Raw genomic sequence first — 94,898 nt, forward strand, 5'->3', positions numbered from 1 at the left:
GAATACTGACTTCAAAACTAATATTCATGTAAACATGAACATGTAATTCTAAAGCTATTACCATTCCAACAGAATGGTAATGAATTGACTGTGCCAAAATTAAGTAAACTTAATTTTGTATTGGTCACTCAGTTCATTGAAATCAATTTTGATTCCGAAGAATCTGTTTTATCTAACGATAAAACGTTTTGATATTCATCAACGAGTGCCCACACAGATTGATAGGTTTAAATTGTTAAAGAGCTTTTCCTTTTTGAGCTTCGCTCAAATCGGACGGCCATTTTAGCGATTTAAGTTTTAGTGTCAACCACTATTTTCAAAACTTTTTTCAAGCGCTTAGCTTGGCTAATTTGACCTGCTGATTCGTTTTGGTTTCTTACGAAGCCTTCCCGTTTCAACGAGGTCGCATTATAGAGATTTCGATCACACTGGCAAGCCCTTTTTGAAGTTTTTCTCGTTTTTTTATTCGTTCGATTAAAAAGAGCACAAAACGCCTCAAAAGTAGGCTTTTCTCTTACATATCTTGCAGTTTCTTAGAGAATAAAGAGACTTTTTCCCAGTTTGTGTATTCGACTTCCTTGGTTGTATCCGTTTCACCACCTGTCATATTCATAATGAAGCGAATCATGGTTTTATCGAACCAGTTATAACGTGGATAATAGAGTGCGCCAGCAAACACACCGATTAGAGTCGGCTGCCATGGGGACTTTAGAAGAAACTTCTTAATATAGGCGCTACCTTCAGGGGTATCTTTTCCTTGGTCTTCTTTACGCGCTGTTAAGTTAACGCAAAAGAAGGCAACCTTATTTGATTGCAGCTGATCAAGGTTGGCATCAATGAACTGATATAGCTTCTTATTGAGATGCCCATAGCGAATAGATGCGCCAATCAACACTCTGTCGTATTGAGCAAAGTCGACATTACCAATGGTGTGCAGATCTTGAAGCTCACATTCGAACTCATTCATTTCTTCTTTTATATAGTTCAAGATTTTCTTGGTCTGCCCTTCACGGCTTGAATACAAAAATAGAGCTTTTGCCAAAATGTTGTCCTTAGCTACGCCAAAACGTAGGGGTCAATAAAATTAATAAGGTGAATATCTCTAAACGACCAAACAGCATAGATACGATCAACACCCACTTAGCCTTGTCATTCACATCGCCGAAGTGCATTGCCACTTCACCTAAGCCCGGGCCAAGGTTATTCAATGTTGCCGCTACGGCAGAGAAAGCACTCAGCTCATCCATACCAGTTGCAATCAGAGCCAACATACAAACCACAAAAACCAATGCGTATGCAGAGAAGAAGCCCCAAACCGCATCGACGACACGCTGTGGTAGTGCCGAACCGCCAACCTTGATGGTATAGACAGCTCGCGGGTGGACAAGGCGCTTCATTTCACGAGCACCTTGCAAGGTAAGCAGTAATATTCGAATGACTTTCATACCGCCACCCGTTGAACCTGCACAGCCCCCTATAAAAGAAGAGAACAGGAGCAGCACAGGTAAGAATAACGGCCACTCAGAGAAACCTGTGGTGGTGAAGCCTGCGGTTGTTGAAATAGACACCGTTTGGAACAAGGCTTGATCAAAAGCATCGTAATACGAGTCATAAGAGTGGTGATTAAGCAGTAATAAGAAACAAACTAAGAACAAGACTGCTTGAATAAAGATAAAGGCGCGGAATTCAGGATCTTTCCAATAATACTTAGGATGCACACCACCAGAAGCAAATGCAGCAAAGTGAAGCGAATAGTTACACGCAGAGATAAGAAGGAACACGACCGTAATCATGTTGATAGCAGGGCTGTTGAAATAGCCCATACTCGCATCGTGAGTCGAGAAGCCACCAATCGCAATAGTAGAGAAGCTATGACTTATAGCATCAAAAAAGCTCATCCCTGCAAGCCAAAACGCCACCGCACAAGCAATCGTTAGACTCAGATAGATGTACCAAAGCGCTTTTGCCGTTTCAGCAATACGCGGAGTCATCTTACTGTCTTTTACAGGGCCCGGGATTTCTGCACGATATAGCTGCATACCACCGATGCCCAGAACCGGAAGGATGGCTACCGCCAATACGATGATACCCATACCACCAAACCATTGCAGGAACTGGCGGTAAAACAGAATCGCCTTAGGCAGATCATCGAGGCCGACAATAACGGTCGCGCCCGTGGTTGTTAATGCAGAAAAGGATTCGAAGAAAGCATCGGTTACCGACACATTGGGGTTATCGGCGATCAAAAACGGCAGCGCACCAGCACTACCGATTACCGTCCAGAATAAAACAACAATCAAGAAGCCATCACGCGCTTTCAATTCATGCTTATAACGCCGGTTTGGAAACCAGCAGGTTGCTCCACAGAATAAGAGAACAAAAAAGGTCGTCACAAATGGCACACCCGCACCATCTCGATAGATCAGTGCGACGAGCGCAGGCGCGAGCATTGATACACTAAAAAGTGCTAATAATAATCCGACGATTCGAATAATTGAGCGAAATTGCATGAGCTATTGAACGAAGCGAAATGCTTCACACTTCCTAGTTGTCTTTGACTTTCGTTACCAGTGCCTTAGCACCGCTTTTATTGATCATGGTTTGGGTAAACGAATCTACCTGAAGGAGCTCTATTTCAATAATAAGCTCAACTTGAACACCATAATCCGCTTGGACTTCAACAGCCTGATGCTGAGCCATGATGGATTGTGCAATCGGCACAAAGCCATAGTCTAACTCTAGCCGTAATTTTGTGGTTATTTTTTTCTCGATAGTTTGAAGCAGCTTGAGAGCTTGTTGTACTCCACCACCATAAGCCTTAACTAAACCACCAGTACCAAGCTTAATTCCACCTGAATAGCGAGTGACTACAGCCGTTAACTCGCCAACACCCGAACCAGACAGTTGCGCCAAGATAGGCTTACCCGCAGTACCCGAGGGTTCGCCATCATCACTAAAGCCCCACTTCATCGAGTCTTCAGGTCGCCCTGCAGCAAAGCCCCAACAGTTATGTCGCGCTGAAGAGTGCTCTTTTTTTACCTGCTCTACGAATTGTTTAGCAGTTTCTATACTTGGTGTATGAGCAAGGTGCGTAATAAAGACGCTCTTTTTTATCTCTTCTTCAAACAGAGCTGAAGCTGACGGTATTAAATAGGGCTGTTCATTCATATCGTTAACTTAGTAAATAAGAGCGGAGAAGTGTATCACGCGTGAATAATAAGGGTTAGAGGATCTGTGCTATCGCACAATGTTAAACAATTGTTTAAAAAATGTATTGAAATTAATCAACCACAGGTACAGACTAAGATAACTGGTCTTACCAGGTATTCTACAATAATAGAAAGATAACAAGATTCTCTCAAACAATCGTGGATTGTATGTCATGGAGATAGACAATGATTTACCAAGCTAACACCCTACAGGTAAAGGAATTACAAGATGGTATTGCGGAATTAAGCTTCTGTGCACCAGCCTCTGTAAACAAACTCGACCTTGCTACTTTAGAATCACTAGATAAAGCGTTAGATGCTCTTAATGCTCATGCAGGATTACGTGGTTTAATCTTAACTTCAAACAAAGACGCGTTCATTGTAGGCGCAGACATCACTGAATTTCTTGGCCTGTTTGCTAAGCCAGAAGCAGAACTTGATGAATGGTTAAGATTCGCTAATTCAATCTTCAGCAAGCTCGAAGACCTCCCTGTCCCAACTCTTTCAATGATGCGTGGCCATGCCCTTGGCGGCGGCTGTGAATGTGTACTCGCTACTGATTTCCGTATCGGTGACAAGACCACCAGCATTGGCCTACCTGAAACCAAACTCGGAATCATGCCTGGTTTTGGTGGTTGTGTGCGCCTACCTCGCGTTATCGGTGCTGACAGCGCAATGGAAATTATCACGCAAGGCAAAGCATGCCGTGCAGATGAAGCGCTTAAAGTTGGCTTGTTAGATGCGATTGTTGAAACAGACCAGTTACTAGAGTCGGCAATCAACACCGTTTCTCTGGCTGCTAATGAAAAGTTAGACTGGCAATTACGCCGCAAACAAAAAACATCAGCATTATCGCTAAGCAAACTAGAAGCGATGATGAGCTTTACCATGGCTAAGGGCTTAGTGGCTCAAAAAGCAGGGCCTCACTACCCAGCTCCGATTACTTCGGTGATTGCTATTGAAGAAGCAGCACGTAGCGATCGCGATGCAGCACTCGACATCGAACGTAAACACTTCGTTAAGCTAGCAAAATCTGAAGAAGCGAAAGCACTGGTTGGCTTATTCTTAAATGACCAATACATTAAAGGCTTAGCAAAACAGGCTGGTAAATCTGCGAATAAAGCGACTGAACGTGCTGCGGTACTTGGTGCTGGCATCATGGGCGGCGGTATTGCTTACCAGTCAGCATTAAAGGGCGTACCAGTGATGATGAAAGACATCGCACAGGCATCTCTTGATCTTGGTATGAACGAAGCTTCTAAGCTGTTGAATAAACGCTTATCACGCGGTCGCCTAGACGGATTCAAAATGGCAGGAATTCTATCTTCTATTACTCCAAGTCTACATTACGCAGGTGTTGAACAATCAGATGTGATTGTGGAAGCCGTTGTAGAAAACCCTAAGGTAAAAGCAGCAGTATTAAGCGAAGTGGAAGGTTTGGTTGGTGAAGACACGGTTCTTACATCAAACACCTCAACGATTCCGATCAACCTGCTAGCAAAATCTTTGAAGCGCCCAGAAAACTTCTGTGGCATGCACTTCTTTAACCCTGTGCATCGCATGCCTTTGGTTGAGATCATCCGAGGCGAGCATACTTCAGAAGAAACCATTAATCGCGTAGTCGCTTACGCAGCGAAAATGGGCAAATCCCCAATCGTTGTTAATGACTGCCCGGGCTTCTTCGTAAACCGTGTACTTTTCCCTTACTTTGGCGGTTTCAGCATGTTGCTACGTGACGGTGCTGATTTCACTAAAATCGATAAAGTCATGGAACGTAAGTTCGGTTGGCCGATGGGCCCAGCATACTTGCTAGACGTTGTGGGCCTAGATACAGCACACCACGCACAAGCAGTAATGGCACAAGGTTTCCCAGAGCGTATGGGCAAAGAAGGTCGTGATGCGATCGACGCGCTTTATGTCGCTGAAAAATACGGCCAGAAGAACGGCAGCGGTTTCTACACATACAGCGTAGACAAACGCGGTCGTCCTAAGAAGACCTTCTCTGAAGACATTCTTCCTATCTTGGCTGACGTATGCCAACAGCCACAAGACTTTGATGACCAGACCATTATCCAGCGCGTGATGATTCCAATGATCAACGAAGTGGTACTTTGTCTAGAAGAAGGCATTATCGCGACACCGCAAGAAGCGGATATGGCACTGGTTTACGGTTTAGGCTTCCCTCCATTCCGAGGCGGCGTATTCCGCTACTTAGACAGTGTGGGTATTGGTAACTTCGTTGAAATGGCGAAAGGCTACCAAGACTTAGGTGCAATGTACCAAGTTCCTCAACTATTGCTTGATATGGCAACTAAGGGCGAAAGCTTTTACGACAGCCAACAAGCCAGTTCTCTGTAACCCACATTTGGAAAAGGAATAGCAAAATGAAAAATGTAGTTGTTGTTGATTGCCTTCGTACCCCAATGGGACGTTCCAAAGGTGGAGCTTTCCGTCACACTCGTGCTGAAGATCTGTCTGCACATTTGATGAAAGGCATTTTAGAGCGCAACCCAGAAGTAAACCCTGTCGAAATTGAAGACATTTACTGGGGCTGTGTACAACAAACACTAGAGCAAGGCTTCAACGTTGCACGTAACGCTGCCTTGCTTGCTGGTCTACCGATTGAGATTGGTGCGGTGACGGTCAACCGTTTATGTGGCTCATCTATGCAAGCTCTGCATGATGCAACCCGCTCTATCATGGTTGGTGATGCTGAAATCTGCCTGATTGGTGGTGTGGAACATATGGGTCATGTACCAATGAACCACGGTGTTGATTTTCACCCTGGCATGTCAAAACACGTAGCGAAAGCTGCGGGCATGATGGGCCTAACGGCTGAGATGCTAGGTAAAATGCACGGTATTAGCCGTGAAGACCAAGATGCATTCGCAGCGCGCTCACATGCTCGCGCTCAAGCAGCAACAGTTGAAGGTCGTTTCAAAAATGAAATCCTACCAACAGAAGCTCACGCGGCAGACGGTTCACTGTTCACTCTGGATTACGATGAAGTCATTCGTCCAGAGACAACGGTTGAAGGCCTATCTCAGCTTCGCCCGGTATTTGACCCGGCAAACGGCACAGTAACAGCAGGTACGTCATCAGCTCTGTCTGATGGTGCTTCTGCAATGCTAATCATGAGCGAAGAGAAAGCCAACGCACTTGGCCTCAAGATTCGTGCTCGCGTGAAGTCGATGGCTATCGCAGGTTGCGATCCTTCAATCATGGGTTACGGCCCTGTCCCAGCTACACAAAAAGCACTTAAACGTGCAGGCCTAACCATTGAAGATATGGGTGTGATTGAGCTAAACGAAGCGTTTGCCGCTCAATCTCTTCCGTGTGCGAAAGACCTAGGTCTACTGGATGTGGTTGATGAGAAAGTAAACCTTAACGGCGGTGCGATTGCTCTTGGTCACCCACTGGGCTGTTCTGGCTCTCGTATCTCGACGACCCTAATCAACCTAATGGAAGCACAAGATGTGAAATACGGCTTAGCGACCATGTGTATTGGTTTAGGTCAAGGTATTGCAACGGTATTTGAACGCCCATAGCGATCACTGACGGTAATACTTGAAGAGTAATCTTTTGTGCAGCTATATTTATATAGCTGCACTTTTTATTACTCGACATCCAACAATACATAGATTCGTTCACCGAATTTAGCGAAAGAAAATCACTACTTACATCTATGCACAAAACGCATAGATTCAATGTTGATGTTTCATTATTTTTTCTCGGATGATTCAACTACAGTTACTTCAGTTTCCTAATATTTCTCCCATGGAGCAGATCATGTTTAAAGCACTTGTACTAAACCAAGAAGACAAAAAAACTATCGCATCAGTTTCTCAAATTGAAGAGTCTCAATTACCAGAAGGCAACGTGAAGATCGATGTAAGCTACTCTTCTTTGAACTACAAAGATGGTTTGGCGATTACAGGTAAAGGGCGCATTGTTCGCAACTTCCCGATGGTTCCTGGTATCGACCTTTCTGGTGTGGTTTCACAATCTGATGACCCTCGCTACAAAGCGGGCGACGAAGTAGTTCTGACTGGTTGGGGTGTTGGTGAAGGTCACTGGGGTGGCATGGCTGAGAAAGCAAGCCTAAACGGTGACTGGTTAGTGCCTATGCCTAAAGGTCTAAACGCGAAAAAAGTAATGGCAATCGGTACTGCTGGCTTCACCGCTATGCTTTGTGTGCAAGCAATCGTAGATGCAGGCATCAAGCCAGAAGACGGGGAAATCCTAGTAACAGGTGCAAGTGGCGGCGTAGGCAGTGTGTCTATCACTCTACTAAACCAACTAGGTTACAAAGTAGCAGCAGTAACAGGCCGAGCTTCAGAAAACGGTGAACTACTAAAATCACTAGGCGCGACACGCATTGTTGAACGTGCTGAACTAGAAGAACCAGCTAAACCACTAGAAAAACAACTGTGGGCTGGTGCTATCGATACTGTAGGTAGCAAAGTACTTGCAAAAGTATTGGCGCAAATTGATTACAACGGTGCAGTTGCGATGTGTGGTCTAGCAGGCGGTTTTGACTTACCAACAACAGTAATGCCATTCATTCTACGTAACGTTCGTCTACAAGGTGTTGATTCTGTAATGTGCCCTCGTGAAAAGCGCATTAAAGCGTGGGAACAGCTGGCTGAGCTACTACCAGAATCTTTCTACGCTCAAGCAACCAAAGAAGTGTCTTTAGACGGTGCAATTCAAGCCGCAGAAGACATCACTAACGGTCAAATCACTGGTCGCGTTGTTATTAAACTGTAATTGTGAATTAAACTCCCGTAACCCAAAATAACAAAGGGCTGATAGTAATCAGCCCTTTTGCGTTTTTGTCATTTAGGTCGAGTGAGTCCAAACTAAGTCTCAATTAACCCAAACCTACATCCGCAATCCGTTTTTGAATCAGCTCGCCACACTCTTCTTTGACCACTCTTCTTAACCATTGCTGTGAAGCAGAAGAGTCGCAACGAGCATGCCAGATCAGTGAGTAATCAAACGGCATAAACTCAAATGGCAACGGTTTAACGACTAAGTCATAACGCTCTGCTACCAAATAAGCCAAATCAGCAGGTACTGTGATCACTAATGGCATTCTATCGACAATCGCTAATGCCGCTTCAAGATGATAAGCGCGCAGCACCATTTTACGAGGCTGTTGATTAGCTAAAGCGTTGTCTAATAAAGATTTAACACCATCACTGATCGCAATCATCGCATGAGGTAAAGAAACATAATCCTCAAGGCTTAAAGGCTGCTCGGCCAATGGGTGTTTTTTAGATAACAAACACGATACACCAACCGGTCCCAAGACCTCTTGATGAAGTGGTGCAATGCTGCCACTCGGACGACAAATCGCCATATCAACACGTTCGGTACTGAGCTGCTTAAACAAATGCTCATGCTGCAGCGGTGCAAATTCCAAAGAGATATTAGGCGCTTGCTCGTAAATTTTCGGCAGGGCATAAGGCAATATGGTTTGCATCGCGTAGTCAGTGGTCGCAATCAGGAAGCGCTCACTGCAGTAATAGGGGTCAAAATCACTCGGGCTAAGTAATTGGCGAAAAGACTCCAAAGGTTGATCAATGCGCTGACTGATCTCGAGGGCTTTCTTGGTAGGAATAAGGTGCTGACCTTGGCGTGTAAACAGCGGATCGTTAAGTAGTTCTCTTAAGCGCCCTAACACTCGACTGGTTGCCGATTGACTTAAGTTAAGACGAAGCGCGGCTTGGCTAACACTGCCCTCTTCAATCAATACTTTTAAGGCGACCAGTAAATTCAGGTCTCTACGATAGATGTCTTCTAATTCCACGCCACTTACCTAGCTGTATACAATTATCATTGGTCACTAAGTTGTTTATAGCATGCTTTAGATAAAAAAAATCCCGCAATTACGCGGGGAAGCCCAAGAAAATCTGGGGATAGTGTCGGAATGTTGTCGTATCGGAATTTGCTTGTTGTATCCGGGTTAGTGCTCTTGCTCCTCGGCTATGCCTTGCCAACGGCGCATCTCTACCCAAATACCAATAATCGTTGCTACTATGCCAAAGATTGGCATCAGTGAGGTCTCTGTCGATGAGCGTAGTACTAACGCACAAAAAGAAATAAAACAGAGAACCGAATAAATTGTTAATCTATCTAATCCTGTCAACATCGCCACTCCTTAGCTAGTTGCCTTTGTTTCAAGTTGTTATCAACTTGTTAACTAAGTTATAGGAAATGATTCTGTTTGCCAAGCACTTATTGCATATTTTTTCTGCAGACGTATTATTCACTCGTTAGATAGATATAGAGATACAAACCATGACATTCAAACCTGAACTGGCAACCCATACTTTAGAAGCTGAAGGCCTGCGTTGCCCAGAGCCAGTAATGATGGTCAGGAAGACAATTAGAAACATGCAGGATGGCGATGTGTTACTGGTAAAAGCTGACGACCCTTCGACAACTCGAGATATTCCGAGCTTTTGTCGATTCATGGATCACCAGTTGGTAGGCCAAGCAACAGAAACGTTGCCTTACCAGTATTTGATCAGAAAGGGATTGGAGGCGTAGCGCCCCACCGACTATCAAGTATCAAAAAAGCCGCTGGTACCTTATGTTCTTAAACAGAACTCAGAGTACCAGCGGCTTTTTGTTTATTCGCTTCTAGACTTGTTTTGCAGATGCTCCAGCTGATGCTGAATTTCTCGGATATCTTTGCGCATCGGAATAATATGCGCGACCCGAATCCAAGCCTCTACCGCAAGCGCAGTCATGATGATGGCACCCGCGACCATTGGCAGCCACATGTCCGTCAACACCATGCCTAATAATGTAAGTGCAAGACCAAAGGTAAATAGATAACTTTGGCTTTGTGGAGTAATACCCATATAACGCGTCAACATAATCATGCCCTCGTGTTCTTAACTCACAAGATTAAAATATCATGACAAGTATGACAGTTATATGTCCGTTCGCTCGATAAACCCCACAATACTGTAAGAGTATGACCTACAACACATTACTCTACTGATTGAGTATAATAAGACTCAATACCACCTATCAATAGAAAGCCGCAGCGATAGCTAAACCCACGAATAACAAGGCTGTGATCTTACGAATCAGATCAAGAGGCATCTTATCAGCAGACAGCTTACCGATGATCACCACAGGCACATTTGCCAGCAACATACCAATGGTTGTACCCAGAATCACCCACGCTAATGCATCCGCATATTGAGCCCCTAGGATAGAGGTCGCAATTTGGGTTTTATCGCCGATCTCAGCAATAAAGAAAGCGATAAAACTGGCGACAAACGGTCCTCGGTTTGAGATCTGTTCATCGTCATCTAACTTATCGGGAATCAAAATCCAGCCAGCCATCGCAATGAAACTGACCACCAGCACCCACTTTAATACTTCAGGTGAAAGATAATCAGCAACCACGACCCCGAGCCATGCTGCAAGGGCATGATTGGCAATGGTGGCAAAGAAGATAGCCGCAATGATAGGTATCGGCTTGCGATATCGACTGGCTAATAAAAGAGATAGCAACTGAGTCTTATCACCGATCTCGGCTAAGGCGACAGTTGTAATTGAAATTGCTAAAACGCTCACGACATGCTCATTTGGGATGGGGATTATTATATTTAACCAAAGACAAACCTCGCGCCCCATCCCGGTTCACGATGCTTGTCTATGGTCTTGCTAAGCACCACCAAGGTGGTGGTTGCCTCGAACGCCATGATGATTTTGCATCAATTATGTTGACGAACGAACTCATTCAATAGGATATGAATAAGTAAGCTACTCCCCAAAGACCGCGAGATTTTAATAGCCCATGCTTTCAAACACAAGTGTCAAAGTTATCAAAATATCCACTTGTGCCGAAAAACAAACATTAAAGGCACAAAAATCCACTAAACGACATTTTAGACCACTAATTAAACAAGATTACCCCTACTCGCTTTACAAATATCTCGGTATACTCAGAGGTTATTTTTCTCATTCATTTAAAAGAATCGCGCGAACCTGACTATGCAAAAATACGATATCAAAACCTTCCAGGGAATGATCCTCGCGCTGCAGGATTACTGGGCACAAAACGGTTGTACCATTGTTCAACCACTAGATATGGAAGTAGGTGCTGGCACCTCTCACCCAATGACATGTCTACGTGCACTTGGCCCAGAGCCAATGTCTACGGCATACGTTCAACCTTCCCGTCGTCCGACCGATGGTCGTTACGGTGAAAACCCGAACCGCCTGCAGCACTACTATCAATTCCAAGTAGCTCTAAAACCTTCTCCAGATAACATCCAGGAGTTGTACTTAGGCTCTCTTGAAGTTCTTGGTGTCGACCCGCTTGTTCACGACATTCGCTTCGTTGAAGATAACTGGGAAAACCCAACACTAGGCGCATGGGGCCTTGGTTGGGAAGTATGGCTAAACGGTATGGAAGTGACTCAATTCACTTACTTCCAACAAGTTGGCGGTCTTGAGTGTAAGCCTGTAACAGGTGAGATCACTTACGGTATCGAGCGTCTAGCAATGTACATCCAGGAAGTAGATTCTGTTTACGACCTAGTATGGAACATAGCACCAGACGGTTCTAACGTAACTTACGGTGACATCTTCCACCAAAACGAAGTTGAGCAATCAACCTACAACTTCGAGCACGCAGACGTAGATTTCCTATTCACTTTCTTCGACCAGTGCGAGAAAGAGTGTAAAGAGCTACTTGAGCTTGAGAAGCCACTTCCGCTTCCAGCTTACGAGCGCATTCTAAAAGCAGGTCACGCATTCAACATCCTTGATGCGCGCAAAGCTATCTCTGTAACAGAGCGTCAACGTTACATCCTTCGTATCCGCAACCTGACTAAATCAGTTGCTGAGGCGTACTACGCGTCACGTGAAGCGCTTGGCTTCCCAATGTGTAAGAAGGACAAATAATCATGGCGAAGAATTTTCTAATTGAACTGGGTACGGAAGAGCTTCCACCAACAGCACTTCGTTCTCTAGCAGAAGCATTTGCTTCTAACTTTGAAGCAGGTCTTAAAACGGCTGAGCTTTCTCACGAAGGCATCAAGTGGTACGCAGCACCTCGTCGTCTAGCACTTAAAGTAACAGCACTGGCTGAAGGACAAGCAGACAAAGTCGTTGAAAAACGTGGTCCTGCTGTTTCTGTTGCATTCGATGCTGAAGGCAACGCGACTAAAGCAGCACAAGGTTGGGCTCGTGGTAACGGCATTACTGTTGATCAAGCTGACCGTCTAAAAACAGACAAAGGCGAGTGGCTTCTTTTCAAACAAGAAGTGGCTGGTAAACCTGTTCAAGAATTGGTGATGGACATCGCTGCGAAAGCACTAGCTGGCCTACCAATCCCTAAAGCAATGCGCTGGGGTAACTCAGACATTCAATTTATCCGTCCAGTGAAAACACTGACAGTACTACTAGGTGATGAACTTGTTGAAGGCGAAATCCTTGGCGTAGCATCTGCTCGTACTATCCGTGGCCACCGTTTCATGGGCGAACAAGAGTTCACAATCGATTCTGCTGACCAATACCCTGCGATCCTAGAAGAGCGCGGTAAAGTAATGGCAGACTACGAAGCGCGTAAAGCGATCATCCTTGCTGACTCTCAAAAAGCGGCAGCAGCGGTTGGCGGTAAAGCTGACCTAGAAGATGACCTTGTTGAAGAAGTAACGTCTCTAGTTGAATGGCCAGTAGTACTTACAGCGAAGTTTGAAGAAGAGTTCCTAAAAGTACCTTCTGAAGCTTTGGTTTACACCATGAAGGGTGACCAAAAGTACTTCCCTGTTTACGACGAAAACAAGAAGCTACTTCCTAACTTTATCTTCGTATCAAACATCGAGTCTAAAGAGCCTCGTCACGTTATCGAAGGTAACGAGAAAGTGGTACGTCCGCGTCTTGCTGATGCTGAGTTCTTCTTCAACACCGACCGTAAGCGTCCGCTGATCGATCGTCTTGCTGAGCTAGACCAAGCTATCTTCCAGAAGCAACTTGGTACTATCAAAGACAAAACAGACCGCATCACAGAACTTGCTGGCTACATCGCCGAGCAAATCGATGCTGACGTTGAGAAATCTAAGCGCGCAGGTCTACTGGCGAAGTGTGACCTAATGACATCTATGGTATTCGAATTCACGGATACACAAGGTGTAATGGGCATGCACTACGCGACTCACGATGGTGAAGACGAGCAAGTTGCACTAGCACTTTACGAGCAGTACATGCCTCGTTTCGCTGGTGACGATCTACCAAGCACAGGTATCTCTTCTGCAGTTGCAATGGCAGACAAGCTAGATACTATCGTAGGTATCTTCGGTATAGGCCAAGCACCAAAAGGTTCTGACCCATTCGCGCTACGTCGTGCATCACTAGGTGTACTACGTATCATCGTTGAAAACGGCTACAACCTAGACCTAACCGATCTGATCGGTAAAGCGAAAGAGCTACTAGGCGACAAGCTGACTAACGAAAACGTAGAAGCTGACGTTATCGACTTCATGCTAGGTCGTTTCCGCGCATGGTACCAAGATGCTGGTTTCAGCGTTGATATCATCCAAGCGGTACTAGCACGTCGTCCAACTAAGCCAGCTGACTTTGACCAACGCGTTAAAGCGGTTTCTCACTTCCGTGAACTGGAAGCAGCAGAAGCACTAGCAGCAGCGAACAAGCGTGTAGGTAACATCCTTGCGAAATTCGATGGCGAGCTACCAGCTGAAATAGACCTAACGCTTCTTCAAGAAGACGCAGAGAAAGCACTGGCTGAAAACGTTGAAGTAATGACAGAAGCACTAGAGCCAGCATTCGCAACAGGCAACTACCAAGAAGCCCTAAGCAAACTTGCTGACCTACGTGAACCTGTTGATGCATTCTTCGATAACGTAATGGTGATGGCTGATGACGAAGCGCTTAAGAAGAACCGTCTAACGCTACTGAACAACCTACGTAACCTGTTCCTACAAATTGCTGACATCTCTCTACTGCAAAAATAAGCACGAGTGAGACAGTTGCTCTAAGCCATACTCTGAGTAACTAACGGTAAACACCCAAAGGGAAGCGAAAGCTTCCCTTTTTGTTTTTGTGAACCAAGCATTTGTTTGTAGAGGTGTTATTGATTATCTGAATGAATCAGCGCTCAGACTGTAGAGGGCATTGTTTGCTATAACTGACCTGTTTATTCAGGGGAAGGGAACAATGAAAAAAACAGTACTCGCGCTTTCAATACTCGCACTCAGCGCATGCAGCCAAACCAGTGATGACAGCTTATTGCTGACGATTGATAACAACACTGTCATATTTGAATCGACAGGAAAAGGCACTGTTATTGCTGAACAGGAACTCGCCAAAGGTAGCTATACCTTCTCTATCAGCGATACTCAAAATACCTGTGGCACCAACTATGCGCTGGCTGAAGAAAACCGCATCAAGTTCAATAAACCCCTTCGCCTAGACGACTGTGCCGAGAAATCTGAGATCGCCATTAAAGTCTTTCGCGCTAACACCTATCAATTCACGCTCAACCCACAGACTAATGAACTCACAGTTCAGATAAAGCCGAAGCAACAGCAGGTACAAAGCTTTGCCTGTCCAGAGCCTAGTGACGAGCCAACTACCATCGACGTTGCTCAAACCTTTGATGATGGCACCGTGGTTAGAGATGCCCTTTCAGGCACACAAGCGACTGTAACTAATGGCAGCGTTACCATGCAGCCTGCAGAAAACAGCCAAGGTGTCTTGTTACTAGAAAAGGTTGAGCCCGAAACCAAAGCTGAATTTAGTTGGGATAACGCCACGGTTTACTTCGTGATGACCGACCGCTTCCATAACGGCAACCCTAACAACGACAACAGTTACGGTCGCAGTCAAGACGGACAAGACGAAATCGGCACCTTCCATGGTGGTGATTTAGCCGGCTTAACCGAAAAACTCGATTACATAGAGTCACTCGGTGCTAACGCCATCTGGATAACATCTCCGTTAGAGCAGATTCACGGCTGGGTTGGCGGTGGTGACAGAGGTGACTTCAAGCATTATGGCTACCATGGTTACTACCATCAAGACTGGACTAAGCTCGATGACAACATGGGTACCGAAGACGAGCTAAAAACCTTCATCGATACCGCGCACAGCAAAGGCATTCGCGTTGTTTGGGATGTGGTAATGAACCACACAGGCTATGCGACACTTGCCGACATGCAAGAGTTTGATTTTGGTAAGCTCAACCTAACAGATGAACAATCCAAACAAACACTTGGCGAAAACTGGACAGACTGGCAACCCGCTAAAGGTCAGAACTGGCACTACTTCAATAACTACATCTCATACAGCGATAAAGAAGCGTGGGAGAAATGGTGGGGTAAAGCTTGGTTACGCAGCGATATCGGCGCTTACGACTCTCCGGGTTACAACAACCTGACCATGTCTTTGGCGCACCTGCCCGATTTTAAAACCGAATCAACAGAGACCACTGGGCTACCGAACTTCTATAGCAACAAATCCACCAGCGCGACCGATGAGCTTAAAACACCTCGCGACCACCTAATCACTTGGTTATCTGATTGGGTGCGTGAATACGGCGTTGATGGCTTTAGGGTTGATACCGCCAAGCACGTAGAACTCGAAGCGTGGGCAGAGCTTAAAGCCAGCACCAACCAAGCGCTTGCTGAGTGGAAGCAGAACAACCCAGAAAAGGCCTTGGATGACTTACCATTCTGGATGACTGGTGAAGTCTGGGCACACAGCGTCGTGAAATCAGATTACTTCGCTAACGGCTTTGATTCGATCATCAATTTTGAATTCCAGAGCGACATCGCCCCTAAGGCGCTGAAGTGCCTGTCTGATCTCGATGCCGATTACCTCCGTTATGCAGAGAAGATCAACACTGACAGTGAGTTCAACGTGCTGAGTTACCTATCGTCTCACGACACCTCGCTATTCTGGACGCAGCACGGCAGTGACTTTGCCAAACAGACCAAAGCAGCGAATGCATTAATGCTGGCTCCAGGCGCAGTGCAGATCTATTACGGAGATGAAATCGCCCGTGACTTTGGCCCAACAGGATCGGACCCAATGCAAGGTACTCGCTCAGACATGCCATGGGATCAAATCACCGGCGAACGTGCAGAGTTGCTAGAACATTGGCAAGCGCTTGGTCAATTCCGCCAACGCCACCCAGCGGTTGCTCAAGGCAAGCACATCATCCGCAATAGTAAGGGCTACTATGCGTTCGAACGCCAATACCAAGATGACAAAGTATTGGTTGTTTATACCGGTTCTAAGTAAACGCCGAGTGACATAACACAGCAGAAACTCAAGGAGAAGCTTAGGCTTCTCCTTTTTTTTATCCTAAGCTAGTGTAAGCTCTATGTAGTTGAATCTTATTGTATATAGGGATATTGAATGCTGGTTGTTTTGGTTGAAGATAATGAGATATTAAATCATCACCTCTCGTCTCAACTTGGTGATCTTGGCCATACCATTTACGCAGAGAAAACTGCATCAGCCTGTCTACAAACCATTCAAAAACAACCCAATACCGATGTCATGATCATCGATCTTGGCCTGCCAGATTTCGACGGCTTTACGCTGATTAAGCAGATACGCCGCAAAGAGATTACAGTTCCTATTCTGATTTTAACCGCTCGCGGTGACTGGCAGGATAAAGTTGAAGGGCTCAATTGTGGCGCCGACGATTACCTAACCAAGCCATTTCAATTTGAAGAACTGCTCGCCAGACTTGAAGCACTTGTACGTCGAAATCAAGGATTTGCAGCCTCTCAAATCAAGGCGCAATCACTGACTCTTGATACTCAAGCCAAAAGCATTACCTACAATGAAATGCTTCTCGACCTCACGGCACTCGAATACCAAATCTTCGAGTATCTAATTCGTCATAGTTTGAAGATTGTCTCCAAGCAACAAATCTTGGACTCTCTGTACGACCAAGGAGAAGGCATTCAGCTTAATAACATTGAAGTGATCGTTTCGCGGCTGCGTAAAAAGCTTGCTCAACATACCGAAGAAAAACTGATCAGCACGGTTCGAGGACAAGGCTATCGATTCGAAATAGAAGCGAAATGATATGAAAAGACTGTATAAAACCCAGTTTAGACGACGTACCTTTGCCACTGCTGCTTCCATTCTTTTTACTATGGTACTGACTAGCACTTGGTTCTATTACAACACCCAAAAACACCAGCTGTTTGAAGACTATTCTAAAAACACGCTCCGAGAGTTACCTTCAATTGTCAACGAACTCCTCTCCTCGGGTGAGATCCCGCCACTCACTGAGTGGAATAGCTTTTATGCCAAAGAGTCACCTAATACCAGCGTCATCTTATGTGACCACAACAGCCATCAAGTTTGGACTTCAATCGACGTTGAGCGAAGAACCAAACAGCTGGCAAAGTTAGGTATCTCACGTCCTCAAATAGACAACCTGTGTACTGATCTCAATTTTCCAATCGATACAATTCGGCTAGTAGAGAAACCGAGTGGAGCCGCGTTTATCGTCCACACAATGCTATGGAAAGGTTTTAAAGATCAAGAAGATGGAAAGGTAATCCTTACTCAAAGAGTCGAACATAAGATGGAACCAATAAAGCAACTAAAATACACCACGATAGGTGTATTGATAGTAGCCCTGACATTAATCAGTGCCCTGCTTTTACTCTTCTATCGCATCAGCTTTGCCCCCTTTGTTCGCTTAGAAAAAGAGCTGCACGAAATAAAACAGGGTAAGCAGAACCAGCTAGCAGAAAGCTACCCAGAAGACCTGCACAATGTGACTAGTGCACTGAATGAGCTATTGTTCCAGCAAAAGGAAAATCAGGAACGTTATAAACGGTCACTGAACGATCTCGCCCATAGCTTGAAGACTCGTGTTGCTGTATCCCAAGCACTACTAGACGATTCATCACCCACTAAAAACCATCAAATCAATCAACAATTACTCGAAATGGATAGCCTTATCCAAGGTCAGCTAAAGCGAGCATCATTAGGAGTGAAAGGTATCACCACCAATGACACCCTACTTAAGCCTGTATTAGATAGCTTGGTTGGTATGTTCACCAAGATTTATACTGACAAGTCGATCCAATTTGTCTCTGACTATCCAGATAACCAAACCCTGCCATTAAGTAAAGATGACCTAATGGAAATAATGGGTAACATATTAGAAAACACCTACCGTTTTGCTGATCAGTCGATCTTGTTCAAGGTTACTAATATTGATAATCAGATTATGGTTGAGATCAGTAATGATGGCCCAGCTATCGACAGTAATACTAGCCAGAGCTTATTTCAACGAGGTGTAAGAGCTGACCAACAAAACCCAGGCACAGGGTTAGGCTTGGCACTATGTGATGAGATAATTCACAGCTACAAAGGGGCAATTTGGTTTGAGACACCAGAAGACCCATCCATGGGTGTCTCGCTGAGGATTTTACTGCCGCAGCCCTAGCCATAAGCCATAAGCTATAAGCTATAAGCTATAAGCCATAAATTAAAGATAGGTTAAGATTGAATATCGACTCTACGATTCAGATGACGGCCAGTCTCCAAGTCATTACTTTGAATCGGAGCTTTCTCACCTTGCGAGGTTACCGTAATTTGTTCAACAGGAACCCCATGCTCACGCAGATACGTAACAACTGACTCTGAACGCTTTAAACCCAAGCTCAAATTGTATTTCCCCGATCCTTTCGAGTCGGTGTTACCCACAACACTCAATTCGGGCACCTGTTGCTCTAACTTCGCTCCGAGCTTAAGTAACAAATAGCGCGACTGTTTATTCAGTTCATCCTTATCAAAGTCAAACAACACTCTGGCAACCAGATCACGGGGTTGATTTTCATCTTCGATGACGGCTCTGCTCAACAGAAACTGAGTACAGCTATTGCTGAGATCAGATTGAGTAAGCTTGCCTTGAATTAACTCAACCAGAGCCTGATTATCAACCGTTGCCGATACCTGCATGAAAGGCCCCTGATGGTACATAACCTTAGTACCTTGCCCAACCGTAACCGACTGCTCAAATTCGGAGCTGCCAGTATCACAGTATTGGTAAAGCAGTTCGTTCGTATCGAGTTTCGGTGTTGCTGCCATAACCGAAAAAGGCAGTGCCAATAACAATGTTATCGATATAAATTTGTTCATTCTAATTCTCTGGATATTCATCAACTATCTGATCGACCAGACACAACATTACTGCGCCAAGTGACCTACTTCTTCAGTTATCAGGGCTAAGATCTTATTCAAGATATCTTGCTTATTTTCAGCCTTAAAAACGTTGTCTTTACCAACGCAATTAAGTAGTCCTGTGTTGGCATGCAAATCATAATCAAAGCCGATCACCGACATGCGCGCATTCATCGCCTCGCCCCAACTCGTAAACTTACCCGGGCTCACTCCATCAACAACAGCGACATCATCATTAAGATTATCTGCTGAGACCTTGCCGCCATTTATCATATTCTTAATGTTGGTACACATACCCTTGTTCACGAGCTTGTTCGTTTGTCCTGCGTAGTGATTCCAATCCTCACCATCCGACAAGATGATAATCAGTTGGTTCGGATTCTTGGCCAATGACGTCACAATCTGCCCTGCGCGAATGATTCCTTGTAGTGAGGCAGTACCACCAGACGCCTTGAAGGTTCTGACTTTTTTCATAAATCCATCAAAATCCTCGGTATAGAAAATATCGGTAAACACCGCGTCACCATCACCATTGGGGATTCGTTTGGCAGCACCCTTCACCTTAAATTGTTGCTCAATGGTCTTGTTAAAGTTCACAACATCATCTTTGTCATACTCACCCATTTTGGTAACGATGCGTTGATCTCGAAATACCAGTTTGCCAGCAGTATTAGCGTTCACGGTACGTCGGTTATAACCTGTGAGAGAAACTCGGTGCTTTATACCTGGCGTCACCGCATTAAATTTTCCTAGTTCATCAGTCACCAGTTCTAGCGTGTCTTTGAGGTCTTCAATCTTACTTTTTTTACCGCCACTCCAGTCATCGTTCATTGATGCAGAGAAATCGACGACAAAGGTGATATCAACAATCTTGCTTTGAAACTTTCGAGCCTTTGAAGAACCAGTCACATCAAAGGTGTCACCAAATCCCACGCTCACACCTTGCCCCGGAAACCACGATTGGTGCTGCGTTCGACCGGCAACTCGGTATTCAAAATAGCGAGCTCCACCTTGTTTAGCCTGCTGGGTACAATCTGCAATTTGATCGCACGAGAGCTTATTGACCTCAACATCAAGCAAGGTATCCATATCGTAGAGGTAGTGATCGATATAAGACTGAGCCAACGAGTGGTTTTCACTGTCTTCTGCAGATACCGCCAATACTGCCGCTTCTGCTGCTTCTTCTAATCTCGCTTTTGTCTGTAAAGCACGTGCCCCATCAGAGCCCAACATAAACACACCAAATAACACGGGGATACATATCGCGAACAAGATCGCAGCATGGCCAGACTGTTTAGCCAAAGATAGACTCATGTTTACCTCCCAATCACGACAGAATCTGACATCACGTCGGTAAAGTCAGTACCAACCAGTTCACCAAACCAGTTATTAGTTCGATAGCAGAGCGTTACACGATAAAGAGGCATCTGGTGCCCCCAAACACTCACCACAGACAGATGCTGTAATTCACTAATGGGCTTGGCAACACTGCAGCTTAGATCTCCACGACGTTCCCGAATGCTCGGTGAAGCTTGGCCAATCCCAGTAAAGCTTTGCTCTTCAACCAACAAGCCATAACGCGAAGCGTCATAATTACCAAAGGTACGTTGTAAGGAGTGACGAGCTATCGTGTCTATTTCATCAACCTGCTTAGAGGTTAAGAGCACACTAGAGTCATAAAGCTGCGTGCGTTCTTTGACAACATTCACCAGCGAATAGGACAAACGATCCAACTTACCTTTAACGGAAAGCTTGATGATCACGTCACCACTGAATACCAACAGCAAACTAAAAAAGAACCCTACAATGGCAAACTCGATACTGAATATGCCTTGCTGACACTTTCGCGAGTTAGACTTCAAACTTAGATCTTTCATACTCTTGAACCACGACCATTTCTCGGCTTAGTAATCCGTCTAGACCTAAGAAGTAACTAAAAATTGGGGTGAATGGATAGGTGAGTCGATAAATAGCCAACGACGAGTTCTGCTCATCACCACACTCTTTATAGGACTCACCCGGTGCTATCTGGCACTGATTGGTGACTTTCACCAACTCATCCACCGATGTGAGATAGTGCATGGTTACCTGAAAATCATCACCATCAATCACACTATTCCACATGCTGCCGTCTCTATGTAAAACTTGCTCTACCGTAGCCAAATAATCGTGTGAGCCTTTCTTGGCTTCACGGGCAACTTCCGATATAGCAAGATCGTTAATAGATGAAATGTAAGACATATAGCTCATCTCCACCCACGCCATACACATCAGCCAGAAGGCAAAGAAGCCCATAACAAACTCTATGCTAGCGACACCACGCTGCTTATTTTTCATATTGAATGCTCGACAGCGTATCTAAGCGGCTATCAGCACTCATAGGTTCGAACTTCTGCAGTGAACGATAGATCTTTTCTATTTGGTGCTGACTGTAGGTATCACTTAAGACCTGTTGTACAAACGCATAATGGCCTTGTTTAGCCATGCTAAGCGTCAGATTTGCCATAACCATTTCATCCGCTTGGTGACTCTTATACAACGGCATTAAACGCTTGGCCGCAGTAAGATAATCACCTTCAGCGATGTCCAGTACAGCAAGGTTATTGTTTACTGTGACACCGTCATAGAAGTGATCACGAGCGCGTTCAAAGTAGCGTCTCGCTAGCATCGTTTGAAAGCTGTAACCATAGTAGGTGCCGAGTAAATTCTCAGTGCGGCTATTACTCGGATCTAACTCCAATGCCAGTTTCGCTGCAGCGATTGCTGCTGGATATTGGCCCATATCACCGTATGCCTGCGCTTGGATTTGGTAAGCTTCAAGTGAGGCTTTCTCACTCTCTATAACAGGAGTTATGTAAAAAAGAGCGGATTCTGCATCGGCCAATTTTAAATAGCTACTCGCCAGTTTTTGCCTAATTTCGGCGATATCTTCACGTTGGAGCTGAACTTTATACAGAGCAACCAGTTTTGTGTGATTATTGGTTTGTTGGTAAATCGCTTCCTTCGATTCTTCTTGCTGCCAGATATTAGCAGTTGAACTACATGCCATTAACCACAATGGCAGCATACATATCAGAAATTGTTTAAACACTTTGCATTAACCTCATCACCCCAGGAGCGGCGATAACGAATACGATCGGAATCAAGATGAAGACAATCAATGGTATCGACATCTTGGCGGCTAACTTCCCTATCTTTTCTTCCAGTTCGAGCATTTGTACTTGACGCACATCACTCGCCAATACAGTTAACATGCGATAAATCGACGAGCCGTGTTGAATGCTTTGAGTCAACGTCATCACAAAGCTACGCATTTCACTGCTTGGCACCTGTTGATAAAGCTCTTCAAGCGCCTCTTCCATCCCAACAACTCGAGCGCGATGATTGGTTTTATTCAGTAGATAAGCCAAGTCACGATCAAAGCCTTGCATCTCTTGTGCTAAATACTTCAGTGAAGCTTCAATCGTCATCCCGCTTTGCACACAGATCGCCGTTAGGTCGATCAAGTAAGGCAACTGACCCACTAATTTTTGATGTCGCCACTTAGTTCGCTGAGCGAGTACCATATCGGGCAGCGCAATAGAAACCATTGCCCAACCACATATCAGAGCGACAGCCTGATTAATAGCGACACCGGACCACCAGCACACACCAATGACCACCACTTCACCTATCGCAAGAACCAGATATTTGAGTGGCATATACATGGAGCTATAGCGTGTTTGATAAATACCCGCACCAATAAAGCGCTGCTGCATCTGTTGGTCGGACGCATTAACCAATTGTGTCAGCGGACATAAGAGGCTATCGATTTGTAACTGTCGTTGACTGCGTTGTTGAGTCATCGATTTAAACTGGCTAGCGATACTAGCCAGCTTTTGCTGCGCGATGTACTGCGTGATTAACCAATAACAGAGCAACAACACACCAAATGACAGGCAAGTCCAAATCAACAATGACTGCAACTGAGGCTTGATTAAAATCGAAATAATATTGGCCATTACCTCACCCTCTTCATCAACATCCAAATGATCGCTAAACCAATACTTTCGCTGATCAACAGGTAATATAGAACCGGGCGACCTTCGTCGGTAAACATCAAGAAATCAAAATTCTCAGGGCTCAGTATTGGCAGCATTGAGATAAAGACAAACGGCGTTGCACTGACTATCTTTGCTGAAATACGCGCCTCTGAAGTCATCGCAAACTTCTTTCTTTCCATCGCTCTAGCTTCGAACATCTGACGGTTCAGACGCGACATGACCTCTTTCAATTGCCCACCACGCTGCATGTTGGCACGTAGGGTAATCACAAAGAAATGAAATGACGGATAAGGAAATCGCTGGCAAGACTTACGAAAAACATCGTCCAGCGGCTCACCTAGCTTCAAGCGTTCTGCCATTCTTTTAAACTCTTTGCCAACCTCACCAGGAAGCTTGTTGCCGACAAAACCAATTCCTCGACCAATACTCTCTCCGGCAGATAGAGAGCTAGCCAACATGTTCAATGCATCAGGAAAGCTCTCTTCAAATTGCTTACGGTCACGCTGTTTTAACCACAAGAAGCCCCATACCCAAGTTACAACCAATGCGCTACCAAGGACTAGCCAAGCTGGGAAACCGAATAGGTAGCGGTTCACTGCACCAGCTAAAACACTCACACAACCACTAAGTAAAACCACCTTTACACCAGCAAAAGAGCCCAACTGTCGCTTAACTTGATGAAAAAGGCTTGCTATCGAAGACCAACCTAAGCCATTGGATATCTGACTAAGTTGAATCGCTTGGCGAGGGGCTGTTGACGCTGTTTTTGTCTTATCATTTGATGGAAAATAATCATCAATTGAGTGACTCTTATTAGAAAAAATCACAACCAGCAGCAGGACAACGCCCCAAAACATTAATAGCCAATACACACTGCTACCCCACTAATTCGATCGCATGAATCAACTGCTGTAGTTGTTGTTCACACCCAAAAAAGTGCGCTTTTTTAAAGAGTACCGAGCGGCTCATTACCCCTGAAGTGACATAGCGTCCCGACAACTTTCCATCACTCAACGCACCCTCGATTTGGAAGGTAAATAGTTCTTCAAGCACCACGCTCTCTCCCTCAAGGCCTACAACTTCGGAGATACTGATAATTTTTCTTGAGCCATCATGCAATCGAGTAACTTGCACGATGATATCGACTGCACTCACCACAGAGCGACGAATCGCATCGATAGGCAAATTGTTGGTCGCCATCATTACCATCGCCTCAACACGTGATATTGCGTCTCGAGGACTATTGGCATGCAATGTCGACATCGAACCATCGTGTCCCGTATTCATCGCTTGCAGCATCTCAAAAGCTTCCGGGCCACGGCACTCACCAACAATGATGCGATCAGGACGCATACGCAGTGAGTTAATCACCAAATCTCGAGAAGTGATGGCACCAGTGCCTTCGGTTCCTGCAAGTCGAGTTTCCATTCGAGCAACATGAGGCTGCTGTAATCTTAGTTCTGCGGTATCTTCAATCGTGACAATTCGCTCAACCTCAGAGACGTGCTGTGACAACGCATTGAGCAAGGTTGTTTTACCAGAACCCGTACCGCCAGAGATTAAGATATTCAAGCGACAACGAGCAGCCAATGCCAATAGTTGCGCCATCTCTTCACTAAGCGCTCCTAGCTCCGTTAACTTGTCCAAGTTAATCGCTTGATGGCGAAACTTACGAATAGAAATCAAGGTTCCATCAAGAGCAATCGGCGCGATCACGATATTAACGCGACTGCCATCTTCCAAGCGGGCATCACATGTTGGTGAAGACTCATCAATACGACGCCCTACTCGACTTGCAATGCGCTTAGCAATCTCGATTAACTGTTGTTCATCAATAAACTGCACCTGTGCACGCTCTACCAAACCATTGCGTTCAATAAAGACCTGTTGATGGCCATTGATCATAATATCGCTGATGCTGTCGTCATCCATCAGCACTTGAAGTGGCCCTAAACCAACGAGCTCATTGATTAAACTGGTGACATACTCTTGCTTAGCCAATGTTGAAACAGGAAGCTGTTCACGATTAACCAACACCTCAATGGCGTGGCTCAGCTGCTTCTCTAACTCTTGAGTGGATAAAGACTCAATTGCACTCGCGTCCAAAGCTTCAAATATTTGCTGACGAAGTTGAAGATAGACTTGTTTTGACTGTTGCATGCGAACTACCTCTTAAGCCAAGAGAGCCATGACGTTTTGCTTTTCTGGACGACTTGCTCACCAAGAAGTATCGCCACCAACTGCGTTAAACCCAATTGCATCTCAGATCGAGTTTCAGTGATCAATTCGCCCTGAAGAAGGTATTGATTGGCCTTGTGATCGAACTCAACGTGGCAATTAGCGGCTTGTCCAAAGTGCTTCTCAACATCGGCTTTTGATACCGAGGCGGCATTACTCGGACGAGTGTGATTCATTACCGTCACTATGGTCATTGTTGGCAATTCAGCTTGTACACTGCCAACAATTCGATTGAGCTCTCTCAACGATGAAACGGTAGCATCAAATACCAAAACTAATGAATCAACATCAGCCAGTGCTCGAGACAACTCTTGTTGGGTCAGCGCACTGTGCGAATAGTCTTCAATGATGAATGAACTGTTCTGCTCTACTTGCTTAGTCAGTGCTTGAGTGTATTCATGCAATTCGCCACGACTGAAGTCTTGGGACTCGACCGCCAAAATAGAAAGATTGTTCTCTAAGCTCTGCACCAAATTCGAAGCCAAAGCCGTATCAACCGCAGAAACTAACGTCCCTTTTTGTACGTTACGCTTTTGGAATTTTTTCAAACCGAGCATTACGTCTAGGTTGCTGCCGGTATAGGTGTGGTCAACCAACAAAGTTGGTAGTGAGTGCTGCTTGGCTAAACAACGAGAAACTTCACTCGCAATCAATGAGGTGCCCACTCCGCCTTTCACCCCAACAAAAGCAATTTGCTTAGCCTTACGGTTTCGAGCCACACCTTGACGCTGCATATGATTGTGCAAAACACTTCGGTAAAAATCGGTCACCTCGACTTCGCTGGCAGGCCAAAATAGATAGTAGAAACCTAAGTCCTTTAAAGCACGAATAGTCGTGATCGCATCTTCACTACCAATAACCACAACCGACAAGTGTGTCGGAAGTTGTAAGGCGATCTGCTGAGCATCTCGAACCACATTGTCGCTATCGTTGAGATCAATCATCACCACTTTTAAATTCACGAATTCAGCCAGCTTTAAAGCACTTGCCGGTTGGTTTTCAAAAGCGACAGGCTCAGGCAGGCCTTCAAAACGAAAGGCTTTGTATAAATGAGCTCGGCAATCTTCACTCTGAAACAGCACGGCACAATGGTTATCTACTTGAGGAGTTTGCTCATCCTTAGCACTCAACTTATCGACTAAATTAAACATATTCGTAAACCTAAAACTTGTTGAAGGAGCTGTAGTAAACGGAGTTACAGTGACTTTTCAGGGTTAACCATTGATTGCCAGCGGTTACCGTCGGTATAGCAACCAAGTTTGCTATACCCATAATGCCCGACCTTTTGTTGCTGACAGACCTCTAGACGAACCTGCATATCCGTTGCAATCACAGACACGCTAAAACGATTTGATGTGTTGTTAACTTGATGCTCCACCTGCGACTGAGCAATATGGTTATTGGCAAGTACCTCATCCAGCACTGACACTAGCGGCTGAGGTGATGAGCCATTCACGATAATTTGCCACTGAGCAGTACTGCCCTCTAATTGATAACGCTGAATAAAGGCTTCAAAGCGCTGCTCAACTACAGTGTGATCCTGACTCTGTGCATTAAATTGATAGTGAATCGGCACCACTTCGATAGAGGTACCTTCAGGTTCAACGACATGGTCAGCGCATCCGGTGATGCCAAAGGCACATAACATTCCTAGTAAATAACGTTTCACTGTTTAAAGCCTCCGGCAGATAAAATTTCGCTCGCCCAACGCTGTTCGGCTTTGTCATATTCACTGTCTAGCGCTAAGAAGCGCTTCAAAGTACCCGTTTTTTCCATTATCGGCAGTTGGATCTGATTCGCTTTAACGGGTTGAACTAAGTTGACCGTCGCCACTATTACGAGCTCGGTCTTATTACGTTCCGTTCCTGTGTGTCGGAATAACGCACCAAGAATTGGGATGTCGCCAATAAACGGGATTCGAGTCAGCGATTCGCGCTCTTCACTATTCAGCAAACCACCCAGTACAAAACTTTGCCCATCCCCCAGCTCAACCGTCGTTTGTGCGCGTCGAGTCTTTAGAGCCGGTAAATCGTAGAGTTCGTTACTGTATTGAGCATCTAAAGAGCTCACCTCAGGGGTCAGTGCTAGCTTAATTTTGTCGTCTCTTAGCACCTTCGCCATCAACTCCAATCGAACACCAAACTCTTTATAGTCCACATTGGTGCCACCATCATTACTGGTCACGACCGGTAACTCTCCACCGACAAGAAAGCTCGCTTTCTCACCAGAGATCACCGATAGATTAGGCTCCGCTAGAATCTGACCAACCTGATCCGATCCCACCGCAGAAATCACAGAGACAATATCGCTAGCACTAAAATGGGTAAGCTGATCAACAAACATTCCTGCATTACCTGCAGTGCCCACTTTGATGCCGAAGTCTTGGATAAAAGAGTGAGATACTTCAGCAATAGTCAGCTTTACATTGACCTGCTTGGTAGCGTTCACTTCAATGTTATTCACCACCCCTCGATAGCGACGCTTGGTCATAAACTCAATGCTTAAGTCATCAACTGGCGCTTCATTTTCAGAAGAGAAGTTTTGTTCAACCTCTTCCTTTCCCAATAATTCACCGACCATCTGGTAAATATTGTCTTTCTCTAGTTCGGAAGATACAGGGCCACTCAAGATGATGTTTTCACCAATGCCATAAACAGTCACTTTGGCTTGTGGATACTGAATTTTTATCTGCTGCTCGATATCGGTATAGCTGCGATTCACAACCAGTTGCTGATTCACCAGTTCATTGCCTTGTTGATCAAAAGCGATGAAAGTCGTAGTTCCTAGATGACGGCCAAACACCACAATTTTGTGTTCATCTATCACCTGATAGTCCGCGACCTTTTGGTCAGAAATGAAGACTGAAGCCACATCACCAGTAACCTTCACGGTTGTAGCCTGCCCCTCAGCAAGGTTGATTAAGCTAGCCGCGACTACTAGAGGCGATAGCAACCAAAGCCCAGCAAAGGCTAATATTCGTTTTGTCATCATGATTCGCCCTACTTAAACCGATATTCGCGTATCTCGTCACGTTGACCAGACAAACTGATCACATCACTTGAATCTGCTTCCAGGTCGTCCGAAAACTCTTCACCAATTGATTTATGCACTTCAATCTCAGCAATGCGCTTGGCTATCGTTAATTGAGCAACCTGTCTATTGGTAACTTGTAGTACCAAGGTCACCTCGGTCACTTTTTCACTGCTTAAAGTACTCACCGAACGCTGTCGACTGACCATATCCAAAACAGGAACCAGAGCGAGCAGCGGAGTCATAGTCAGGTGTTGAATGTCATCGACTCTCTTATCATTGGCCAAGTTTTGCTTAGGTGCCGACAACACTGAAATATCGACCAAGTCTCCAACACTGATCGTGCCACCAACGACATCCTCTCCCGGAACCGTCACGTTAAAAGGCACAAACCCTGGCTCAATCACTGTATTCAAGTAATCGGCTTGACCTGGGGAGGTCAATAACTCAGGAGTAACAATGCCACCTTGTTGCAAGGCCTGTTTGGCAAACAAGCTTTGCTGCCAATTAAAGCGAGTATCTTCAGTTAAGCCATGTGAACCAGCTTGCTGGCGCGTCAGGTACACTGCTTCAAAGTCGCGACGTGCAAGCTTGTCACCTTGCACGACGTTCCGCTTCAACTGCCAAGCAAGTATCTTCGGTTCCACTTGATTGACTGACTGCGTAGGAAATTCTTTCGTAGAAGGCGTTTGTGTCACGCCATAAAGCCCAATAGATATAGCAACAACTGCTAGACCAAGAATGATTTTTGAATTCATTGTTTAACCTATAATGATGCAGCTATAGCTAATAAGCTTGCCAAACAGATTGGTACTGCATAGGGGACGCCACGCTGTGTCCACCGAATATCGGCAGTCATTCGTCCTAACCACCACTGACTAATCGCTAATACACCACCTAAAAAGCCAATAAGTAGCAGCGTAACGGCTATAAACTTAGAGTCGATCGCTAAGCTCAGTACCGCGAATAGTTTGCTGTCGCCTGCCGCGAGTATATTCATCTGAAATAACACACCACCAGCAAGTAGCACGGCAATCGGATGTATTAGGTGTTGAGCCTCACTGTGAAACTCCAGTCGCGATAAGGTCCATAACGCCATGCACAACGCCAAACGGTTGCTGATCTCTCGGTATCGACAATCCGTGTAACAGGCGTAGATTGCCATGGCGGCTAAAATAATTAGCCACCATAAGTTTTCCACTAAAAGCCTTCAGAGCCAGCAGTAGAAAGTTCAACTGTATTTGCATCTGTAATGTTTTGAGAAATAGCAGCAACAGCATCGTTCAGAGCTGCTGTTAAACCGTCACCAAATACAGCAAGCACGATTGCAGACATGCACACACCAAGAATTGCGTATTCAATCGCAGTAACACCACGTTGGTCGTTTTTAAATGCCGCAGTAAACAATTGAGCTTTAACAAATAATTGAGTAATCATTACTTTCTCCAAAAAAGATAAATAGGTTGTTTTGTCTTCGGGAGAGAGAATATTCATTGCGCTATTTTTGAGCAATAAAAGAGTGACCAACTTCACGTTGTTCTGGCGTTTACTGTCGTTCTATTCAGTTTGGGTTCAGTTTGAGGGTGTTAAATCGTGATATTTAGCCTAAGTAACAAGAAAAGTTTTTTACGTGTTAGAGCATTTGGCGCTATGCGTCGCAAAAACATTGCGGTATGTTCAAGGAATACACTGATGGCAGACATAAGGTCTGCCTTAATGACACGTAACAAGCAATCACAATGAATTAGGTAAAATAAGTAATGCAGTTCTCTAAGTTTGGTGAAAAGTTTAATCGTTACTCTGGAATCACTCGTTTAATGGATGATTTGAATGATGGCCTGCGCACTCCTGGCGCAATCATGCTTGGTGGTGGCAACCCAGCCGCTATCCCTGCCATGCTCGATTACTTTAACCAAGCCAGTGCAGACATGCTCGCCAGTGGAGAACTCATCGCCGCCCTCGCCAACTACGATGGTCCGCAGGGCAAAGACAGCTTTATTAAGTCTTTAGCCGCAATGCTAAAAGAGGCCTATGGTTGGGACATCAGCGAAAAGAACATCAGCCTAACCAACGGCAGCCAAAGTGGCTTCTTTTATCTATTCAACCTGCTAGCAGGCCAACAGCCTGACGGCTCACATAAGAAGATCTTGCTACCAATCGCACCGGAATACATCGGTTACGGTGATGCAGGCATTGATGACGACATCTTTATCTCTTACCACCCGGAGATCGAGCTGCTAGAAAACCGACAGTTCAAATACCACGTCGATTTCGAACAGCTAAAAGTCGATGACTCAGTAGCTGCTATCTGTGCGTCTCGCCCAACCAACCCAACCGGTAACGTACTGACCGACGAAGAAGTACGTAAACTGGATAAGCTGGCGCGTGAGAACAACATCCCACTGCTCATCGATAACGCTTACGGCCTACCATTTCCAAACATCATCTTTGAAGATGTCGAACCGTTCTGGAATGAAAACACGATTCTGTGCATGAGCCTGTCTAAGCTTGGCTTACCAGGTGTGCGTTGCGGTATCGTGATTGCGAGCGAAGAAGTAACCCAAGCGCTAACCAACATGAATGGTATTATCAGCTTAGCGCCAAGCAGTGTTGGGCCTGCGATCGCCAACCACATGATTGAGAACGGTGACTTACTACGCTTAAGCAGCGAAGTGATTAAGCCTTTCTATAAAGAGAAGTCTTTGCGCGCCGTTGAGCTGCTACAAGAAGCGATTGATGACCCGCGTTTCCGTATCCACAAGCCTGAAGGCGCTATCTTCTTATGGCTATGGTTTGATGAACTACCAATCACCACAATGGAACTGTACGACAGATTGAAAGCTCGTGGTGTATTGATTGTTCCGGGTGAATACTTCTTTATCGGCCAAGAAGACGAGTGGGATCATGCTCATCAATGCCTACGTATGAACTACGTACAAGACGATGAAGCAATGCAAAAAGGTATTGCGATCATTGCTGAAGAAGTGAAAAAGGCTTACAGCGAAAGCAAATAGAGATTTCCTAATCGGTCGTTCCTCCCTCTATGGAATAACGTTAGAAGGACAAACAAAAAGAGCACCTCATGAGGTGCTCTTTCACTTTTACTTCCCGATAGTTTTTAGCTCTAAGGAGCTAACAGCAATTAACCTTCTAGTAGGCTATTACCATTAATAGCAATCTTACGTGGTTGCATCGCTTCTGGGATTTCGCGTTCTAGGTCGATGTGAAGAAGACCATTTTCCATGCTTGCACCTACCACTTTTACGTAGTCAGCCAGTTGGAATTTGCGCTCAAAATCGCGCTCTGCAATACCTTGATATACGAAGGTTTTCTCTGCTTCGGCTTTACGCTCACCCTTCACAATTAGCATATTCTCTTTCTGAGTCAGGTCTAATTGGTCATCAGCAAAACCGGCAACGGCCATAGTGATACGGTAGTTGTTCTCGTCTTTTTGCTCGATGTTGTATGGAGGGTAACCGCCAGAAGTGTTCTTCGATGTGTTCGCTTCCATCATGTTGAATAGACGATCGAAGCCGATTGCGTTGCGGTAAAGTGGAGTGAAATCTACAGTTCTCATAATGCTATCCTTTTAGTAAGCAATAGTCTTAGCTGCGAATTTTACTTAGATCGAACCTGTGTATGACCAAGTAAGCAGCTAAGAGATTCAATTCGCATTCCTCGGGTTTCACCTCTGTTGGCGACAACACTGGGACATGACAATGAATCAATTTTTAAGTTGTGTGCTGCTAAAGTTATCCTCTGTTGAGCGATACTTCGTCAGCGGTAATGAAGGTTCTGTTTCTTCTCTTATGAGCAAGACAGTCATCCTCTTCACAACTAGATATGTGGATTCAGCAAATCAGTTTCAAGCGTTTATTTTCAATTATTGTTCCAACCCAATATTTTTCAATCACTTAAAAACAAAAAAGACCGTCATTTCTGACAGTCTTTTCAATAATATATTGAGTTTTTTGTGACGAAGCTATTTCGTTTTAGTTCAAGGAAGAGGCGCGGAGCATACGAATGTATGTGAGCACCTCTGACACAGAAATTAAGCGAAAGAGCGAAGTATCAAAGAGACTAAACGTCTAGGTTAGCTACTTTAAGTGCGTTCTCTTCGATGAAGTTACGACGAGGCTCAACTTGATCACCCATTAGCGTAGTAAACAACAGATCAGCACCAACAGCATCTTCAATCGTTACTTGCATCATACGGCGAGTTTCAGGATCCATGGTGGTTTCCCAAAGTTGATCTGGGTTCATCTCACCTAGACCTTTGTATCGCTGTAGACTTAGACCACGACGAGACTCTTTCACTAACCAGTTAAGAGCTTCAACGAAGCTAGAAACTTCTTGAGTACGCTCGCCACGCTTAATGTAAGCGCCTTCTTCAATCAAGCCATCAAGAGCTTCAGACAAATCAGCTAACTTCGCAAACTCTTTAGAGTTAATCAGGTCAATGCTCAGTACGTGTTCATGAGTCACACCATGAGTACGAACCACAATCTTAGGAACGCTTAAACCTAGCTCTTCGTGTTTTTCAACTTCAAGGCTGTATTGGCTTGCACCTACTTCTTTCGCGTTTAGCTGCTCAACAAGCTGCTTACCCCAAGCTTCAACTGCCGCGTCATCATGACACTGCTCAGCAGTTAGACGAGGAACGTAAATCAGTTCGTGAACTAATGCGCGTGGGTAACGGCGGCTCATACGATCAACGAGCTTGATGCCTGCATTGTATTGCTGAACAAGCTTCTCTAAACCTTCACCTGCAAATGCTGGCGCTTCAGGGTTTACGTGCAGTTCTGCATTGTCTAAAGCTAAAGATACTTGATACTGGTTCATCGCATCTTCATCTTTAATGTACTGCTCTTGCTTACCTTTCTTCACTTTGTAAAGTGGTGGTTGGGCAATGTAGATGTAGCCGCGTTCAATCAGCTCTGGCATTTGACGGTAGAAGAACGTCAATAGCAGAGTACGGATGTGAGAACCATCGACATCGGCATCGGTCATGATGATGATGTTGTGGTAACGCAGTTTATCTGGGTTGTATTCGTCACGGCCAATACCACAACCAAGGGCTGTGATTAGCGTTGCTACTTCTTGAGAAGACAGCATTTTATCGAAACGTGCTTTCTCTACGTTAAGAATTTTACCTTTCAGCGGTAGGATTGCTTGGTTCTTACGGTTACGCCCCTGCTTAGCTGAACCGCCAGCAGAGTCTCCTTCCACAATGTATAGTTCAGACAGTGCAGGGTCTTTTTCCTGACAGTCAGCAAGCTTACCTGGAAGACCCGCTAAATCTAATGCGCCTTTGCGACGAGTCATTTCACGAGCTTTACGCGCTGCATCACGAGCACGTGCTGCATCAATAATTTTAGAGCAAACTGTTTTCGCTTCACCTGGGTTCTCAATCAGGAACTCAGACAACTTCTCACCCATTGTAGATTCAACGGCAGACTTCACTTCTGAAGAAACCAGTTTATCTTTAGTTTGGCTTGAGAACTTAGGATCAGGCACTTTAACAGAAACAATCGCCGTCAAACCTTCACGAGCATCATCACCAGAGGTCGCAGTCTTCGCTTTCTTAGAGAAGCCTTCCTTGTCCATGAAGCTGTTCAGAGTACGCGTTAGCGCCGCACGGAAACCCGCTAAGTGAGCACCACCATCACGTTGAGGGATGTTGTTGGTGAAACAGTAGATATTTTCTTGATAGCCGTCATTCCACTGCATCGCAACTTCAACGGTAATACCGTCTTCACGCTCAGAGTTGAAGTGGAAGATTTTTTGGATGATTGGCGTTTTATTGGTATTAAGGTGTTCAACAAACGCTTGGATACCGCCTTCGTATTCGAAGTGATCCATTTTGTCTTCTTCGCGCTCGTCAATTAGCTTAATTGACACGCCTGAGTTCAAGAATGATAGCTCACGTAGACGCTTAGCTAAAATGTCGTAATGGAACTCGATGTTAGTGAAGGTTTCTTCACTCGGCCAGAAACGAATCTCTGTACCTGTTTTATCCGTGTCACCGATAACTGCTAGTGGCGCTTGAGGCTCACCGTGGCTGTAGGTTTGAGTGTGGATTTTACCACCACGGTGGATAGTAAGAGTAACTTGCTTAGAAAGTGCGTTAACTACTGAAACACCAACACCGTGCAGACCACCAGATACTTTGTACGAGTTATCATCGAACTTACCACCAGCGTGAAGAACCGTCATGATTACTTCTGCTGCTGATACGTTTTCTTCTGGGTGCAATTCTGTTGGAATACCACGGCCGTCATCGCTCACAGACACAGAACTATCTTCATGGATAGTTACAATGATGTCATTACAGTGACCAGCTAGCGCTTCATCAATAGAGTTATCTACCACCTCAAAAACCATGTGGTGCAGACCGGTACCATCATCCGTGTCGCCAATGTACATTCCAGGACGCTTACGTACCGCATCCAGACCCTTCAGTACTTTAATACTCGATGAATCGTAATTATCTGACATAGTTACTCTCTGACTAATTATCCTTGCTCTATTTTGCCATGTTCCACATGAAACATCCTGCTATTTTCGTCATGCATATCTGCAATCTGATCAGCGGTAATAGAGCTTACAAAAACTTGAGCCTCGGTCGCCTTTAAGCACTCAGCAAGACGTGCGCGGCGTTGGCTATCTAATTCGGAAGCGAAGTCATCTATTAAATAGATACACTGCTTACCTGTCATTTGAGTGAGGTGTTGCCCTTGTGCTACTCGTAGCGCGCACACCATCAACTTCAATTGACCTCGTGACAAGACATCTTCCACTGGAGTGCCGTTCACTTTTATCTTCAGATCCGCTTTGTTTGGCCCACTAAAGGTGTAACCAAGCTGCTGATCCCTTTCAAAATTCTTTTCTAATATCTCAGCGTATGGGGTGTCTTTGTCCCAGCCACGATAATAGTTAATCTTTATCTCAAACTCAGGAAGGAAGGTCGCACAGATTTCTTCGGCGACTTCTTTGAGCTGATCAACGTAGGTGGCACGCCACTGACTGATGCTTTCGGCTAAACGGGCTAGTTCTTGGTCCCAATAGCTCAGCTCTCGATAGTGCGCTGCCGTTTTCAATAAGGCGTTTCGCTGCTTATTGAGGCGCTTTACCCTACCCCAAGCATCATAGAAGCCCGACTCACTGTGGAAAACTCCCCAGTCAATGAATGCTCGGCGATGCTTAGGCCCATCTGTCAGTAAATCAAACCCTTCGGGGTGAATCAACTGCAAAGGTAAGACTTGAGCTAACTGAGCCAACTTTTGCCCAGTTTGACCGCTTATTTTAACCTCTGTCGTGCCATCGCGCTGCTTATTAATGCCAATTGGCAGCTCAAATTGATCCGAGGTCATAAAACGGCCATGCACAAACAGCTCACTACACTCATTTTGTATAATACGACCGGTGAGTGAACTCTTGAATGAGCGACCGTGTCCGAGCAGATACACCGCTTCAAGGACACTGGTTTTGCCGCTTCCGTTAGCCCCTATAAGAAAGTTAAAGCCTGATGACGGTTGAATGTCACAGGCTTCAATATTTCTAAACTGCTTAACGATTAAGCGCGATAAAGGCATAACGTCTTCATATTAATCTTCAATCACGACTCGATAGGTCAACATTTGGCAGCTTATAAGCGAATAGGCATAACAACGTACATCGCGCTGTCATCTTGTGCGTTTTCGATAAGAGCACTCGCATTTGCGTCTGACATTGAGATGCGAACCTGTTCACAACGCAGTGTGTTCAGAACATCCAATACGTAACTTACGTTGAAGCCAATCTCTAGTGCGTCGCCGTCGAAGTTAACATCGAGTACTTCTTCTGCTTCTTCTTGCTCTGGGTTGTTCGCTGTAATACGCATCTCACTATCAGCAAGGTTAACGCGAACACCACGGAATTTTTCATTGGATAGAATCGCAGCACGAGAAAATGCTGAACGTAATTCATCACAACCCGCTTCAAGCGTCTTGGTGGTATTTTGCGGCATTACGCGGCGATAATCAGGGAAACGACCATCAACCAGCTTAGAAGTGAAGACATAGTTGTTCACTTCAGCACGCACGTTAGAGTTACCAATTTGCAGCGTTACTGGTTGTTCAGGTGCATCCAATAACTTCACTAGCTCTTGAACACCTTTACGAGGAACAATGATCTGCTTCTGAGCAAAATCTGCCCCTAGCTGTGCTTGAGATACTGCCATACGGTGGCCATCGGTCGCCACGCTGCGCAAGATAGAACCTTCAATCTCAAACAACATACCGTTGAGGTAGTAACGAACATCTTGGTTCGCCATTGAGAATTGTGTTTTCTCGATAAGACCGCGAAGTTCAGCTTGTGTCACTGACACTTCAACTTCGCTGCTCCAGTCTTCAATATTTGGAAAATCTGCCGCAGGTAATGTTGCTAATGAGAAGCGGCTACGACCAGAGCGAACCTGAATGCGGTCACCATCCAATACCACAGTAATCACTGAGTTATCTGGCAATCCACGACAGATATCCAGAAACTTACGTGAAGGTACGGTAATGCTGCCCGCTTCGAAATCACCTTCAAGCGTTACACGGCTGATCAATTCAACTTCTAGATCCGTCGCTGTCATCGACAACACGTTATCTTCTACTTTAATCAGTAGGTTTCCTAGAATTGGAAGCGTTGGCCTGCCACCGAGTGCGCCAGATACTTGTTGTAATGGCTTTATCAGGTGACTACGTTCAATGGTAAATTTCATATCTTGCTCTTACGGTCTAAATGGCACTGCGTAATAGTACGTGGCCAAGATTCTGCTTATTAAGGTTAAGAATACTGTGTATTAAGAAGAAAGGGTACGAATCAAGTTCGAATAATCTTCTTTAATGTCGTGGCTCTCTTCACGCAGCTGAGCAATCTTACGACAAGCGTGCAGCACAGTCGTGTGGTCACGGCCACCGAATGCATCGCCAATCTCAGGCAAACTGTGGTTTGTTAGCTCTTTAGCCAATGCCATCGCCAATTGACGTGGACGAGCAACTGAACGAGAGCGACGTTTAGACAATAGATCAGCGACTTTGATTTTATAGTACTCGGCTACTGTCTTCTGAATGTTATCAATGGTGACCAGCTTCTCTTGCAGTGCAAGTAGATCACGCAGTGCTTCACGCACAAAATCAATCGTGATCGGGCGGCCAGTGAAGTTTGCATTTGCAATAACACGGTTCAATGCGCCTTCCAGTTCACGAACATTAGAGCGTAAACGCTTGGCAATAAAGAACGCCACTTCATCCGCAAGGTGAATTTGGTGGTCTTCTGCTTTCTTCATCAAGATCGCAACACGAGTCTCAAGCTCTGGTGGCTCAATCGCTACCGTCAAACCCCAACCGAAGCGAGATTTAAGACGATCTTCTACCCCATTGATCTCTTTTGGATAACGGTCTGAAGTGAGGATGATCTGTTGGTTGCCTTCAAGCAACGCATTAAAGGTATGGAAAAACTCTTCTTGAGAACGCTCTTTATTAGCAAAGAATTGGATGTCATCGATAAGCAATGCATCAACACTACGGTAGTAGCGCTTAAATTCTTCGATCGCGTTGTTTTGCAGTGCCTTTACCATATCCTGAACAAAACGCTCTGAGTGCATGTAAACCACTTTCGCATTCGGCTTATTATCAACAATGGCGTTACCCACCGCATGCAACAAGTGCGTTTTACCTAGACCAGTGCCGCCGTATAAGAACAACGGGTTGTAAGCTGTTCCTGGATTATCAGAAACCTGACGTGCCGCAGCCAAACCTAGTTGGTTAGACTTACCTTCAACAAAGTTGTTGAACTTATGTTTTGGGTTCACGTTTGAGCGGTGGTTAAGGTCAACCGCTACAGGCTCTTCATCACGCCAGTTATTATGGACAGGCTTGCGAGCTTGTAATTGCGCAGGTGCCGAAGACTCAGCGGCCACGTCGGCTGCAGTGCGAGTGCGAGTCGGGGCCGGTGTCGCAGGCTTTGGTGCAATCACACGCTTGCTTCCCACTTCAAAATGAAGATGTGGGATATCGTTACCGCAATATTCTTGCAGTAAGCGGTTAATGCTATTTAGATACTTATCACGAACCCAATCGAGTACGAAACGGTTCGGGGCAAATAGAGTCAGAGTATTGTCATTGAGTTCCGCTTGTAACGGACGAACCCACATACTGAATTCTGTAGCTGGTAACTCTTCTTGAAGCTGTTGCAAACACTGCAACCAAAGCGAAGATGACACGGTGCCCTCACTCTATTTAAGTAATATGAAATGACTGCTAATTTTACCTGTTGATAAGTCAGATCACCAGCAATTGATCACAGATCCAGTGAATAAGATCCAAGTTATTCACAATAAATTTGTAATTTATCGGTGGATCCACACATCTTGCCCCTACTTTACTCACACAATGATCCACTTATGCCCGGATCCTTACTAGTTATCCCCAAATCGGGAATTCAATCTGGTTATGGTTAATAACATCTGGTTATTTATTCTATTAAGCATTTTCCCAGTAACATCCAATCCCATAAATATAAGGAGTTACCAAATGAATAACTGGATTAAGGCTGCAATTGCGGCTATCGCACTCTCTGCTGCTACTGTTCAAGCTGCGACTGAAGTTAAAGTCGGCATGTCTGGTCGCTACTTCCCATTTACTTTCGTTAAACAAGACCAGCTACAAGGTTTTGAAGTGGATTTATGGGATGAGATCGGTAAACGTAACGACTACAAAGTTGAATACGTAACAGCTAACTTCTCTGGTCTGTTTGGTCTTCTTGAAACGGGTCGCATCGACACCATTTCAAACCAAATTACAATGACGGATGCACGTAAAGCGAAATACCTATTCGCAGACCCATACGTAGTAGACGGCGCACAAATTACCGTTCGTAAAGGTAATGACAGCATTAAGGGTATCGAAGACCTTGAAGGCAAGACGGTTGCAGTAAACCTAGGCTCAAACTTTGAACAACTGCTTCGCAGCTACGACAAAGATGGCAAGATCAATGTAAAAACCTACGACACAGGTATTGAACATGATGTAGCACTAGGTCGTGCCGATGCATTCGTAATGGATCGCTTATCAGCACTAGAGCTTATCAAGAAGACTGGTCTACCATTACAACTAGCAGGACAGCCATTCGAAACCATTGAAAACGCTTGGCCTTTCGTGGACAACGATAACGGCAAAAAACTGCAAGCCGAAGTAAACGAAGCATTAGCAGCAATGCGCGCAGATGGTACGCTAGAAAGTATCTCTCAGAAATGGTTTGGTGCAGACATTACTCAGAAGTAATCACTCACTTTCACCATTCAAGGCCCACTGCTTTATACAGCGGTGGGCTTTTTGCTTTTGTGCACTGATTAAAAAACCTGATAAAACAGTACTTCCAAATAGAACAACACTTCCAATAAAAATACGAGATAGATTATGGGATTTGACTTTAATTACATGCTAGAGCTGTTGCCGATACTACTGAAGTATTTAGGCACCACGATGGAGATGGCGACTTGGGGCTTGTTCTTTGCTCTGATCCTGTCTCTGATACTGGCGAATATTCGTGTATTCAAAATCCCAGTACTCGACCAATTGAGCCAACTGTACATTAGCTTCTTCCGAGGAACACCATTGTTGGTACAGCTGTTCCTCCTTTATTATGGCTTACCACAAGTATTCCCGTGGATGGTTGGATTGGATGCATTCAGCGCTGCTGTGATTGGCTTAACCCTGCACTTTGCCGCGTATATGGCAGAAAGTATTCGTGCCGCGATTATCGGTATTGATCGCAGCCAGATGGAAGCCAGCCTTTCGGTAGGTATGACCACCAGTCAAGCAATGCGTCGCGTGATCTTGCCACAAGCAACTCGCGTGGCACTGCCATCATTGATGAACTACTTCATCGACATGATTAAATCGACTTCACTTGCATTCACCCTAGGTGTCGCCGAAATCATGGCTAAAGCTCAGATGGAGGCTTCTTCAAGTTTCCGCTTCTTCGAGGCTTTCTTAGCGGTGGCGCTGATTTACTGGGGCGTGGTGGTTATCCTCACTCGTATTCAAATCTGGGCCGAAGTGAAACTGAATAAGGCATATGTACGATGATCAAATTACAAAATATCCACAAGCAGTTTGGTGACACCGAAGTTTTGAAAGGGATCGACCTAGAAATCAAACAAGGTGAGATAATTGTCATCATAGGTTCAAGTGGCACTGGTAAGTCTACCCTACTGCGTTGTGTGAATTTTCTAGAGCAAGCCGATCAAGGCACGATTTCGATTGATGACATCAAGGTTGATACTCAGAAACACACTAAGGCAGAGGTGCTTGCACTGCGTCGTAAGACCGGTTTTGTGTTCCAAAACTATGCACTGTTCGCTCACCAAACCGCGAGACAGAATATTGCTGAAGGTTTAATTACTGTTCGTGGTTGGAAAAAGCAGCAAGCCCATGAAAAAGCACAACAAATACTTGATGATATTGGCTTAGGTGACAAAGGTGATAGCTACCCAGCCGCTCTCTCAGGTGGCCAACAACAACGGGTGGGTATTGGCCGTGCAATGGCACTACAACCAGAGCTATTATTGTTTGATGAGCCGACTTCAGCGCTCGATCCTGAGTGGGTTGGCGAAGTGCTTAACCTAATGAAAAAGCTGGCAAATCAGCACCAAACCATGCTGGTGGTTACCCATGAAATGCAGTTCGCTAGAGAGGTCGCAGACCGAGTGATCTTCATGGCTGACGGTCATATTGTCGAGCAGGGATCTCCACAGGATATTTTTGGTAATCCACAGGATCCTAAATTAAAAAAATTCTTAAATAAGGTTGGGATCGACTAAGGATCCTTGTGATTTTAGTTATTCTACGTATAATCCCCCGACCGGAATTTTAGTTAACCCAATCATTGACACTTTTTGTGACAGTGATTACAATTCCGCCTCTTTGTTGAGAGGCGTCGGTTTTCCTTTCTTATATAAAGAAGAGAAAAAATGCCCACGCCGGGTTTAACAAAAACCTAAAACTACTGATCAGTAAGGTAATTACAATGAAACGCACTTTTCAACCTACAGTTCTAAAGCGTAAGCGTACTCACGGTTTCCGTGCTCGCATGGCTACTAAGAACGGTCGCGCAACAATCAATGCACGTCGTGCAAAAGGCCGTAAGCGTCTTTCTAAGTAATCTTTGATTATTTTGAATAAGCTAGCCTTCGGTCGGGAGTTACGCTTGTTAACTCCCGAACATTATCAAAATGTCTTCAAGCAAGCTCATCGAGCAGGCTCCCCTCATTTCACCATCATTGCCCGAAATAACTCTCTTTCAAATCCTCGTCTTGGATTAGCCGTTCCGAAAAAGCAGATTAAAACCGCCGTGGGTCGTAACCGATTCAAGCGTCTTACTCGTGAAAGCTTTCGTAACACTCAACACAAACTTCCTAACAAAGATTTTGTTGTAATCGCTAAGAAGAGCGCGCAAGATTTAAGCAATGAAGAAATGTTCAAGCTACTCGACAAATTATGGCTTCGCCTGTCTCGCCCTTCGCGTGGATAGCGCTAATACCCATCTATTTTTATAGATGGTTTATTAGTCCACTCATCGGCCCACGCTGCCGATTTACTCCAACCTGCTCTTTATATGCGATAGAAGCGTTGAAAGCTCACGGTTTTGTAAAAGGGTGTTGGTTATCAGGCAAACGTCTATTAAAATGCCATCCTTTGAACGAAGGGGGCTTTGACCCCGTTCCACCAGTCCAAAAACAAGACAGAGATAAATAACGATGGATTCTCAACGTAATATCCTGTTAATCGCATTGGCTTTGGTTTCTTTCCTACTGTTCCAACAATGGAACGTAGCTCAGAATCCAGCACCACAAGCGGTTGAGCAGGCACAATCTGGCAGCACCCTACCAGCGCCATCTTATGCAGATGATCTAGACCCGGCTCCTGGTCAAGTTGCTTCTTCTGCTAAAACTATCACAGTAACAACTGATGTACTGACTCTGTCAATTGATACGGTTGGTGGTGATGTCGTTAAAGCAAACCTAAACGATTACTCTGCTGAGTTCGATTCTGAAGATACGTTTGTTCTTCTTAAAAATGAACCAGGTCACCAATTTATCGCTCAAAGCGGTCTAGTGGGTCCTCAAGGTATCGATTTAAGCAGCACTAACCGCCCTAGCTACACGGTTTCAGCAGATAGCTTTACGCTAGCTGAAGGTCAAGATGAACTACGCATCCCAATGACTTACCAAGCGAACGGCCTTGATTACACAAAAACATTCGTACTTAAACGCGGCAGCTACGCGATTGACGTTGAATACGATGTAATCAACAACTCTGGCAATAACGCAACATTCGGCATGTACGCTCACCTACGTCAAAACGTTATGGATGACGGTGGTAGCCTAACAATGCCAACTTACCGTGGTGGTGCTTACTCTACGGAAGATACGCGTTACAAAAAATACAGCTTCGACGATATGCAAGATCGCAACCTGTCTCTTAACCTAGCAAACGGTCAAGGTTGGGCAGCGATGATTCAGCACTACTTTGCAAGTGCTTGGATTCCACGCGACGAAGCAGGCAGCAACCTTTACACTCGTGTAATTGGTAACCTTGGCGATATCGGTGTTCGCATGCCGAACAAGACCATTGCTACTGGCGACGAAGCAAGCTTCAAAGCAACGCTTTGGGTTGGTCCTAAACTTCAAGACCAAATGGCTGCTGTTGCACCAAACCTAGACCTAGTAGTTGACTACGGTTGGTTATGGTTTATTGCTAAACCACTTCATACTCTGCTTTCATTCATTCAAGGCATCGTTGTGAACTGGGGTCTGGCAATCATCTGTCTAACTTTCATCGTTCGTGGTGCTATGTACCCACTAACGAAAGCTCAGTACACGTCTATGGCGAAAATGCGTATGCTTCAGCCTAAGCTGACTGCAATGCGTGAGCGTATTGGCGACGACCGTCAACGCATGAGCCAAGAAATGATGGAGCTTTATAAGAAAGAGAAAGTAAACCCACTAGGTGGCTGTTTACCTATCCTTCTACAAATGCCTATCTTCATTTCGCTATACTGGGCACTAATGGAGTCTGTTGAACTGCGTCACTCACCGTTCTTCGGTTGGATTACTGACCTTTCAGCACAAGACCCATACTACATCTTGCCACTTCTGATGGGTGCTTCAATGTTCCTAATCCAGAAGATGAGCCCGACAACTGTAACGGATCCAATGCAGCAGAAGATCATGACCTTTATGCCGGTTATGTTCACATTCTTCTTCCTGTTCTTCCCTTCAGGTCTGGTTCTTTACTGGCTAGTATCGAACATCGTAACTCTGATTCAGCAAACGCTTATCTACCGCGCGCTGGAAAAGAAAGGCTTACATTCTAAGTAAGTTCGATAATAGAAAGAGATAAAGAAAGGCGACCAAAAGGTCGCCTTTTTGTTTTTAGCTGATTACAATTCAGCTAATTGATTAATCGTGAGCGCCCCTTTTTGGCTTTCACATGCTAGCAGGCACAACTATGACTACAGATACGATTGTTGCTCAAGCGACTGCACCCGGCCGTGGCGGCGTCGGTATTATTCGCGTTTCAGGCCCACAAGCAGCCCAAGTTGCGCTTGAAGTTACCGGCAAAGTGCTGAAACCACGTTACGCTGAGTACACCCCTTTTAAATCTCACGATGGTTTAGAGCTAGACCAGGGCATCGCGCTTTACTTCCCTAACCCGCACTCGTTTACCGGTGAAGACGTATTAGAGCTACAAGGCCACGGTGGCCCTGTGGTAATGGATATGCTCATCAAACGCATCCTCGCGATTCCAGGGCTACGCGCAGCACGCCCAGGTGAATTTTCGGAGCGTGCCTTCTTGAACGACAAGATGGATTTAACCCAAGCAGAAGCCATTGCCGACCTCATTGATGCCAGTTCAGAAGAAGCGGCGAAATCAGCCCTGCAATCGCTGCAAGGTGAGTTTTCAAAACGCATTAATACGCTGGTGGATTCTCTGATTCACTTACGCATCTATGTTGAAGCCGCTATCGACTTCCCAGAAGAAGAGATTGATTTCCTTGCTGACGGTAAAGTAAGTGCTGACTTACAAGCTATCATCGACAACCTCGAAGCGGTTCGCCAAGAAGCCAATCAAGGTGCCATCATGCGCGAAGGCATGAAGGTGGTGATTGCAGGTCGTCCTAATGCCGGTAAGTCGAGCTTACTGAATGCATTATCGGGTAAAGACTCCGCGATTGTGACTGATATTGCTGGTACCACGCGTGATGTACTGCGTGAACATATCCATATTGATGGTATGCCACTGCACATTATTGATACCGCAGGCCTGCGTGAAGCCTCGGATGAAGTAGAAAAAATCGGTATTGAACGCGCTTGGGAAGAAATTGCCCAAGCCGATCGCGTTTTATTTATGGTCGATGGTACCACTACCGATGCAACCGACCCGAAAGATATCTGGCCCGATTTCGTTGATCGTCTACCGAATAATATCGGAATGACCGTGATTCGTAACAAAGCCGATCAAACAGGTGAAGATCTTGGAATTTTCCATGTTAATGATCCAACTCTGATTCGACTGTCAGCAAAAACGGGACAAGGCGTTGATGCACTACGTAATCACTTAAAAGATTGCATGGGCTTTGCTGGCGGTAATGAAGGTGGCTTCATGGCACGTCGTCGCCACTTAGATGCCCTAGAACGCGCATCTGAGCACCTAGATATTGGTCAGCAACAGCTCGAAGGCTATATGGCAGGTGAAATCTTGGCAGAAGAGCTACGTATAACGCAGCAACACCTTAACGAGATTACTGGTGAGTTCAGCTCCGATGACCTACTCGGCCGTATCTTCACCTCTTTCTGTATTGGTAAATAACCTTTAAAGGCTAGCTCATGCTGGCCTTTTTCTTTAGTAAGGACAGCTTAATGATCCACATTATTACAGGTAGCACCTTAGGTGGTGCTGAGTACGTTGGCGATCACCTTAATGATCTTCTTGAAGAACAAGGTCATGAGATAAGCCTTCATAATCAACCTGAATACAATGACATCCCCCAACAAGGTTTTTGGTTGCTGGTGACTTCTACTCATGGTGCTGGCGAATTTCCAGATAATATTAAGCCATTTATCGACGGACTGACCCAGCAATCTCCAGATTTAAGCCAGGTTCGCTTTGCTGTCGTGGCGCTTGGAGATTCGAGTTACGATACCTTCTGCTTGGCGGGTAAATCAGCCCACAGCCAGATGAAAGAGCTCGGTGCTCAACCTATTTGTGACTGTTTTACCATCGATGTATTGGAAACTCCGGTACCAGAAGACGCTGCAGAAGCGTGGTTTAACGATCATAGCGACCAGTTTTAACCTCTACCTTCTCTCAAAAAGCGGCTTATGCCGCTTTTTTTGTCTCTGAACAACGCGATTGTGAATAACTTTTTTTCAAAAACATCGAAAATTAGCGATCTATTCTCAATTTCTTCTGTGGATAAGATCATACATATACGGTGATTAACCTATAGTTATCCAAATAACAAGTTTTAGACTAATTTCCTCCTGTGAATAAGTAGCTATTTTGATCCCAGCTAATCCTCATCCTGATCAAAGTTAGATCACATCATTTGATCCAAAAAAGATCCATGATCTCGTTGATCATTTTCGAGTTATCCACAGATGACCTCGATCCTAATAATAGATCTAATAAAAGATCTCCTTAAAGATCTTATCTATATTAATTAAAAACAGCTTTTTCGAAAAATCCCAAAAACGTTTTCTCAGGCTATGAAAACAGGTAGAATATCGCTCCTTTTTATCAATCTAGAAAACGTTTGAATACCTGAGGTCGGTTCATGCTTTATCACGAAAAATTTGACGTCATCGTTGTTGGTGGTGGCCATGCAGGAACGGAAGCCGCACTCGCATCTGCACGTACTGGTCAAAGTACGTTATTACTTACTCATAATATCGATACATTAGGACAAATGTCTTGTAACCCAGCTATTGGCGGGATCGGTAAGGGCCACTTGGTAAAAGAGGTCGATGCAATGGGTGGATTAATGGCGCAAGCTATTGATCATGCAGGTATTCAGTTCAGAACATTGAACGCATCAAAAGGCCCAGCAGTTCGTGCTACTCGTGCACAAGCTGACCGCGCACTTTACAAAGCTTTTGTTCGTAACGTTCTTGAAAACACGCCAAACCTGACTTTGTTCCAACAGTCGGTTGATGACTTGATCGTTGAACAGGATCAAGTGGTGGGTGTGGTAACACAGATGGGTCTTAAGTTCCGCGCAAGAGCTGTGGTTCTGACTGTGGGCACATTCCTAGGTGGAAAGATCCATATAGGTATGGAAAGTTCTTCTGGTGGTCGTGCTGGCGATCCACCATCGATCGCACTGGCTGACCGTCTTCGTGATCTTCCATTCCGAGTTGATCGCCTGAAAACAGGTACACCTCCTCGTATCGATGCGCGTAGCGTTGATTTTTCTGAGCTTGAGGTTCAGCACGGTGATAATCCGACGCCTGTTTTCTCGTTCATGGGTAGCCGAGCTCAACAACCTCGTCAAATTCCATGTTACATCACGCATACCAATGAAAATACGCATGACGTAATTCGCGCTAATCTCGATCGTAGCCCAATGTATGCGGGTGTTATTGAAGGTATTGGCCCTCGCTACTGTCCTTCAATTGAAGACAAAGTGATGCGTTTTGCTGACAAGAACAGCCACCAGATTTTTATTGAGCCTGAAGGTCTAACGACTCATGAGCTATACCCGAATGGTATCTCTACCAGTCTGCCTTTTGATGTACAGGTTCAAATTGTTCGTTCGATGAAGGGTTTTGAAAATGCTCATATCGTTCGCCCTGGCTATGCGATTGAGTACGATTTCTTTGATCCTCGCGACCTTAAGCTGACTTACGAAACTAAGTTTATCAAAGGTCTATTCTTTGCGGGTCAAATCAACGGTACCACTGGCTACGAAGAAGCAGCTGCACAAGGCTTAATGGCGGGTCTGAACGCGAGTTTGTTTACTCAAGGCAAAGAAGGCTGGAGTCCGCGTCGTGACCAAGCTTACATGGGCGTGCTTATTGACGACCTATCGACCATGGGTACCAAAGAACCTTACCGCATGTTTACGTCTCGTGCGGAATACCGTTTGCTGCTTCGTGAAGACAATGCTGATATCCGTTTGACTGAAAAGTCGCGTGAACTTGGCCTTGTCGATGACGCTCGTTGGTCTCGTTTCAACGAGAAGATGGAAAACATGGAGAAGGAGCGTCAACGTCTGAAAGAAACATGGATTAATCCAAAATCTGAAGATATTGATCAACTGAACCAAATTCTGAAAACACCAATGTCTCGTGAAGCGAGCGGTGAAGATCTTCTTCGTCGCCCGGAAATGACTTATTCACAGCTAACCGCACTGGATCGTTTTGGTCCTGCATTGGAAGATCAACAAGCGTCTGAGCAAGTTGAGATCCAAGTGAAATACGATGGTTACATTCAGCGTCAACAAGACGAAATTGAAAAATCACTGCGTCATGAAAACACCAAACTGCCTGCTGATATCGATTACAGCAAGGTGAAAGGACTTTCTAACGAAGTGGTTCTTAAACTAACGACAGCTAAGCCTGACTCAATTGGTATTGCTTCGCGAATCTCAGGTATTACACCTGCAGCAATCTCAATTCTGTTGGTCTACTTGAAAAAACACGGCCTGTTGAAAAAGGGTGAGGAAGCATAATGAGCGCATTACGCGAAAAACTGGATCACCTGATTGGCCAGACTGAACTTGAAGTATCTGAAAAACAACGTGGCCAATTGGTTGGCTACGTTGAGTTACTGAATAAGTGGAACAAAGCTTATAACCTAACATCTGTTCGTGACCCGCAAGAAATGATGGTGAAACATATCTTAGATAGCATCATTGTTAGCACTCACTTACAAGGCAAGCGCTTTATCGACGTTGGCACGGGACCTGGTCTTCCTGGGATTCCGCTCTCAATCATGAATCCAGACTGCGAGTTTTACTTGCTAGACAGCCTAGGTAAGCGTATTCGTTTTATCAAACAGGTGATTCATGAATTGGGTATCGACAACGTGGTACCGGTTCAAAGTCGCGTTGAGGAGTTTCAACCAGAAGAAAAGTTTGATGCAGTGCTCAGTCGCGCATTTGCGTCAATGACAGACATGGTAGAGTGGTGTCACCATTTACCTAAAGAGCAATCCGGTGTATTTTTGGCTCTTAAGGGACAACATCCTAGAGATGAAATCGACCTGTTACCTGAATGGTGTTCAGTGACAGACATTAAAGCTTTGCAAGTGCCAGAGCTTGATGGAGAGCGTCATCTAGTTACTTTATCGCGTCAGGGATAATCAGCGAGGCCATAGTGGGTAGAATCGTAGCAATTGCCAACCAAAAGGGTGGCGTAGGAAAAACAACAACTTGCATTAATTTAGCAGCATCAATGGCGGCAACAAAACGCAAGATATTGGTTGTTGACCTCGATCCTCAAGGTAATGCCACTATGGCGAGCGGTGTCGACAAGTATCAAGTTGAAGCAACTGCTTACGATTTGTTGGTTGAAGACACCCCATTTGATGAAGTAGTTTGCCGAAGTACGTCTGGCAATTATGACCTCATCGCCGCGAACGGTGATGTTACTGCAGCAGAAATCAAGTTGATGGAAGTGTTTGCTCGTGAAGTTCGTTTAAAAAATGCACTCGAATCCATTCGCAATAACTATGATTTCATCTTTATTGATTGCCCACCATCATTAAACCTTCTTACAATCAACGCGATGGCTGCGGCCGACTCCGTATTGGTTCCTATGCAATGTGAATACTTTGCTTTGGAAGGTTTGACTGCATTGATGGATACCATCAGTAAGCTAGCGGCTGTTGTAAACGAGAACCTGAAGATCGAAGGTCTTCTGCGTACTATGTACGATCCTCGCAATCGCTTATCGAACGAAGTATCTGATCAACTCAAAAAACACTTTGGTAGCAAAGTCTACCGAACTGTGATCCCTAGAAATGTGCGTCTGGCAGAAGCCCCAAGTCACGGCAAGCCAGCAATGTACTACGACAAATATTCCGCAGGAGCTAAGGCTTATCTTGCTCTTGCAGGCGAAATGTTGCGTCGTGAAGAAGTCCCAGTATAGGTCCAATCAAAGGAATTCGCTCAATGTCTAAGCGTGGTTTAGGAAAAGGGCTAGATGCATTGCTTGCAACTAGCTCATTGGCTCGTGAAAAACAGCAAGTTGCTTCTCATAGTCAGGCGTTGTCGGCTGATGGTGAGCTTATCGAACTGGCTGTTGGTTGCTTGAAGCCTGGTGTATATCAACCGCGTAAGGATATTGCGCCTGAAGCGCTAGAAGAGCTGGCTGCATCAATTCAATCTCAAGGCATTATCCAACCTATCGTTGTTCGCCCATTGGCACACGACCAGTTCGAGATTATTGCTGGTGAGCGCCGTTGGAGAGCAGCTCGTCAAGCAGGCCTTAAACAAGTGCCATGTCTGATCAAGAGAGTCGAAGACAAGGCTGCGATCGCGATGGCATTGATTGAGAATATTCAGCGTGAAGACCTGAATGTCATCGAAGAAGCACAAGCGCTAGAGCGCTTACAGAACGAATTTGAACTGACACACCAACAAGTCGCTGAAGTGATTGGTAAATCGAGAGCGACGGTTAGTAACTTATTACGTCTAAATCAATTAGAAAATGAAGTAAAAGGTTTAGTTTCAAATAAACAACTGGAAATGGGGCATGCTCGAGCATTGCTTGCGCTTGAAGGTGATACCCAGGTTGAAGCAGCAAACACTGCAGCGACCAAAAAAATGACCGTGCGTCAAACCGAGCAGCTTGTTAAAAAGTGTTTAAAACCAGACGTTGAGCCAGAATCGAAGCCTGAAGACACAGAAGCTATCGAACTTTCACGAAGACTCACGGAAAAATTGCAAGCAAATGTTTCAGTCACTCGTTCTGTTAGCGGTAAGTCAAAAGTAATAATTACTCTTGATGAGCCTCACAAATTAGAGCAACTTATTGCTAAACTAGAGTACTAAATGAGATAATTGATTTAGGTCAATTATGTAATAAAAAAGTGATTTCGTACAAAAGTTGTCGGTTTGTATGCAAAAATGTAAATGATTGCTGCGTTGTTGTTGCAATCAATTTGGCTGAACGTATAATTTTCGCCAATTTCTCGGCACGCTTTTAAGCGAGTGGTAAAGTGGGCTTAAAAGAGGAACGAATACATGGTAGCGGCGTTAGCAAGACCAGGACGAGTGCTTGCAAAGCAAATGTTATTGATCGAGCTTAGCGCGGTTATATTAGTGGCGGTAGGGTTAGGTTTAGCTGTTAATCCTGATTGGGGTTTTGCTGCATTAATCGGTGGCGGTATTTTTGTCATCGCGAATGTAGTTTTTTGTGTGTGTGCTTTCCTATTTTGTGGAGCTCGCGCAACTAAGTTAGTTGCGGCGTCGTTCTATGCAGGCGAAGCGCTAAAAATTCTAATCACAGTTCTACTATTCTCTATTGTCTACATGTATATGCAGGTGGAATTAATTCCCCTCAAACTGACCTATTTACTGGTTCTAGGTATTAATATCTTTGCGCCAGTGCTTTTCATTAACAATAAAAAATAGGATGAGTTATGGCTGCGCCAACAGCATCCGGATACATTGAACACCATTTACAAAACCTTTCTTTAGCTAAGTTTGGTCTTGTAGAGGAGACAAGTTTCTGGAACGTACATATAGACAGTCTGTTTTTTTCGGTGTTGACAGGGATGTTATTCCTTTGGGTTTTTCGCTCAGTCGCTAAGAAAGCAACAGTAGGTGTACCTGGTAAGCTTCAGTGTTTTGTTGAAATGGTAGTGGAATTCGTTGGTGACAACGTTAAAGAAACTTTCCATGGCCGCAACCCTCTGATTGCCCCACTAGCACTGACTATATTCTGCTGGATTATCATTATGAACTTGATGGACTTAGTGCCTATTGATTTCTTACCATATCCTGCAGAGCATTGGCTAGGTATCCCTTACTTGAAAGTGGTTCCTACTGCTGATGTTAATATAACAATGGCAATGGCTTTAGGTGTTTTTGCTCTGATGATCTACTACAGCATCAAAGTAAAAGGTCTAGGCGGATTTGCTAAAGAATTGGCACTGCATCCATTTAATCACCCAATCATGATTCCATTTAACTTGGTACTTGAGGTAATTTCGTTACTAGCGAAGCCACTATCTCTAGGTATGCGTTTATTTGGTAATATGTTTGCGGGTGAGGTGGTGTTTATTCTTATCGCGGCAATGCTACCGTGGTATTTACAATGGGTAGGTGCACTACCTTGGGCTATCTTCCATATCTTGGTTATTTTGATTCAAGCGTTTGTTTTCATGATGTTGACAATCGTTTACTTATCAATGGCTCATGAAGATAGTGATCACTAAAAAAATTTTTAAGCTTTATTCTAACTATTAATGTTAATCGGAGAACGTAAATGGAAACTGTACTAAGTTTTTCAGCAATCGCTGTTGCTATTATTGTTGGTCTTTGTGCCGTAGGTACTGCAATTGGTTTTGCTATTCTTGGTGGTAAATTCCTAGAAGGCGCTGCGCGTCAACCTGAAATGGCTCCAATGCTACAAGTTAAGATGTTCATCATCGCTGGTCTACTGGATGCTGTTCCAATGATCGGTATCGTAATCGCACTACTATTCACGTTTGCTAACCCATTTGTTGGTCAACTAGCAGGCTAATTAACTCTTAATAGTTAATTAAATTTTTGTAGTTGATTCTTAACGAGGGGTAGCTGTTGTGAATATGAACGCAACTCTGTTAGGTCAAGCAATTGCTTTTTCATTGTTTGTTTGGTTCTGCATGAAATATGTATGGCCACCAATCATGCAAGCAATTGAAGAACGTCAGAAAAAAATTGCTGACGGTCTAGTAGCCGCTGAACGCGCTGCTAAAGACTTGAACCTGGCACAAGCCAACGCTTCTGAGCAAATGAAAGAAGCAAAGCGCACTGCAACTGAGGTTATTGATCAGGCAAACAAACGTAAAGCTCAAATTATTGATGAAGCTCGCGAAGAAGCTCAGGCAGAACGCCAGAAAATCTTAGCGCAAGCTGAAGCAGAAATTGAAGCAGAGCGTACACGTGCCCGTGATGACCTGCGCAAACAAGTCGCAACTCTGGCTATAGCTGGTGCTGAGAAAATCCTTGAGCGTACAATCGATAAAGATGTACACGATGATCTTCTTAACAACATTACTGCAAAACTTTAAAGCAAGGGGCTGTATATGTCTGATTTGACTACAATCGCACGCCCCTATGCTAAAGCAGCGTTTGACTTTGCGGTAGATAAAGGTGAGCTAGACCAATGGGGTCAGATGCTTACTTTTGCTGCCGAAGTGGCACAAAATGATGATGTTCATAATTTATTAAGCGGTTCTATGACTGCTGAAAAATTAGCTGAAGTATTCATTGTAATTTGTGGCGAACAATTTGATGAATTCGGTCAGAACTTGATTAAAGTGATGGCAGAGAATGGCCGCTTGATGGCTTTTCCTGATGTTTGTAAACAGTTCTTATTGCTCAAACAAGAGTATGAGAAAGAGATCGACGTTGAAGTAACTTCAGCGGTAGAACTTTCTGAAGAACAACGCGCAGAGATCAGCAGCAAATTGGAACAGCGCTTAGCGCGCAAAGTTCAGCTGAATTGCAGTATAGATGAGACTCTACTTAGTGGAGTTATTATTCGAGCCGGAGACCTAGTCATCGATAACTCAGCGCGCAGTCGTTTAGACCGCCTGAGCGATGCATTGCAGTCTTAATGGGGATTGGAGCATGCAACTTAATTCCACTGAAATTAGCGATCTAATTAAACAACGTATTGAATCTTTCGACGTTGTTAGTGAAGCTCGCAATGAAGGTACTATCGTTTCTGTAAGCGATGGCATCCTTAGCATCCACGGCCTAGCGGACGTGATGCAAGGTGAAATGATCGAACTACCGGGTGGCCGTTACGCTCTAGCACTAAACTTGAACCGTGATTCGGTTGGTGCTGTTGTAATGGGCCCGTATGCTGACCTACAGGAAGGCATGAAAGTTACAGGTACTGGTCGTATTCTAGAAGTACCAGTAGGTCCTGAAATGCTTGGTCGTGTTGTAAACACGCTAGGTGAGCCAATTGATGGTAAAGGTCCAATCGAAGCTAAATTGACTTCGCCTGTAGAAATTATCGCACCAGGTGTAATCGACCGTAAATCGGTAGATCAACCTGTTCAAACTGGTTACAAGTCGGTTGACTCAATGATCCCTATCGGTCGTGGTCAACGTGAACTAGTAATCGGTGACCGTCAGACTGGTAAAACAGCAATGGCGATCGATGCGATTATTAACCAAAAAGATTCTGGTATTTTCTCTATCTACGTAGCTATCGGCCAAAAAGCGTCGACTATTGCTAACGTAGTTCGCAAACTAGAAGAGCACGGCGCACTAGCAAACACTGTTGTTGTTGTTGCATCTGCTTCTGAATCTGCAGCGCTGCAATACCTTGCACCGTATGCTGGTTGTGCGATGGGCGAATACTTCCGTGATCGCGGTGAAGATGCACTGATTGTTTATGATGATCTATCTAAGCAAGCTGTAGCTTACCGTCAAATCTCGCTACTACTTAAGCGTCCACCAGGTCGTGAAGCGTTCCCAGGTGATGTTTTCTACCTTCACTCTCGTCTACTAGAGCGTGCTGCTCGTGTAAGCGAAGTATACGTAGAAAAATTCACTAACGGCGAAGTGACAGGCAAGACTGGTTCTTTAACTGCTCTACCTATCATCGAAACGCAAGCTGGTGACGTATCTGCATTCGTACCAACGAACGTAATCTCGATTACTGATGGTCAGATCTTCCTACAAACTGAGCTATTCAACGCGGGCGTACGTCCAGCTGTTGACCCTGGTATCTCAGTTTCTCGTGTAGGTGGTTCGGCGCAGACTAAAATCATCAAGAAGCTATCTGGCGGTATCCGTACTGCTCTAGCTCAATACCGTGAACTTGCAGCATTTGCTCAGTTCTCTTCGGATCTTGATGAAGCGACTAAGAAGCAGCTAGACCACGGTCAAAAAGTTACAGAACTGATGAAGCAGAAGCAGTACGCTCCTATGTCTGTATTTGACCAAGCTCTAGTAATCTTCGCTGCAGAGCGTGGATACCTTCAAGACGTTGAACTTTCTAAAGTTCTAGACTTTGAAGCTGCTTTACTGTCGTTTGCTCGTGGTCAATATGCCGATCTAGCAACACAGATCGACACAACGGGTGCTTTCAATAAAGAAATCGAAGCTGAGCTGAAGAAGCTTGTTGACGATTTCAAGGCAACCCAGACCTGGTAATTGGTAGGTGGTCTTAGGGCCACCTCATACCATTAACGGAGAGTAACGATGGCCGGCGCAAAAGAGATACGTAATAAAATCGGTAGTGTTAAAAGCACACAGAAGATTACGAAAGCAATGGAAATGGTAGCAGCTTCAAAAATGCGTCGTTCTCAAGACGCAATGGAAGCTACTCGTCCATATGCAGAAACAATGCGTAAAGTGATCGGTCATTTGGCTAATGGTAGCCTCGAGTATAAGCATCCTTATCTTGAGGAACGTGAAGCCAAACGTGTTGGTTACATCATCGTTTCTACAGACCGTGGTCTTTGTGGTGGTTTGAACATTAACTTGTTCAAAAAAGCCATGAACGACATGAAAGATTGGTCTGAGAAAGGTGCTGACGTTGAACTTGCAATTGTAGGTTCAAAAGCGACAGCATTTTTCAACAACAGCGGCGCGAAAGTAGCAGCTCAAGTTTCTGGTCTGGGCGATCGTCCAAGCCTTGAAGACTTGATTGGCTCTGTAAGCGTTATGCTGAAGAAATATGATGAAGGCGAATTAGATCGCCTGTTCGTAGTGTTCAACAAGTTTGAAAACACTATGGTTCAAGAACCAACGATCGATCAATTACTTCCTTTGCCTAAATCAGACAGCGAAGAAATGAAACGCAGTCATTCTTGGGACTACATTTATGAGCCCGAGCCAAAACCACTACTAGATGCACTATTGGTTCGCTATGTCGAATCTCAAGTGTACCAAGGTGTGGTTGAGAACCTTGCTTGTGAGCAAGCGGCTCGAATGATTGCAATGAAATCAGCAACAGATAACGCTGGTGACATTATTGATGACTTAGAACTTGTGTATAACAAAGCGCGTCAAGCGGCGATTACACAAGAACTTTCTGAGATCGTTTCAGGCGCAGCTGCGGTTTAAGCTTAGGTAAAACTAAATAGTTAGAGGATTAACGATGGCTACAGGTAAGATCGTACAGATCATCGGTGCGGTAGTCGACGTAGAGTTCCCACAGGGTGAAGTACCTCGTGTATACGACGCTCTGAATGTTAATGAAGTACAAGAACGTCTCGTTCTTGAAGTTCAGCAACAACTTGGCGGTGGCGTAGTTCGCGCAATCGTAATGGGTAGCTCTGATGGTTTACGTCGTGGTTTGACAGTTGAAAATACTGGCGCTCCAATCTCAGTACCAGTAGGTACTAAGACATTGGGTCGTATCATGAACGTCCTAGGTGACGCGATTGATGAGTGTGGCGAGATTGGTGCTGAAGAGCATTACGCCATTCACCGTGAAGCTCCAAGCTACGAAGAGCAGTCTAACGAGACAGCTCTTCTAGAAACTGGTGTTAAAGTAATCGACTTAATTTGTCCATTCGCTAAGGGTGGTAAAATCGGTCTATTCGGTGGTGCTGGTGTAGGTAAGACCGTTAACATGATGGAACTTATCAACAACATCGCACTTCAACACTCAGGCCTATCTGTATTTGCAGGTGTAGGTGAGCGTACTCGTGAAGGTAACGATTTCTACTTTGAGATGCAGGAAGCAGGTGTTGTAAACATCGAAAAACCTGAAGAATCAAAAGTAGCGATGGTTTACGGTCAGATGAACGAGCCACCAGGTAACCGTCTACGTGTTGCACTGACTGGTCTAACAATGGCAGAGCGCTTCCGTGACGAAGGTCGTGACGTTCTACTGTTCGTTGATAACATCTACCGTTACACACTAGCAGGTACTGAAGTATCAGCACTTCTAGGTCGTATGCCTTCTGCGGTAGGTTACCAACCTACACTAGCTGAAGAAATGGGTGTTCTACAAGAGCGTATCACGTCAACTAAATCTGGTTCTATCACGTCTGTACAGGCGGTATACGTACCAGCGGATGACTTGACTGACCCGTCTCCAGCAACAACGTTCGCTCACTTGGATGCAACGGTTGTACTTAACCGTAACATCGCATCTATGGGTCTATACCCAGCGATCGACCCGCTAGATTCTACTTCACGTCAACTGGATCCATTGGTAGTTGGACAAGAGCACTACGACATCGCTCGTGGCGTTCAGTCTACTCTTCAGCGCTATAAAGAGCTGAAAGATATCATTGCTATCCTAGGTATGGACGAGCTATCTGAAGAAGATAAGCAAGTTGTATCTCGTGCTCGTAAGATTGAGAAGTTCCTAACTCAGCCTTACCACGTAGCGGAAGTATTTACAGGTGACCCAGGCGTTTACGTACCTCTTAAAGAGACTCTACGTGGCTTCCAAGGTCTTCTATCTGGTGAATACGATGACATTCCAGAGCAAGCGTTCATGTACTGTGGTGCAATTGACGAAGCTATCGAGAATGCTAAGAAGCTATAAGGCTAACTAGGAGGCGATATGGCAGCAATAACCTTTCACCTAGACGTTGTAAGTGCAGAGAAACAAATTTTCTCAGGCCTTGTTGAGACGTTTCAGGTGACCGGTAGTGAGGGTGAGCTTGGTATTTTCCATGGTCATACTCCACTGCTGACCGCTATCAAGCCTGGTATGGTGCGTATTGTTAAGCAGCACGGCCACGAAGAAATCATTTATGTTTCTGGTGGTATGGTAGAAGTTCAGCCTGGTACAGCGACTGTACTGGCTGATACAGCTATCCGTGGTGAAGAGCTAGACGCAGCAAAGGCGGAAGAAGCTAAACGCAAGGCTGTGGAGAATATCCAAAATCAGCATGGCGACATAGACTTCGCACAAGCGGCCGGTGAACTGGCTAAAGCCATTGCTCAGTTACGAGTTATCGAACTGACAAAACAGCGTCGCTAATCTTTTATAAGATTATAGACTCTGAGATAAAGGCGACCTAAGGGTCGCCTTTTTGCATTTCTAGATTCTCAAAAATGCCTCTTTTACGTATCACTACTGGTTAAATGGTTATTGCGATTTAATTTTTTGGCCAAAAACGGTTACAATATCGGCTTAATAAAAATAACGTTGGATAGGTTTACAATGAAGTTTAGCGCGGTAATTCTCGCGGCGGGCAAAGGCACTCGCATGTATTCAAACACACCAAAGGTTCTGCATACGCTTGCAGGTAAGCCAATGGTGAAGCATGTTATCGATACATGTAATGGTTTAGGCGCTCAAAATATCAACCTGGTTTACGGCCACGGTGGTGATCAGATGAAGGCTACTCTAGCTGAAGAATCTGTAAATTGGGCACTGCAAGCTGAGCAGCTGGGTACAGGCCACGCTGTGGATCAAGCATCTGCACATTTCGCTGATGATGAAAAAGTATTGGTGCTATACGGTGATGTTCCACTGATTTCACCTGAAACCATTGAAAACCTATTAGACGCTCAACCAAACGGTGGTATCGCGCTACTTACGGTCGTGCTAGACAACCCAATGGGATACGGTCGCATTATTCGTCGTAATGGACCTGTTGTGGCTATCGTTGAGCAGAAAGATGCAACGGATGAGCAGAAGCTTATCAAAGAGATCAATACTGGCGTTATGGTGGCGACTGGTGGTGATCTGAAGCGTTGGTTGTCTGGTTTAAGCAACGACAACGCACAGGGTGAATATTACCTGACTGACGTTATCGCAGCCGCTCACGATGAAGGTCGTGCGGTTGAAGCTGTGCACCCAGTAAGCCCAATTGAAGTAGAAGGTGTTAACGACCGCTCTCAACTGGCTCGTCTAGAGCGTGCTTACCAAGCAGAACAAGCTGACAAATTATTGAAGCAGGGCGTTATGTTACGCGATCCTAGCCGCTTTGATCTACGTGGCGAACTGCAATGTGGTATGGACGTTGAAATCGACACCAACGTTATCATCGAAGGCAGCGTAAGCATTGGTGATAACGTGGTTATCGGTACCGGCTGCGTGTTGAAAGACTGTGAGATTGATGATAACACCATCATTCGCCCATACAGCGTAATTGAAGGCGCAACGGTCGGTGAAGACTGTACGGTTGGTCCATTTACTCGCCTACGTCCAGGTGCAGACATGCGTAACGATTCGCACGTTGGTAACTTTGTTGAAGTAAAGAACACTCGCCTTGGTGAAGGTTCTAAAGCGAATCATTTAACGTATTTAGGCGATGCTGAAATTGGTCAGCGTGTAAACGTGGGTGCGGGTGCAATTACTTGTAACTACGATGGTGCGAATAAGTTTAAGACCATCATTGGCGACGACGTATTCGTTGGTTCAGATAGTCAATTAATCGCGCCTGTTACGATTGGTAATGGTGCAACTGTTGGTGCTGGCTCTACAGTAACACGTGATGTTTCTGAAAATGAGTTGGTTATCAGCCGTGCGAAAGAACGTAAGATTGCTGATTGGAAACGTCCAACTAAGAAGTAAACTCTAACGTTCAAAATATATTTTTATGAAAGCCAGTAGCATCGCTACTGGCTTTTTTGTATCGGCCACTCACTGCTAACAAAATAATCAATTTGGCAATTGTATTTTTTTAATAGATTGTTAATATTCGGGCTGTGGTTCGGTATAAATAGGTTGATGTACGGTGATATTGGTTGAAAAGAAATGGCAAACATTGCCGATCATTATTTTGTCTTTTTCAATGTTAATAGGTCTCTATGGCTTTTATGTAACGCTGGAAAAGTTGGTTGTTGAAAATGAGCGTGATCATCTTGTCTCTTTGATGTCAGATGTCGTGTTCGAGGTCCGTGAAGATAGTCGTTTATTCTCGGAAGGCGTAGATATTGATGATTATATTGGTAATCTTACCCAAGCTAGTACACGATTAAGAATTCAGGTTATTAATCCTGATGGTGTTGTGATTGGGGATACGGACCTTTCTGATCATGCGCTTGCAGGCGTTGAAAACCACAGCGATCGACCTGAATTTCAACAAGCTCTAAAAACAGGCTTCGGCAGTGACGTGCGTTTTAGTACGGTCACTTCGGTTGATCGTATCTATTACTCCCATAAAGAATCCATGAACGGTAGCAGTTTCGTTATCGTTATCTCTTCACCGATGCATCAACTGAAACAGATGAACTTCCAATTGATGGGGATTCTGGTTGGTATGGTTGTGTTGAGTTTGAGCTTCTTGATTGGCACCTCTTACGTGAGTAATCGCCAAATTGTTCATCGAGTGGAAGAAGAACAGAAAAAGCAAGACGAGCGCATTCGCCAACGAACCCATGAAATCGAGTTGATGCACCGCCTCGCGAATATGCTTGCTGCATGTAATAACATGGTCGAGGCACAACAGATCGTTTCGGATATCTTGCCGCGAATTCTCGGTAACGTGAACGGCAGTGTTTCTTTGATGCGTGCATCGCGTAACCAGTTGATCACTCAGCTCGATTGGGGAGAGACTTGGCCGGGAAGCGCGAGCTTTGCTCCAGAAGAGTGTTGGTCACTACGTAAAGGACGTGCACATCAATCGAATGATGATTTCCACTCGTTAACCTGTGGTCACATGCATGAGATGGAAAACAACCAAACCTTGTGTATTCCGTTGACGGCACATGGCAACACCATCGGCATCATGCACCTTTATTTCGGTGTTGGTGACATCAAGATTGATCCCATTACCGAGCAATTAGCCTTCAGTGTTTCAGAGCATTTAGGCTTAGCATTAGCTAACTTGAGCTTACAAGAGAAGCTTCGCTCACAAGCATTGAGCGACCCTCTTACTGGCTTATTCAACCGTCGTTTCTTTGAGCAGAAACTGGAAGAGCACTCAATGAATTCGGCCACCAGCGAACAGCCATTATCGCTATTGATGCTCGATTTGGATCACTTCAAACGTTTTAATGACAACTTTGGTCATGATGCAGGTGATTTCGTATTAAAAGAGATCAGTGCGTTACTTAAACAGAGCGTCAGTGAAGATGAGATTGCTTGCCGATTAGGTGGTGAGGAGTTGGCGGTACTGCTTCCACATTATTCAATGCAAGAAGCGACTGAGTTTGGTCAAACCTTGTGTGATGCTGTGCGTTCGATGCACCTTGAACATAAAGGTTTGTCATTAGGTCAGTTGGGTGTTTCGATAGGTGTAGCTACTTACCCTAAGCCAGCATCTGATACCGAGTCTTTGGTTAAGATGGCCGATAACGCTTTGTACATGGCGAAAGACATGGGCCGCAGCCGAGTGGTTAACTATGATGAATATAGCCGCCATAAAGCGCCAGCGTTAGAAATTGTCGACGGTGAAGCTGCTTCGAAATTGTCTTAAACTGAGACTGAATTTAGATATAAAAAAAGAGCGAGTAATCTCGCTCTTTTTTGTTTTCGTTAAACGAGGAACTAGTCTTGTTTCTCGTCTGCTACTACTCGAGAGTTGTCTGGCGTAGCGAAGTGTTCTGAAAGCTCTTTGTTCGAAACAATGTAGCCAACCCACAATGCACCCAAACAAATCACAACTGCGATACCTGTTGCGCTTAATGCTTGGCTAGCCATTGCCGCTACCAATGCACTTGATAAGCCACTGATGCTGATTTGCAGGCTGTTTTGTAGACCAGCAGCTGTTGCTGGGCTCTGTTTAGCGCTTGATAGGGCACGGTTAACTACGATTGGGTAAAGTGCACCATTTGCTACAGCAATCAAACAGAAAGGCGCAAGTAGAGGCCAGATGGAAGTCAGTTCCCACTGTGATGCGATAAAGATAAGCATCGCTGCTACGCTGAACAAACCAATAAGGTTTCTTAGTACAATACTATCGCCATACTTCTTCACCGCTTGCTTACCGAAGTAACCACCCGCCATGAATGCGATTGTTTGTGGGATGAAACTTAGGCCGATGTCTTTTGCTTCATAACCTAGTTGAGCCATGATCTCTGGCATACCCGTTAGGTAAGCGAAGAACGCTGCAGATGCCGAAGCAAACATTAAAACATTACCCATGTAAGGTTTTGATTTAAGCAACATCTTGATGTCTGTCTTAATCGATGTCTGCTTTACTTCAGGCGCTTCTTTTGGCTGAGCCATTGTTGTCGCCACTAGCAGTGCACCCATCAAGGTTAATGTGATGAAGATACTATGCCAGCCAAAGCTATCCGCAAGTAAAACACCTAGCTGAGGTGCTAGTGCAGGAGATAGTGCGACCAAAGGCATGATGGTTGCAAAAATTTGCTGGCTACTGCTTTGTGAGTAACGCTTGATAACCATGGCTTGCCAGATTACCGCCGGAGCACATACACCGATTGCTTGAATGAATCGTAGTGTCAGTAGGTGCCATACCTCGGTGCTGAATGCTAAGCCGAATGAAGCTGCCGTAAAGATTACAAGACCAACCGCCAGCGTATTGCGGTGACCATACTTGTCACTTGCCAGACCCCAAAGAAGCTGACCCATTGCCATACCGCCAAGGAATACGGTTAGAGATAGAGCAATCTGCTCCGGGCCGGTTGCGAAATCAACTTCCATTGCCTTAAATGCAGGAAGGTACATATCGGTCGCAATAAAGCCAAGCATTGAAAGAACTGCAAGGTAGACCAATTGAAATTTAGAAATATTCATAAGATGCCATTAAGCTAAAGGTAGTGATGTTTTTATCATCAAAAAAATTGTTTGATATACAGAAGTTAAAGCCCCTGTTTATTTATGCTGACATTCTATTTTTCAGACCTGATAAAATAAAACGCTAAAATATGTAGTTATCAATCAAAAAATTTGAAGGCTTATGTTCTCTAAATCCTCTTTAGAAATGCTCGATACTGTCGCTCGCTTGGGTAGTTTTACCGCAGCTGCTGAACAGTTGCACAAAGTACCGTCTGCGATCAGCTACGGTGTTAGACAGGTTGAGCAAGAACTGGATGTTCTACTTTTCAGACGGTTACCGAGAAAGGTTGAGCTGACACCTGCTGGTGAGTTGTTCATTGAAGAGGCTCGTGCGTTGTTGAGACAGATGGAAGAGGTCAGTGCCCAGACTCGCCGCGCGGCTCGTGGTTGGAAGAAAACCTTGCGCCTAACGCTCGATAACGTGGTTAAGCTCGATAAGATGAAGCCGATGATTGAAGAGTTCTACCAAACCTTTGAGTTTGCAGAGCTCCAGATCAACATGGAGGTGTTCAACGGCTCTTGGGAAGCGATAGCACAGGGCAGAGCGGATATCGTGATTGGCGCAACCTCTGCGATTCCGGTTGGTGGCGACTTTGAGGTTAAAGATATGGGACGGTTAGATTGGGCGTTTGTAATGTCGCCAAGTCATCCGTGTGTGCGAGAGCAAAACCTCAATGAAGAGTTTGTTAGCCAATATCCCGCGATATGTTTGGACGATACCTCTAGTGTGCTCCCTAAGCGACACACTGGCCACTACTCAAATCAAAGACGCCTGTTGTTACCCAACTGGTATAGCGCGATTGAATGTCTTAAAAATGGAGTAGGGGTGGGTTATATGCCAAGACACATTGCTGCACCTATTATCGAGCAAGGCTTACTGGTGGAGAAAATACTGCCTGAACCGAGCCCGCAGAGTCATTGTTGTTTGGTGTGGCGAAAAGACGATAACCATAAGCTGATCGAATGGATGGTCAAGTACCTAGGATCGAGTGAACAACTTCATCAAGATTGGCTGGATCATCGCAAGGCGATCTAATGATCTTAGCGAGAAGATCCTTTTCAAGTTTGAGCTGAATCTTCATCCACAAAAAGAGCGAGTAAATACTCGCTCTTTTTGATTCGGTCGTTAACTCTTAAGACAAGAAGAACTTGTAGGAAGGGTTATCGGTTTCATCTTTACACTGATAGCCAAGCTCTCGTAGATGTGTTGAGAACTGAGCCAAATCATCATCACCAAGCTCAAAGCCACACAATACGCGACCGTAATCGGCACCGTGGTTACGATAGTTGAACAGGCTGATATTCCAGTGAGTACCTAAGGTATCAAGGAATTTAATCAATGCACCTGGGTATTCTGGAAACTCGAAGCTGTACAGACGTTCTTTCAGTGGTTTCGATGGTTTACCGCCAATCATGTAGCGAATGTGCAGTTTTGCCATCTCATCATCAGACAGATCGACAACCGGGTAGCCACCGTCACGTAGGTCATTGATGATGTGCTCGAGTTCTTCTTGTCCTCCTTGTAGACGTACACCAACGAAGATATTCGCTAGGCTTTCGTCGTTTTGGCGGTAGTTAAACTCAGTCACCGCTCGACCACCAATAATATTACAGAACTCTAGGAATGCCCCTTGTCGCTCAGGGATAGTGACCGCAAGCAGGCCTTCGCGCTTCTCACCCAACTCACAACGTTCAGACACATAGCGCAGGCCATGGAAGTTGGTGTTAGCACCTGACAGTACCGTTGCCAATTGTTTGTCTTGCAGTTGGTTCTGCTCTGCAAACTTCTTCAAGCCAGCTAGAGCAAGCGCTCCTGAAGGTTCGGCAATCGCACGAGTGTCTTCAAAGATGTCTTTCACCGCCGAGCAGATCTCATCACTAGACACGGCAATGTGACCGTCGATGTACTGCTGACACAGACGGAATGTCTCTTCACCAATGCGTTTAACCGCCACACCATCAGCAAACATGCTGACCTGATCCAGTACTACTGGTTCACCAGCATCGAGAGCTGCCTTCAAGCAAGCCGAATCTTCTGGTTCTACTGCAATGACTTTAATCTCTGGCATCAGCTGTTTTACTAACACAGCAACACCTGCCGCTAAGCCACCACCACCAACAGGTACAAAGATATAATCCATGTGACCGTTTTGCTGCAGCATCTCCATGCCCATCGTACCTTGCCCTGCGATCACCAATGGGTGATCGAAGGGAGGAACAAAGGTATAGCCGTGCTCAGCGGAAAGTCGTTCTGCTTCGGCTTTCGCTTCATCAAAGTTGCTGCCATGTAGAACCACGTTACCACCAAAGCCACGCACCGCATCAACCTTGATGTCTGGTGTGGTTTTTGGCATCACAATTGTGGTTTGAATACCAAGCTTTGAACCGGACAGCGCCATACCTTGAGCATGATTACCCGCCGATGCAGCAATCACACCTGCGGCTTTTTGCTGCTCAGAAAGGCTTGATACCATGTTGTAGGCGCCACGTAGCTTGAACGAGTGCACCGGCTGGCGGTCTTCTCGCTTAAGCTGCACCTGATTTCCAATGCGCGCGCTTAAACGTGGCATATCCTGTAGAGGTGTCACGATTGCCGCTTCGTAAACCGGCGCTCTCAGGATCTGACGCAGATAATCTGCGCCAGTTTGTTTTTGGGGACTGGAGGTGTCATCACTCATAGTTAGCCCTCAAGTTTAGACTTATCGCGCACTGCGCCTTTGTCGGCACTGGTCGCCATGCTTGCGTAAGCTTTCAGTGCGAAAGATACTTCACGCTGACGGTTTTCTGGTTTCCAGCCTAGTGCATCTTGTTTAACACGACGCGCTTCTAGCTCTGCTTCTGGCACATCAAGTGTGATTGAGCGGCTAGGGATATCGATAGTGATGATGTCGCCAGTGTTTACTAGACCAATCACACCGCCACTTGCTGCTTCTGGAGAAGCGTGACCGATAGATAGACCTGATGTACCACCAGAGAAACGTCCGTCAGTTAGAAGAGCACAAGACTTACCTAGACCCATAGATTTTAGGTAAGTGGTTGGGTAAAGCATTTCTTGCATACCCGGACCACCCTTAGGTCCTTCGTAACGAATAACAACTACTTCGCCCGCTTTCACTTTGCCACCTAAGATGCCATCAACAGCACTATCTTGGCTTTCAAATACGATAGCAGGGCCTTGGAATTTAAGGTTTTCTTCATCAACACCCGCGGTCTTAACGATACAACCATCAACCGCGATGTTACCTGAAAGTACCGCTAGGCCACCTTCTTGGCTAAATGCATTCTCTTTAGTACGGATACAACCTTCTTTGCGGTCGTCATCAAGACGATCCCAACGGCAATCTTGCGAGAAGGCTTTAGTAGTACGAATGCCTGCTGGACCAGCGCGGAAGAACTTAAGTACCGCTTCGTCTTCTGTCTGCATGATGTCGTATTGAGCAAGCTGCTCTTGCATGCTCAGGCCAAGTACTGTACGAGTTTGGTTGTTCAGTAGGCCAGCACGGTCTAGTTCACCTAGGATAGCCATTACACCACCAGCGCGGTGAACGTCTTCCATGTGATATTTCGGTGTTGAAGGAGCCACTTTACATAGGTGTGGAACACGGCGAGACATCTCGTCGATATCACCCATATCAAAGTCAATTTCACCTTCTTGAGCTGCCGCTAAAAGGTGAAGAACGGTGTTACTTGAACCACCCATCGCGATATCTAACGCCATTGCATTATCAAAGGCAGCGCGGTTTGCGATGTTGCGTGGCAGTGCTGACTCGTCGTCTTGCTCGTAGTAACGCTTGGTTAGATCAACGATGCGCTTACCGGCATTGATGAACAGCTCTTCACGGTCTGCGTGCGTCGCCAGCATAGAGCCGTTACCTGGCTGAGATAGGCCAAGTGCTTCTGTTAGGCAGTTCATTGAGTTGGCTGTGAACATACCTGAACATGAACCACAGGTTGGACATGCAGAACGCTCTACTTGTTCGCTTTGCTCATCTGAAATCGTTGGATCGGCACCTTGGATCATTGCATCAACAAGGTCGAGCTTGATGATCTGATCTGAAAGCTTGGTTTTACCTGCTTCCATTGGGCCGCCTGATACAAAGATCACAGGGATGTTGAGGCGCATTGCAGCCATCATCATTCCCGGAGTGATTTTGTCACAGTTCGAGATACATACCATCGCATCCGCACAGTGTGCATTGACCATGTACTCTACTGAGTCTGCGATAAGCTCACGTGATGGCAGTGAGTACAGCATGCCGCCGTGACCCATTGCGATACCATCATCAACTGCGATGGTGTTGAATTCTTTAGCGATACCGCCCGCTTTCTCGATTTCACCCGCAACCAATTGACCCATGTCTTTAAGGTGAACGTGGCCTGGAACGAATTGAGTGAAAGAGTTTACAACTGCGATGATTGGCTTACCGAAGTCATCATCTTTAACACCTGTTGCACGCCATAAAGCGCGCGCACCAGCCATGTTGCGTCCGTGGGTAGTCGTTGCTGAACGATAGATTGGCATTGCTTAAATCCTTATAAAATATTTGGCTGTTGCTTACTTAGTTGTTCGTGTTTGGTTTTCTGAAGTTTGGTATGCTGGGTACACATAGTCTAACCAGCCCCACTTATCTTCAGTGGTTCCATTGAATAGACCAAAGTAAGCCGCTTGAACCTTTTCAGTGATAGGGCCGCGTTTGCCTTCACCTACTGTAATTTTGTCTACACTGCGAACCGGAACGATCTCTGCAGCTGTGCCTGTCATGAATACTTCATCGGCAAGATATAGCGCTTCGCGAGCAATGTTCTCTTCACGGATCTCATAACCCATGTCTTTTGCTAGTGTCATGATCGAATCACGAGTGATGCCCGGCAGAATTGCACTGGTCGCTGGTGGTGTAGATAGTACGCCATTGCGTACTACAAAGATGTTTTCACCAGCGCCTTCAGAAAGGTAACCATCAACACTTAGCGCGATACCTTCATCGTAACCATGACGACGTGCTTCACCACCAACCAGTAGTGAAGATAGGTAGTTACCACCCGCTTTAGCAGCGGTTGGGATGGTGTTTGGTGCCGCACGGTTCCAGCTAGAGATCATCGCGTCTACGCCATTTTCTAGAGCTTCTTCACCTAGGTAAGAGCCCCAAGGGAAAGCAGCGATGATCAGTTCCATCTCAGTGTTTTCTGGTGGACATACACCTAAACCAACGTTCCCGACAAAGCCGAGAGGGCGGATGTACGCTGACTCTAGCTTATTTTGACGTAGCGTTTCGCGAGTCGCTTCCATAATTTCTTCCTCAGTGTAAGGAATCGGGAAGCGGTAGATTTTTGCTGAGTCTTTTAGGCGCTTAGCGTGTTCAGGGTGACGGAAAATCACCGGACCCTTTGGTGTGTTGTAGCAACGAACACCTTCAAACACAGAAGTACCGTAGTGCATTGCGTGAGTCAGGACGTGAACGTTCGCCTCTGCCCAAGGAACCATCTCACCGTTAAACCAAATATAGTCTGCCGTTTTAGCTGTCATGTTTGCGGTTCCTTATGCGTTTATCTTTTGTTGTAAGTTATTGTTTGGCAATTCATTACGACTGATAGAGATAACGTCAACGGTACGCACATCCCACAGCTTTTCGATTTGATTGACCAAGAAAGAGATCGGACGGTCACTGTCGACAATGATCTCAACACTCGCCACTTTGCTTTCGTGGTTTTGAGTGCCTGCGACTTGCTTAACAATAAAGCCACGGTGGCGGATAACACGAAGAACACGCTCTAGTAGTACAGGCTTATCATCGGCTTTGATGTCTAATAGGTATCTTTTCATGTTATGTGTTCTCCAACATCTCACTGTTTGAAGCACCTGGCGGTACTAGTGGCCATACGTTCTCTTCTTCATCGATAAGAACATGAAGTAGGTAAGCGGTTTTGCTCTCAAGCATCTCTTTCAATGCTGGTTCTACTTCTTCTTTACGCGTGATGGTTTTACCCGGGATATCGAAGGCTTTCGCTAGCATCACGAAGTCTGGGTTGTCATCTAGGATGGTTTCACTGTGGCGGCCATCGAAGAACAATGATTGCCATTGGCGAACCATACCCAAGCGAGAGTTATTTAGAAGCACCATCTTCACTGGGATTTGGCGGCGTTTCAGCGTGCCAAGTTCTTGCACGTTCATCATGAACGACCCATCACCAGAGATAAGTATAGATTGGTCATCAGGACGCCCAACCGACGCACCCATAGCGGCTGGTAAGCCAAAGCCCATGGTGCCTAAACCGGCAGAGGTGATGAAGTTCTGTGGATCGCGAGGTTGAATGTGTTGAGCTGCCCACATTTGGTGTTGGCCAACATCGGTCGAAACAATAGAGCTTGCTGGCATCATGTCTGACAGTTGCTTCAATAGTAGCGGAGCAAAGATCAGATCACCTGGGTGGTCGTAGCGCCATTTGAATGAGCTACGAAGTCCTTCTGAGTGGTGAACCCAAGATGAGATGTCTTGGCTTAGTTCCAACTGAGGCATGATCTTGTTGATGTCACCACGAATTGGCGCATTAGCAAGACGCAGTTTGCTGAACTCAGCGGCATCAATATCGATATGGATAACTTTCGCGTGTGGTGCAAAGGTATCAAGCTTACCGGTTACTCGGTCATCGAAACGAGCGCCAACAACAATCAGTAGGTCACTCTCTTGAACCACTAGGTTAGCGGCTTTGGTGCCGTGCATGCCCAACATGCCAAGGTAGTGTGGGTCGTCACGTTCGATAGTACCCAAGCCTTTCAATGTACTTACTGCAGGCATCGGGTTAAGGCGTAAGAACTCACGAACAGCATCGGTCGCTTTAGCGAGTTGAACACCACCACCTACGTATAAAACAGGGCGGGTAGCTTGAGACAAAAAGTACTGTGCCTGCTCAATAGCATCGGTTGTTGCAACAGGAATCGCTGGTGGAGTAAATTCTGGGAGAGTTTTAACAGGAGCTTCTGCTAGTTGAACATCTTTAGCAATATCGACGATAACTGGACCTGGGCGGCCAGACTTCGCTACTACAAAGGCTTCAGCTAGGGTTGGAGCCAATTCTTCAATGTCGGTAACTAGGTAACTGTGCTTGGTACATGACAGAGACATACCAATCACATCCATCTCTTGGAATGCATCGGTACCAATGTGGGAACTTGCAACCTGACCTGTGATAGCAACCAATGGGATTGAATCCATAAAGGCATCTGCAAGGCCAGTGACTAGGTTCGTTGCACCTGGTCCCGAGGTTGCCATACAAACAGCGACATCTTGTGTTGCACGAGCCATACCGATCGCGGCCATTGCAGCGCCTTGCTCATGACGACATAGGATATGCTCAACCCCGCCATCATAAAGTGCATCGTAGATTGGCATGATGGCACCGCCTGGGTAACCAAATACGGTCTCAATTCCTTGTTGCTTGAGTGCGGATACGACTAGTTCTGCGCCTTTCATCGGAATTCTCCCGTATTACCTTTATTTTGGTAACTGTTTCCTTTGTCTCTGCACATCTTGTGCTCCCATTCTTCCTGTAAATCGGCAAAGCCGAAAATGCTCAAAAATATAAAAATCGAATGTTTAAATTAGAAAAAACCCCCGGACTTGTCAGTGCGGGGGTTTTTTCTAATTCGTGGTTACTTTCTTCCCACTCGCCCCCGCGCAGTCTTAATAATGACTACGATAATCAGGTTAATCAGTGCGTAAATGCGAGCGTTAAAAATCATAATATTCGAGTTTTCTCGTTTATTGTCTTCAGTAAAAGTCTATATCTCTAGTGTTATCACACAAATCTGCCGCATGACAAGGAAAATGTCATTCTTTTTTCACATTAAAACACCATTCCATCAAGCTATATAACAACCTTATAGCTTTGGTGAGCAACGAATATCCAGAGCGAATACTTTTAAATCAAAGACAAAGGAAAGTTATGGGACTCGCGATAATTCATAGTCGAGCTAGTGTTGGTGTAGAGGCGCCAGAAGTGACTGTTGAGGTGCATATAAGCAATGGAATGCCTGGCTTTACGTTAGTGGGTCTACCTGAAACAACGGTTAAGGAATCTAAAGATCGAGTAAGAAGTGCGATCATCAATTCTCGCTTTGAATTTCCATCAAAAAGAATCACGGTCAACCTCGCTCCTGCCGATTTACCCAAAGAAGGAGGTCGTTTCGATTTGCCAATCGCGCTTGGGATTTTAGTGGCATCTGATCAGCTTCCGACATCAAAGATCGCACAGCATGAATTCATCGGTGAGTTGGCGCTGTCTGGAGAGCTGCGTTCAGTAAAGGGCGTGTTGCCTGCGACGTTAGCTGCCGATAGCGTCGAACGATGCTTAGTTGTTCCACACCATAACGGTGATCAGGCTGCGCTAGTGGGCAAGGGAGCCCATAAATCTGCGCAAACCTTGTTGGAGGTTTGTGCTGACATGTGTGGACAGACTCAGCTTGGCCTATATAGAACGGAACATCATCAGGCTGATGTTTCAGTGCTTCGCGACCTACAAGATATTATCGGCCAACAACAAGGCAAGCGAGCTCTGGAGATAGCAGCCGCTGGAAATCACAACTTACTTTTCCTTGGCCCTCCAGGAACTGGCAAGACTATGTTGGCGTCTCGTCTGCGTGATTTGTTACCTGAAATGAGTGATGACGAGGCGATGGAAACTGCATCGGTCGCTTCGTTAACGCAGCAAGAGATCAATCAGTACAACTGGAAGCAACGACCTTTTCGATCCCCTCACCATTCAAGCTCAATGGCGGCATTGGTGGGAGGAGGCTCAGTGCCTCGCCCCGGAGAGATCTCTTTGGCGCATAACGGCTTATTGTTCTTGGATGAGATGCCAGAGTTTGAGCGTAAGGTGCTCGATTCATTACGTGAGCCACTAGAGTCGGGCGAGATTATTATCTCCCGTGCTGCGGGCAAGACGCGTTTCCCTGCACGCTTTCAGTTGGTCGGTGCACTCAACCCAAGCCCAACAGGTTACTACGAAGGTAATCAAGCGCGGGCTAACCCACAGATAATCTTGCGTTATCTCAACCGTTTATCTGGCCCCTTGCTAGATAGATTCGATATGTCATTGGAGATACCTCTATTGCCCAAGGGAATGTTGGCCGAAGGAGGTGACCGAGGTGAAACCACCCAAGTCGTAAAGCACAGGGTCAAACAGGCTCGTCAAACCATGTTATCTCGCAACCATAAATCAAATGCTTTACTCGGCAGTCGAGAAATTGAGAAGTATTGCCCACTGCGACGTGAAGATGCGGAGTTTCTTGAGACAGCACTCCATCGATTGGGGCTGTCGATTCGTGCCTATCACCGAATCATTAAGGTAGCGCGAACCATTGCTGACCTTGACGGTAACGAGCAGATAGAAAAGAAACACTTATCGGAAGCGCTGGGCTATCGAGCGATGGACCGATTGTTGAAGCAACTCACGGCTCAAGCTGTGTAGTAGTAAATAGAGAGCCTGCTTGTGTGCAGGCTTTAGTTTGATAATTTATTGGCGCTGGCTGGAGTTAGAATTTGTAGTTCAGGCCGAGTGATATGATGTATTGAGACTCATCATAGAAGGTAATGTTCGAGTCACTAGTACCGTAGCCTGCAAGAGAAACAAACGACCAGTTTTCCCAATCCATGAATTGATCATATTCATACGCGGCGAATAGATTGATGTTATCGTCACTGCGTTTCTTTTGGAAAGTAATGCTGCTCGCATCGTAAGAGCGTTGGTTGTAACCCGCCGTTAGTGCGTATTGATGACGTCCCATGCCGCCAAATAAGCTTACCTCACCGCCAAACTGTTCATAAGAGGCAGCTTTGCCATCCGCAGAACTTGATTGGTAGATCAGTGACGGTACTAACATCATGGTACGACTGATTGGCTGACGATATTGACCTTTCAGGTAGAAAGTATCGGCGTCGCGTTTTAGCGCGTCTTCAACTCGATCATCTTTCACATCTTTGGTGGCGTAGGCCATGTCCAAAGAGAAGGCAGAGCCAGCGATGCTCTCTAGTGTTAAACGAAAGGCATTACCCGTCTCGTCGGTTTTGCTGCGAGCTGACGTCGTGTTGTACGGATCGGCCCAAGTCTCGCCAGACATAATAGTTGGCAGAATCGAAGCATCGATGGTCATGCCTGACTCTAGTTGGTATTTATAACCAACCTCAAGCACAACAGTACCCGTCGCCACATCATCACGCGCGGTACCTGTGTAAACCTGATGGTTCAGCTTTTCACCAAAGGTGTAAGCAATGCTACCGAGAGGCGCAACTAAAAACGAGCTCTCAGACGAAGCTTTCTGGTTAGTCGATGAGATCTTACTGTCAGCGTCGGTATTAAAATTTGAGTTTGAAGAAGTGACACCGGCGTTGATAGATATCTCACCACTGAAACCTGGCTCATCAGCAAGCTTGGCTAACGCGGGCGCAGCGGCAACGCTTAACGCTAATAACGTATATTTGATTTTCATTCAGAGGCTCCTTGCCCCAGTGATTGGTAGCAATAAATAGCTGTTAATAAAAGGTTATAGAAAACAACAGAATATAAAGGTTCACTTTATCGTACACCTTATAAAGGTTAATTGGATAAATGGGAAACCGAACAGCACCCCAAGATAGTGTCTCTTGCAAGAAGTCATTAAAAAGCGTCAGGTACAAAAAAGGAAGCCGAAGCTCCCTTATTTTGTATTTTTGATTGTTTTTTTACTTTTTCAGTAAGAAGTTAACCAATTCAAAGTACTCGTCTAGGCTGCTGATGCCTTGCGCTTCTACTAAGTAACGGTTGTTAACTACAACAGCAGGTACACCAGAAAGGCCGCTGTCTTTGAATGCTTTGTCGAAGCGACGAACCATCGAATCTACTGCAAAGCCGTTGTATGCCGCATCGAATTTCTTAGCATCAACACCTTCGTCTAGGAAGATTTGACGCAGTTCTGCTTCATCACGTGGTGGCTTGTTCATGGTGTGGATGCGATTAAACATCACTGGCACCATTTTGTCTTCAACTTTCAGTGCAATCATGGTCGCGTAAGCTTTGCTCATTGGCAGCCCCATGTTGCCACCCATGAATGAAACATGGTTCTTCTGTAGCTTAGCGTCTTTAGGTAGCTGTTGTTTTAGCTGCTGGATGATTGGCTCAAAGCTATTACAGTGTGGGCAGTAGAAAGAGAAGAACTCTGTCACCATTGGTTTTTTTGATGCTTCTAGATCGAGAACTTTGTAGTGTTCACTTTCGTTAAATTTCGCAGCGTGAGCTGAAAGGCTCAACATGATCAATGAGAAAAATGCGAATAGCTTTTTCATTTATCCAATCTCCATTATGTTTGAATTTTTATCTAGTTGTATGTTGCGATTGCGTTTACCACTGAGGCATTAACGAAAGTGGTGGCTCTTGCAGGGTAGCAATTTGCTCTTTACAAGCAAGTACTTGTTGCTCCCAATATTTCGGGTCATTAAACCATGGGAAGGCTAAAGGAAACGCCGGATCGTGCCATCGCTTCGCCAACCATGCCATGTAATGCACCATACGTAGACCGCGTAGCGGTTCGATTAGTTTCAGTTGTGCGGTATTAAAATCGCAAAACTCTTGATAACTCTCTAGCAGAATATCCAGTTGCATCAGCTTATCTTGGCGCTCGCCATTGAGCAGCATCCACAGATCTTGTATCGCAGGGCCGTTACGTGCGTCATCAAGATCGACGAACATTGGCCCATCGTGCCACAAAATATTGCCAGGGTGGCAGTCACCGTGCAGGCGGATATTCTCAATGTTGCTCGGCCACTGGCTCTCTAGCTCTTTTATCAGAAGGTCAACGTCATTGAAGAACGCGTTTTCTAGGTGCGTCGGGATAAACTGAGAATTCTCTAGAATCTTACGTGGCTGATAAAGGTATTCATCTAAGCTGATTGTCGGGCGATGTTGGAATGTTCTTCCCGCGCTGGCTTTATGAATACGACCAAGAAAACGGCCTACGCCTTCCAGTTGGTCTAGGTTATCCACTTCATACTGTCTGCCGCCGACACTTTCAAACAAGGCAAATAGGTAGCCTTGGTATTCATGTAAGGTTGCACCGTTGATTCGCATTGGAGGTGCAATTGGCATCTCTTGTTCGATAAGCTCGAGTGCGAAGTCATGCTCTTCTTGGATCTGTGCTTTGTTCCAGCGTTGCGGACGATAAAACTTAACGACGTAGCGCTTACGATCTTCATCGGTGAACTGATATACACGGTTTTCGTAACTGTTGAGAGCGAGAAGCCCGGATTCAGCGCGAACTCCGATGCTCTCCAGTGCGTACCACATGAAGTCAGGAGTCAGGTTATCAAAGTTAAAGGCTTGCATCGTCATAGAATAAAAAAGGCTCATTACTGAGCCTTTTTCCATTTATTGGGTTGTTATACCAAGCACTAAAGTGCAGGTATCAGAGCTTCTTGATAAAGCGGCTTTCGACTTCCATCGTAAACTCTTCATTACCCGAGAGTATAAACTGAATTGTCGAAACTGGTGAGCTCAGTTTTTCTGGGTCGGCGCCTAAACTGATAGGTAGGTTCAAAACCTCGCCTGGATCGACAGTAATCGTCTGTTTGCCATACCAGATCGAATCGGGCAGTCCGCTAACATCGAGTTTGTACTCTTGCTCTTGTTGAGTCTTGTTGATCACTTTCAAGGTGTAGGTGTTTTCAACCAACCCTTGGCTATTGACCCTAAACAGCTGATTTCTGTCACGTAGAACACTTAGGCCAGCAGGATCAACACTCGCGATTTGCACGAAGAATAGGCCCAGCATCACGATTAAGATGGCTCCATAGCCCAAGAGCTTAGGACGCATTACCTTGGTTGAGTGGCCTTCAAGTCTGTGCTCGGTGGTGTAGTTGATCAGGCCTTTTTCATAGCCCATTCGTTCCATGGTGTTGTCACAGGCATCAATACACGCGCCACAGTTAATGCATTCGTATTGTAGACCGTCACGGATATCGATACCCGTTGGGCACACTTGAACGCATAAATTACAGTCAATACAGTCGCCTAGACCAAGTTCTTTTGGATCGGCTTTACGAGAGCGAGGACCACGGCTTTCACCACGTTCTGTGTCGTAGCCTACGATGAAGGTGTCTTTATCGAACATTGCCGATTGGAAACGCGCGTAAGGACACATATGCAGACAAACAATTGAACGCATCCAACCTGCATTAGCATAGGTGCAGCCTGCAAAGAACAGTACCCAAAAAACCGGCCAGAACGATGAATTAAAGGTAAAGAAGCCAACCACTAACTCTTTGATTGGGATGAAGTAGCCAACAAAGGTTAAACCGGTCGCAATGGCAATTGCCCACCACGCAATGTGTTTGAGGGTTTTTCTGAGGATTAAATTGGTTGTCAGTTTGCCTGAGTCTTGTTTTCTTCGCTTATTGGCAGCCCCTTCTAGTTTCTCTTCGAACCAAATGTACATGAAGGTCCAGACGGTTTGCGGACATAAATAGCCACACCAGACACGGCCTAAGAAGGTGGTTATGAAGAATAAGCCAAACGCGGCAATCATAAATAGGATCGCGAGTAGGGTCAGATCTTGTGGGTATAAGGTGGTGCCAAAGAAGTTGAACTGTTGGCTGCCGATATCGAGCAAGATCGCTTGGCGTTCACCAAATGGAATCCATGGGATAAGCGCAAAAAGTAAAAGTAAGAACCAACCGCCATAGCGACGCAGTTGTTGGAATTTACCTTTGCTTTCTCGAACATAGATTCGGTTACTTGGGTTAAATCGATCTCCATTACCTTTATGTGTTTTCGGGTTAAAGGTTTTAGGAGTCACATCTTTGATATCGATTTTATCCTGACTCATGGACTATCCTTTTTGTGGCTTGTTTGCCCGGTTAAGTTGGGCATGACGACATTACTTGAAAGTATGGTTTAGAGAACCTGTTGAAATAGAGCTTGGTGCATTTGTTGTTATCGCACTCACTCTTATTATTTTAGAAGATTCTTATGGATGGCGATTATAGCGACAATCTTGTTCTCATTTCTTTAACGCTATCAACCTTTAACAACAAAAGTCATAACAGTTGTGACGAAAAAATAGCGAACAGAAACAAAAAAGCGACCGAGTGGTCGCTTTTTAAAATTGAGTGTTTTATCTATAACAGCAATTGAGTTCTAAACAAATCGGCGACTAAAGAAGGCCACGCGCTTTTAGAATTGCGGTTTTGAAATCATCTTCTTGGTCTTTTTTCAGACCCGGGATCATTTCATCTTTTTCGCTGTTACGCATTTTAAGATGGTAGATAAGAACATCGTCAGTCAGTTCTTCAAGTTTGCCTTGGTAGCCTGCTTCTTTTGATAGCTTAATGATGAACTCTAATAGGTTAAGCTCTTGATCTTTTTGCCACTCAGGCTCCATCAGTTCAAGCAGTTCTTCAATGCGGTGACACTTCATACTTTACTTCTCCACAAATTTTATAATGATTTGTGGTTAAGGTATCAAATCGGATAGGGAATACCAATGTGTAAACACATTTCAAGGCGGGTTTGGGCAAGAAAAAAGCGCAGTAAAAACTGCGCTTTTTGTTAAGCGGCTCTAATCACTTTTGTTGTAGTTGGTGCTAATAAAGCAGTCTTCTCAACTAGAGTCATTGTAGGAGCCAATTTCTTAGCCGTTGGAGCAGCAGCAAAGCCACTACGACGACGCATCGCACTACGGTTGGTGTGCGAGAACCTGACAGCTGTTGGGCGCATTAATTTACCTAACGGTCAGGCATATCCATTGCCAATCTAATGGCCTGATTTACCATGAGCTCTACCTCAATTGCTTGAAGCGTCACTCGTCTGGCTTTCGCCAATCCGAAGAATAAATCAGGATAATGACATGCATGCATATCAAGGCTTAGATTATCACTATCTAACTTATCGATCGACGTCTGAGTGATAATTAAACGATATTAGAGCTAAAATAGTGTGAGCAGTATATTTGAGTTTGAACCTCTTTCAGGCTTAAGATGATGCTTTAAAGGAGGTGCATATGTCGTTCTTAAAGAAAACGTTAGCAAGTTTTGGTATTGGGTCGGCCAAGGTCGATTCTGTGTTGCAACAGGAAGTGCTGTATCCAGGGCAGAAGGCGAGCATTATTGTGCATGTGTATGGTGGCGCTCAGCCACAGGAGATCGACAATATCGATCTTAATCTGTGTTGTCGTTACGTAAAAGAAGTCACCATGAACTCACAAAGGCAAGAGGGCGGTCAAACACGCCGTATGCACCAGACCTATTCATTAGCAAAATGGAGTCTGCCGTATGCCTTTGTTATTCAGCCGGGTGAAACCCGTGATTTTGAATGTGAGTTTGATGTCCCGCTGAATACACCGGTCACGATTGGTGACTCAAAGGTGTGGCTTGAAACCGGGCTGGACATTGCGATGGCGATTGATCCATCGGATAAAGATATCTTAACGGTTCGTCCTGATGCACTCCTCGATGGTATTTTTAACGAACTTGAAGCCCAAGGCCTGCGCATTCGCCAAGTGGAATGTGAAGCGGTAGAAGGCTTTGAACTGCCGTTCGTTCAAGAGTTTGAGTTTGTCCCGACGACGGGTCCTTATCATGGCCGCTGGCGTGAGCTTGAGGTTGTTGCCCATCGTGATAAAACTGAGCTGAAGTTGTGGTTTGAGATAGACCGTAATCGCGACGGTGCCAAAGGCATGTTGGCGAGTTTATTGGGAGTGGGCCAGCTACAGCGTCAATTGAGTGTGCCATTGGATACCTCACCGGAAGAAGCCGGCAAGATGGTACTTGAGTATCTAGACAACGCTTCTTAGTTAGCTCTTTGGTTCTTTAGCTTTAGATACCTTAGTTTCATCACACCGCTTAGGCGTTATTAACGTCATAAAAGATGTCATAAAAATTTAAGCTTACACGTGTAAGCTTAATGTGCAATACTAGGCAAATCGAACATTTACTCTAGTAGGATAATCATGTCTGCATCATCGGCGAGCGAATACAGTGACATCGAAGAACGCGCCAATGCGATAACTCATGGCTTGGGTGTTGCGCTTGGCGTGGTTGGTTTAATCCTGCTACTGATTCGTGCGTTTGACCATCAAGCCGACATGCTGACTATTGCGAGCATGGCAGTATATGGCAGCAGCATTATCCTACTCTTTCTCGCTTCCACGCTTTATCACTCGATCACCACAGAGAAGACCAAGCGTTTATTGAAAACCCTCGATCACTGTGCGATTTATTTACTGATCGCAGGTAGCTACACCCCGTTTTTATTGGTTGGTTTAAGAACCCCACTGGCGATGGGCTTGATGGCGGTGATTTGGGGTATCGCGTTGGTGGGCATCATTATGAAGATTGCCTTCGTCTACCGATTTAAGCGCTTATCGCTGTTCATTTATTTAGCTATGGGCTGGCTGTCGTTGATTGTGGTTTATCAACTGGCAATGAATATCGAGATGGGTGGTTTAGTACTATTGGCACTCGGTGGTGTGATTTATTCTCTGGGTGTGATTTTCTATGTGGCAAAACGCATCCCATATAATCATGCCATCTGGCATTTGTTTGTGTTGGCGGGCTGCGCTTGCCATTTCTTCGCTATCTACCTGTACGTGACTCCGGTTTAACGAGTCAGCACTTCAACGATTTCAGCTTTGATTTGGTACTCAGGGTGCTGTTCAACCGCTAGTTTGATGGAAGTACCTTCGGCATCTGTTTTTGGTCGAAGGTAGGTATCTGCCATACGCTTAATCGATTTCCAAACGGCTACCGTTTTCTCTTCTAATAATTCACCGCTCGCTGAATACACGTCGATTTTTACCGATACTAAGATCACGGCTTGTGTACTTTGGTTGGTAATCGCGGTTGGGATAATCAGCTCACCATCTTCATAGTGACTAGCGCCTAGCACTACATCTACCCCTGATTGAGATAGCTGTAAGCTTGGCTTTTTGCTATCAACGACAATCGTCGTACCACGCACGTTGGTCGCCACAGGGACTGCCACAACAGGTGCTGCTGCGATAGGTACGGCGATCTCTGATGTTGTCGCTACCTCCTCCGCTTGCTCCTGTGCCACGTACTGCCATGTAAAGTCGTCTTTCAGCAGTATCTGTTTTCCATCTTGAAGAGTAACCATTTGGTCGGCGAAGGCTGAACTGCTCAGCAGTGCGCTTGCGATAAGTAGGTATGATTTCATCTCTGTTTCCTTAAATATTCGTGCAATTAGCGTCGCCAGAAGGCTGGGAAGAATAGAACGATCAGCGTCAGTATCTCAAGCCTTCCCATCAACATACCAAGGCTTAATAACCACTTAGCGGCGTCTGGTAGTGGAGCAAAGTTACCCGTCGGGCCAATCACGCTGCCCATACCCGGGCCAACGTTAGCTACCGCAGTAATGGCACCTGAGATACTGGTGATTGGGTCTAAACCCATCGCACTTAAGCCACCAGCGATTAAGATGATCGTAATGAAGAACATTAAACCAAACGCCACCAATGAACGTACGATGTCGTCGCTGACAGGGCGCTGGTTATATCGTTGAACAAACACGCCTGATGGGTGAATCAGCTTCATCATCTGTTTGTGAAGCATAGTCATCGCTATCTGGAAGCGGAAGATTTTAATACCACCAGAAGTTGAACCAGAACAAGCACCTGCCATCATCAGGAAGGCAAACAAGGTGGTTGGCAGTGCCCCCCAGGCTGTGAAGTCTTCCAAGCCAAAACCAGTAGTTGTCACAACCGATACGATGTTGAACATCGAGACTCGTAATGCATCCAATACTGTGTAGCCATCTCTGACCACTAGCCATGTGGAGATCACTGCACTGGTGACTAAGAAAAGGTAAGCGAAGCCTCTCACTTGGGCATCTTTGTAGAGGATCGAGAGCTTTCTACCGCGCAGTGCGCTGACAAATAGTAGGAATGGTAGTCCGCCTAAGAACATGAACACGGTACCCACCCAGTGAGCGCTGTTCGAGAAGTGGTTCATAGAGCCATCAGAGGTCGAGTAACCGCCTGTAGAAAGCGTGGTGAATGAGTGGTTGATGGCATCAAATATACTCATGCCTGCAAACAGGTAGCTCACCAAGCACAAGCCAGTTAATACCAGATAAACCGCTACGATGTTCTTGGCGACCGTTTTTGCTCTTGGGCTGCTTTTATCTGACCAATCGGATGATTCTGTTTGGAACAGGCGCATACCACCGACGTTGAGCATTGGTAGTACCGCTACCGCCATTACGATGAAGCCAATACCACCAAGCCACTGCAATATAGAACGCCACAGCAGAATGCTTGGTGCCATGCTATCTAAGCCACTCAGTACCGTTGAACCTGTTGTGGTAATACCGGACATGGTTTCAAAGTAGGCGTCAGTGAAGCTGATATGGTTGATGAACACAAATGGCAGCGCGGCGAAGGCACTGGCAATCGTCCACACCAGAGAGGTTATCAGGAACATGTCCCGTACCCCAAGTCGGAACTTAGCTGAACGCCCTAAACTCAAGCAGATGAACGCGACGATGTGCGTGATCACTACTGATTGACCAAACTCGAGGAAGCCACCGGTGCCAGTAAAGAAGGCAACCAATGTGGGGATGTACATGAAAAGGGCCAGTTTTGATAACACTAACCCTATCACTAATAATATCGGACGAAAGTTGACCATAGCTTAATAGACCATCGCTTTGTGTCGGAGCGTCGCTCTCACAACGAAGAAGGTTGTGAGAAGAAGCTTACGAGAACAAGGCTATAAGAAGAACGGACTCGGTTGGAAAAGAGACTCAACATCAGGCACGTATTTCTTGTCCACTAGGAACATTACTACGTGGTCATCTTGTTCGATTACAGTTCTATCGTGCGCGATAAGTACCTCTTCTCCTCGAACAATCGCACCAATAGTGGTGCCCGGTGGTAGTTTGATGTCGCCAATCGCTCGGCCAACGACTTTAGATGTGGTTTCGTCACCGTGAGCAATGGCTTCGATCGCCTCTGCAGCGCCGCGACGTAGGGATGATACGTTTACAATATCAGCACGACGAACGTGAGTAAGCAGCGCAGAAATGGTCGCTTGCTGTGGAGAGATCGCAATATCAATCACACCACCCTGAACAAGGTCTACGTAAGCACCGCGCTGAATCAGTACCATTACCTTCTTGGCACCCATTCGCTTAGCCAGCATGGCTGACATGATGTTGGTTTCATCTTCATTGGTTAGGGCAATGAACACGTCGACCTGATCGATGTTCTCTTCAGTCAGCAGTTCTTGGTCGGCTGCATCACCACAGAATACGATGGTGTTTTCTAATTCTTCAGACAGCTTCTCGGCGCGAGTGTAGCTGCGCTCGATAAGCTTTATGCTGTAGCTTTGCTCAAGGCGTTTTGCCAAGCTTGCACCAATGTTACCACCGCCAACAATCATGATGCGACGATACGGTTTCTCTAGGCGTTGCAGTTCACTCATTACTGAGCGGATATGGTTACTCGCCGCGACAAAGAAAACCTCATCATCGGCTTCAATGATGGTAGTACCTTGTGGGCGAATAGGGCGACCTTGACGGAAGATAGCGGCAACACGAGTATCAATGTGCGGCATGTGCTCACGCAAAGCAGACAGTGCGTTACCAACCAATGGTCCACCGTAGTAAGCTTTTACTGCGACTAGGCTAACCTTCTGTTCAGCAAAGCTCACAACCTGTAGTGCGCCTGGGTATTGAATCAAGCGCTCAATGTAGCTGGTCACTAACTCTTCGGGTGCGATAAGGTGATCGACTGGGATCGCGCCTGATTTGAATAGCGCTTCTTTCTCTTCCAGATATTCTGGAGAACGAATACGGGCAATTCGGTTCGGTGTATTGAAAAGAGAGAAGGCAACCTGACATGCAGCCATGTTGGTTTCATCCATGTTGGTTACTGCAACCAACATGTCGGCATCTTGCGCACCCGCTTCACGTAGTGTGTTTGGGTGGCTGGCATAACCGTTTACAACCCTAAGGTCGTACTTATCCTGAAGTTCACGCAGTCGGTCAGCATTACGGTCGACAATGGTGATGTCATTGTTTTCACCAACCAGGTTTTCAGCAAGGGTACCGCCAACTTGTCCAGCACCTAGGATAATGATCTTCATAGCCTTTCTCTTTTATTTACCGTGGTAATTCTAGTTATCTAACTTTGTTTTGATAATGCACTAGAAAGAAACAGCGGCTAAGAAATAAATTCTTAGCCGCTGTTAGTTGTTATGCCTGTTTTACTAGAACTGCATAGTAGAAGCCATCCATATCTTCTTCTCCAGGTAGTATTTGACGACCCGGATTTTCGATATCAGACCCAACCAGCGTTGCGTTCTCAGTACGCTCTAGGAATGCTTTCACTTGCAGCACGTTTTCTTGCGGCGTGATAGAACATGTCGCATAAACCATGGTGCCGCCTTCTTTCAGCTGACGCCACATGGCATCCATAATTTCGCTTTGCAGTTCAGCCAGCGCATCAATGTCAGATGCACGACGTAGCCACTTGATGTCAGGGTGACGGCGAATTACGCCGGTCGCTGAACAAGGTGCATCAAGTAGGATACGGTCGAACTTATCACCCATCCACCACTCTTCAGGGTAGCGAGCATCACCACAAATTACGTCGGCACGCAGTTGTAGACGTTCAAGGTTATCGTAAACACGGTCTAGGCGTTTAATGTCGCAGTCAATCGCAACCACTTCAGTGTCGTTGGTATGCTCAAGAATATGTGCCGTTTTACCACCTGGCGCAGCACAACAATCTAGGATTAGCTCACCATCTTTTGGTGTTAGATAATCAACTGAAAGCTGAGCGGCAGCGTCTTGTACTGATACCCAACCTCTGTCGAAGCCAGGAAGTAAAGTAACATCACAAGGTGCAGCTAATTTTATGGCATCTGCTGCTTCAGGGTGCAATGTGTATTCAATGTTTTCGTTTTTAAGCAGTTCAACATACTCGTCACGAGTGTGGTGTTGGCGGTTAACGCGCAGCCACATTGGTGCCTTGCTGTTGTTTGCTTCAACCAGTTGCTCCCATTGATCTGGGTAGCTCTCTTGAAGCATTTTTAGGATCCAGCTTGGGTGGCCATATTTGCCTGCATTGTGGCTAACGGCTTTCTCGTCTAGTTCTTCTTGGTCACGTAGGTAGCTACGTAATACCGCGTTGATCAAACCACTTAGGCTTGGACCGCGCAGTGTTTTGGTGCCCTCAACTGTTTCCGCAACGGCAGCATGCGAAGGGATACGCATGAAGCTCAGTTGGTAAATGCCCACCAAAATCAGGTGGTGGAATACACGCTTTTTACCTTTAAGCGGGTTTTCCATTAGTTCGTTAGCGATTGACTCTAAACGAGGCAGGTAACGAAGTGCGCCGTAGCAAATCTCTTGCAGTAGAGCATGGTCTCGCGGGCGGATCGTTTTTTGAGCCGCAGGGAGAGCGTGTGAAAGAGAGTGGCCTTTATCGACAACTTGAAATAGGACATTTGCAGCAGCAGCGCGAACATTCATGAGGGGTACCGAGTATTTATTTGAATACATGAGGGCATCTCTGCCCTCGTAAAGGTTTTCTAAGCTGCGCTTATGGCAGCTTTAAAAGCGGTTAAGAAAGTTGAGTTCCAACTTCAAACCAGCTTGCACGAGAGTTCAAGATATCCTGAACTGACATGGCTTTTTTACCAGGCACTTGCAGCTGTTCAAGAACAAGTACACCTTGTCCTGTTGCTACGTAGATACCCGTTTTATCGGCTTGCAGAATAGTACCTGCAGGCTTATCAGAGGTTTGCTCTGCTACACGGCTTTGCCATACTTTGATGCTGTTTTCCGCAGCTTCAAAGTGGCTCATTGGCCATGGGTTGAAAGCACGAACGCAGCGCTCAATATGAGCTGCGTCATCACTCCAGTTGATACGCGCTTCTTCTTTACTTAGCTTCTTCGCGTAGTTAGAAAGTTCGTCGTCTTGTTTTTCAGCCACCGCTTTACCAGAAGCGATGTCAGACAAACACTCAACAAGCGCATCAGGGCCAAGACCAGCTAGCTTTTCGTACATTGAAGCACTGGTATCAGTCGCTTCAATTGGTAGTGTTGCGATACTGAGCATGTCACCCGTATCTAGGCCGATATCCATCTGCATGATCGTCACGCCTGTCTCTTTATCACCAGCCCAAATAGAGCGTTGGATAGGAGCAGCACCACGCCAGCGCGGCAGGATAGAGCCATGCACGTTGATACAACCTAAGCGAGGCGTATCTAAAACCACTTGTGGAAGCAATAAGCCGTACGCTACAACAACCATGATGTCAGCATTCAAATCCGCTAGCTCTTGCTTAGCTTCATCTGACTTGAAGTTTTCAGGTTGGTAAACCGGAATATTGTTTTCAAGTGCGATGTTTTTTACTGGGCTCGCAGTCAGTTTTTTACCGCGGCCTGCTGGACGATCTGGCTGTGTGTAAACAGCAATAACTTCATGCTCCGAAGACAACAACGCCGCCAAGTGACGGGCGGCGAAATCCGGAGTACCTGCGAAGACAATTCTTAAAGACTGACTCAAGGTAGGCTTCCTTCTAATTTAGTAATAGCAGCGGTGATTAACCTTGTTTCTCGTTGAAACGTTTAATCTTCGCTAACTTATCTTGGATACGTTTACGCTTTAATGGCGATAGGTAATCAACAAACAACTTGCCTTCTAGGTGGTCAAGTTCGTGCTGAACACAGATAGCCAGAAGGTCATCAGCGTCGAATGTGAATTCGTTGCCGTCACGGTCTAATGCTTTAACCGTTACTTCTGCAGCGCGAGGTACTAGAGCTCGAGCGCCTGGTACAGATAGACAGCCTTCTTCGATACCATCTTCGCCGCGCTTTTCAGTGATTTCAGGGTTGATCAGAACCATAGGCTCATCACGCGTCTCTGAAATATCGATAACAACGATGCGCTGGTGGAAATCTACTTGCGTTGCCGCAAGGCCGATACCTTCTTCGTCGTACATGGTTTCAATCATGTCATCAACGAACTTTTGAATCTCTGGGGTAACTTCTTTTACCGGTTTCGCCACGGTACGTAGACGATCATCTGGTAATGTTAATACTTGTAATACAGACATATACACTCGAAATATTGAACTGTGCCGAAACAGCTTAAACCTTGTTGGCTCAATTCTAGACATTTTAGAGGCCAAATGACAGCATCCTGAAGGTAATTCTCCAATCAGATGTCATATATTCAGACCAAGGAACCTAGGTCATGCGTCATTTATTCCCTGCTTTATCTCTTGTTTGTGCCTCTATTTCGTTCGCCGCTACGGCGGAAAATAGTGAGCAACCTTTAACCATTAAACAGGGCGCACCCGAGGCGTATGTGGTGGTTAAGGGCGATACTTTATGGGATATCTCCGCGATGTATCTCGATAGCCCATGGTTGTGGCCAAGGTTATGGCAGGTGAATCCAGAGATAGAAAACCCTCATCTTATTTATCCCGGAGATAAACTGTCTTTGGTTTGGATTAATGGTGAGCCTGTATTGAGCCTCAAGCCTGTTATCAAACTTAGCCCTAAGATTCGTGTCTCTGAGAAGAAAGCAGTGCCTACCGTCAATGAGGGGCTGGTTCTGCCTTATTTACAGTCTGATCGCTTGGTAGAGCAGCAAGATATCGAATCGGCGCAACGAGTATTAGGGACCAGTGATGGAAAGAGATTCTTATCTGGTGCAGACCGGTTATTCATATCAGGTAACCAACAGCATCAAAAGTGGGGTATCTACCGCGCCGTTGAAACCTACCAACGGCAGCAACCCCAAGCGAGTATTACCTCGTTGCGTTTGGTCGCCACTGCGCGCTTAAAAGAGGTAGATGCTGAGTTCAGTAGTTTACAGATAGACACTCAACTGCAAGAGGTACTGCTGAACGACCTGGTGCTACCAGAACTTGGTGTTGATCAGGTGAAGCTCTCTACCACGTTTTACCCTGCACCTAGTGCGGCGGGTCAGTTTGCTAATATCTTGGGTTCGTTAGATGGCAGCCAATACAGCGCGAAGAATCAGGTGGTAGTGATCAACAAAGGTTCACAGGATAACCTTCGCCAAGGCTCTATGTTTACCCTCAGCGAAAGCGGTGCAGTGGTGTTTGGTAAGCAAGGTGAATACAGCTATAAAGAGTCGGCGGCGAGCGATAAGGTGCAATTGCCAAGTACCTCGCTGGGTAGCTTGATGGTTATTCGTCCCTATCAATATTTTAGCCTCGCGTTGATCACTCAGAGCTCTAAGCCTGTTAGTAATGACATTCTGGCGGTATCGCCTTTGGACCTTGCTTTGACGGAAGAGGTTAAGGGCACCGAGTGAATGAGCAACAACTGAGTGCTTGGTTAACTCTAAGTTTTGTTCCGCAATTGGGTGGCAAACGCCTTTCTCGCCTGCTGAGTATCGATTCCCCTTCGAACATTGTTGGCTACTCAAGTCAGCAGCTGCAAGCGATGGGTTTGTCAGCCAAGCAAATATCTTATTTAAGAGAGCAAGCCCCAAGAGAAGTGGAGGCTTGCTTAGCATGGCAAGCAAAACAGCCTAACCATCACATCATTACCTCTAATTGCCCGCATTATCCCAAACTGCTCAATGAGATTGCCTCTGCGCCCAGTGTTCTTTTCGTTAAAGGTCACGTCGAAAAACTAATTGAACCTCAAATCGCGATGGTTGGTAGCCGTAATGCCAGTCTCGAAGGACTACAGACAGCGAAGTCCTTCGCCAAAGAGTTTGTACAAAACGGTTTGATTGTCACCAGTGGCTTAGCTTTAGGTATCGATGGCTATGCTCATGATGGTGCTCTAGATAAAGGAGGGGAAACTTTTGCGGTGTTGGGTTCTGGCTTGGATTCCATTTACCCAGCGCGACACAGAAACTTAGCTGAGAGGATCTGTGAGAATGGAGCGCTGATTTCAGAGTTTCGCCCAAACGCCAAACCACGACCTGAACATTTCCCTCGCCGTAACCGTATTATTAGTGGCTTGTCGCTCGGAACCTTAGTGGTTGAGGCGGCTGAGAAGAGTGGCTCTTTGATTACGGCTCGCTATGCCATGGAGCAAGGCCGAGAGGTGTTTGCACTTCCTGGTTCAATTCATAGTCCAACCAGCCGCGGAGGTAACAGCTTAATTAAATCTGGTGCATGTTTGGTGCAAAATGCTCAAGATGTTCTGATTGAAATAAAGAGTCTGTTAGACTGGTCTATAGATCAGCAGCCGAGCTTATTCGAACCTACGCAGAATAAGGGTGAAAATGAACAATTGCCATTTCCACAGCTGTTAGCTAACGTAGGATTAGAGGCGACACCCGTTGATATTTTGGCACAGAGAACCCATATACCTGTGCATGAAGTCATGATGCAGCTTTTAGAGCTTGAGCTCTCAGGGCATGTTGTTGCAGTTTCCGGTGGCTATATTCGAAAGGGGAGAGGCTAAGCTATGATGATGGACATACTGATGTACTTGTTTGAAACCTACATCCATAGCGATTCTGAATTGCAGGTGGATCAAGACGAGCTGGAAGATGAGCTTCTTCGAGCAGGGTTTCACCAAGACGATATTTATAAGGCCCTCCATTGGTTAGAAGATCTTGCGGCACTGCAAGATACCGACAACCAAGCGGCGATTACTATGTGCTCCAATACCTCGATGCGTGTTTATACCAGTCGAGAGATTTCACGTATTAATATGGAGTGTCGAGGTTTCCTACTATTCCTAGAGCAGATCAACGTGCTCACGACAGAGATTCGTGAAATGGTGATTGATCGTGTAATGGGGCTTGAGACCAACGAATTTGAATTGGATGATCTGAAATGGATTATCTTAATGGTGCTATTCAATGTACCGGGTAATGAAAGTGCTTACACGCAAATGGAAGAGCTGTTGTACACCAAAGAGCAAGGTATCTTGCATTAATACAGGCTTGTCATGAGTAGTAAGATTGATAATCAGCTTTTTTCAGCACATGAACATGCGTTAGAGCATGAACCTTGTCCACAGTGTGGTGGGGAGCTTCAGCTTCGCCATGGTAAGCACGGCCCATTTTTAGGCTGTAAGCAGTATCCGAGCTGTGATTACATCAAGCCTCTTCATCAAAATGATGGTCATGTGGTGAAAGAGCTGGGCGTACCGTGCCCTAAATGCCAAAACGAGTTGGTATTAAGGCAAGGTCGCTTTGGGATGTTCATTGGTTGTAGTAGCTACCCAACGTGTAATCACATCGAATCTTTAGATCAACCGAAAGAACAACCTGAAGAGCAGCCACTGGTTGCTTGCCCTGAGTGTGGCAGAGGCCATTTGGTTGAGCGTAAATCTCGCTATGGCAAAACCTTCTATGCGTGTGATAACTACCCTAAGTGTAAGTTCGCAGTTAACCAACCACCTGTTATCGGTCGTTGTGAAGAGTGCCAGTTCCCGTTGTTACTTGAGAAGAAAACAGTCAGTGGTACCAAGAAGCAATGCGCTGATCGCAAGTGTCATCACATTCAATCTCAATAACACGATATTATAGACACAAAAAAACGGCGCTCACTGAGCGCCGTTTTTGTATCCAATATAGACTTACTTCATCTGCTCAGCAAATTCATGCACAGCAGGGTAGGCTTGCTTATCGAGAATGTCTGCCAGTGAGCATAACGCTCTTTGCAGCTCTGCGTTGTAGTCAGCGCTCACGTTAATGTGGCCCATCTTACGACCTGCACGCTTCTCTTTACCATACCAATGAACATGGCAACCACTTTGAGCAAGAATTGCTTCAGGTAGGGTATCTTCACCAAGGATGTTGATCATTGCGGTCGGGCGAATCAGTTTGGTGTTGCCTAGTGGCATACCACACACGGCACGTAGATGGTTCTCAAACTGACAAGTTTCAGCGCCTTGTTGTGTCCAGTGGCCAGAGTTATGAACACGTGGTGCAATCTCATTAACCAGCAGTGAACCTTGAACATCAAAGAACTCAAGTGCTAGCACGCCGACGTAGTCCAAACGCTCTGCTACTGCAGTGAACATGGTTTTTGCTTGCTCTTGCAGTTCAATGTCGTCAATGGCTGTTGATAAGCTCAACACGCCGTCGGTGTGCACATTTTCAGCCAGTGGATACACTTGAATCTCGCCATTGATACCACGAGCACCAACCAGTGATACTTCGCGGTCAAATGGAACAAACTCTTCCGCTACAATGGCTTGGTTATCTGTTGCAGCAATGCACTCAGCCATTTCTGCCCAAGTCGCGTTAACATTGTCTAATGTCTTTAAGCGCCATTGACCTTTGCCATCGTAGCCGCCAAGCGTGCTCTTCAATACCATTGGTAAGCCAACGTGAGCGATCGCAGCATCAAAGTCTTCGCGAGAGTTAATCACGTAGTACTTAGCATTTTTCACGCTCGCTTCGTCTAACAGTGCTTTTTCAAGGCGACGGTCACCGCCAGCTTTGATTGCTTCTGTTGTCGGTAAGAACTTACCGCTGCGCTCACATACCTCAAGTACATCGTGAGGGATATGTTCGAATTCAGCAGTAATCACGTCCGCACGCTCAATCGCATTTTCTAAGCCGTTGCCTAGAATCGCTTGCGTTAATGGGTGAACAATATTTTTGCTGCCAACATCAAAAGCAGAAATTTCAATATTCAGTGGTGCCCCAGCTAGGGACATCATGCGAGCCAGTTGGCCAGCGCCTAACACAAGAACATGCATGGGAATTAGTCCTCTGCAGGGTTTGGATTAGCCAGAACCGTTTCTGTTTGCTCAGAACGGAACGCTTCTACTTTTGCCATCACTTCTTCATTGTGTGTACCAATGATTTGAGCCGCTAGGATGCCAGCATTGGCAGCGCCAGCTTCACCGATAGCCAGAGTACCTACCGCGATGCCTTTTGGCATTTGCACGATAGAAAGCAGAGAGTCCATGCCTTTCAGTGCTTTAGACTGAACAGGAACACCAAGTACAGGTACGCTTGTGAAAGCAGCCGCCATGCCTGGAAGGTGAGCTGCACCGCCAGCACCTGCAATAATCACTTTAATACCGCGCTCTTTCGCACTGGTTGCGTAGTCTGCAAGCAACTGAGGTGTGCGGTGAGCAGAAACCACTTTTGTTTCGTACGCCACGCCAAACTGATCCAACATTTCTGCAGCTAGCTTCATTGTTGGCCAATCAGATTTAGAACCCATGATAATACCGACAGTCATCTCAAACTCCTTCAGGTACGATTTAATTAGTGATTAGATATTTTGCGCGCATTATACGGGTAAAATTGCTTAAGGAAAACGTTTGCGTCAGTCTAAGTTGTTAATTGATACATTTTATAAACAAATAGCTTTAGTCACAGTGAATGATAATTTGTACACTTAGCGAGTTTGATAACTGAATTAACGAGGCAACCCGTGGATAACTTTCAACATACATTGCAGGCATTACAGCAAGGTGAAGTCATTGCTTACCCTACCGAAGGCGTTTTTGGGGTCGGTTGTGATCCCGATAATCCACAAGCCATCAAGAAGTTGCTCGATTTAAAACAGCGACCGATGGAGAAAGGGTTGATCCTAATTGCTGCTAGTTATGAGCAGTTGTTGCCTTATATTGATGAAAGCCAGTTGACGGAAGCGCAGTTAGCGACCGTAAAAGCAACGTGGCCTGGCCCTGTTACTTGGATCATGCCAACCAGCAGCAAAGTGACTGACTGGGTCAGCGGCCAATTTGATTCCATTGCAGTACGAGTGACGGATCACCCTTTAGTTCAAAGAATGTGTAATGAATTCGGTAAGCCGTTAACCTCGACCAGTGCTAACCTGACAGGTGAACCGCCTTGTATGACGACTGAAGAAGTTCAACAGCAACTGGGTCAACATTTGGTGGCTATTTTAGAAGGTCAAACGGGTGGTCGTGAGAAGCCAAGCGAAATTAGAGATGCAAAAACGTCGAAAATATTAAGACAGGGTTAAACCCTGCAGAGGAAGAAAGATGTCAGCAATTGATAAAGAAGCAGTAAAACAGTTTTTACTGAGCCTACAAGATTCGATTTGCCATCAGCTTGAGCAAGCTGATGGTACTGCACTGTTTGAAGAAGATGCATGGCAGCGTGAACCTGGCGAGCGCCTTGGTGGCGGTGGTCGAACTCGTGTGATGACCAACGGTGCGGTATTTGAGCAAGGTGGGGTTAACTTTTCTCACGTTGCAGGTAAGGCTATGCCCGCTTCAGCAACTGCTCACCGCCCTGAATTAGCCGGACGTAAGTTCGAAGCGATGGGTGTATCGTTAGTTATCCACCCTAAAAACCCTTATATCCCAACATCACACGCCAACGTACGATTCTTTATTGCCGAAAAGGAAGGGGAAGCCCCTATCTGGTGGTTCGGTGGTGGTTTTGATTTAACGCCATTTTATCCTTTCGATGAAGACTGCCAATCTTGGCATCAAACTGCTAAAGATCTTTGTGCGCCGTTTGGTGATGATGTTTATCAAGAACATAAAGAGTGGTGTGATAAATACTTCTACCTGCCTCACCGAGACGAAACACGCGGTGTTGGTGGTCTGTTCTTTGATGATCTTAATGAGTGGGGTTTCGATAAGAGCTTTGCTTATATGCAGGCTGTCGGTGAAGGCTTTGCAGCTGCTTATCTACCCATTGTAGAACGACGTAAAGAGACGTCTTACGGCGAGCGCGAGCGTGACTTCCAACTTTATCGTCGTGGTCGCTATGTTGAATTTAACCTAGTTTACGACCGTGGCACCTTATTTGGTCTGCAAAGCGGTGGGCGCACAGAGTCTATATTGATGTCGATGCCGCCATTGGCTCGCTGGGAATATCGCTACGAACCACAAGCGGGTTCACCAGAAGCTCTGCTTTATAGCGACTACCTAAAGCCTCGAGTTTGGTAGTTCTTCCTTCCTTATAGGGATAGTGATAGGGTCATCTATATAGATGACCCTTTTTTATTTCTGTTAGGTAAGGATATGACACAGCAAGTAGATCGTTATGCCGTTTTCGGTAACCCTATTGGGCAAAGCAAATCGCCATTCATTCACACATTATTTGCTCGCCAAACCAGCCAACAACTTACCTATACAGCACTCCAGCCAGAACAAGGTGAATTCATCATTGCTGCTCAAGCTTTTTTTAGTGAGGGTGGTAGAGGGTGTAATGTCACAGCACCATTTAAAGAAGATGCTTATCAGTTCGCTAATCGCCTGACTGAAAGGGCTGAACTAGCAGGTGCCGTAAACACACTTAAGAAGCTCGATGACGGAGAAATCATTGGTGATAACACCGATGGCGAGGGTTTAGTTCAAGACCTGCTTCAACATCAAGTTGCGTTAAAAGGAGCTCGCGTTCTTCTTCTTGGCGCTGGTGGTGCCGCGAGAGGAGTGATTCAACCTCTACTCGACCAAAAGCCACAACAGTTGGTAGTCGCTAATCGAACCAGTTCAAAGGCTGAACTTCTGGCTGAGATGTTTTCTTCACATGGAAACATCAAAGGAATGGGGTTAAGTGATGTTAATGAAGGCTTTGATGTCATTATTAATTCGACCTCGTCTGGGCTAAGTGGTCAGCTTCCTGAAGTATCTGATGCTATTTTCAATTCTAGTAGCGCTGTTTATGACATGGTTTACGGGGCGGGAACGACTGTATTTAACCAGTGGGCATTAGATAATGGTGTTCATGCTGCTTATGACGGTTTGGGGATGCTAGTAGGACAAGCGGCTGAGAGTTTTATGTTGTGGCGTGGTCTTCGCCCTGGAACAAAACAGATTTTAAGAGAGTTGCGTAAGAACCTAGAGATATAACAAGGTATTTATAAAAATGAACCAATCAATTCTATTTCCAGATATCCAAGACTGGGATGAAGAGAGTCAATCTATTGTTTTTCCAGCGCAACAATCAGGAGCATTGATTGAGTGTGTAGTGTCGATTGAAGAGTTGTCACGATTATCATGTAAAGACATCGAAGGCGGCGAACAAGCTTTGACTGTCTTTTCAGAGCTTCGTTTTGATATTGAAGAGTTAGCGGAAGAGCTAATAGAAGAAGAGGAGTATGACTCCTCTAATAGAATTCAGATCAAAGCGCTTTAAACGGGAAGCACAGAGTCTAGGTAGTCGTTTTTATTCTGAACGTAGTTGTCAGCTGACTTCTGTAAGAAAGCACGTTCCTTATCATTCAGTGGACGTGCTTGTTTAACTGGACTCCCTACATATAGATAACCACTTTCAAGCACCTTATTAGGTGGAACCAAACTTCCTGCACCAATCATCACGTCTTGTTCGACGATCACACCATCTAATACGATAGCGCCCATACCCACGAGTACACGATCTTTAATCGTGCAGCCATGCAGCATCACTTTATGGCCGATGGTGACATCATTACCTATTAATAGAGGGTAACCTTCAGGGTTCTCTGCATTCTTATGGGTAACATGGAGAACACTGCCGTCCTGGATATTGGTTCTATCGCCAATATGGATATGGTTCACATCTCCCCGAGCTGCGACTAAAGGCCATACACTAGAGTCGTCACCGATTTTGATATCACCAACAAGTACTGAGCTTGTATCTATATAGACACCTTGCCCGATCTGAGGTGATATACCTTTGTAACTACGTATTGAACTCATAAATCCTCCTTTATATAGGCACCTTAAGCCTTTAATTGTGGAGAATACTAGTGAAAACGGCGTGTTTTGAACAAAAAACGCTCGAACAATCAAAAAAGTAAGAAAAACTTAAAAAAGGCCTTGCCAACGTGACGCTGATCTCTATAATGCCACCTCGCTGACACGGGATGGCTTCTTAGGAAACCAAAACGAATCAGCAAGCCAGAATAGCCAAGCCAAGCGCTTGAAAAAAGTTTTGAAAATAGTGGTTGACACTAAAACTTAAATCGCTAAAATGGCCGTCCGATTTGAGCGAAGCTCAAAAAGGAAAAGCTCTTTAACAATTTAAACCTATCAATCTGTGTGGGCACTCGTTGATGAATATCAAAACGTTTTATCGTTAGATAAAACAGATTCTTCGGAATCAAAATTGATTTCAATGAACTGAGTGACCAATACGAATAACTTCGGTTATTTGGCACAGTCAATTCATTATCATTCTGTTGGAATGATAATAGCTTTAGAATTACATGTTCATTTTCGAATGAATATTAGTTTTGAAGTCAGTATTCGTTGAGTCACAAAATCTTAAATTGAAGAGTTTGATCATGGCTCAGATTGAACGCTGGCGGCAGGCCTAAC

93 protein-coding genes and 1 riboswitch are annotated in these 94,898 nt (G+C 45.4%); of the genes, 46 read left to right on the forward strand and 47 right to left on the reverse strand.

From position 1 onward, the window contains the following. Window positions 1-514: 514 nt before the first annotated feature. Genes hemG through QQ041_RS11540 form a run of 3 tightly spaced genes read right to left on the reverse strand, consistent with a single transcriptional unit; the run spans window position 515 to window position 3,168 of the window. The gene (hemG, locus tag QQ041_RS11530; RefSeq protein ID WP_146492807.1) at window positions 515-1,042 is read right to left on the reverse strand and encodes a menaquinone-dependent protoporphyrinogen IX dehydrogenase; all 528 of its coding nucleotides are present in this window, start codon (window positions 1,040-1,042) and stop codon (window positions 515-517) included. A 10-nt stretch (window positions 1,043-1,052) separates the two neighbouring features. Beyond that, window positions 1,053-2,510: a TrkH family potassium uptake protein gene (locus tag QQ041_RS11535; RefSeq protein WP_017077285.1), complete on the reverse strand. Its 1,458-nt coding sequence runs from the start codon at window positions 2,508-2,510 to the stop codon at window positions 1,053-1,055. 34 nt (window positions 2,511-2,544) lie between these two features. After that, the gene (locus QQ041_RS11540; protein ID WP_210447671.1) at window positions 2,545-3,168 is read right to left on the reverse strand and encodes a YigZ family protein; all 624 of its coding nucleotides are present in this window, start codon (window positions 3,166-3,168) and stop codon (window positions 2,545-2,547) included. 227 nt (window positions 3,169-3,395) lie between these two features. On the opposite strand from QQ041_RS11540, the gene fadB reads away from it, so the two are divergent. From fadB to QQ041_RS11555, 3 genes are all read left to right on the forward strand, one after another. Next, window positions 3,396-5,567, forward strand: coding sequence for a fatty acid oxidation complex subunit alpha FadB (fadB, locus tag QQ041_RS11545; RefSeq protein ID WP_146492805.1), 2,172 nt, complete (start codon window positions 3,396-3,398; stop codon window positions 5,565-5,567). A 26-nt stretch (window positions 5,568-5,593) separates the two neighbouring features. Further along, window positions 5,594-6,757 carry an acetyl-CoA C-acyltransferase FadA gene (fadA, locus tag QQ041_RS11550; protein ID WP_017058821.1) on the forward strand — a complete coding sequence of 388 codons (1,164 nt, stop codon included), beginning with the start codon at window positions 5,594-5,596 and terminating at the stop codon, window positions 6,755-6,757. A 241-nt stretch (window positions 6,758-6,998) separates the two neighbouring features. Then, window positions 6,999-7,979 (forward strand): MDR family oxidoreductase, encoded by a 981-nt coding sequence (locus QQ041_RS11555; protein WP_086712375.1) that lies wholly within the window; start codon window positions 6,999-7,001, stop codon window positions 7,977-7,979. 103 nt (window positions 7,980-8,082) lie between these two features. Here QQ041_RS11555 and QQ041_RS11560 read toward each other — a convergent pair whose 3' ends face one another. Together QQ041_RS11560 and QQ041_RS11565 are read right to left on the reverse strand one after the other, a co-directional pair. Continuing rightward, window positions 8,083-9,024 carry a LysR family transcriptional regulator gene (locus QQ041_RS11560; protein WP_285953982.1) on the reverse strand — a complete coding sequence of 314 codons (942 nt, stop codon included), beginning with the start codon at window positions 9,022-9,024 and terminating at the stop codon, window positions 8,083-8,085. A gap of 156 nt (window positions 9,025-9,180) precedes the next feature. Beyond that, a complete protein-coding gene (locus tag QQ041_RS11565) occupies window positions 9,181-9,366 on the reverse strand; it encodes a hypothetical protein (RefSeq protein WP_004736674.1) in 186 nt (61 codons plus the stop codon). 149 nt (window positions 9,367-9,515) lie between these two features. Between QQ041_RS11565 and tusA the strand changes: the two genes are divergently transcribed. Further along, the gene (gene tusA, locus QQ041_RS11570; RefSeq protein ID WP_004736675.1) at window positions 9,516-9,767 is read left to right on the forward strand and encodes a sulfurtransferase TusA; all 252 of its coding nucleotides are present in this window, start codon (window positions 9,516-9,518) and stop codon (window positions 9,765-9,767) included. An 83-nt stretch (window positions 9,768-9,850) separates the two neighbouring features. Here the strand turns inward: tusA and QQ041_RS11575 are convergent, their stop codons facing one another. Next, window positions 9,851-10,105 (reverse strand): hypothetical protein, encoded by a 255-nt coding sequence (locus QQ041_RS11575; RefSeq protein WP_017058818.1) that lies wholly within the window; start codon window positions 10,103-10,105, stop codon window positions 9,851-9,853. 151 nt (window positions 10,106-10,256) lie between these two features. Continuing rightward, window positions 10,257-10,811, reverse strand: coding sequence for a TMEM165/GDT1 family protein (locus QQ041_RS11580; protein ID WP_017058817.1), 555 nt, complete (start codon window positions 10,809-10,811; stop codon window positions 10,257-10,259). A gap of 93 nt (window positions 10,812-10,904) precedes the next feature. Then, a riboswitch (yybP-ykoY riboswitch) is annotated at window positions 10,905-11,021 on the reverse strand. 210 nt (window positions 11,022-11,231) lie between these two features. On the opposite strand from QQ041_RS11580, the gene glyQ reads away from it, so the two are divergent. The 5 genes from glyQ to QQ041_RS11605 all read left to right on the forward strand — a co-directional run bounded on the left by glyQ (window position 11,232) and on the right by QQ041_RS11605 (window position 18,684). Beyond that, window positions 11,232-12,146, forward strand: coding sequence for a glycine--tRNA ligase subunit alpha (gene glyQ, locus QQ041_RS11585; protein WP_285953983.1), 915 nt, complete (start codon window positions 11,232-11,234; stop codon window positions 12,144-12,146). A gap of 2 nt (window positions 12,147-12,148) precedes the next feature. After that, the gene (glyS, locus tag QQ041_RS11590) at window positions 12,149-14,215 is read left to right on the forward strand and encodes a glycine--tRNA ligase subunit beta (RefSeq protein ID WP_285953984.1); all 2,067 of its coding nucleotides are present in this window, start codon (window positions 12,149-12,151) and stop codon (window positions 14,213-14,215) included. Between the two features lie 202 nt (window positions 14,216-14,417). After that, a complete protein-coding gene (locus QQ041_RS11595) occupies window positions 14,418-16,505 on the forward strand; it encodes an alpha-amylase (RefSeq protein WP_285953985.1) in 2,088 nt (695 codons plus the stop codon). Between the two features lie 117 nt (window positions 16,506-16,622). Beyond that, complete coding sequence (locus QQ041_RS11600; RefSeq protein WP_048657794.1) at window positions 16,623-17,303, forward strand: response regulator; 681 nt, start codon at window positions 16,623-16,625, stop codon at window positions 17,301-17,303. Between the two features lies 1 nt (window position 17,304). Next, window positions 17,305-18,684 (forward strand): ATP-binding protein, encoded by a 1,380-nt coding sequence (locus QQ041_RS11605; RefSeq protein WP_048657795.1) that lies wholly within the window; start codon window positions 17,305-17,307, stop codon window positions 18,682-18,684. A 53-nt stretch (window positions 18,685-18,737) separates the two neighbouring features. Here QQ041_RS11605 and QQ041_RS11610 read toward each other — a convergent pair whose 3' ends face one another. From QQ041_RS11610 to QQ041_RS11675, 14 genes are read right to left on the reverse strand one after another with little or no spacing between them, the layout of a single operon-like run. Next, window positions 18,738-19,379 (reverse strand): OmpA family protein, encoded by a 642-nt coding sequence (locus QQ041_RS11610; protein WP_086712380.1) that lies wholly within the window; start codon window positions 19,377-19,379, stop codon window positions 18,738-18,740. 48 nt (window positions 19,380-19,427) lie between these two features. Beyond that, the gene (locus tag QQ041_RS11615) at window positions 19,428-20,735 is read right to left on the reverse strand and encodes a pilus assembly protein TadG-related protein (protein ID WP_285953986.1); all 1,308 of its coding nucleotides are present in this window, start codon (window positions 20,733-20,735) and stop codon (window positions 19,428-19,430) included. A gap of 2 nt (window positions 20,736-20,737) precedes the next feature. Next, a complete protein-coding gene (tadF, locus tag QQ041_RS11620; RefSeq protein ID WP_048657798.1) occupies window positions 20,738-21,298 on the reverse strand; it encodes a tight adherence pilus pseudopilin TadF in 561 nt (186 codons plus the stop codon). Beyond that, on the reverse strand, window positions 21,273-21,758 hold the full coding sequence (locus QQ041_RS11625) for a TadE/TadG family type IV pilus assembly protein (RefSeq protein ID WP_048657799.1): 486 nt from the start codon (window positions 21,756-21,758) through the stop codon (window positions 21,273-21,275). The genes tadF and QQ041_RS11625 overlap by 26 nt, the downstream gene beginning before the upstream one ends. Continuing rightward, complete coding sequence (locus QQ041_RS11630; protein WP_285953987.1) at window positions 21,748-22,512, reverse strand: lipopolysaccharide assembly protein LapB; 765 nt, start codon at window positions 22,510-22,512, stop codon at window positions 21,748-21,750. The genes QQ041_RS11625 and QQ041_RS11630 overlap by 11 nt, the downstream gene beginning before the upstream one ends. Beyond that, window positions 22,505-23,422 carry a type II secretion system F family protein gene (locus tag QQ041_RS11635; protein WP_285953988.1) on the reverse strand — a complete coding sequence of 306 codons (918 nt, stop codon included), beginning with the start codon at window positions 23,420-23,422 and terminating at the stop codon, window positions 22,505-22,507. The genes QQ041_RS11630 and QQ041_RS11635 overlap by 8 nt, the downstream gene beginning before the upstream one ends. Next, complete coding sequence (locus QQ041_RS11640; RefSeq protein WP_228761237.1) at window positions 23,422-24,336, reverse strand: type II secretion system F family protein; 915 nt, start codon at window positions 24,334-24,336, stop codon at window positions 23,422-23,424. Before QQ041_RS11640 ends, QQ041_RS11635 begins: the two co-directional genes overlap by 1 nt. 4 nt (window positions 24,337-24,340) lie before the next feature. Next, window positions 24,341-25,624 (reverse strand): CpaF family protein, encoded by a 1,284-nt coding sequence (locus QQ041_RS11645; protein WP_048657803.1) that lies wholly within the window; start codon window positions 25,622-25,624, stop codon window positions 24,341-24,343. A 5-nt stretch (window positions 25,625-25,629) separates the two neighbouring features. Then, window positions 25,630-26,853: an ATPase gene (locus QQ041_RS11650; protein ID WP_048657804.1), complete on the reverse strand. Its 1,224-nt coding sequence runs from the start codon at window positions 26,851-26,853 to the stop codon at window positions 25,630-25,632. Between the two features lie 44 nt (window positions 26,854-26,897). Then, window positions 26,898-27,371 (reverse strand): hypothetical protein, encoded by a 474-nt coding sequence (locus QQ041_RS11655; RefSeq protein WP_143691556.1) that lies wholly within the window; start codon window positions 27,369-27,371, stop codon window positions 26,898-26,900. After that, window positions 27,368-28,693 carry a pilus assembly protein N-terminal domain-containing protein gene (locus QQ041_RS11660; protein ID WP_230682705.1) on the reverse strand — a complete coding sequence of 442 codons (1,326 nt, stop codon included), beginning with the start codon at window positions 28,691-28,693 and terminating at the stop codon, window positions 27,368-27,370. The genes QQ041_RS11655 and QQ041_RS11660 overlap by 4 nt, the downstream gene beginning before the upstream one ends. An 8-nt stretch (window positions 28,694-28,701) precedes the next feature. Beyond that, on the reverse strand, window positions 28,702-29,490 hold the full coding sequence (locus tag QQ041_RS11665; RefSeq protein WP_048662703.1) for an RcpC/CpaB family pilus assembly protein: 789 nt from the start codon (window positions 29,488-29,490) through the stop codon (window positions 28,702-28,704). An 8-nt stretch (window positions 29,491-29,498) separates the two neighbouring features. Continuing rightward, complete coding sequence (locus tag QQ041_RS11670; protein ID WP_080967309.1) at window positions 29,499-29,933, reverse strand: prepilin peptidase; 435 nt, start codon at window positions 29,931-29,933, stop codon at window positions 29,499-29,501. Beyond that, window positions 29,933-30,169: a Flp family type IVb pilin gene (locus QQ041_RS11675; RefSeq protein WP_048662701.1), complete on the reverse strand. Its 237-nt coding sequence runs from the start codon at window positions 30,167-30,169 to the stop codon at window positions 29,933-29,935. Before QQ041_RS11675 ends, QQ041_RS11670 begins: the two co-directional genes overlap by 1 nt. Before the next feature lie 323 nt (window positions 30,170-30,492). On the opposite strand from QQ041_RS11675, the gene QQ041_RS11680 reads away from it, so the two are divergent. Beyond that, a complete protein-coding gene (locus QQ041_RS11680) occupies window positions 30,493-31,746 on the forward strand; it encodes a valine--pyruvate transaminase (RefSeq protein ID WP_285953989.1) in 1,254 nt (417 codons plus the stop codon). Window positions 31,747-31,874: 128 nt separating this feature from the next. Here the strand turns inward: QQ041_RS11680 and QQ041_RS11685 are convergent, their stop codons facing one another. From QQ041_RS11685 to dnaA, 5 genes are all read right to left on the reverse strand, one after another. After that, a complete protein-coding gene (locus tag QQ041_RS11685; protein ID WP_017080845.1) occupies window positions 31,875-32,309 on the reverse strand; it encodes an Hsp20 family protein in 435 nt (144 codons plus the stop codon). Between the two features lie 503 nt (window positions 32,310-32,812). Next, the gene (gene gyrB, locus QQ041_RS11690; RefSeq protein ID WP_057622113.1) at window positions 32,813-35,230 is read right to left on the reverse strand and encodes a DNA topoisomerase (ATP-hydrolyzing) subunit B; all 2,418 of its coding nucleotides are present in this window, start codon (window positions 35,228-35,230) and stop codon (window positions 32,813-32,815) included. 17 nt (window positions 35,231-35,247) lie between these two features. Then, on the reverse strand, window positions 35,248-36,327 hold the full coding sequence (recF, locus tag QQ041_RS11695; RefSeq protein ID WP_285953990.1) for a DNA replication/repair protein RecF: 1,080 nt from the start codon (window positions 36,325-36,327) through the stop codon (window positions 35,248-35,250). Between the two features lie 53 nt (window positions 36,328-36,380). Continuing rightward, the gene (gene dnaN, locus QQ041_RS11700) at window positions 36,381-37,481 is read right to left on the reverse strand and encodes a DNA polymerase III subunit beta (protein ID WP_017058809.1); all 1,101 of its coding nucleotides are present in this window, start codon (window positions 37,479-37,481) and stop codon (window positions 36,381-36,383) included. Between the two features lie 81 nt (window positions 37,482-37,562). After that, a complete protein-coding gene (gene dnaA, locus QQ041_RS11705; RefSeq protein WP_086712393.1) occupies window positions 37,563-38,984 on the reverse strand; it encodes a chromosomal replication initiator protein DnaA in 1,422 nt (473 codons plus the stop codon). A 310-nt stretch (window positions 38,985-39,294) separates the two neighbouring features. Here dnaA and QQ041_RS11710 point away from each other — a divergent pair, with 310 nt between their 5' ends. The 24 genes from QQ041_RS11710 (at window position 39,295) to QQ041_RS11825 (ending at window position 61,335) form a co-directional block, all read left to right on the forward strand. After that, window positions 39,295-40,044, forward strand: a complete 750-nt coding sequence (locus tag QQ041_RS11710) for an amino acid ABC transporter substrate-binding protein (protein ID WP_060983463.1) — start codon at window positions 39,295-39,297, stop codon at window positions 40,042-40,044. 135 nt (window positions 40,045-40,179) lie between these two features. Then, complete coding sequence (locus QQ041_RS11715) at window positions 40,180-40,851, forward strand: amino acid ABC transporter permease (RefSeq protein WP_009848134.1); 672 nt, start codon at window positions 40,180-40,182, stop codon at window positions 40,849-40,851. Further along, window positions 40,848-41,585 carry an amino acid ABC transporter ATP-binding protein gene (locus tag QQ041_RS11720; RefSeq protein WP_048610829.1) on the forward strand — a complete coding sequence of 246 codons (738 nt, stop codon included), beginning with the start codon at window positions 40,848-40,850 and terminating at the stop codon, window positions 41,583-41,585. Before QQ041_RS11715 ends, QQ041_RS11720 begins: the two co-directional genes overlap by 4 nt. Before the next feature lie 206 nt (window positions 41,586-41,791). Beyond that, a complete protein-coding gene (gene rpmH, locus QQ041_RS11725) occupies window positions 41,792-41,926 on the forward strand; it encodes a 50S ribosomal protein L34 (RefSeq protein ID WP_004735800.1) in 135 nt (44 codons plus the stop codon). A gap of 45 nt (window positions 41,927-41,971) precedes the next feature. Beyond that, entirely contained in the window at window positions 41,972-42,295 is a 324-nt protein-coding gene (rnpA, locus tag QQ041_RS11730; protein WP_017055478.1) for a ribonuclease P protein component, read from the forward strand. After that, on the forward strand, window positions 42,262-42,519 hold the full coding sequence (gene yidD, locus QQ041_RS11735) for a membrane protein insertion efficiency factor YidD (RefSeq protein ID WP_004735802.1): 258 nt from the start codon (window positions 42,262-42,264) through the stop codon (window positions 42,517-42,519). The genes rnpA and yidD overlap by 34 nt, the downstream gene beginning before the upstream one ends. Before the next feature lie 2 nt (window positions 42,520-42,521). Continuing rightward, window positions 42,522-44,144: a membrane protein insertase YidC gene (yidC, locus tag QQ041_RS11740; RefSeq protein ID WP_060983466.1), complete on the forward strand. Its 1,623-nt coding sequence runs from the start codon at window positions 42,522-42,524 to the stop codon at window positions 44,142-44,144. A 130-nt stretch (window positions 44,145-44,274) separates the two neighbouring features. Next, window positions 44,275-45,636 carry a tRNA uridine-5-carboxymethylaminomethyl(34) synthesis GTPase MnmE gene (gene mnmE / locus QQ041_RS11745; protein WP_285953991.1) on the forward strand — a complete coding sequence of 454 codons (1,362 nt, stop codon included), beginning with the start codon at window positions 44,275-44,277 and terminating at the stop codon, window positions 45,634-45,636. Between the two features lie 50 nt (window positions 45,637-45,686). Further along, window positions 45,687-46,121, forward strand: coding sequence for an FMN-binding protein MioC (gene mioC / locus QQ041_RS11750; RefSeq protein ID WP_146492797.1), 435 nt, complete (start codon window positions 45,687-45,689; stop codon window positions 46,119-46,121). Window positions 46,122-46,603: 482 nt separating this feature from the next. Continuing rightward, a complete protein-coding gene (gene mnmG / locus QQ041_RS11755) occupies window positions 46,604-48,499 on the forward strand; it encodes a tRNA uridine-5-carboxymethylaminomethyl(34) synthesis enzyme MnmG (RefSeq protein ID WP_146492795.1) in 1,896 nt (631 codons plus the stop codon). Beyond that, window positions 48,499-49,131 carry a 16S rRNA (guanine(527)-N(7))-methyltransferase RsmG gene (rsmG, locus tag QQ041_RS11760; protein ID WP_017058801.1) on the forward strand — a complete coding sequence of 211 codons (633 nt, stop codon included), beginning with the start codon at window positions 48,499-48,501 and terminating at the stop codon, window positions 49,129-49,131. Before mnmG ends, rsmG begins: the two co-directional genes overlap by 1 nt. 14 nt (window positions 49,132-49,145) lie before the next feature. After that, entirely contained in the window at window positions 49,146-49,919 is a 774-nt protein-coding gene (locus QQ041_RS11765) for a ParA family protein (RefSeq protein WP_019825554.1), read from the forward strand. 23 nt (window positions 49,920-49,942) lie between these two features. Continuing rightward, window positions 49,943-50,824 (forward strand): ParB/RepB/Spo0J family partition protein, encoded by an 882-nt coding sequence (locus QQ041_RS11770; protein WP_146492794.1) that lies wholly within the window; start codon window positions 49,943-49,945, stop codon window positions 50,822-50,824. 192 nt (window positions 50,825-51,016) lie between these two features. After that, entirely contained in the window at window positions 51,017-51,406 is a 390-nt protein-coding gene (locus QQ041_RS11775) for a F0F1 ATP synthase subunit I (protein WP_060983471.1), read from the forward strand. A gap of 8 nt (window positions 51,407-51,414) precedes the next feature. Next, entirely contained in the window at window positions 51,415-52,212 is a 798-nt protein-coding gene (gene atpB / locus QQ041_RS11780) for a F0F1 ATP synthase subunit A (protein WP_009848124.1), read from the forward strand. A gap of 50 nt (window positions 52,213-52,262) precedes the next feature. After that, window positions 52,263-52,520 carry a F0F1 ATP synthase subunit C gene (atpE, locus tag QQ041_RS11785; protein WP_004411110.1) on the forward strand — a complete coding sequence of 86 codons (258 nt, stop codon included), beginning with the start codon at window positions 52,263-52,265 and terminating at the stop codon, window positions 52,518-52,520. Window positions 52,521-52,578: 58 nt separating this feature from the next. Further along, window positions 52,579-53,049, forward strand: coding sequence for a F0F1 ATP synthase subunit B (gene atpF / locus QQ041_RS11790; protein ID WP_010433231.1), 471 nt, complete (start codon window positions 52,579-52,581; stop codon window positions 53,047-53,049). A 15-nt stretch (window positions 53,050-53,064) separates the two neighbouring features. Next, window positions 53,065-53,598 carry a F0F1 ATP synthase subunit delta gene (atpH, locus tag QQ041_RS11795; protein ID WP_086712399.1) on the forward strand — a complete coding sequence of 178 codons (534 nt, stop codon included), beginning with the start codon at window positions 53,065-53,067 and terminating at the stop codon, window positions 53,596-53,598. A gap of 13 nt (window positions 53,599-53,611) precedes the next feature. Then, window positions 53,612-55,153 (forward strand): F0F1 ATP synthase subunit alpha, encoded by a 1,542-nt coding sequence (gene atpA / locus QQ041_RS11800; RefSeq protein ID WP_076654330.1) that lies wholly within the window; start codon window positions 53,612-53,614, stop codon window positions 55,151-55,153. A gap of 48 nt (window positions 55,154-55,201) precedes the next feature. Then, window positions 55,202-56,068 (forward strand): F0F1 ATP synthase subunit gamma, encoded by an 867-nt coding sequence (gene atpG / locus QQ041_RS11805; RefSeq protein ID WP_016794171.1) that lies wholly within the window; start codon window positions 55,202-55,204, stop codon window positions 56,066-56,068. A 34-nt stretch (window positions 56,069-56,102) separates the two neighbouring features. Continuing rightward, entirely contained in the window at window positions 56,103-57,506 is a 1,404-nt protein-coding gene (gene atpD, locus QQ041_RS11810) for a F0F1 ATP synthase subunit beta (protein ID WP_048610850.1), read from the forward strand. A gap of 18 nt (window positions 57,507-57,524) precedes the next feature. Next, complete coding sequence (locus tag QQ041_RS11815; RefSeq protein WP_004735742.1) at window positions 57,525-57,947, forward strand: F0F1 ATP synthase subunit epsilon; 423 nt, start codon at window positions 57,525-57,527, stop codon at window positions 57,945-57,947. Between the two features lie 183 nt (window positions 57,948-58,130). After that, window positions 58,131-59,489 (forward strand): bifunctional UDP-N-acetylglucosamine diphosphorylase/glucosamine-1-phosphate N-acetyltransferase GlmU, encoded by a 1,359-nt coding sequence (gene glmU / locus QQ041_RS11820; protein ID WP_017631548.1) that lies wholly within the window; start codon window positions 58,131-58,133, stop codon window positions 59,487-59,489. Window positions 59,490-59,709: 220 nt separating this feature from the next. Continuing rightward, the gene (locus QQ041_RS11825; RefSeq protein ID WP_285953992.1) at window positions 59,710-61,335 is read left to right on the forward strand and encodes a sensor domain-containing diguanylate cyclase; all 1,626 of its coding nucleotides are present in this window, start codon (window positions 59,710-59,712) and stop codon (window positions 61,333-61,335) included. A gap of 71 nt (window positions 61,336-61,406) precedes the next feature. Here the strand turns inward: QQ041_RS11825 and punC are convergent, their stop codons facing one another. After that, on the reverse strand, window positions 61,407-62,618 hold the full coding sequence (punC, locus tag QQ041_RS11830) for a purine nucleoside transporter PunC (protein ID WP_146492792.1): 1,212 nt from the start codon (window positions 62,616-62,618) through the stop codon (window positions 61,407-61,409). Between the two features lie 163 nt (window positions 62,619-62,781). Between punC and punR the strand changes: the two genes are divergently transcribed. Then, window positions 62,782-63,696: a DNA-binding transcriptional activator PunR gene (punR, locus tag QQ041_RS11835; RefSeq protein ID WP_017058788.1), complete on the forward strand. Its 915-nt coding sequence runs from the start codon at window positions 62,782-62,784 to the stop codon at window positions 63,694-63,696. Between the two features lie 97 nt (window positions 63,697-63,793). Here punR and ilvA read toward each other — a convergent pair whose 3' ends face one another. From ilvA to ilvG, 5 genes are read right to left on the reverse strand one after another with little or no spacing between them, the layout of a single operon-like run. Further along, window positions 63,794-65,338, reverse strand: a complete 1,545-nt coding sequence (gene ilvA / locus QQ041_RS11840; RefSeq protein ID WP_146492791.1) for a threonine ammonia-lyase, biosynthetic — start codon at window positions 65,336-65,338, stop codon at window positions 63,794-63,796. A gap of 2 nt (window positions 65,339-65,340) precedes the next feature. After that, on the reverse strand, window positions 65,341-67,182 hold the full coding sequence (gene ilvD / locus QQ041_RS11845) for a dihydroxy-acid dehydratase (protein WP_017071778.1): 1,842 nt from the start codon (window positions 67,180-67,182) through the stop codon (window positions 65,341-65,343). Between the two features lie 33 nt (window positions 67,183-67,215). After that, window positions 67,216-68,184 (reverse strand): branched-chain amino acid transaminase, encoded by a 969-nt coding sequence (locus tag QQ041_RS11850; protein WP_285953993.1) that lies wholly within the window; start codon window positions 68,182-68,184, stop codon window positions 67,216-67,218. Between the two features lie 12 nt (window positions 68,185-68,196). After that, the gene (gene ilvM, locus QQ041_RS11855; RefSeq protein ID WP_017055442.1) at window positions 68,197-68,481 is read right to left on the reverse strand and encodes an acetolactate synthase 2 small subunit; all 285 of its coding nucleotides are present in this window, start codon (window positions 68,479-68,481) and stop codon (window positions 68,197-68,199) included. 1 nt (window position 68,482) lies between these two features. Then, window positions 68,483-70,129, reverse strand: coding sequence for an acetolactate synthase 2 catalytic subunit (gene ilvG / locus QQ041_RS11860; protein ID WP_146492788.1), 1,647 nt, complete (start codon window positions 70,127-70,129; stop codon window positions 68,483-68,485). A gap of 472 nt (window positions 70,130-70,601) precedes the next feature. Between ilvG and QQ041_RS11865 the strand changes: the two genes are divergently transcribed. After that, window positions 70,602-72,125: a YifB family Mg chelatase-like AAA ATPase gene (locus QQ041_RS11865; RefSeq protein WP_019825526.1), complete on the forward strand. Its 1,524-nt coding sequence runs from the start codon at window positions 70,602-70,604 to the stop codon at window positions 72,123-72,125. Window positions 72,126-72,189: 64 nt separating this feature from the next. On the opposite strand, the gene QQ041_RS11870 is transcribed toward QQ041_RS11865, so the two are convergent. The 6 genes from QQ041_RS11870 to QQ041_RS11895 form a co-directional block, all read right to left on the reverse strand. Further along, window positions 72,190-73,143, reverse strand: a complete 954-nt coding sequence (locus QQ041_RS11870; RefSeq protein ID WP_285953994.1) for a DUF2860 domain-containing protein — start codon at window positions 73,141-73,143, stop codon at window positions 72,190-72,192. Between the two features lie 232 nt (window positions 73,144-73,375). Next, window positions 73,376-73,975 carry a thiol:disulfide interchange protein DsbA/DsbL gene (locus tag QQ041_RS11875; RefSeq protein ID WP_285953995.1) on the reverse strand — a complete coding sequence of 200 codons (600 nt, stop codon included), beginning with the start codon at window positions 73,973-73,975 and terminating at the stop codon, window positions 73,376-73,378. Between the two features lie 55 nt (window positions 73,976-74,030). Further along, window positions 74,031-75,017: a serine/threonine protein kinase gene (locus QQ041_RS11880; protein WP_285954008.1), complete on the reverse strand. Its 987-nt coding sequence runs from the start codon at window positions 75,015-75,017 to the stop codon at window positions 74,031-74,033. Window positions 75,018-75,090: 73 nt separating this feature from the next. Then, the gene (gene ccoG / locus QQ041_RS11885; RefSeq protein WP_285953996.1) at window positions 75,091-76,509 is read right to left on the reverse strand and encodes a cytochrome c oxidase accessory protein CcoG; all 1,419 of its coding nucleotides are present in this window, start codon (window positions 76,507-76,509) and stop codon (window positions 75,091-75,093) included. A gap of 327 nt (window positions 76,510-76,836) precedes the next feature. Then, window positions 76,837-77,100: a YihD family protein gene (locus QQ041_RS11890; RefSeq protein WP_009848104.1), complete on the reverse strand. Its 264-nt coding sequence runs from the start codon at window positions 77,098-77,100 to the stop codon at window positions 76,837-76,839. A gap of 131 nt (window positions 77,101-77,231) precedes the next feature. Next, window positions 77,232-77,399, reverse strand: coding sequence for a hypothetical protein (locus tag QQ041_RS11895; RefSeq protein ID WP_179946936.1), 168 nt, complete (start codon window positions 77,397-77,399; stop codon window positions 77,232-77,234). A 283-nt stretch (window positions 77,400-77,682) separates the two neighbouring features. Here QQ041_RS11895 and QQ041_RS11900 point away from each other — a divergent pair, with 283 nt between their 5' ends. Both QQ041_RS11900 and QQ041_RS11905 read left to right on the forward strand, forming a co-directional pair. Next, entirely contained in the window at window positions 77,683-78,474 is a 792-nt protein-coding gene (locus QQ041_RS11900) for a sporulation protein (RefSeq protein WP_285953997.1), read from the forward strand. A gap of 156 nt (window positions 78,475-78,630) precedes the next feature. Further along, complete coding sequence (locus QQ041_RS11905; RefSeq protein ID WP_285953998.1) at window positions 78,631-79,284, forward strand: hemolysin III family protein; 654 nt, start codon at window positions 78,631-78,633, stop codon at window positions 79,282-79,284. Here the strand turns inward: QQ041_RS11905 and QQ041_RS11910 are convergent. From QQ041_RS11910 to def, 6 genes are all read right to left on the reverse strand, one after another. Continuing rightward, window positions 79,281-79,856, reverse strand: coding sequence for a DUF3157 family protein (locus QQ041_RS11910; RefSeq protein WP_285953999.1), 576 nt, complete (start codon window positions 79,854-79,856; stop codon window positions 79,281-79,283). The genes QQ041_RS11905 and QQ041_RS11910 overlap by 4 nt on opposite strands. Before the next feature lie 26 nt (window positions 79,857-79,882). Continuing rightward, window positions 79,883-81,328, reverse strand: a complete 1,446-nt coding sequence (locus QQ041_RS11915) for a TrkH family potassium uptake protein (protein WP_137026828.1) — start codon at window positions 81,326-81,328, stop codon at window positions 79,883-79,885. 81 nt (window positions 81,329-81,409) lie between these two features. Then, on the reverse strand, window positions 81,410-82,786 hold the full coding sequence (gene trkA / locus QQ041_RS11920) for a Trk system potassium transporter TrkA (protein ID WP_004739332.1): 1,377 nt from the start codon (window positions 82,784-82,786) through the stop codon (window positions 81,410-81,412). A gap of 109 nt (window positions 82,787-82,895) precedes the next feature. After that, on the reverse strand, window positions 82,896-84,176 hold the full coding sequence (gene rsmB, locus QQ041_RS11925; RefSeq protein ID WP_017631532.1) for a 16S rRNA (cytosine(967)-C(5))-methyltransferase RsmB: 1,281 nt from the start codon (window positions 84,174-84,176) through the stop codon (window positions 82,896-82,898). Between the two features lie 91 nt (window positions 84,177-84,267). Further along, window positions 84,268-85,215, reverse strand: a complete 948-nt coding sequence (fmt, locus tag QQ041_RS11930) for a methionyl-tRNA formyltransferase (protein WP_210447656.1) — start codon at window positions 85,213-85,215, stop codon at window positions 84,268-84,270. Window positions 85,216-85,252: 37 nt separating this feature from the next. Beyond that, entirely contained in the window at window positions 85,253-85,765 is a 513-nt protein-coding gene (def, locus tag QQ041_RS11935) for a peptide deformylase (RefSeq protein WP_017058772.1), read from the reverse strand. A 140-nt stretch (window positions 85,766-85,905) separates the two neighbouring features. Here def and QQ041_RS11940 point away from each other — a divergent pair, with 140 nt between their 5' ends. From QQ041_RS11940 to QQ041_RS11955, 4 genes are read left to right on the forward strand one after another with little or no spacing between them, the layout of a single operon-like run. Then, window positions 85,906-86,997 carry a LysM peptidoglycan-binding domain-containing protein gene (locus QQ041_RS11940; protein ID WP_285954000.1) on the forward strand — a complete coding sequence of 364 codons (1,092 nt, stop codon included), beginning with the start codon at window positions 85,906-85,908 and terminating at the stop codon, window positions 86,995-86,997. Continuing rightward, the gene (gene dprA, locus QQ041_RS11945) at window positions 86,994-88,106 is read left to right on the forward strand and encodes a DNA-processing protein DprA (RefSeq protein WP_285954001.1); all 1,113 of its coding nucleotides are present in this window, start codon (window positions 86,994-86,996) and stop codon (window positions 88,104-88,106) included. Before QQ041_RS11940 ends, dprA begins: the two co-directional genes overlap by 4 nt. Before the next feature lie 3 nt (window positions 88,107-88,109). Beyond that, window positions 88,110-88,586 carry a DUF494 family protein gene (locus QQ041_RS11950; RefSeq protein ID WP_029235873.1) on the forward strand — a complete coding sequence of 159 codons (477 nt, stop codon included), beginning with the start codon at window positions 88,110-88,112 and terminating at the stop codon, window positions 88,584-88,586. A gap of 12 nt (window positions 88,587-88,598) precedes the next feature. Further along, complete coding sequence (locus tag QQ041_RS11955; protein WP_285954002.1) at window positions 88,599-89,168, forward strand: type I DNA topoisomerase; 570 nt, start codon at window positions 88,599-88,601, stop codon at window positions 89,166-89,168. 63 nt (window positions 89,169-89,231) lie between these two features. Here the strand turns inward: QQ041_RS11955 and QQ041_RS11960 are convergent, their stop codons facing one another. Both QQ041_RS11960 and purE read right to left on the reverse strand, forming a co-directional pair. Next, the gene (locus tag QQ041_RS11960; RefSeq protein WP_285954003.1) at window positions 89,232-90,362 is read right to left on the reverse strand and encodes a 5-(carboxyamino)imidazole ribonucleotide synthase; all 1,131 of its coding nucleotides are present in this window, start codon (window positions 90,360-90,362) and stop codon (window positions 89,232-89,234) included. Between the two features lie 5 nt (window positions 90,363-90,367). Beyond that, window positions 90,368-90,853 carry a 5-(carboxyamino)imidazole ribonucleotide mutase gene (purE, locus tag QQ041_RS11965; protein ID WP_004735777.1) on the reverse strand — a complete coding sequence of 162 codons (486 nt, stop codon included), beginning with the start codon at window positions 90,851-90,853 and terminating at the stop codon, window positions 90,368-90,370. A gap of 195 nt (window positions 90,854-91,048) precedes the next feature. Between purE and QQ041_RS11970 the strand changes: the two genes are divergently transcribed. The 4 genes from QQ041_RS11970 (at window position 91,049) to QQ041_RS11985 (ending at window position 93,735) form a co-directional block, all read left to right on the forward strand. Further along, window positions 91,049-91,606 carry an L-threonylcarbamoyladenylate synthase gene (locus QQ041_RS11970; RefSeq protein WP_029223376.1) on the forward strand — a complete coding sequence of 186 codons (558 nt, stop codon included), beginning with the start codon at window positions 91,049-91,051 and terminating at the stop codon, window positions 91,604-91,606. 19 nt (window positions 91,607-91,625) lie between these two features. Beyond that, a complete protein-coding gene (gene hemF, locus QQ041_RS11975) occupies window positions 91,626-92,543 on the forward strand; it encodes an oxygen-dependent coproporphyrinogen oxidase (protein WP_285954004.1) in 918 nt (305 codons plus the stop codon). A gap of 75 nt (window positions 92,544-92,618) precedes the next feature. Then, window positions 92,619-93,449 carry a shikimate dehydrogenase gene (gene aroE / locus QQ041_RS11980; RefSeq protein ID WP_285954005.1) on the forward strand — a complete coding sequence of 277 codons (831 nt, stop codon included), beginning with the start codon at window positions 92,619-92,621 and terminating at the stop codon, window positions 93,447-93,449. Between the two features lie 16 nt (window positions 93,450-93,465). Then, the gene (locus QQ041_RS11985) at window positions 93,466-93,735 is read left to right on the forward strand and encodes a DUF1488 domain-containing protein (protein ID WP_285954006.1); all 270 of its coding nucleotides are present in this window, start codon (window positions 93,466-93,468) and stop codon (window positions 93,733-93,735) included. Here QQ041_RS11985 and QQ041_RS11990 read toward each other — a convergent pair. Beyond that, a complete protein-coding gene (locus QQ041_RS11990; RefSeq protein ID WP_285954007.1) occupies window positions 93,732-94,277 on the reverse strand; it encodes a gamma carbonic anhydrase family protein in 546 nt (181 codons plus the stop codon). The genes QQ041_RS11985 and QQ041_RS11990 overlap by 4 nt on opposite strands. Window positions 94,278-94,898: the final 621 nt, after the last annotated feature.

The sequence above is a fragment of the Vibrio sp. TMPB1044 genome (assembly GCF_030442075.1).
Taxonomy (GTDB): Bacteria; Pseudomonadota; Gammaproteobacteria; order Enterobacterales; family Vibrionaceae; genus Vibrio; species Vibrio satsumensis.

Excerpts from the sequence above, each read along its gene's own strand:
- QQ041_RS11915 (WP_137026828.1), bottom strand. The coding sequence starts at position 81,328 with ATGGTCAACTTTCGTCCGATATTATTAGTGATAGGGTTAGTGTTATCA.
- QQ041_RS11540 (WP_210447671.1), bottom strand. The coding sequence starts at position 3,168 with ATGAATGAACAGCCCTATTTAATACCGTCAGCTTCAGCTCTGTTTGAA.
- QQ041_RS11905 (WP_285953998.1), top strand. The coding sequence starts at position 78,631 with ATGTCTGCATCATCGGCGAGCGAATACAGTGACATCGAAGAACGCGCC.
- purE (WP_004735777.1), bottom strand. The coding sequence starts at position 90,853 with ATGACTGTCGGTATTATCATGGGTTCTAAATCTGATTGGCCAACAATG.
- atpG (WP_016794171.1), top strand. The coding sequence starts at position 55,202 with ATGGCCGGCGCAAAAGAGATACGTAATAAAATCGGTAGTGTTAAAAGC.
- QQ041_RS11950 (WP_029235873.1), top strand. The coding sequence starts at position 88,110 with ATGATGATGGACATACTGATGTACTTGTTTGAAACCTACATCCATAGC.
- glmU (WP_017631548.1), top strand. The coding sequence starts at position 58,131 with ATGAAGTTTAGCGCGGTAATTCTCGCGGCGGGCAAAGGCACTCGCATG.
- trkA (WP_004739332.1), bottom strand. The coding sequence starts at position 82,786 with ATGAAGATCATTATCCTAGGTGCTGGACAAGTTGGCGGTACCCTTGCT.
- fadB (WP_146492805.1), top strand. The coding sequence starts at position 3,396 with ATGATTTACCAAGCTAACACCCTACAGGTAAAGGAATTACAAGATGGT.
- QQ041_RS11650 (WP_048657804.1), bottom strand. The coding sequence starts at position 26,853 with ATGTTTAATTTAGTCGATAAGTTGAGTGCTAAGGATGAGCAAACTCCT.
- glyQ (WP_285953983.1), top strand. The coding sequence starts at position 11,232 with ATGCAAAAATACGATATCAAAACCTTCCAGGGAATGATCCTCGCGCTG.
- QQ041_RS11685 (WP_017080845.1), bottom strand. The coding sequence starts at position 32,309 with ATGAGAACTGTAGATTTCACTCCACTTTACCGCAACGCAATCGGCTTC.
- atpH (WP_086712399.1), top strand. The coding sequence starts at position 53,065 with ATGTCTGATTTGACTACAATCGCACGCCCCTATGCTAAAGCAGCGTTT.
- QQ041_RS11645 (WP_048657803.1), bottom strand. The coding sequence starts at position 25,624 with ATGCAACAGTCAAAACAAGTCTATCTTCAACTTCGTCAGCAAATATTT.
- punC (WP_146492792.1), bottom strand. The coding sequence starts at position 62,618 with ATGAATATTTCTAAATTTCAATTGGTCTACCTTGCAGTTCTTTCAATG.
- QQ041_RS11595 (WP_285953985.1), top strand. The coding sequence starts at position 14,418 with ATGAAAAAAACAGTACTCGCGCTTTCAATACTCGCACTCAGCGCATGC.
- QQ041_RS11960 (WP_285954003.1), bottom strand. The coding sequence starts at position 90,362 with ATGCATGTTCTTGTGTTAGGCGCTGGCCAACTGGCTCGCATGATGTCC.
- QQ041_RS11555 (WP_086712375.1), top strand. The coding sequence starts at position 6,999 with ATGTTTAAAGCACTTGTACTAAACCAAGAAGACAAAAAAACTATCGCA.
- QQ041_RS11720 (WP_048610829.1), top strand. The coding sequence starts at position 40,848 with ATGATCAAATTACAAAATATCCACAAGCAGTTTGGTGACACCGAAGTT.
- atpB (WP_009848124.1), top strand. The coding sequence starts at position 51,415 with ATGGCTGCGCCAACAGCATCCGGATACATTGAACACCATTTACAAAAC.
- mnmG (WP_146492795.1), top strand. The coding sequence starts at position 46,604 with ATGCTTTATCACGAAAAATTTGACGTCATCGTTGTTGGTGGTGGCCAT.
- rsmG (WP_017058801.1), top strand. The coding sequence starts at position 48,499 with ATGAGCGCATTACGCGAAAAACTGGATCACCTGATTGGCCAGACTGAA.
- gyrB (WP_057622113.1), bottom strand. The coding sequence starts at position 35,230 with ATGTCAGATAATTACGATTCATCGAGTATTAAAGTACTGAAGGGTCTG.
- QQ041_RS11665 (WP_048662703.1), bottom strand. The coding sequence starts at position 29,490 with ATGAATTCAAAAATCATTCTTGGTCTAGCAGTTGTTGCTATATCTATT.
- hemF (WP_285954004.1), top strand. The coding sequence starts at position 91,626 with ATGTCAGCAATTGATAAAGAAGCAGTAAAACAGTTTTTACTGAGCCTA.
- yidD (WP_004735802.1), top strand. The coding sequence starts at position 42,262 with ATGGCTTCGCCTGTCTCGCCCTTCGCGTGGATAGCGCTAATACCCATC.
- QQ041_RS11825 (WP_285953992.1), top strand. The coding sequence starts at position 59,710 with ATGTTAATAGGTCTCTATGGCTTTTATGTAACGCTGGAAAAGTTGGTT.
- QQ041_RS11990 (WP_285954007.1), bottom strand. The coding sequence starts at position 94,277 with ATGAGTTCAATACGTAGTTACAAAGGTATATCACCTCAGATCGGGCAA.
- QQ041_RS11890 (WP_009848104.1), bottom strand. The coding sequence starts at position 77,100 with ATGAAGTGTCACCGCATTGAAGAACTGCTTGAACTGATGGAGCCTGAG.
- aroE (WP_285954005.1), top strand. The coding sequence starts at position 92,619 with ATGACACAGCAAGTAGATCGTTATGCCGTTTTCGGTAACCCTATTGGG.
- QQ041_RS11880 (WP_285954008.1), bottom strand. The coding sequence starts at position 75,017 with ATGACGATGCAAGCCTTTAACTTTGATAACCTGACTCCTGACTTCATG.
- QQ041_RS11535 (WP_017077285.1), bottom strand. The coding sequence starts at position 2,510 with ATGCAATTTCGCTCAATTATTCGAATCGTCGGATTATTATTAGCACTT.
- QQ041_RS11675 (WP_048662701.1), bottom strand. The coding sequence starts at position 30,169 with ATGATTACTCAATTATTTGTTAAAGCTCAATTGTTTACTGCGGCATTT.
- rsmB (WP_017631532.1), bottom strand. The coding sequence starts at position 84,176 with ATGAATGTTCGCGCTGCTGCTGCAAATGTCCTATTTCAAGTTGTCGAT.
- ilvD (WP_017071778.1), bottom strand. The coding sequence starts at position 67,182 with ATGCCAATCTATCGTTCAGCAACGACTACCCACGGACGCAACATGGCT.
- ilvG (WP_146492788.1), bottom strand. The coding sequence starts at position 70,129 with ATGAAAGGCGCAGAACTAGTCGTATCCGCACTCAAGCAACAAGGAATT.
- def (WP_017058772.1), bottom strand. The coding sequence starts at position 85,765 with ATGTCTGTATTACAAGTATTAACATTACCAGATGATCGTCTACGTACC.
- QQ041_RS11870 (WP_285953994.1), bottom strand. The coding sequence starts at position 73,143 with ATGAAAATCAAATATACGTTATTAGCGTTAAGCGTTGCCGCTGCGCCC.
- QQ041_RS11865 (WP_019825526.1), top strand. The coding sequence starts at position 70,602 with ATGGGACTCGCGATAATTCATAGTCGAGCTAGTGTTGGTGTAGAGGCG.
- rpmH (WP_004735800.1), top strand. The coding sequence starts at position 41,792 with ATGAAACGCACTTTTCAACCTACAGTTCTAAAGCGTAAGCGTACTCAC.
- QQ041_RS11610 (WP_086712380.1), bottom strand. The coding sequence starts at position 19,379 with ATGAACAAATTTATATCGATAACATTGTTATTGGCACTGCCTTTTTCG.
- ilvM (WP_017055442.1), bottom strand. The coding sequence starts at position 68,481 with ATGAAAAGATACCTATTAGACATCAAAGCCGATGATAAGCCTGTACTA.
- tusA (WP_004736675.1), top strand. The coding sequence starts at position 9,516 with ATGACATTCAAACCTGAACTGGCAACCCATACTTTAGAAGCTGAAGGC.
- QQ041_RS11635 (WP_285953988.1), bottom strand. The coding sequence starts at position 23,422 with ATGGCCAATATTATTTCGATTTTAATCAAGCCTCAGTTGCAGTCATTG.
- QQ041_RS11770 (WP_146492794.1), top strand. The coding sequence starts at position 49,943 with ATGTCTAAGCGTGGTTTAGGAAAAGGGCTAGATGCATTGCTTGCAACT.
- QQ041_RS11875 (WP_285953995.1), bottom strand. The coding sequence starts at position 73,975 with ATGAAAAAGCTATTCGCATTTTTCTCATTGATCATGTTGAGCCTTTCA.
- mioC (WP_146492797.1), top strand. The coding sequence starts at position 45,687 with ATGATCCACATTATTACAGGTAGCACCTTAGGTGGTGCTGAGTACGTT.
- ccoG (WP_285953996.1), bottom strand. The coding sequence starts at position 76,509 with ATGAGTCAGGATAAAATCGATATCAAAGATGTGACTCCTAAAACCTTT.
- QQ041_RS11615 (WP_285953986.1), bottom strand. The coding sequence starts at position 20,735 with ATGAGTCTATCTTTGGCTAAACAGTCTGGCCATGCTGCGATCTTGTTC.
- QQ041_RS11680 (WP_285953989.1), top strand. The coding sequence starts at position 30,493 with ATGCAGTTCTCTAAGTTTGGTGAAAAGTTTAATCGTTACTCTGGAATC.
- QQ041_RS11600 (WP_048657794.1), top strand. The coding sequence starts at position 16,623 with ATGCTGGTTGTTTTGGTTGAAGATAATGAGATATTAAATCATCACCTC.
- ilvA (WP_146492791.1), bottom strand. The coding sequence starts at position 65,338 with ATGAGTGATGACACCTCCAGTCCCCAAAAACAAACTGGCGCAGATTAT.
- atpE (WP_004411110.1), top strand. The coding sequence starts at position 52,263 with ATGGAAACTGTACTAAGTTTTTCAGCAATCGCTGTTGCTATTATTGTT.
- QQ041_RS11715 (WP_009848134.1), top strand. The coding sequence starts at position 40,180 with ATGGGATTTGACTTTAATTACATGCTAGAGCTGTTGCCGATACTACTG.
- QQ041_RS11985 (WP_285954006.1), top strand. The coding sequence starts at position 93,466 with ATGAACCAATCAATTCTATTTCCAGATATCCAAGACTGGGATGAAGAG.
- QQ041_RS11900 (WP_285953997.1), top strand. The coding sequence starts at position 77,683 with ATGTCGTTCTTAAAGAAAACGTTAGCAAGTTTTGGTATTGGGTCGGCC.
- QQ041_RS11955 (WP_285954002.1), top strand. The coding sequence starts at position 88,599 with ATGAGTAGTAAGATTGATAATCAGCTTTTTTCAGCACATGAACATGCG.
- QQ041_RS11910 (WP_285953999.1), bottom strand. The coding sequence starts at position 79,856 with ATGAAATCATACCTACTTATCGCAAGCGCACTGCTGAGCAGTTCAGCC.
- QQ041_RS11895 (WP_179946936.1), bottom strand. The coding sequence starts at position 77,399 with ATGCGCCCAACAGCTGTCAGGTTCTCGCACACCAACCGTAGTGCGATG.
- punR (WP_017058788.1), top strand. The coding sequence starts at position 62,782 with ATGTTCTCTAAATCCTCTTTAGAAATGCTCGATACTGTCGCTCGCTTG.
- mnmE (WP_285953991.1), top strand. The coding sequence starts at position 44,275 with ATGACTACAGATACGATTGTTGCTCAAGCGACTGCACCCGGCCGTGGC.
- QQ041_RS11775 (WP_060983471.1), top strand. The coding sequence starts at position 51,017 with ATGGTAGCGGCGTTAGCAAGACCAGGACGAGTGCTTGCAAAGCAAATG.
- recF (WP_285953990.1), bottom strand. The coding sequence starts at position 36,327 with ATGCCTTTATCGCGCTTAATCGTTAAGCAGTTTAGAAATATTGAAGCC.
- glyS (WP_285953984.1), top strand. The coding sequence starts at position 12,149 with ATGGCGAAGAATTTTCTAATTGAACTGGGTACGGAAGAGCTTCCACCA.
- QQ041_RS11605 (WP_048657795.1), top strand. The coding sequence starts at position 17,305 with ATGAAAAGACTGTATAAAACCCAGTTTAGACGACGTACCTTTGCCACT.
- fadA (WP_017058821.1), top strand. The coding sequence starts at position 5,594 with ATGAAAAATGTAGTTGTTGTTGATTGCCTTCGTACCCCAATGGGACGT.
- yidC (WP_060983466.1), top strand. The coding sequence starts at position 42,522 with ATGGATTCTCAACGTAATATCCTGTTAATCGCATTGGCTTTGGTTTCT.
- QQ041_RS11850 (WP_285953993.1), bottom strand. The coding sequence starts at position 68,184 with ATGACAGCTAAAACGGCAGACTATATTTGGTTTAACGGTGAGATGGTT.
- QQ041_RS11815 (WP_004735742.1), top strand. The coding sequence starts at position 57,525 with ATGGCAGCAATAACCTTTCACCTAGACGTTGTAAGTGCAGAGAAACAA.
- tadF (WP_048657798.1), bottom strand. The coding sequence starts at position 21,298 with ATGAAAGATCTAAGTTTGAAGTCTAACTCGCGAAAGTGTCAGCAAGGC.
- QQ041_RS11660 (WP_230682705.1), bottom strand. The coding sequence starts at position 28,693 with ATGATGACAAAACGAATATTAGCCTTTGCTGGGCTTTGGTTGCTATCG.
- dnaN (WP_017058809.1), bottom strand. The coding sequence starts at position 37,481 with ATGAAATTTACCATTGAACGTAGTCACCTGATAAAGCCATTACAACAA.
- QQ041_RS11565 (WP_004736674.1), bottom strand. The coding sequence starts at position 9,366 with ATGTTGACAGGATTAGATAGATTAACAATTTATTCGGTTCTCTGTTTT.
- QQ041_RS11710 (WP_060983463.1), top strand. The coding sequence starts at position 39,295 with ATGAATAACTGGATTAAGGCTGCAATTGCGGCTATCGCACTCTCTGCT.
- atpD (WP_048610850.1), top strand. The coding sequence starts at position 56,103 with ATGGCTACAGGTAAGATCGTACAGATCATCGGTGCGGTAGTCGACGTA.
- QQ041_RS11625 (WP_048657799.1), bottom strand. The coding sequence starts at position 21,758 with ATGAAAAATAAGCAGCGTGGTGTCGCTAGCATAGAGTTTGTTATGGGC.
- atpA (WP_076654330.1), top strand. The coding sequence starts at position 53,612 with ATGCAACTTAATTCCACTGAAATTAGCGATCTAATTAAACAACGTATT.
- QQ041_RS11575 (WP_017058818.1), bottom strand. The coding sequence starts at position 10,105 with ATGATTATGTTGACGCGTTATATGGGTATTACTCCACAAAGCCAAAGT.
- QQ041_RS11940 (WP_285954000.1), top strand. The coding sequence starts at position 85,906 with ATGCGTCATTTATTCCCTGCTTTATCTCTTGTTTGTGCCTCTATTTCG.